This is a genomic window from Paraburkholderia sp. Cpub6 (genome assembly GCF_014201065.1).
GTDB classification, from domain to species: domain Bacteria; phylum Pseudomonadota; class Gammaproteobacteria; order Burkholderiales; family Burkholderiaceae; genus Paraburkholderia; species Paraburkholderia tuberum.
This window is the reverse complement of record NZ_JACHDM010000015.1, coordinates 57,672-166,190: the sequence shown is the minus strand read 5'-3', so window position 1 is coordinate 166,190 and position 108,519 is coordinate 57,672. Positions and strand designations below refer to the sequence as shown.

91 protein-coding genes and 2 pseudogenes are annotated in these 108,519 nt (G+C 64.0%); 52 read left to right on the top strand and 41 right to left on the bottom strand.

Features of this window, described 5'->3' with window-relative positions; genetic code table 11:
- Positions 1–84, top strand: a pseudogene (locus HDG33_RS37575) (IS5/IS1182 family transposase); the annotation flags it as partial.
- A 322-nt stretch (positions 85–406) separates the two neighbouring features.
- Here HDG33_RS37575 and HDG33_RS23755 read toward each other — a convergent pair.
- Complete coding sequence (locus HDG33_RS23755) at positions 407–577, bottom strand: hypothetical protein (protein WP_184034229.1); 171 nt, start codon at positions 575–577, stop codon at positions 407–409.
- Positions 578–777: 200 nt separating this feature from the next.
- Here HDG33_RS23755 and HDG33_RS38110 point away from each other — a divergent pair, with 200 nt between their 5' ends.
- The 7 genes and pseudogenes from HDG33_RS38110 (at position 778) to HDG33_RS23720 (ending at position 11,198) form a co-directional block, all read left to right on the top strand.
- Complete coding sequence (locus HDG33_RS38110; RefSeq protein ID WP_184034226.1) at positions 778–2,640, top strand: iron-containing redox enzyme family protein; 1,863 nt, start codon at positions 778–780, stop codon at positions 2,638–2,640.
- A 37-nt stretch (positions 2,641–2,677) separates the two neighbouring features.
- On the top strand, positions 2,678–4,519 hold the full coding sequence (locus tag HDG33_RS23745; protein ID WP_184034223.1) for a carbamoyltransferase: 1,842 nt from the start codon (positions 2,678–2,680) through the stop codon (positions 4,517–4,519).
- Positions 4,520–4,812: 293 nt separating this feature from the next.
- Positions 4,813–5,907: an SGNH/GDSL hydrolase family protein gene (locus HDG33_RS23740; RefSeq protein WP_184034221.1), complete on the top strand. Its 1,095-nt coding sequence runs from the start codon at positions 4,813–4,815 to the stop codon at positions 5,905–5,907.
- 267 nt (positions 5,908–6,174) lie between these two features.
- Positions 6,175–7,726, top strand: a pseudogene (locus HDG33_RS23735) (carbamoyltransferase C-terminal domain-containing protein).
- 77 nt (positions 7,727–7,803) lie between these two features.
- Positions 7,804–9,153: an acetyl-CoA carboxylase biotin carboxylase subunit family protein gene (locus HDG33_RS23730; RefSeq protein ID WP_184034218.1), complete on the top strand. Its 1,350-nt coding sequence runs from the start codon at positions 7,804–7,806 to the stop codon at positions 9,151–9,153.
- A 23-nt stretch (positions 9,154–9,176) separates the two neighbouring features.
- A complete protein-coding gene (locus tag HDG33_RS23725) occupies positions 9,177–10,379 on the top strand; it encodes a hypothetical protein (protein ID WP_184034215.1) in 1,203 nt (400 codons plus the stop codon).
- A gap of 75 nt (positions 10,380–10,454) precedes the next feature.
- Positions 10,455–11,198 carry an alpha/beta fold hydrolase gene (locus HDG33_RS23720; RefSeq protein WP_260330575.1) on the top strand — a complete coding sequence of 248 codons (744 nt, stop codon included), beginning with the start codon at positions 10,455–10,457 and terminating at the stop codon, positions 11,196–11,198.
- A 1,713-nt stretch (positions 11,199–12,911) separates the two neighbouring features.
- On the opposite strand, the gene HDG33_RS23715 is transcribed toward HDG33_RS23720, so the two are convergent.
- Both HDG33_RS23715 and garL read right to left on the bottom strand, forming a co-directional pair.
- The gene (locus tag HDG33_RS23715) at positions 12,912–13,841 is read right to left on the bottom strand and encodes a 2-hydroxy-3-oxopropionate reductase (protein ID WP_260330574.1); all 930 of its coding nucleotides are present in this window, start codon (positions 13,839–13,841) and stop codon (positions 12,912–12,914) included.
- Entirely contained in the window at positions 13,838–14,638 is an 801-nt protein-coding gene (garL, locus tag HDG33_RS23710; RefSeq protein ID WP_184034205.1) for a 2-dehydro-3-deoxyglucarate aldolase, read from the bottom strand. Before garL ends, HDG33_RS23715 begins: the two co-directional genes overlap by 4 nt.
- A gap of 232 nt (positions 14,639–14,870) precedes the next feature.
- On the opposite strand from garL, the gene HDG33_RS23705 reads away from it, so the two are divergent.
- Positions 14,871–16,454, top strand: coding sequence for an aldehyde dehydrogenase (NADP(+)) (locus tag HDG33_RS23705; RefSeq protein ID WP_184034202.1), 1,584 nt, complete (start codon positions 14,871–14,873; stop codon positions 16,452–16,454).
- 141 nt (positions 16,455–16,595) lie between these two features.
- On the opposite strand, the gene HDG33_RS23700 is transcribed toward HDG33_RS23705, so the two are convergent.
- The 3 genes from HDG33_RS23700 to kdgD all read right to left on the bottom strand — a co-directional run bounded on the left by HDG33_RS23700 (position 16,596) and on the right by kdgD (position 20,028).
- Entirely contained in the window at positions 16,596–17,339 is a 744-nt protein-coding gene (locus HDG33_RS23700) for a FadR/GntR family transcriptional regulator (protein WP_090806091.1), read from the bottom strand.
- A gap of 222 nt (positions 17,340–17,561) precedes the next feature.
- Entirely contained in the window at positions 17,562–18,920 is a 1,359-nt protein-coding gene (locus HDG33_RS23695) for an MFS transporter (RefSeq protein WP_184034200.1), read from the bottom strand.
- Between the two features lie 190 nt (positions 18,921–19,110).
- Positions 19,111–20,028, bottom strand: coding sequence for a 5-dehydro-4-deoxyglucarate dehydratase (gene kdgD, locus HDG33_RS23690; protein ID WP_090806087.1), 918 nt, complete (start codon positions 20,026–20,028; stop codon positions 19,111–19,113).
- 255 nt (positions 20,029–20,283) lie between these two features.
- On the opposite strand from kdgD, the gene garD reads away from it, so the two are divergent.
- From garD to HDG33_RS23650, 8 genes are all read left to right on the top strand, one after another.
- On the top strand, positions 20,284–21,873 hold the full coding sequence (gene garD, locus HDG33_RS23685; protein ID WP_090806085.1) for a galactarate dehydratase: 1,590 nt from the start codon (positions 20,284–20,286) through the stop codon (positions 21,871–21,873).
- Positions 21,874–21,973: 100 nt separating this feature from the next.
- Positions 21,974–22,840 (top strand): NAD(P)-dependent oxidoreductase, encoded by an 867-nt coding sequence (locus HDG33_RS23680; protein ID WP_184034197.1) that lies wholly within the window; start codon positions 21,974–21,976, stop codon positions 22,838–22,840.
- On the top strand, positions 22,837–23,766 hold the full coding sequence (locus HDG33_RS23675) for an SMP-30/gluconolactonase/LRE family protein (protein ID WP_184034194.1): 930 nt from the start codon (positions 22,837–22,839) through the stop codon (positions 23,764–23,766). Before HDG33_RS23680 ends, HDG33_RS23675 begins: the two co-directional genes overlap by 4 nt.
- A gap of 612 nt (positions 23,767–24,378) precedes the next feature.
- Positions 24,379–25,371 (top strand): TRAP transporter substrate-binding protein, encoded by a 993-nt coding sequence (locus tag HDG33_RS23670; RefSeq protein ID WP_184034191.1) that lies wholly within the window; start codon positions 24,379–24,381, stop codon positions 25,369–25,371.
- Between the two features lie 177 nt (positions 25,372–25,548).
- Positions 25,549–26,058: a TRAP transporter small permease gene (locus HDG33_RS23665; RefSeq protein ID WP_035470962.1), complete on the top strand. Its 510-nt coding sequence runs from the start codon at positions 25,549–25,551 to the stop codon at positions 26,056–26,058.
- A gap of 13 nt (positions 26,059–26,071) precedes the next feature.
- Complete coding sequence (locus tag HDG33_RS23660; protein ID WP_184034188.1) at positions 26,072–27,424, top strand: TRAP transporter large permease; 1,353 nt, start codon at positions 26,072–26,074, stop codon at positions 27,422–27,424.
- Positions 27,425–27,501: 77 nt separating this feature from the next.
- Positions 27,502–28,713, top strand: coding sequence for a porin (locus HDG33_RS23655; protein WP_184034186.1), 1,212 nt, complete (start codon positions 27,502–27,504; stop codon positions 28,711–28,713).
- Between the two features lie 249 nt (positions 28,714–28,962).
- Entirely contained in the window at positions 28,963–29,517 is a 555-nt protein-coding gene (locus HDG33_RS23650) for a putative glycolipid-binding domain-containing protein (protein WP_184034183.1), read from the top strand.
- On the opposite strand, the gene HDG33_RS23645 is transcribed toward HDG33_RS23650, so the two are convergent.
- The 3 genes from HDG33_RS23645 to HDG33_RS23635 all read right to left on the bottom strand — a co-directional run bounded on the left by HDG33_RS23645 (position 29,514) and on the right by HDG33_RS23635 (position 32,092).
- Positions 29,514–30,101 (bottom strand): GNAT family N-acetyltransferase, encoded by a 588-nt coding sequence (locus HDG33_RS23645; RefSeq protein ID WP_184034180.1) that lies wholly within the window; start codon positions 30,099–30,101, stop codon positions 29,514–29,516. The genes HDG33_RS23650 and HDG33_RS23645 overlap by 4 nt on opposite strands.
- Positions 30,102–30,177: 76 nt before the next feature.
- Positions 30,178–31,086, bottom strand: coding sequence for a sap1 transcriptional regulator SapR (gene sapR, locus HDG33_RS23640; protein ID WP_184034177.1), 909 nt, complete (start codon positions 31,084–31,086; stop codon positions 30,178–30,180).
- A 118-nt stretch (positions 31,087–31,204) separates the two neighbouring features.
- Positions 31,205–32,092, bottom strand: coding sequence for a DMT family transporter (locus HDG33_RS23635; RefSeq protein WP_184034174.1), 888 nt, complete (start codon positions 32,090–32,092; stop codon positions 31,205–31,207).
- Between the two features lie 111 nt (positions 32,093–32,203).
- On the opposite strand from HDG33_RS23635, the gene HDG33_RS23630 reads away from it, so the two are divergent.
- A complete protein-coding gene (locus HDG33_RS23630) occupies positions 32,204–33,643 on the top strand; it encodes a PLP-dependent aminotransferase family protein (protein WP_184034253.1) in 1,440 nt (479 codons plus the stop codon).
- A gap of 45 nt (positions 33,644–33,688) precedes the next feature.
- Here HDG33_RS23630 and HDG33_RS23625 read toward each other — a convergent pair whose 3' ends face one another.
- From HDG33_RS23625 to HDG33_RS23615, 3 genes are all read right to left on the bottom strand, one after another.
- Positions 33,689–34,762, bottom strand: coding sequence for a TAXI family TRAP transporter solute-binding subunit (locus HDG33_RS23625; RefSeq protein ID WP_184034171.1), 1,074 nt, complete (start codon positions 34,760–34,762; stop codon positions 33,689–33,691).
- Positions 34,763–35,018: 256 nt separating this feature from the next.
- Positions 35,019–36,209, bottom strand: coding sequence for a hypothetical protein (locus tag HDG33_RS23620; RefSeq protein ID WP_184034169.1), 1,191 nt, complete (start codon positions 36,207–36,209; stop codon positions 35,019–35,021).
- Positions 36,210–36,640: 431 nt separating this feature from the next.
- Positions 36,641–38,152 (bottom strand): MDR family MFS transporter, encoded by a 1,512-nt coding sequence (locus HDG33_RS23615; protein ID WP_184034166.1) that lies wholly within the window; start codon positions 38,150–38,152, stop codon positions 36,641–36,643.
- 75 nt (positions 38,153–38,227) lie between these two features.
- Between HDG33_RS23615 and HDG33_RS23610 the strand changes: the two genes are divergently transcribed.
- Positions 38,228–39,040: a TetR/AcrR family transcriptional regulator gene (locus HDG33_RS23610; RefSeq protein WP_184034162.1), complete on the top strand. Its 813-nt coding sequence runs from the start codon at positions 38,228–38,230 to the stop codon at positions 39,038–39,040.
- Positions 39,041–39,088: 48 nt separating this feature from the next.
- On the opposite strand, the gene HDG33_RS23605 is transcribed toward HDG33_RS23610, so the two are convergent.
- Complete coding sequence (locus HDG33_RS23605) at positions 39,089–39,820, bottom strand: ribonuclease activity regulator RraA (protein WP_184034160.1); 732 nt, start codon at positions 39,818–39,820, stop codon at positions 39,089–39,091.
- 517 nt (positions 39,821–40,337) lie between these two features.
- Here HDG33_RS23605 and HDG33_RS23600 point away from each other — a divergent pair.
- Positions 40,338–40,862 (top strand): response regulator, encoded by a 525-nt coding sequence (locus tag HDG33_RS23600; RefSeq protein WP_184034157.1) that lies wholly within the window; start codon positions 40,338–40,340, stop codon positions 40,860–40,862.
- 148 nt (positions 40,863–41,010) lie between these two features.
- Here the strand turns inward: HDG33_RS23600 and HDG33_RS23595 are convergent, their stop codons facing one another.
- Complete coding sequence (locus HDG33_RS23595; protein WP_184034154.1) at positions 41,011–41,610, bottom strand: Fur family transcriptional regulator; 600 nt, start codon at positions 41,608–41,610, stop codon at positions 41,011–41,013.
- A 261-nt stretch (positions 41,611–41,871) separates the two neighbouring features.
- Here HDG33_RS23595 and HDG33_RS23590 point away from each other — a divergent pair, with 261 nt between their 5' ends.
- Both HDG33_RS23590 and HDG33_RS23585 read left to right on the top strand, forming a co-directional pair.
- The gene (locus HDG33_RS23590; protein WP_260330573.1) at positions 41,872–43,113 is read left to right on the top strand and encodes a TrkH family potassium uptake protein; all 1,242 of its coding nucleotides are present in this window, start codon (positions 41,872–41,874) and stop codon (positions 43,111–43,113) included.
- On the top strand, positions 43,106–43,798 hold the full coding sequence (locus tag HDG33_RS23585; protein ID WP_090806052.1) for a TrkA family potassium uptake protein: 693 nt from the start codon (positions 43,106–43,108) through the stop codon (positions 43,796–43,798). The genes HDG33_RS23590 and HDG33_RS23585 overlap by 8 nt, the downstream gene beginning before the upstream one ends.
- Before the next feature lie 26 nt (positions 43,799–43,824).
- On the opposite strand, the gene HDG33_RS23580 is transcribed toward HDG33_RS23585, so the two are convergent.
- The gene (locus HDG33_RS23580) at positions 43,825–44,451 is read right to left on the bottom strand and encodes a glutathione S-transferase family protein (RefSeq protein WP_184034148.1); all 627 of its coding nucleotides are present in this window, start codon (positions 44,449–44,451) and stop codon (positions 43,825–43,827) included.
- A 182-nt stretch (positions 44,452–44,633) separates the two neighbouring features.
- Here HDG33_RS23580 and HDG33_RS23575 point away from each other — a divergent pair, with 182 nt between their 5' ends.
- Positions 44,634–46,301 carry an ATP-binding domain-containing protein gene (locus tag HDG33_RS23575; protein ID WP_184034145.1) on the top strand — a complete coding sequence of 556 codons (1,668 nt, stop codon included), beginning with the start codon at positions 44,634–44,636 and terminating at the stop codon, positions 46,299–46,301.
- A gap of 40 nt (positions 46,302–46,341) precedes the next feature.
- On the opposite strand, the gene HDG33_RS23570 is transcribed toward HDG33_RS23575, so the two are convergent.
- The gene (locus tag HDG33_RS23570; RefSeq protein ID WP_184034142.1) at positions 46,342–47,289 is read right to left on the bottom strand and encodes a phosphoribosyltransferase; all 948 of its coding nucleotides are present in this window, start codon (positions 47,287–47,289) and stop codon (positions 46,342–46,344) included.
- A 270-nt stretch (positions 47,290–47,559) separates the two neighbouring features.
- Between HDG33_RS23570 and HDG33_RS23565 the strand changes: the two genes are divergently transcribed.
- The gene (locus HDG33_RS23565) at positions 47,560–48,129 is read left to right on the top strand and encodes a molybdopterin-dependent oxidoreductase (RefSeq protein ID WP_184034139.1); all 570 of its coding nucleotides are present in this window, start codon (positions 47,560–47,562) and stop codon (positions 48,127–48,129) included.
- The gene (locus HDG33_RS23560; RefSeq protein WP_184034136.1) at positions 48,099–49,946 is read left to right on the top strand and encodes a hybrid sensor histidine kinase/response regulator; all 1,848 of its coding nucleotides are present in this window, start codon (positions 48,099–48,101) and stop codon (positions 49,944–49,946) included. Before HDG33_RS23565 ends, HDG33_RS23560 begins: the two co-directional genes overlap by 31 nt.
- Before the next feature lie 51 nt (positions 49,947–49,997).
- Here the strand turns inward: HDG33_RS23560 and HDG33_RS23555 are convergent, their stop codons facing one another.
- The 3 genes from HDG33_RS23555 to HDG33_RS23545 form a co-directional block, all read right to left on the bottom strand.
- Positions 49,998–50,852: a helix-turn-helix domain-containing protein gene (locus tag HDG33_RS23555; protein ID WP_184034133.1), complete on the bottom strand. Its 855-nt coding sequence runs from the start codon at positions 50,850–50,852 to the stop codon at positions 49,998–50,000.
- Positions 50,853–51,260: 408 nt separating this feature from the next.
- On the bottom strand, positions 51,261–52,601 hold the full coding sequence (locus HDG33_RS23550) for a type II toxin-antitoxin system HipA family toxin (protein WP_184034130.1): 1,341 nt from the start codon (positions 52,599–52,601) through the stop codon (positions 51,261–51,263).
- A gap of 1 nt (position 52,602) precedes the next feature.
- Complete coding sequence (locus tag HDG33_RS23545) at positions 52,603–52,857, bottom strand: helix-turn-helix domain-containing protein (RefSeq protein WP_090806037.1); 255 nt, start codon at positions 52,855–52,857, stop codon at positions 52,603–52,605.
- A gap of 217 nt (positions 52,858–53,074) precedes the next feature.
- Here HDG33_RS23545 and HDG33_RS23540 point away from each other — a divergent pair, with 217 nt between their 5' ends.
- From HDG33_RS23540 to HDG33_RS23520, 5 genes are all read left to right on the top strand, one after another.
- Entirely contained in the window at positions 53,075–54,415 is a 1,341-nt protein-coding gene (locus HDG33_RS23540) for an FAD-binding oxidoreductase (RefSeq protein WP_184034127.1), read from the top strand.
- Positions 54,416–54,462: 47 nt separating this feature from the next.
- A complete protein-coding gene (locus HDG33_RS23535; protein ID WP_184034124.1) occupies positions 54,463–55,095 on the top strand; it encodes a C39 family peptidase in 633 nt (210 codons plus the stop codon).
- 130 nt (positions 55,096–55,225) lie between these two features.
- Positions 55,226–56,158, top strand: a complete 933-nt coding sequence (gene lhpI, locus HDG33_RS23530) for a bifunctional Delta(1)-pyrroline-2-carboxylate/Delta(1)-piperideine-2-carboxylate reductase (RefSeq protein WP_184034121.1) — start codon at positions 55,226–55,228, stop codon at positions 56,156–56,158.
- A gap of 235 nt (positions 56,159–56,393) precedes the next feature.
- Positions 56,394–57,875 (top strand): glucose-6-phosphate dehydrogenase, encoded by a 1,482-nt coding sequence (gene zwf, locus HDG33_RS23525; protein WP_090806032.1) that lies wholly within the window; start codon positions 56,394–56,396, stop codon positions 57,873–57,875.
- A 170-nt stretch (positions 57,876–58,045) separates the two neighbouring features.
- Positions 58,046–59,191: a nucleoside hydrolase gene (locus tag HDG33_RS23520; protein WP_184034118.1), complete on the top strand. Its 1,146-nt coding sequence runs from the start codon at positions 58,046–58,048 to the stop codon at positions 59,189–59,191.
- Between the two features lie 39 nt (positions 59,192–59,230).
- On the opposite strand, the gene HDG33_RS23515 is transcribed toward HDG33_RS23520, so the two are convergent.
- Both HDG33_RS23515 and HDG33_RS23510 read right to left on the bottom strand, forming a co-directional pair.
- Positions 59,231–60,187, bottom strand: coding sequence for a LysR family transcriptional regulator (locus HDG33_RS23515; RefSeq protein ID WP_184034115.1), 957 nt, complete (start codon positions 60,185–60,187; stop codon positions 59,231–59,233).
- 739 nt (positions 60,188–60,926) lie between these two features.
- Positions 60,927–61,979, bottom strand: a complete 1,053-nt coding sequence (locus HDG33_RS23510) for an NAD(P)-dependent alcohol dehydrogenase (RefSeq protein WP_018420855.1) — start codon at positions 61,977–61,979, stop codon at positions 60,927–60,929.
- A gap of 337 nt (positions 61,980–62,316) precedes the next feature.
- Between HDG33_RS23510 and HDG33_RS23505 the strand changes: the two genes are divergently transcribed.
- Entirely contained in the window at positions 62,317–63,285 is a 969-nt protein-coding gene (locus tag HDG33_RS23505) for an AraC family transcriptional regulator (protein WP_026225869.1), read from the top strand.
- Here the strand turns inward: HDG33_RS23505 and HDG33_RS23500 are convergent.
- The 3 genes from HDG33_RS23500 to HDG33_RS23490 are packed head-to-tail and all read right to left on the bottom strand — an operon-like array spanning position 63,282 to position 65,420.
- Positions 63,282–64,088, bottom strand: coding sequence for a molybdopterin-dependent oxidoreductase (locus HDG33_RS23500; protein ID WP_184034112.1), 807 nt, complete (start codon positions 64,086–64,088; stop codon positions 63,282–63,284). The genes HDG33_RS23505 and HDG33_RS23500 overlap by 4 nt on opposite strands.
- Positions 64,085–64,735, bottom strand: coding sequence for a cytochrome b/b6 domain-containing protein (locus HDG33_RS23495; protein ID WP_184034109.1), 651 nt, complete (start codon positions 64,733–64,735; stop codon positions 64,085–64,087). Before HDG33_RS23495 ends, HDG33_RS23500 begins: the two co-directional genes overlap by 4 nt.
- Positions 64,736–64,778: 43 nt before the next feature.
- The gene (locus HDG33_RS23490) at positions 64,779–65,420 is read right to left on the bottom strand and encodes a hypothetical protein (protein WP_184034106.1); all 642 of its coding nucleotides are present in this window, start codon (positions 65,418–65,420) and stop codon (positions 64,779–64,781) included.
- Between the two features lie 232 nt (positions 65,421–65,652).
- Here HDG33_RS23490 and HDG33_RS23485 point away from each other — a divergent pair, with 232 nt between their 5' ends.
- The 3 genes from HDG33_RS23485 (at position 65,653) to HDG33_RS23475 (ending at position 68,128) form a co-directional block, all read left to right on the top strand.
- Positions 65,653–66,324: a heavy metal response regulator transcription factor gene (locus tag HDG33_RS23485; RefSeq protein ID WP_184034102.1), complete on the top strand. Its 672-nt coding sequence runs from the start codon at positions 65,653–65,655 to the stop codon at positions 66,322–66,324.
- Positions 66,321–67,721 (top strand): heavy metal sensor histidine kinase, encoded by a 1,401-nt coding sequence (locus HDG33_RS23480; RefSeq protein WP_184034099.1) that lies wholly within the window; start codon positions 66,321–66,323, stop codon positions 67,719–67,721. Before HDG33_RS23485 ends, HDG33_RS23480 begins: the two co-directional genes overlap by 4 nt.
- A 104-nt stretch (positions 67,722–67,825) precedes the next feature.
- Positions 67,826–68,128 (top strand): putative quinol monooxygenase, encoded by a 303-nt coding sequence (locus tag HDG33_RS23475; RefSeq protein ID WP_184034096.1) that lies wholly within the window; start codon positions 67,826–67,828, stop codon positions 68,126–68,128.
- A gap of 46 nt (positions 68,129–68,174) precedes the next feature.
- Here HDG33_RS23475 and HDG33_RS23470 read toward each other — a convergent pair whose 3' ends face one another.
- Together HDG33_RS23470 and HDG33_RS23465 are read right to left on the bottom strand one after the other, a co-directional pair.
- On the bottom strand, positions 68,175–69,653 hold the full coding sequence (locus HDG33_RS23470; protein ID WP_184034092.1) for a diguanylate cyclase domain-containing protein: 1,479 nt from the start codon (positions 69,651–69,653) through the stop codon (positions 68,175–68,177).
- A 123-nt stretch (positions 69,654–69,776) separates the two neighbouring features.
- Positions 69,777–70,535 (bottom strand): GntR family transcriptional regulator, encoded by a 759-nt coding sequence (locus tag HDG33_RS23465; protein WP_184034073.1) that lies wholly within the window; start codon positions 70,533–70,535, stop codon positions 69,777–69,779.
- Positions 70,536–70,825: 290 nt separating this feature from the next.
- On the opposite strand from HDG33_RS23465, the gene HDG33_RS23460 reads away from it, so the two are divergent.
- The 5 genes from HDG33_RS23460 (at position 70,826) to HDG33_RS23440 (ending at position 76,450) form a co-directional block, all read left to right on the top strand.
- Positions 70,826–71,146 (top strand): UxaA family hydrolase, encoded by a 321-nt coding sequence (locus HDG33_RS23460; protein ID WP_311548378.1) that lies wholly within the window; start codon positions 70,826–70,828, stop codon positions 71,144–71,146.
- A complete protein-coding gene (locus tag HDG33_RS23455; RefSeq protein WP_260330572.1) occupies positions 71,040–71,516 on the top strand; it encodes an Ldh family oxidoreductase in 477 nt (158 codons plus the stop codon). The genes HDG33_RS23460 and HDG33_RS23455 overlap by 107 nt, the downstream gene beginning before the upstream one ends.
- Before the next feature lie 220 nt (positions 71,517–71,736).
- Complete coding sequence (locus tag HDG33_RS23450) at positions 71,737–74,688, top strand: molybdopterin oxidoreductase family protein (protein WP_184034070.1); 2,952 nt, start codon at positions 71,737–71,739, stop codon at positions 74,686–74,688.
- 21 nt (positions 74,689–74,709) lie between these two features.
- Positions 74,710–75,480: a 4Fe-4S dicluster domain-containing protein gene (locus HDG33_RS23445; RefSeq protein WP_184034067.1), complete on the top strand. Its 771-nt coding sequence runs from the start codon at positions 74,710–74,712 to the stop codon at positions 75,478–75,480.
- A gap of 19 nt (positions 75,481–75,499) precedes the next feature.
- Positions 75,500–76,450, top strand: coding sequence for a DmsC/YnfH family molybdoenzyme membrane anchor subunit (locus HDG33_RS23440; RefSeq protein ID WP_184034064.1), 951 nt, complete (start codon positions 75,500–75,502; stop codon positions 76,448–76,450).
- 57 nt (positions 76,451–76,507) lie between these two features.
- Here the strand turns inward: HDG33_RS23440 and HDG33_RS23435 are convergent, their stop codons facing one another.
- Both HDG33_RS23435 and HDG33_RS23430 read right to left on the bottom strand, forming a co-directional pair.
- Entirely contained in the window at positions 76,508–79,093 is a 2,586-nt protein-coding gene (locus tag HDG33_RS23435; RefSeq protein WP_184034046.1) for an adenosylcobalamin-dependent ribonucleoside-diphosphate reductase, read from the bottom strand.
- A gap of 283 nt (positions 79,094–79,376) precedes the next feature.
- A complete protein-coding gene (locus HDG33_RS23430) occupies positions 79,377–79,664 on the bottom strand; it encodes a DUF3331 domain-containing protein (protein WP_013091570.1) in 288 nt (95 codons plus the stop codon).
- Between the two features lie 344 nt (positions 79,665–80,008).
- On the opposite strand from HDG33_RS23430, the gene HDG33_RS23425 reads away from it, so the two are divergent.
- Positions 80,009–81,103, top strand: coding sequence for an AI-2E family transporter (locus tag HDG33_RS23425; protein ID WP_184034031.1), 1,095 nt, complete (start codon positions 80,009–80,011; stop codon positions 81,101–81,103).
- 81 nt (positions 81,104–81,184) lie between these two features.
- Here HDG33_RS23425 and HDG33_RS23420 read toward each other — a convergent pair whose 3' ends face one another.
- The gene (locus HDG33_RS23420; RefSeq protein ID WP_184034028.1) at positions 81,185–82,033 is read right to left on the bottom strand and encodes an alpha/beta hydrolase family protein; all 849 of its coding nucleotides are present in this window, start codon (positions 82,031–82,033) and stop codon (positions 81,185–81,187) included.
- A gap of 212 nt (positions 82,034–82,245) precedes the next feature.
- A complete protein-coding gene (locus HDG33_RS23415) occupies positions 82,246–83,355 on the bottom strand; it encodes an OpgC domain-containing protein (RefSeq protein WP_184034026.1) in 1,110 nt (369 codons plus the stop codon).
- A 526-nt stretch (positions 83,356–83,881) separates the two neighbouring features.
- Here HDG33_RS23415 and HDG33_RS23410 point away from each other — a divergent pair.
- On the top strand, positions 83,882–85,060 hold the full coding sequence (locus tag HDG33_RS23410) for a porin (RefSeq protein ID WP_184034023.1): 1,179 nt from the start codon (positions 83,882–83,884) through the stop codon (positions 85,058–85,060).
- Positions 85,061–85,486: 426 nt separating this feature from the next.
- Positions 85,487–86,443 (top strand): peptidoglycan DD-metalloendopeptidase family protein, encoded by a 957-nt coding sequence (locus tag HDG33_RS23405; RefSeq protein WP_184034020.1) that lies wholly within the window; start codon positions 85,487–85,489, stop codon positions 86,441–86,443.
- A 250-nt stretch (positions 86,444–86,693) separates the two neighbouring features.
- On the opposite strand, the gene HDG33_RS23400 is transcribed toward HDG33_RS23405, so the two are convergent.
- Complete coding sequence (locus HDG33_RS23400; RefSeq protein ID WP_184034018.1) at positions 86,694–87,092, bottom strand: hypothetical protein; 399 nt, start codon at positions 87,090–87,092, stop codon at positions 86,694–86,696.
- Positions 87,093–87,453: 361 nt separating this feature from the next.
- Here HDG33_RS23400 and HDG33_RS23395 point away from each other — a divergent pair, with 361 nt between their 5' ends.
- The 4 genes from HDG33_RS23395 (at position 87,454) to HDG33_RS23380 (ending at position 93,077) form a co-directional block, all read left to right on the top strand.
- Complete coding sequence (locus HDG33_RS23395; protein WP_184034015.1) at positions 87,454–87,909, top strand: (2Fe-2S)-binding protein; 456 nt, start codon at positions 87,454–87,456, stop codon at positions 87,907–87,909.
- A 1-nt stretch (position 87,910) separates the two neighbouring features.
- A complete protein-coding gene (locus HDG33_RS23390; RefSeq protein WP_184034012.1) occupies positions 87,911–90,163 on the top strand; it encodes a xanthine dehydrogenase family protein molybdopterin-binding subunit in 2,253 nt (750 codons plus the stop codon).
- A gap of 17 nt (positions 90,164–90,180) precedes the next feature.
- A complete protein-coding gene (locus HDG33_RS23385) occupies positions 90,181–91,485 on the top strand; it encodes a cytochrome c (protein WP_184034009.1) in 1,305 nt (434 codons plus the stop codon).
- Positions 91,486–91,841: 356 nt separating this feature from the next.
- Positions 91,842–93,077: an MFS transporter gene (locus HDG33_RS23380; protein WP_260330571.1), complete on the top strand. Its 1,236-nt coding sequence runs from the start codon at positions 91,842–91,844 to the stop codon at positions 93,075–93,077.
- A gap of 20 nt (positions 93,078–93,097) precedes the next feature.
- Here the strand turns inward: HDG33_RS23380 and HDG33_RS23375 are convergent, their stop codons facing one another.
- The 7 genes from HDG33_RS23375 to HDG33_RS23345 all read right to left on the bottom strand — a co-directional run bounded on the left by HDG33_RS23375 (position 93,098) and on the right by HDG33_RS23345 (position 99,564).
- The gene (locus tag HDG33_RS23375) at positions 93,098–93,754 is read right to left on the bottom strand and encodes an amino acid ABC transporter permease (RefSeq protein WP_184034006.1); all 657 of its coding nucleotides are present in this window, start codon (positions 93,752–93,754) and stop codon (positions 93,098–93,100) included.
- 2 nt (positions 93,755–93,756) lie between these two features.
- A complete protein-coding gene (locus tag HDG33_RS23370) occupies positions 93,757–94,524 on the bottom strand; it encodes an amino acid ABC transporter permease (protein WP_184034003.1) in 768 nt (255 codons plus the stop codon).
- Between the two features lie 62 nt (positions 94,525–94,586).
- The gene (locus HDG33_RS23365; RefSeq protein ID WP_184034000.1) at positions 94,587–95,408 is read right to left on the bottom strand and encodes a transporter substrate-binding domain-containing protein; all 822 of its coding nucleotides are present in this window, start codon (positions 95,406–95,408) and stop codon (positions 94,587–94,589) included.
- Between the two features lie 62 nt (positions 95,409–95,470).
- Entirely contained in the window at positions 95,471–96,565 is a 1,095-nt protein-coding gene (locus tag HDG33_RS23360) for an ABC transporter ATP-binding protein (RefSeq protein WP_184033997.1), read from the bottom strand.
- Between the two features lie 25 nt (positions 96,566–96,590).
- A complete protein-coding gene (locus HDG33_RS23355; RefSeq protein WP_184033993.1) occupies positions 96,591–97,484 on the bottom strand; it encodes an ABC transporter permease in 894 nt (297 codons plus the stop codon).
- Complete coding sequence (locus tag HDG33_RS23350; protein ID WP_184034247.1) at positions 97,481–98,464, bottom strand: ABC transporter permease; 984 nt, start codon at positions 98,462–98,464, stop codon at positions 97,481–97,483. Before HDG33_RS23350 ends, HDG33_RS23355 begins: the two co-directional genes overlap by 4 nt.
- A 5-nt stretch (positions 98,465–98,469) precedes the next feature.
- Positions 98,470–99,564 carry a PotD/PotF family extracellular solute-binding protein gene (locus HDG33_RS23345; RefSeq protein WP_018420888.1) on the bottom strand — a complete coding sequence of 365 codons (1,095 nt, stop codon included), beginning with the start codon at positions 99,562–99,564 and terminating at the stop codon, positions 98,470–98,472.
- A gap of 490 nt (positions 99,565–100,054) precedes the next feature.
- Here HDG33_RS23345 and HDG33_RS23340 point away from each other — a divergent pair, with 490 nt between their 5' ends.
- A complete protein-coding gene (locus HDG33_RS23340) occupies positions 100,055–100,948 on the top strand; it encodes a LysR substrate-binding domain-containing protein (RefSeq protein ID WP_090805978.1) in 894 nt (297 codons plus the stop codon).
- A 35-nt stretch (positions 100,949–100,983) separates the two neighbouring features.
- Here HDG33_RS23340 and HDG33_RS23335 read toward each other — a convergent pair whose 3' ends face one another.
- Together HDG33_RS23335 and HDG33_RS23330 are read right to left on the bottom strand one after the other, a co-directional pair.
- Positions 100,984–102,066: a calcium:proton antiporter gene (locus tag HDG33_RS23335; RefSeq protein WP_184033990.1), complete on the bottom strand. Its 1,083-nt coding sequence runs from the start codon at positions 102,064–102,066 to the stop codon at positions 100,984–100,986.
- A 319-nt stretch (positions 102,067–102,385) separates the two neighbouring features.
- Positions 102,386–102,745, bottom strand: coding sequence for a BON domain-containing protein (locus HDG33_RS23330; protein ID WP_184033987.1), 360 nt, complete (start codon positions 102,743–102,745; stop codon positions 102,386–102,388).
- Between the two features lie 369 nt (positions 102,746–103,114).
- On the opposite strand from HDG33_RS23330, the gene HDG33_RS23325 reads away from it, so the two are divergent.
- Both HDG33_RS23325 and HDG33_RS23320 read left to right on the top strand, forming a co-directional pair.
- The gene (locus HDG33_RS23325; RefSeq protein WP_184033983.1) at positions 103,115–103,744 is read left to right on the top strand and encodes a DNA-3-methyladenine glycosylase; all 630 of its coding nucleotides are present in this window, start codon (positions 103,115–103,117) and stop codon (positions 103,742–103,744) included.
- Positions 103,745–104,046: 302 nt separating this feature from the next.
- On the top strand, positions 104,047–104,388 hold the full coding sequence (locus tag HDG33_RS23320) for a DUF4148 domain-containing protein (protein WP_184033979.1): 342 nt from the start codon (positions 104,047–104,049) through the stop codon (positions 104,386–104,388).
- Positions 104,389–104,653: 265 nt separating this feature from the next.
- On the opposite strand, the gene HDG33_RS23315 is transcribed toward HDG33_RS23320, so the two are convergent.
- Positions 104,654–105,097, bottom strand: coding sequence for a CBS domain-containing protein (locus tag HDG33_RS23315; protein WP_184033976.1), 444 nt, complete (start codon positions 105,095–105,097; stop codon positions 104,654–104,656).
- 338 nt (positions 105,098–105,435) lie between these two features.
- Here HDG33_RS23315 and ribA point away from each other — a divergent pair, with 338 nt between their 5' ends.
- From ribA to uppS, 3 genes are all read left to right on the top strand, one after another.
- Complete coding sequence (gene ribA, locus HDG33_RS23310; protein ID WP_090805969.1) at positions 105,436–106,086, top strand: GTP cyclohydrolase II; 651 nt, start codon at positions 105,436–105,438, stop codon at positions 106,084–106,086.
- Positions 106,087–106,190: 104 nt separating this feature from the next.
- Positions 106,191–106,889 carry a tyrosine-type recombinase/integrase gene (locus tag HDG33_RS38105; RefSeq protein ID WP_409259060.1) on the top strand — a complete coding sequence of 233 codons (699 nt, stop codon included), beginning with the start codon at positions 106,191–106,193 and terminating at the stop codon, positions 106,887–106,889.
- Between the two features lie 325 nt (positions 106,890–107,214).
- Positions 107,215–107,955: a polyprenyl diphosphate synthase gene (uppS, locus tag HDG33_RS23305; RefSeq protein WP_184033973.1), complete on the top strand. Its 741-nt coding sequence runs from the start codon at positions 107,215–107,217 to the stop codon at positions 107,953–107,955.
- Positions 107,956–108,519: the final 564 nt, after the last annotated feature.

Sequence of the window (108,519 nt, the reverse complement as noted above, 5' to 3'; positions counted from 1 at the left end):
CCCGAAACCCTGGCAGGCCTGCACTTCGTCGTCTTCGCCATGCTTATGCTCGTTCATGCTGCACCGATTATGAAAAGTGCCTAACACGCTCTAAGGCGATGGAGAAGAATGTGAATTTTGCAAAGCAGCTTGTGGGTTGTCCCGAGCACTTCGTAGAAAGCAAGTTTTTTCGATCCAATAATCGAGTGGACGCTGGAGGCGGATCCCCAGTGGAATCAGAGCTGGATTTAGCAAGTATCTCCACGGCAGGTGTTAATCCCGCGTTTAGTGAGGGTGACGAATTCTGCGATGTTCATCCGTTTAGCGGGTTTGCTGCATTCATGGATTGATTGTGTTGATGGCACCCGAGAATCGTCGGTTAGGCGGGATGGATATTTCCTTTTGATTTGAATGAACCTGGCACATTTCAATTTAACAGGGCATCGATAAAATCGAAGTGGTCTTTTTGTTGCGTGAAAGCTTGATAAATAACAAGCTCGTTTGCGATAAAATGGAAATATGATGAGTGCACGCCTCTATTATCAAATAGTAAATCTGGAGCAGGCGCATATCGAGGTGCGCGGCGCAGCAAAAGCATATATCGAATCGATTTTTGAGGATGACGATGCAGCGCTGCGGTCCGGTTCTCGCGACACAACAATTCCCTGCGTAAATGCAAGCGATCTGATCGCGCGGCTGAACGCGCGCGCTGCGCACTGGCAGTCCGATCAACTGGCCCGCCATCCGATCGCGTGCACGTCTGCTACTGTTCGCTTCGTCTCAGCGCAATATGCGCCAGTGGGACTCGCACCGGGCTGCGTGCTGCAGAACGTGGTGCACGTAGCAAACTGTCATGAGCCGTTGCCTGCGCATGCGCATGCGGCGCACCTGTGGCATGCCGGCGATTTTTCCCTCGCGCGCAATCATGCTTGCCTTTACCGTCAATTGCTCGAACATACCGGCCAGTATCTGCCGACGATCGATTCGCCGATGTTCGCGGAGCAGGCCGAACTGCTGTCGACATCGACGGACCTAGCGGCTTGCTGGCTGGCGTTGTCGCTGAGCCCCAGCGCATATGGTCCTGAAATTCTCGGCGCGGCGCTGTTTGAGTTGCAAGTCCCGATTTCGCCGGTCGTCGACGCATTGCTACGCGCCTGCGACGCCACACGTGGACACCCGTACCTAACGGCGCGGCATGATGCATCCAGGCAGGCCGCGCAACGCCACATCGAGCATGCGATAGGCCGGATGCTCGGCGAGCCGGGCATCGACTCGTCAGCCGCGGTGGCGCGCATCGAACGCGGACACCGCATGTCGATGCATCTGCAGGGCGCGTGGCACGCCGCAATCGCTCGCCACGTGCGCGAGCGTCTGCTCGATCCGACGGTCGCGATGGTCGAACTGATCCGCCGAAAATCCCGCTTCGCGGTGGGTTACCACAATCGGCTCAAACTCGCGGATCGTCCATTCGACGACTACGTAGTGCAGGATCCCGAGCATTTTGTCCGCGATCTCGCACACTCGCGCTGGATTGTGCGCGGCCATCCCGAACAGAGCCTGTTGCTGACCAGGCTGGTCGCATTTGGCGGCCCGATGTTTCGTGTGTTTTCCGGCGAAGAACTTGATGTGATGCGCGCGTGGATCGCATCGCTGCCTGTCGGCGCGTCGGCAGGGCCCTCCACGAATAGCTCGCGAGTTACGACATCAACTCCATACGCCCAATCTGTGCCGCGCGAGCATCGCATCGCCGAAAGGGAACCCGTGCGCGCCGCGAGTGGGAAGGTGGGTCCGCGCGAGCTGTATCACCGGCTGCTTAATCACGAGAACAACTCGACAGTCTTCGACGACGCTCGAGCATTCGCGGAAACTTGGCTCGCGCGTGCAGCCGGGATCGCCGAACGCGGTCCGGATGCGCTGCCATTCGCGGACTACACGCATGAACGTCTGCGGCATTGGTTCGAGGACCGGGCGCTTCATCAGGCGCAGTCGTATGCAGGCCCCGGACAGGACATCCACAAGCCGCGCGAACAGGTGGTTGAGGAGGCCGTACAGCTCTGCCCGATGATCTTTGTCGACGGCGGCTGGGTGCAGCGTTGGACCAACGCCGGGCATGTGGAGACTGGCATCGGCACGTTGCTCTACAAGATCTTTTCTGACGAGATCGGCAACGGCGACACGCAACTGAATCATCCGAATATTTATCGCGACTTGATGCGGCAGATGGGTATCGATCTGCCTGATTTCAGGAGCCGCGCATTCGCAATGAGCGAGCTGTTCAGCGAGGCTGCTTTCGAAGTGCCCGCGTTCTGGCTGTCGATCTCTCAGTTTCCACGCCGCTTTTTGCCGGAAACGCTCGGGCTGAATCTGGCGATGGAGCTGTCGGGAGTTGGAGGCGCGTACCGCACCGCGCGCGACGAACTTCGCCACTACCAGTTCGATACCCGCTTCGTCGATCTGCACAACACGATCGACAACGTTTCCACCGGGCACTCCGCCATGGCACTACAAGCGATCGAACTATATATGGACGCAGCGCTGGCCACGGCCAGCCTGGCAGCATCGAGCACGCAGTGGCGACGTGTATGGACCGGCTTCCGTGCGCTCGCGATTCCGCGACGCAGCTGGAAGGAAGTGTTCGCGAAGCCGACGTATACCGTTTGACGATTCACGCGCCGCACATTGAAAAAGGGATCTGAGAGTGAGTTCATATGTCATTGGCGTTTCGTTCGGTTATCACGATAGCGCGGCTGCGATTGTCCGCGACGGCGAGATCGTCGCCGCGGCGCAGGAGGAGCGCTTCACCCGGATCCGGCACGATCCGGGCTTTCCGCTGAATGCGCTGCGCTACTGTCTGCGCGAGGCCGGCGTCACGCTCGCGGATGTCTCTGCGATCTTCTACTACGAGAATCCGGTCAAGAAGCTTGGTCGCATAGTGTCGACCTACTTCGCCTTCGGTACGCGCGGCTTCGGGTCGTTCATTTTGGACGTGCCGGACTGGCTTACCGGCAAGGTATTCGTCAAACAGCTGATTCGCCGGGAACTTGAGAACGGCTTTGGGACGTCCTCGCGTATTCCCGCGGTCCATTACATCGATCACCATGTGTCGCATGCATCGGCGGCGTTCTTCCCCGGTCCGTTCCCGGAAGCAGCCGTGCTGTGCGTGGACGGCGTCGGCGAATGGGCGACCACCAGCGCGTGGGTTGGTGAGCGGAACACACTGCACCCGGTCTGGGAGATCCGCTTTCCCCATTCGCTCGGCCTGTTGTACTCGGCGATGACCTACTTCTGTGGGTTTAAGGTCGATTCGGGCGAATACAAGTTGATGGGGCTCGCGCCGTATGGAAAGCCAGTCTACTACGACATGATCCTCGACAACCTGATCGACCTGAAGCCGGACGGCAGTTTCTGGCTGAACATGAAGTACTTTGACTACGCAGTCGGCAACTGCATGGTCACCGACGAGTTCGCGACGCTATTCGGCGGGCCTCGCCGCGAATCCGAGAGCCGCATCACGAAGCGTGAGTTCGACCTCGCCGCGTCGGTGCAGCGCGTGCTCGAGGAAGCGATGTTGCGCATCGGCCGCACGATACGCAAGCAGACGGGCCAGCGCAATCTGTGTCTTGCGGGCGGCGTCGCGCTGAATTGCGTCGCGAACGGCAAGCTGCTCGAAGCGCAGGTCTTCGACCGAATCTGGGTGCAGCCCGCCGCCGGCGATGCAGGTGGCGCGCTTGGCGCGGCGCTTGCGGGCTGGCATGTGCAGATGGGGCACGCTCGTACGCTCGGATCGACGGACCGGATGAAAGCGACGTTGCTCGGCACGTCCTATAGCAATGCGGAGATCGAGGTCGTTCTCAACGGCCACGGTGCGGTGTTCGAGCGGCTCTCCGACGAAGCTCTGCCGGCTCATGTCGCCGGATTGCTCGCGGAGGGCAATGTGGTCGGCTGGTTTCAGGGCCGCATGGAATTTGGGCCGCGGGCACTGGGCGCGCGCTCGATTCTCGGCGATCCGCGCAACCAGACGATGCAAAGCGTGATGAATCTCAAAATCAAGAACCGCGAGTCGTTCCGGCCGTTCGCGCCGGCCGTGCTGGAGGAACACGCGAAAGAGTGGTTCAGTCTGGACAGCGCGAGCCCGTACATGTTGTTCGTCGTCGATGTCCAGCCCACGCATCGCAAGCCGGTCAGCGCGGCGCAGCAAACGCTGACTGGCATTGATCTGCTTAACTGCGTGCGCTCGTCGATTCCCGCCGTCACGCACGTCGATTTCTCGGCGCGCGTTCAGACGGTGGGCAAGGACGCGAATCCACGCTTCAGGCAGCTTCTCGAAGCGTTCCATCAACAAACGAACTGTCCGGTCCTCGTCAACACGTCGTTCAACGTGCGCGGGGAGCCGATCGTCGAGACACCGTCGAATGCTTATCTTTGCTTCATGCGCACCCAGATGGATTACCTCGTGGTGGGCAACTACGTGCTGCGCAAGGTCGATCAGCCGGACCTAGTGGAGGAGGGCGACTGGCGCACCGAATTCGCACTTGACTGAACCGGGGCATCGTCGCCCTGTATTCACACACTTTTATTCTTCGGGTCGTCCATGAAAATGGTCTTCAGAGTTGTGTTGCTTGTCGTTTTCACGTTGTCGTTTTTTATCTTCGTCGTTCCGGTCGGAGCATGTTCGCGGCTGGTCTCGGACAAGCTCCGTTTGCGCAAGCACGAACGGGCGTCAACCTACTTTCATCTGTTTCCGACCGCCCGGACGAACGGTGCGCGCCTTCACCAAGGCAGCGTAAGGCAGTTCACGAGCCGCAATTCCTGACATCGAGACGAGGAGGCTGAATGGACAGGCGCGTATTGACGCACGATGAGGCGGTTCGCGAGGTGTACCGGTTGACGCCGCAGATCCGCGAGTATGACGAGTTTATGTATCTCGGCGTGCGCTGGTTGCCGTACACGATGTTCTTTCATCACAAGAACTACCGGTCCGACGTGATCAACACGGACGATCTGGGCTTCCGGCTCAGCACATTCGGCGACGTCTGCGATGTGAGTGTGGCCAATCTATCGAAGGGGCGATCGGTCAACCTGCTGGTCGGTGGCTCTACCGCGCTGGGCACGGGCGCGACGGCAGATTCGCATACCGTCGCCTCACGGCTCGCGGCGTGGACCGGCGAGCCATGGTTGAATTTCAGCGGACGGGGCTATAACGCGGTCCAGGAGGTGCTGATGTACATGATGCATCAGCACCGCTTCGAGCAGATCAATCACATCGTGGTGTTGAGCGGCATCAATACACTCGCGCTCGAAGGGCAGCCCGACGAACTCGCCACCGACCACGGACGTTACTACTACTCGTTCGAGTACCAGCACTACATGAACCGGTACAACGATGACCTGAAACGGCGCGCGCGAACTTACGCGTCGACGCTGGACGGCCGCGAGAAGAACTTCATCTCCCGATATATCAACCGGTTGCTGTCGGAGGACAACCCTGCGGACGTCGTGATCACCGACGACGGTACCGACACCGATGCGCGGGTCAAACGTGCGGCTTGGGTCGTGTCGAACGCGATGAAGCAGTGGCAGCAGTTACTGGCCGGAACGGGCACGAAGCTGAGTTTCGTTTTACAACCGATGTCGTCCTGGACCCGTGATCACCTGACGTTGGACGAGGCGGACATCTTTCACGCGATTGACAGTTGCCCGAACAATTTCTGGCGACTCTTTGCGAGGATCCTCGGCAAGGAGATTCACGCCCCGTTTGCCGACGGCATACACGAGGTCTGCGAGACGCGGAAGATCGGTTTTGCGGACATGAACGTGCTGCTGCGCGACTCGCCGGTCATCGACGACTACCTGTTCGTCGACCGCGTGCATTTCAACGACAAAGGCTACGACGAAGTAGCGCGCCTGATCGCCAACAAGGTGCTTTAACGGCTTGCCTGAAGTTGCAACTGGAGGAATTCATGAAACAGCAGACGAAGAAAGCTGGCCCGCTCGCGATCATTGCCGCGTTGTTCCGCAAGCTGTTCCGGAAGAGAAAGAAGAAGCAGGAAAGTTCGATCTATCCGCTTCGCTGAGCGCACAGAACAGGCTGGCGAGGCGCCTCCGCGACCGACGGGGCGCCGCGATGCTCATTTCATCCGGGGACAGTGAGCGCCCCATCTCAACAAGGACAGGAGTCCCGTGAAGATTTTTGCTATGAAGCCAGGCCATGATGGCGCCATCGCGCTGGTCGATGCTGCGAGCGGCAAGCTGGAATGGTCGTTCGAGCCGGAGAAGGACAGCTTTCCGCGCTATGAGGTTTTCAATCCGTCGCAGTTCGTGTTTGCTGCCGAGCAACTTGGCGCGATGCCGGATGTATTTGCCGTGAGCGGTTGGGGCAAGGGCTCGATGGCCGCGAACGCGCCCATCGGCGCCGGCTACTACGGACACGGCAGCGGAGCGGTCCAACATCACCGTACGACGATGTTCGGTGCGAATGTAAACTATTTCACCAGCAGCCATGAACGCTCGCACATCTGGTGCGCGTATGGCCTGTCGCCTTTCGAGCAGGGCAAGCCGTGCTATGTACTCGCATGGGAAGGCGCGCTCGGCGACTTCTATCTGGTCGACGAAAAGCTGGACGTGCATCACGTCGGCCGCGTAATGATCACGCCGGGCAACAAGTACGCGTTTCTGTACGCGCTCGCGGACCCCACGTTCACGTTGCCGAAGGGCAAGCTGCGCAACGAGGACCCGGGCAAACTGATGGCGCTGTGTGCGTACGGGAAATCTGGCGAAATGACGCCCGATGAGCGCGAGATCACAGATTTCCTGCTGGAGCGCGACAGCATCCTCGCGACGCTGTCGAAGGACGATCTACGCAAATCGAAGTATTACAACATCGGCTTGCAGCATCCGGATTTCACCCGGCTCGCGACGTTACTCTGATGAGATCTTCAACCGCTTCTATTTGTACGCGAAAGAGCATCTGACCGATGGCTATCCGCTGTTGATTTCCGGAGGATGCGGGCTCAATTGCGACTGGAACACGATGTGGCGCAGCAGCGGACTGTTCGAGGACGTATTTGTACCACCGTGCACGAACGACACGGGCTCCGCGATCGGCACCGCCGTCGACGCGATGAGGGAGTTCACAGGCCGCGCGAAGCTTGAGTGGTCCGTCTATAGCGACCGTGCGTTCATTGATGATCAGCCGGACATGCCGGACGTCGATACCTATCCGCTGGATCTTGGGCACGTCGCCGGCTTTCTCGCACAGGACAACATCGTCGCGTGGACCCAGGGACGGTGCGAGATCGGCCCTCGCGCGCTCGGCAACCGCTCGATTCTCGCCGCGCCGTTCGCGCGATCGACTTGCGATCGCCTGAACCGCATCAAGAAGCGCGAAGGGTTCCGTCCCGTGGCACCGATCTGCCTGGAAGAAGAGGTGTCGCGTCACTTTGACTGGACTGGTCCTTCGCCGCACATGCTGTACTTTCAGAAAGTGCGCAATCCCGAACTAGCTGCTATCACGCACGTCGACGGCACCGCGCGTGCGCAGACCGTGAACGCGCAGCAGAACCCACGGATGCACGAGCTGCTCACGCAGTTCCGTGCTCAGACCGGTTCGGGCGTGCTGTGCAACACGTCGCTGAACTTCAACGGCACTGGCTTCATCAACCGCACGAGCGACCTCTACCAGTACTGCAAAACCACGGGGATCGACGGCTTCGTCTACGACGAGCGGTTCTGTGTGACCCGCAAGTAAGCTCCCATCGGGCGGCCAGACGGTCGCCCGACCGGGTTCCCGAATCGCATACGTTTTGCCTGAGGCATTCCGCAACCATGACCAAGAAGATTCTCTACGTATACGCGCCGGCTGGGCCGCCGCTCGATTACTTCTTCCCGAAAGTCGCGAGCCGCGGCGACGTGCATACCTGCATCGTCAGCAAGCCGTCCTCCTACAACCACGAGATCCTGTGCAAGCACAGCGCCATGCTGCACGATTTCAGCGGGCTGCGGCCGGACGACGGTTTCGCGCGCGTTGCCGAAATCGCGCATGCGCTGAAGCCGGACGTCGTGTTCACGTTTTCCGAGTTCCTGCTAAAGTCCGTGTCGGAGCTCGCGGTGCAACTGGGCGTGCGCGGCGTAGGCCCGAATATCAACCTCGCGCGCAACAAAACACTGATGCGCCAGCGCTGGCAGGAAGCGGGTTTGCCGCAGCCGGCGTTCCGCGCGATCCGGCGGCACGATGACCTGCATCGGGTCGCGGAATTGCGCTTTCCGGTGCTAATCAAGCTCGCCTATGGCGCAGGTTCGATCGGCCAGCAAATCGTCCATGGCATGTATGAACTCGACAGCGCCGTCGCGCGTCTGCTCGAGGCCACCGAAGCGGCGCGTCGCGCCGGAAAGCATGAGTTCTCGGAGCAGTCCGGCTTTCCGCAATTGGTCGCTGAGGAGATCATCGAGTCGACTACCGAGTCGTGGTACGCCGAAGACGGATACGGCGATTATCTCAGCGTTGAGGGGCTGGTGCGCGACGGCGAGTATTTTCCGCTTGCGATGACAGGCCGTCTGCGTACCATCGAGCCGTTCACCGAACTGGGAAACGTAGCGCCATGCGTGCTGAGTCGCGACAGGAAGGAGCAGATCGTCGCGCTGGTCCGGACTGCGGTCGACGCGCTCGGTTTCGAGAACTGCGCGACGCACACTGAGATGAAGCTGATGGCGAACGGCGGTGTATCGTTCCTCGAAACTGCGGCGCGGATGGGCGGCGTCGCGATCGCAAAGGAAGTGGATGAGGTGTTCGGCATCGATTACATCAACCTGTTCCTCGACGTCATGCTCGGCGAGCGGGGGCCAATTCCTTCATTCGAGCAGAACCCGCCGCGCTGCGCGGCGGCGTCAGTCGCGCTGATCGGCTGCGACAGCAATGGCACGCCATGGCGTGGCGCGAAGACCTTCAAGCCGGAACAGGTGGACTGGCGCGCACTCGTCGACGAGCGCGCCAACGTGAGAATAGAAGCCGCTCAGTCGGTGGAACCGGGCAGCCGCATGACGCCCTACGACGGTGCAGGCGGATTGCTGAACTATGCCGGACAGGCGTTCCTCGTCAGCGCCACGCCGGCCGATCTCAAACGTGCAGCCTATAGCCTGATCGACGGGCTCGAGGCGCGCCTGGCCGACCACACGTGAGCACCGAGCGGAGAATCCACACAATGAACCCGACCCGCTCGCGAGTCAGCCTGCTGCTCTGGATTGTCAATCTTTCGTCCATCGCGGCGAGCGTCTTTAGTTATGTCTATCTGTCGTACTTTGTGTATCAGAAGACCGGCTCGATGTTGCTGTCCGAGGCGGTTCTTCTGGCACCAATGGTGATTCCGGTCTTGCTGTGTCTTGTCATCAACGCGGCAGCAGGCCGGCACTCCCCGAAGGCTATCCTCGTCTGGTTCAACCTCGCGGGCGTGCTGGTCGCGGCGGCGACCTACGCGCTGGTCGATCACTTTGTCGCTGCGGCGGTTGTCGGCACCCTAGCGATCGGTTTCCTCGACGCGACGCAGCGAATCGCGCGAACCGTCGCGATCAAACGCTATTTCTCGACCGACGACATTCGTTATGCATTGCCGATCACGCTGACCGCGCAGTTCATCGCAGGCGCGATTGCGGGTGTCGCGTTGTCGTTTTACAAGAGCGAAATCACGTCGGAGATGGCGGGAGCGATCACGATCGCGGCATATGGTCTAGGCGCACTGGCGGCGGTGTTGTTGCCCGGCGCGCCGGCCCAGCCTACCCCCGCTGTGTCGGCCAGCGCCTTCGGTACGCTTGTGCAGGTGCTGCGGACATCGCCCGCGTTGCAGCGTCACTTCTTCGCGTTCTTCCTGTTGGTGTCGGTCTACCAGGGCTTCTTCAACGTGTCGCGGGTGACGCTGCCATCGTCGGTGCTTGGCCTGTCGCAGACTTATGTCGGCTATCTGCAGATCGTCAGCGCAACGTCAGCGCTGATCGCGGCATTGCTCTTTGCGTTCGCGAGCCGGCGTGGTGTCACTCCCGGCAAGGTGGCCATGCTCGCGATGAACGTGATATGTCTCGGCGCGATGGCGGGATCAGCGGCGTTCCGGGACGTGACGGTCAGCTACACGCTCTATTTCGTCTACATGTTTTTCTGGGAGGTGCTGTTCTTCAAGCATCAGGCGGACGTCGTCGCAGCGACACCGCCCGAGCATATGGCGCTCGTCGCCACGTTCCAGTACGCGAGCGTCTATCTTGGAATGATCGTCGCTGGCTTCGCGGGCAGTTGGGTCGCGCAGGGGTACGGTTTATTCGTCGCGGCGCTTGCGTTCGTCGTGTTCTACGTGGCGAGCATGACGTGGAACGCAGTGCGGGACATCGGCGCCGTGCGCGAATCGGCTTATAGCCGCTGAAGTGGACAACGTCGTCGGCGTTGCAGGGGACATTGCTGCATTCCCATTGCCAGGTGAAACACCATGAGTAAAGCTATGCCGCTGGTCATGATTCACGGCCTGTTTGGGTCACAAAGCTTCTATGCGCCGAACCGGCGCATTGCCGCCGTCGATGTTCATACCCCCGATCTGGTTGGCTACGGCGCGCTGAAAGACAGCGCGGTCGAGCCGATCACACTGGCAGGCCAGGCGGCGCATGTGATCCGCTATGTGCAAGAGCACGTCGGCGCGCCGAGTGTCCTGCTTGGACACAGTGTAGGCGGCGCAGTCGCAATGCTCGTTGCCGCGTCCGCGCCCGACCTTGTGTGCGGGGTGATAAATGTCGAAGGGAATTTCACGCTCAACGACGCATTCTGGTGTCGGAAAATCGCCGGTCTGGACGCCACCGCGTGGCAGGCAGAGCACGCGCGCCTCGTCGCCGATCCGGAGGGCTGGCTGAAGAACGGCGGCATTGCCGTCACGCAGCAGCGTCTCAAGTGGGCACGCACCGCACTCGCGAACCAACCGCGCGAAACGATTCAGGCAATGGCGCGCGCGGTGGTGGCGGAAACCGGCGCGCCCGATTTCCTTTCGCGCATTCGCATGGTCGTCGAGCGGGGCACTCCCCTCTTCATGCTCGCTGGCGAAAGGTCGGCGGCTGGATGGGACGCGCCGGACTGGGCGCACGCTGCGGCGCTGTCCTACGTGGTCCAGCCGGAAGTCGGCCACATGATGATGCTCGAGGAGCCCGACGGGTTCTGCCGAATCGTCAGCGGGATGGTCGCCCAGATCGCGGCCTGACTGGATGTGCCATGTCGTTTGCGGAAACAGGCGCGGTTCGGTACTACGCCGTTATTTTCACCTCGGTGGGTACGGAAGGCGATCTGGGCTGTCAGGCGATGATCGTCGATGTCCGGTCTCGCGACACGACAGCTTGGGTATCTCGTTGTCGAATTGGTAGGGGAGGATTTCGGCAATATCGTAGCGTGCCGGACGAGCCCCAGGGCCGTCGCAGCGTGGAAGGCGGATGCCGCACATCTGGCGGCACAGTGGCTTGGACGCGACGTCCGGTACAGCATAGACCGGGCACGGATCTGCCGGGTGGCGCGAGACTATGGATACGGCAGCGAGCGTGCTGCGGACCGAGCTCGATCTGATCGCGGCACGGCGGCCGCATCACGTGATGATCGATGGAGAATGGCGTGTGAAAAATGGGCTGTGATGGATGATCGTGCTGTGAGACGTCAGACGGCGTCGAGCCTCGCTTGCGGACGGGCAGACGAAATGCGCAGCGCGCCGGCAAATCACGAAACGTGCAGGGTCGTGCTAGCGCAACTGCCAGACTAAGCCCATCGTCGGCGCGAGGGCGCTTGACGGAGCTGGTCGAAGACGGGACGACGACGGTAGTCTATCCGTGATCTTGACCCACCACCGGAAGCTGCGCAACGACCTGTATTGGCCGAAGCAGTGCTTAACGAGGTGTTTGAAAAACGCGTTCCTACAGATCCCGCCGTATCGATCGGCCAAGGGCATCACGGGTCACGTATGCACCGCATTCGGTTGGCATAGCGGCCGAGTACGCCAGCTATGCCTTTGTAAGCTTGTCCGGATGCCAACGCAACTGCGCCAGATCAGAAGGGCGTGCGAGTCGTCCGTTCAGCAGATATTTTCCTTTGGCTTGCATGAATAGCGCTATGCGTGACCATGCCCAAGCCGATGTCACCAGGTCTCCCGATAGCCAGACGAACATCTGCTCCCGCCAGCCACCAAGTTCAACGTCGACGGGCCGGTGCGGTGTGTGGGCAAGCCAACCCGTCAGACCAACGGCTGGCATGGATGGCGTATCGTCGGGTGCGCATGTCCGCGAGAAGCCATACCAACTGACCGATCAGCCGAGTGTTGCCGCCTGATCTGCGTCGATGTCCCGGGTGCGGACGACAACTCCATTGTCGCGATTCGCTCCGTTCAGGCATATGGGGGAAATTTGGCGCGTATCTCCGAACAGTCCAGCCCCGACACGCTTCAGAAGGTGTTCGTACCAGAAAATCATCTCCGAAATGCGGCCAGTCGCTTCGTGCGTAGGGCATGTCGCCAGTTTGCCGGGTACCGAGAGAGGGAATGGGCGAAGGATGATTCTTGCGTCCCCGATGGTTCGCCCGATCGGACATTAGTCGGATTGGATGGCGCAAGGGCATGGAGGCGAATGCCATGGCAGCGCGGCCACTACCTAAGCCGTGTGCTGCGCACAGACGTAAGATCGGCGAGTAGCTCGCAATGGAATTGCGAAAGCAACTGCCGTTACTGAGGGGAGACTAAAGGTCGCGAGCCATGCTCACGCGTTGATGGTCCTACGCTGGTCCGAAGCGCTGGATCAGGCGGCAATTCAGAGCGATGCCGCGAAATGAGCATCGCTCCCGATCAGACGACGAATTGCGATCGAGCCGGCCATCGGTCACATGCGGACAGACGGAAAACCCGATCGCAACTGTGAAGTGGCGCCGTGCAACAGCGCGCTTACGCGCTCTTCTGACCGATCTCGTGATTCGCGAGCACTTCGAGCGCGCGCACCATCGCCGAGTGGTCCCACGCCTTGCCGCCGTGCGCGACGCACGCGTTGAACAGCGCCTGGCAGGTGGCGGTGTTCGGCAGCGACACGCCGAGCGCCTGCGCGGTCGACAGCGCGAGGTTCAGGTCCTTCTGGTGCAGTTCGATGCGGAAGCCCGGATCGAACGTGCGCCTGGTCATGCGCTCGCCATGCACTTCGAGAATGCGCGACGATGCGAAGCCGCCCATCAGCGCTTCACGCACGCGCGCCGCATCGACACCCGCCTTCGACGCGAGCAGCAGCGCTTCGCCGACCGCCTCGATGGTCGCCGCGACGATCACCTGGTTGGCGACCTTGCACACCTGGCCCGCGCCGACCGCGCCGATCAGCGTGACGTTCTTGCCCATCATGTCGAACAGGGGCTTCACGCTGTCGAACGTGGCCTGTTCGCCCCCGACCATGATGGTCAGCGAGCCGGCCTTCGCGCCGACTTCGCCGCCGGACACCGGCGCGTCGAGATAATCGGCGCCGGATTCGCGCACGCGCGCCGCGAAATCGCGGGTCGCCATCGGCGAGATCGAGCTCATGTCGACGACCGTCTGGCCGGCGCGCAGCGCGCTCGCGAGGCCGTTCTCGCCGAACAGCACGCGTTCGACGTCCGGCGTGTCAGGCACCATGATGAAGATCACGTCCGCGTTGGCGGCGACCGCGGCGGGGTTGTCGCATGCGAGGGCGCCGGCCTGCGTGAGCTCGGTGGGCACGCCGCTACGCGTAAAGGCGGCGAGCGACACGCCGTTTTTCAGAAGGTTGGCGGCCATGGGCTTGCCCATGATGCCGAGTCCGATAAAGCCTGCTTTTTGCATGGAATGCTCCGAAGATGTCGTGGCGGCCGCGTTCAAGCTTCGCCCGCCGGTTTCTGCATGAAGTGTTTCTGTGCCGCCTGCGCGGCGCCCTTGAGCAACCCGAGATCCGCGCAGACCGCGACGACGCGCGCGCCCATCGACAGATACCGTTCCGCGTCGGCCTGCAGCGGCGCGAGAATGCCGCTCGACTTGCCGGCCGCCTGCGCGCGCGCGAACACATGCGCGATCGCCTGCTGCACGTCCGGATGGCTCGCATTGCCGAGGTGGCCATACGACGCCGCGAGGTCGGACGGACCGATGAAGACCGCGTCGATGCCGTCCACCGCGAGGATGCTGTCGATATTCTCGACCGCCTTGCGGCTTTCGATCTGCGGGATCACGCAGACGTTGTCGTTGGCGATCGCGAAGTAGTCGGACACGGTGCCGTAGCGATTGCCGCGATGACCGACCGATACGCCGCGAATGCCCTGCGGCGGATAGCGTGTCGACGCGACCGCGCGGGCGGCGTCGTCGGCGCTGTCGACGAAGGGCACGAGGAAGTTCGAGAAGCCGCTGTCGAGAAAACGTTTGATCACGACGCTGTCGTTGGCCGGTGGTCGGACGACCGGTGCGCTGCCGCTGTCCTTGAGCGCCATCAACTGCGGGATCAGCGTGAGCACGTCGTTGGGCGCGTGTTCGGCGTCCAGCAGCATCCAGTCGAAGCCGACCGTGCCCAGCAGTTCAGTGGCGATCGGGCTGGCGAGCGACGCCCAGCAACCGATCTGGGTCTTTCCCTCGCGCACCGCGCGCCGGAAGCGGTTGGGCAAGGATTCGTAAGGCGTGACGGCGGGCATGCGGTGTCTCCTCGAACGGCGATGGATCGGGAAAAGCTGCGACAATGCTAAACCGCGAAATGCGAGTTATAAGTCGTCGTATGACTAGCTGCAGATTAGCACCGCACGGCCCGGTTGTAATGGGCGAGTATACCCGTATGCCCCTGTCAGGCACGTGTTTCGGGTTGCATAGGGCCCCCGCGATGTTGTAGGATGACCTATATCTTTAGCCTTCATTAAAGGAAAGTCGAAAATGCCTATTACCGGCGAAATGCTGATCGGTCGCAAAGCCGTGCGCGGCGAAGAAAAACCGCTGCGCGCGTTCAATCCTGCCACGGGTTCGGAGATTGCCGAGCCGGTGTTCGGCAGCGGCACCGTCGAGAACGTCGAGCAGGCCTGCACGCTCGCGCAACAGGCATTCGACGCCTACCGTCAACTGCCGCTCGCGGTGCGCGCCGAGTTCCTGGACCGTATCGCTGACGGCATCACCGCGCTCGGCGACGAGCTGATCGAGCGCGCGCAGGCTGAATCGGGACTGCCGAAGGCGCGTCTGGAAGGCGAGCGCGGCCGCACCACCGGCCAGTTGAAGCTGTTCGCGCAGACTGTGCGCGCGGGCCAGTGGCTCAACGCTACGCTCGATTCGCCGCTGCCGGAGCGCAAGCCGTTGCCGCGCTCGGATCTGCGCATGCAGAAGATCGCGCTCGGTCCGGTCGCGGTGTTCGGCGCGAGCAACTTCCCGCTCGCGTTCTCGGTAGCGGGTGGCGACACCGCCGCGGCGCTGGCTGCTGGCTGCCCGGTCGTCGTGAAGGCGCATCGCGCTCACCTCGGCACGTCGGAGCTGGTCGGTCGCGTGATCCAGCGCGTCGCGCAGGAAATGGATCTGCCCGAAGGCGTGTTCTCGATGATCGTCGGCGCGGGTAACTCGGTCGGCGAGGCACTGGTTGCGCACCCGGCCATCAAGGCGGTCGGCTTCACCGGTTCGCGCGCGGGCGGCACTTCGCTGATGCGCGTCGCGGCGGCGCGTCCGGAGCCGATCCCGGTGTACGCGGAAATGAGCAGCATCAACCCGGTGTTCCTGCTGCCCAACGCTCTTGCGGCACGCGGCGACAGCATCGCGCGCGGTTTCGTCGACTCGCTCGTGCTCGGCGCGGGCCAGTTCTGCACCAACCCGGGCCTCGCCATCGCGATCGACAGCGACGCGCTGAAGGGCTTCGTCGCGACGGCATCGGAAGCGCTCGCGGCGAAGCCGGCGCAGACCATGCTGACCTCGGGCATTCACGCCGCGTATGAAGACGGCGAAGGCAAGCTGGCCGCAACGAAGGGCGTCGAAGTCGTGGCACGCGGCGTCGCCGCGACCGGCCCGACCCAGGCTTGCGCGGCGCTGTTCGTGACCGACGCGCAGACGTTCCTCGCGAACCCGGCGCTCGAAGACGAAGTGTTCGGCCCAGTGTCGACGATCATCCGCTGCAAGGACGAGCAGGAAATGCTGAAGGTCGCCGAACACTTCGCCGGCCAGCTGACTGCGACGCTGCAGATGGACAGCGCCGACGTGGCGGCTGCGAAGAAGCTGGTGCCGATTCTCGAGCGCAAGGCCGGCCGGATTCTGGTCAACGGCTTCCCGACCGGCGTCGAAGTGTGCCACGCGATGGTCCACGGCGGCCCGTTCCCGGCAACGTCGGATAGCCGAGCGACCTCGGTCGGCACCACGTCGATCGACCGCTTCCTGCGCCCGGTCTGTTACCAGGACTTCCCGGCCGAGCTGCTGCCGGAAACGCTGGCCGACGGCAATCCGCTGGAACTGTGGCGTCGTCGCGATGGCGAACTCACGCGCGGTTAATCGCGTGACGCCGTCCTGAACGGATGCGCGCCCGGGCCGGTCGGCCGGGCGCGGATCGAAGGGAAGGGCGGACGCAATCGCAAGATAAAAAAATGGCCGGGAGATCCCGGCCATTTTTTTCGCCCGCGAGCTTCGTGAGAATCAGCTGTTCGCTTCGCTCACTTCATTCGCGCGACGCAGCCGCTCGCGGCTATTCGACAGATGCATGCGCATCGCGGCGCGTGCGCCTTCGGCGTCGTGCCGGCTGATCGCCTCGAGGATGCTTTCATGCTCGAGGTTCACGAGCGACAGATACGCATCAGGATCGGCGCGCGCGATGCCGGCCGAGTCGAGCCGGTTGCGCGGAATCAGCGCGCTGCCCATTTGCGACAGGATGTCGACGAAATAGCGGTTGCCGGTTGCGCGTGCGACCGAGATGTGGAACTGCAGGTCGGCCTGCACGCTGTCGAGCCCGTTGTGGCGCGTGGCCTCGATCGCGTCGAGCGCGGTGCGCATGCGCGCGAGGTCGTCCGGTTTCGCGCGTTGCGCGGCGAGACCGGCACATTCGGTTTCGAGGCTGATGCGCAGCTCCAGAATGCACAGCACGTCGCGCAGCGTGGTGGCGGGCACCATGTCGATGCCGAGCTTTTCGCGTTGCGGTTCGAGCACGAAGCTGCCGATGCCGTGCCGCGTCTCGATGACCTTGCCTGCCTGCAGGCGCGAGATCGCCTCGCGAATCACCGTGCGGCTCACGCTGAGTGTGCTCATCAGCTGCGATTCGGTGGGGAGTTTGTCGCCCGGCTTCAGCAAGTTGGCCGCGATCTGCTCGGTGACGTAGTTGACGACGAACTCGGCAAGATTGCGAGCGCGTCGTGGCGGTGCCGCGGATGCTAGTGGTGTAGCCATCGAAAACGCTCCTTGTTTGAAAGATCGCTGGGAATCGTGCATTTTTATTATATCGTCGTCTGACGACTGATTATATAAGCGCCGGATCGTTTCCGGCGCAAATGTCACGTATATCGGCGCAGGCCCGAAGTTTGGCGCCTCGGCGCGGATAGATCGCGCGAGGCGCCGGGTCGGTCGGCCGGAAGTACGATAACCGCGACGATAACCAAGCCTATAACGGGCTCACGCCGGGCGCAACTCGACCCGCCGGATATCCTTGACGATCACCAGATAGCTGATCACGGTCAGCAGCGCGTTCGCGCCGACGAACACCAGCGCGCCATTGAACGAGCCCGTGCGGGCGACGAGATAGCCGATCACGATCGGCGTCACGATGCCGGCGATGTTGCCGAACATGTTGAAGATCCCGCCGGACAAGCCGAGCGCTTCCTTCGGCGAGGTATCGGCGACGACCGCCCAGCCGAGCGCGCCGATGCCCTTGCCGAAGAACGCGAGCGACATCAGCGCGACGACGACCCAGTCGGTCGACACGTAGTTGCAGCCGATGATGCAGGTCGACAGCAGCATGCCGCCGACGATCGGCACCTTGCGCGCGACGGTCAGCGAACAGCCGCGGCGGATCATTCCGTCCGACAGCACGCCGCCGAGCACCCCGCCGAGAAAGCCGCAGATCGCCGGCAGCGAGGCCACGAGGCCCGCGTGCAGGATCGTCATGCCGCGCGCCTGCACGAGGTAGATCGGAAACCATGTCAGGAAGAAGTAGGTCAGCACGTTGATGCAGTACTGCGCGAGATAGACGCCGAGCAGCATGCGGTTGCTGAGCAACTGACGCACGAGCGTCCAGCCGCCAGCCTTCGAAACATTGTCCGGGTGCGTCTTGCGCGCACCGCTGACGAGGCCGCCACCTTGCTCGATGTACTCGAGCTCGGCGCGCGACACGCGCGGATGGTCGGCGGGATTCTTCATGACCTTCAGCCACGTCAGCGCGAGCAGCAGCCCGGCCACGCCTAGTACGACGTAGACCATTTCCCACCCGAACGCGTGCGTGAGCCACGCCATCAGCGGCGTGAACACGACCGCGGCGAAGTATTGCGCGGCGTTGAAGATCGCCGACGCGGTGCCGCGCTCGTTGGTCGGGAACCAGCTCGCGACGACCTTCGCGTTCGCCGGGAACGCCGGCGACTCGGCCGCGCCCATCACGAAGCGCAACGCAAACAGGCCGGTAATCGCCGCACCGGCGCTGCCGAGCAGGCCGACCGAGCTCTGCAGCAGCGTGAATAGCGACCACGAGAAGATGCTCGCGGCGTACACGCGGCGCGCGCCGAAACGGTCGAGCAGCCAGCCGGCCGGCAGTTGCGACAGCACGTAAGCCCAGCTGAATGCGGAAAAGATATAGCCCATGCGGATCGCGTCGAGGCTGAACGCGGTGCGCATTGCGGAACCGGTGACGGACAGCGTCGCGCGGTCGGCGTAGTTGAGGGTGGTGATCACAAAGATCAGCAGCAGGATCCCGTAGCGGACCTTGGTGCGTGCCGCGCTGGAAGCGGCGTCGGTGGAACTGGCCGAGCGGCTCAAGTCCATGGGTCATCTCCTGTATTGTCTGGCGAGGTGTAGTCTGCACACCGGGTGGCCCGCAGACCACCTGCCTGTCGGGCAAACACACGAACGCCCGGCGACGTTGCTGTGCCGGGCGTTCGCCACGCGGCCGTCCAGGCGGCCCTCATCGATGAGGCTCGCGAGCTTTCTCGCTCGAGACCCCGGAGCCGGTGCCTTACTGCGGTCCGAGCTTCTTGATCAGCGCGTCGAGCTGCTCCATTTCTTCCGGCGTCAGATCGGTCAGCGGTGCGCGCACCGGACCTGCGTCGTGGCCGACCAGCTTCGCGCCAGCCTTGACGATGCTGACCGCGTAGCCGGCGCGGCGGTTGCGGATCTTCAGGTACGGCAGGAAGAATTCGTCGATCAGCTTGCCGACCGTCGCGTGGTCGTCAGCGGCGATCGCGCGGTAGAAGTCCATCGCGGTCTTCGGAATGAAGTTGAACACCGCCGACGAGTACACCGGCACGCCCAGCGCCTTGTAGGCTGCAGCGTAGACTTCCGCGGTCGGCAGGCCGCCGAGGTACGAGAAGCGCTCGCCGAGGCGGCGGCGGATCGTCACCATGTTTTCGATCTCGCCCACGCCGTCCTTGAAGCCGATCAGGTTCGGGCAACGGTCTGCCAGACGCTCGAGCATGTCGGCGTTGAGCTTCGAGTTCGCGCGGTTGTAGATGATCATGCCCATGCCCGGAACAGCCTTGCAGACCTCTTCGGCGTGCTCGGCGATACCGTCCTGGCTTGCTTCGGTCAGGTAGTGCGGCATCAGCAGGATGCCGTGCGCGCCGAGGCGCTGCGCTTCCTTCGCGTAGGCGATCGCCACGCGGGTCGGGCCGCCGGCGCCGGCGAGGATCGGTACCTTGCCCTTACAGACCTCGACCGCGGTCTTGACTACTTGCGTGTAGTCGTCTTGCGTCAGCGAGAAGAATTCGCCCGTGCCGCCGGCGACGAACAGCGCCGATGCGCCGTACGGAGCGAGCCATTCGAGACGCTCTGCGTAGGTGTCGGCGCGGAAGTCGCCTTTAGCGTCGAAGTCGGTGACGGGGAAGGACAGGAGGCCTTCCGAAACGATCTGCTTGAGTTCCTGCGGTGTCGTCATGATCAAAATATCCAGGCGTCGGATTGGGTCGTTGTTGGTTCCAACCAGTACAACGGACGTCGTACTAGTAGAAAATCTTTGGAAATCAGATTTCTTATACGTCATCGTACAACAACAAATCCGGTAACTCAACGGGGTTTTCACGGCATAATTCACGCTATAGGGTAAATACGGAACATCCGGGCGAAACTTCACGTTGTAGGATGACGTATGATTTCTGGCGAAGCAGGTCTATCACGCCTCAAGGATCGATCAATGGAACAAACTCCGCTCTACATCCGCGTTCATCCCAATGACAATGTCGCGATCGTCGTCAACGACGGCGGTCTGGGCGAGGGCGCGGTATTCGCCGATGGCCTCAGGCTGCGCGAGCGTGTGCCGCAGGGCCACAAGGTCGCGGTGGCCGATCTCGCCGAGGGCGACGAGGTCATCCGCTATAACGTCGTGATCGGTTATGCGCTGAAGCCGCTGCCGAAGGGCAGCTGGATCAACGAACACGTGATCCGCATGCCGAGCCCGCCGGGACTCGAAGACCTGCCGATCGCCACCACCAAAGCGCCGGACATGCCGCCGCTCGAAGGCTATACGTTCGAGGGCTACCGTAACTCGGACGGCTCGGTGGGCACGCGCAACATCCTCGCGATCACGACCACCGTGCAGTGCGTCGCCGACGTCGTGCAACACGCGGTCACGCGCATCAAGGCCGAGTTGCTGCCGAAATATCCGAATGTCGACGATGTCGTCAGCCTCGGTCACACCTACGGCTGCGGCGTCGCGATCGACGCGCCCGACGCGATGGTGCCGATCCGCACCGTGCGCAACATCGCGCTGAACCCGAACTTCGGCGGCGAAGTGATGATGGTGAGCCTCGGCTGCGAGAAGCTGCAGCCCGAGCGTCTGATGCCGCCGGGAACGATTCCGATCGCGGCGGCCGCGGTCGTCGACGATGTCGCGGACATCGGTGATGTCGCGCTAGACCAGAACGGCGACGTCGTGGTGCTGCAGGACGAATCGCACGTCGGCTTCCAGTCGATGATCACGTCGATCATGAGGATGGCCGAAGGGCATCTGAAGCGCCTGAACAACCGCCGGCGCGAAACCTGTCCGGCGTCGGATCTGGTGATCGGCGTGCAGTGCGGCGGTAGCGACGCGTTCTCGGGCCTGACCGCGAACCCGGCCGTCGGATTCGCAACGGACCTGCTGGTGCGCGCCGGCGCGACCGTGATGTTCTCGGAAGTCACCGAAGTGCGCGACGGCGTCGATCAGCTGACCGCGCGCGCGGCCAATGCGGACGTCGCACAGGCGATCATCCGCGAGATGCAGTGGTACGACGATTACCTGAAGCGCGGCGGCGCGGACCGCAGCGCGAACACGACGCCCGGCAACAAAAAGGGCGGCCTGTCGAACATCGTCGAAAAGGCGATGGGCTCGATCATCAAGTCGGGCAACTCGGCGATCTCCGGCGTGCTGTCGCCGGGTGAGAAGGTCAATCAGAAGGGCCTGATCTACGCGGCGACGCCGGCCAGCGACTTCATCTGCGGCACGCTGCAGGTCGCCTCGGGCATCACGCTGCACGTGTTCACGACCGGCCGCGGCACGCCGTACAGCCTCGCCGAAGTACCGGTCATCAAGGTCGCGACGCGTTCGGACCTCGCGCGTCGCTGGCACGATCTGATGGACATCAACGCCGGCACGATCGCGACCGGCCAGTCCAGCATCGAGGAGGTGGGCTGGGAACTGTTCCGCCTGATGCTCGAAGTCGCGAGCGGCCGCAAGGAAACCTGCGCGGAGAAGCTCGGACTGCACAATGCGTTGACGCTGTTCAACCCGGCCCCGGTGACCTGAGCAGGCACCGTGCCCCGTCAATACTCAGGCGAGCGCCGGTCCAGCCGGCGCTCGCTTTTCCATTCAGAAGACCCGCTCGCAATCACAACATCCAAGAGACATGACCGATTTGAACGTTGACCGCTCCGCGGCAAAGAAACCCTTCCGCCGTCTGCTGCTCACCGGCGCCGCGGGCAACCTCGGCAAGCAACTGCGTCCCGCGCTCGCGCAATGGGCCGACATCGTGCGCGTGTCCGATATCGCTGCGCTCGGCGAAGTCGCCGCGCACGAGGAAGCGGCCGTCGTCAATCTCGCCGATGAAGCAGCCGTGCACGCCCTGCTCGAAGGCGTGGACGCGGTGGTGCATCTCGGCGGCATCTCCGTCGAAGCGCCGTTCGAGGACCTGCTCGAAGCGAACATCCGCGGCCTCTACAACGTGTACTCGTCGGCGCAAAAGCATGGCGTGAAGCGCATCATCTACGCGAGCTCGAATCACGCGGTGGGTTTCCATCCGGTGACGTCGGTTCTCGATACCGAAGTGCCGCTGCGTCCGGACGGCATGTACGGCGTGACGAAGTGTTTCGGCGAATCGCTGTCGCGCTACTACTTCGACCGCTTCGGTCTCGAGACCGTGTGTTTGCGGATCGGCTCGTCGTTCGAGCAGCCGAAGACCGCACGCATGCTCGTCACGTATCTGAGCTACCGCGATTTCATCGAGCTCGTGCGCTGCTCGATGTTCACGAACCGCGTCGGTCACGCGATCGTCTACGGCGTGTCGAACAACCGCGTCTCGTGGGTCGACAACACGAACGCCGCGTTTCTCGGCTACCGTCCGCAAGACAGCTCGGCGCAGTTCGAACACCTGTTCCCGCCGAGCGCCCCCGACACGCGCTTCGACGACCCGACCCAACTGTACCAGGGCGGCCCGTTCGTGCTAGCCGGTCCGATGGAGCCGAAGCGGGAGCCTAAGCGGGAGCCTAAGCAATGAGCGCGAATCCGCAAGTGGAGCGCTTCGAAGCGGCCGGTCCGTTGCCCGCGGCCACTGGTGAAAGCCCGGTCTGGCGCGCGGCCGAGCAGGCGCTGTACTGGGTCGACATTCCGGCGAAAAAGATCGTGCGCGGTTCGCTCGCGACGGGCCAGCGCACCGAATGGCTGCTGCCGGAACAGGTCGCCTGTATCGCGTTCGATCGCGCCGGCACCGTGCTCGCCGGCTGCGAGACCGGGTTGTTCGCGGTCTCGCTCGCGGACGCGTCGAAGGTTGCGAGCGGCGAGCCGCTGACAGCGTCGCTGCGCAAGCTCGCGGCGCCTGAATTCCCGCACGTCGGAATGCGTTTCAACGACGGCCGCTGCGACCGGCAAGGGCGTTTCTGGGCCGGCACGATGGTGATGGACATGGCCGCGGCGATCCCGGGCGGCGCGCTGTACCGCTTCGACGAGAAGGGCGTGCTGTCAGCGCCGGTCGTCGATTCGCTGATCACGCAGAACGGCCTGGGCTGGTCGCCGGACGGCACGACGATGTATCTGTCCGACTCGCATCCGCTGCGCCGGCTGATCTGGGCGTTCGACTACGACGTCGACACCGGTGAGCCGCGCAACCGCCGCGTGTTCGCCGACCTGCATCGCTATTCGGGCCGTCCGGACGGCGCGGCGGTCGATGCCGACGGCTGCTACTGGATCTGCGCGAACGACGCCGGTCTGCTGCTGCGTTTTACGCCGCAGGGCAAGCTTGACCGGCAGGTTCCGGTGCCGGCCATCAAGCCTGCCATGTGCGCGTTCGGCGGCCGCGATCTCGATACGCTGTTCGTCACCTCGATTCGTCCCGCCAGCGGCGCGAGCGAGCACGACGGCCACGTGTTCGCGCTGCGGCCCGGCGTGAGCGGGCTGCCTGAGCCCGAATTCGCAGGGCAACTGTAACGTTGCTTGCATGAAGCATGCGCCGGGATGAAGTTTTTCTCCCGGCGTTTTCATTTTTCAGGACCATTCGTGTGGCCCTTTATTTGTCACTCGTCGTACAACGTGTTGTGTGAAGACCACGCCGCCACGTATTTCTTCAGCAAAAATACCACAGCTCCGCAGACTGTACCGATTCCGTCCCCATCCAATGCCAGACGGCGCGGGACCTTGTGGCATGCCACGCCGGTCATCCGTACCGGTGCTTTTCTTGATGCGGGTAAATACCGTCTGTACAAGATAAAACCCCTTTTATAGACTTCGTATGTTGTCGTACAACATATAAGCCCAAACAAATGGCTTTCTGTGTTGGTGTGACAGTGCAATTCGGTGGGTTTTCAAGGCATTCGTGCCGCTGTGGTCGATGCGGAATGCATATCCGAAGCCGGCCGGCGTGATTGAAGTAAGTAGTCGAGTTGTCGACTGGAGTGCTGGGTCAACTGTGCCGGGGAAGTCGCACAGCCAGTACGGCCAACGCCCGCACCTGCGAAGGCAGTGAGCGTGAAGCCGGAGACGCGTCAAAACCATGTCACATCCGCTGTTGCTGGGATGGTCCATTTTTCAAGGAATGTCACGATGAACAAGAAGTTTGCCTCTTCCCATGTTTCGATGATCGTCGCGGCCGCGGCGTTGGCGTTCAGCACGATGTCGGCTGAAGCGCGCGTGTTCCGCGTCGCCGATGTGCACGGCGACACCTTCCCGACCAACATGGCCGTGAGGTACATGGGCGAGGAGATCAGCAAGGCGACCGGCGGCAAGGACTCCGTGAAGGTGTTCGGCAACAGCGCGCTCGGTTCGGAAAACGACACGATCGACCAGGTCCGTATCGGCGCGCTCGACATGGCCCGTGCCAACGGTGCTGCGTTCAACGAAATCGTGCCGGAATCGATGATCCCGTCGCTGCCGTTCCTGTTCCGCGACGTCGACCATTTCCGCAAGGTCATGTACGGTCCGGAAGGCCAGAAGATCCTCGACGCCTTCACCGCGAAGGGCATGATCGCACTGACGTTCTACGAGAGCGGCGCACGCTCGATGTACGCGAAGAAGGCGATCAAATCGCCGGCTGACATGAAGGGGCTGAAGGTCCGCGTGCAGCCGTCCGACCTGATGGTCGACGAAATCAAGGCAATGGGCGGCACGCCGACCCCGATGCCGTTCTCGGAAGTCTATACGGGTCTGAAGACCGGCCTCGTCGACGGCGCCGAAAACAACCTGCCGTCGTACGAAGAAACCAAGCACTTCGAAGTCGCTCAGGTCTACTCGGAGACCCAGCATTCGATGACGCCGGAAGTGCTGGTGTTCTCGAAGAAGGTGTGGGACACGCTGTCGCCGCAAGAGCAGCAGATCATCAAGAAGGCCGCGGCTGACTCGGTGCCGTACTACCAGAAGCTGTGGACCGCGCGCGAAGCCGACGCACAGAAGGCCGTCACGAAGGGTGGCGCAACGGTCATCGCGGCTTCGCAGATCGACCGCGCGGCTTTCGTGAAGGTGATGCAGCCTGTGTGGGCGAAGTACGAAAAGACCCCGCAAATGAAGCAGATCGTCGACGAGATCGAAGCAATCAAGTAAGTCACGCGTCCCGGACGCAATCAGCAATAGCAACGTTTGTCGCAACAGCGGCGTGAATGGTCCCGCGAGGAAACTCGCGAGACCTTCCGCCGTGCGATTTCGCGCGCGCGTGCGGATCGTGTCGCATCGGGACGGCTGAATCTCAAGCATAGGTCGGTCGTAAGCAAGGACAGGGTCATGAGTTTCCTGAAACGCCCAAATGATTTTCTTTTTCGCGTGCTGCTGGTCGTGGCGTCGCTTAGCCTCGCCGTGCTTTGCCTGCTCGTGATTTATAGCGTGGTGATGCGCTACGTGTTTAGCGACGCGCCCGATTTCGTTGAGCCCATCGCATTGCTGCTGGTGATCCTGATCGCGATGTTCGGCGCCGCGCTGAAGGTTCGCGAGGGCGGTCACATCGGACTCGACTCGCTCGTCAAGAAATTGCCCGAGAAAGGCCAGGTGATCGCGAAAGGGATTCAGCACCTGTGTCTGGTCGCGTTCGCGGTGGCGGTCTTCGTCGGTTGCCTCGAGATGGCGGAAACCACGATGGGCGACCGCATTCCGATCATCGGCGTGCCGGAAGGCGTGCGCTACTGCATCCCGATCTTCGCGAGTGTGTGCATCGCGTTGTTCTCGATCGAGCATCTGCTCGAGCTCTTCGCGGGGAAACGGGAAGAGCCGGCGCTCGAACTCTCCGCCACGGAATAAAAGTAGAACCATCATGGAACTTGCCCTTCTTGCCGCCAGTTTTCTAATCTTCCTCTTCCTCGGGGTTCCGGTTTCATTCGCGTTGGGCCTGTCCTGCGTTCTGACGTACCTGTTCGAAGGCTTGCCGACCGCGACCGCGATGCAGTCGATGATCTCGGGCATGAACGGTTTCTCGTTCCTCGCGGTCCCGTTCTTCATCTTCTCCGGCGAGCTGATGCTCCATGGCGGCATCGCTGACCGCATCCTGCGTTTCGCGCAGGCCTCGGTCGGCCATTTCCGCGGTGGCCTCGGCATGGCCAACGTGGTCGCCTGTACGCTGTTCGGCGGCGTGTCGGGTTCGCCGACCGCGGATACGTCGGCCATGGGCGGTGTCGTGATCCCGCTGATGAAGCGCGAAGGTTATAGCGCCGCATACGCGGTCAACGTGACCACGCACTCGTCGCTCGCCGGCGCGCTGATGCCGACGTCGACCAACATGATCATCTACGCGTTCGCCGCGCAAGGCGTCAGCGGCGTGCTGAACGGCAAGCAGATGAGCGGCGTGTCGATCGGCGATCTGCTGTTCTCGGGTCTGTTGCCGGTGCTGTGGGTGATGGGCCTCGTGCTGATCGCCGCTTACTGGCAGGCCGTCAAGTTCGGCTATCCGCGCCGTCCCGACGGTTCGACCGAACTGCAGCGTTTCCCGGGCTGGATGGCGGTGCTGCGCACGTTCATCGGCGCGGTGCCGGGTCTGATGGTCATCGCGATCATTCTGTTCTGCGTGGCGCGCGGTATCGCCACCGCGACGGAGGCGGCCGCAATCGCCGTGGGTTATTCGCTGATATTGACCATCGTCGTGTATCGCTCGCTGTCGATGAAGAAGCTCGGCCATGCGCTCGGCAAGGCCGCGAAAACGACCGGCGTGGTGTTGCTGCTGATCGGTGTGTCGAACATGCTGCGCTTCCAGATGGCCTATCTGGAGATCCCGGAGGCGATCGAACGCATGCTCGACGGCGCGACCTCGCTGCCGTGGCTGATGTTGTTGTACATCAACGTGATTCAGGTGTTCCTCGGTACGTTCGTCGACATGGCGGCGCACATCCTGATCACAACCCCGCTGTTCCTGCCGATGGCCATGCACAACGGGGTGGGCCCGGTTCAGTTCGGCATCATGATTCTGCTGAACTGCGCATTGGGTCTCGTGCATCCGCCGATTGGCTCGGTGCAGTTCATTGGTTGCGCAATTGGCAATGTGTCGATAGGGGAAACTACTAAGGTGGCGTGGCCGTATTACCTCGCTATCTTCTCGGCCATCAATATTGTCACCTATGTCCCGTGGTTCTCGACCTGGTTGCCGAGCATCATCAACGGTCACCCGGTGTTCTGATCCAAAAAAAACGTCTTACCCACACTCAGCGGCGCTCGCATAGGCTGCGTCAGAAAGTTATTAACAAAGGAGTAGAAATGAAAAAGACTCTCTTAGCTTCGGCCTTGGGGTTGGTCGCCCTGGGCGCACATGCGCAAAGCAGCGTGACGCTTTACGGTATCGTCGATACGGGCCTGGGTTGGCAGAACAGCTCGGCGTCGCTGACCACGGCGGCGAAACCGCAGACCGTCCCTGGCAGCTCGCAGGTCAAGATGATCAACGGCATCTGGGCAGGCAGCCGTTTCGGTTTGAAGGGCTCGGAAGATCTGGGTGGCGGCACTAAGACGATTTTCCAGTTGGAAGAAGGCTTTAACAGCGCAACTGGCGCGCAAAGTGTGTCGGGTCTGGCATTCAACCGCCAGGCATGGATCGGTCTGACGAACGCTCAGTTCGGTACGGTGACGGCAGGCCGCGGGTACACCTCGTACTACACGATGCTCTCGCCGTATAGCCCGACCACGTGGCTGACCGGTGCATACGGTGCGCATCCGGGTGATATCGACTCGCTGGATACGACGTTCCGGGTGAACAACCAACTGGTTTATACGTCGCCGAGCTTTGCCGGTCTGACGGTTAGCGGTTCGTACGCACTGGGCGGCAACGCGGGCAGCTTCGCAGCCGGCCAAACCTGGAGCGTTGCGGCACAGTACCTGAACGGCCCGATCGGTCTCGCGGCAGGTATCCAGCGCATTGACAACGCGGCGACCGTTGGCACCCCCGCGTGGAATTCCACGGCGTCGAACAACGGCGCTCAGCCGTCCGTCTCGGCAATCAACAACGGCTTCCAGACCGCAGCGAAGCAGCAGCGCATTGCGGTGACGGGTGGTTACGCGTTCAACTCGCAGTGGGACGTTTCGTTCGCATACTCGAACGTTCAATACGCTGCGGGCCAGGCTTCGCTGTTCCACGACACGCAGATCTGGAATACCGGTGGCGCAGTGCTGCACTGGAAGCCGATCTCGGTGCTGGACCTGGCCGCTGGCTATAGCTACACCCGTGCAACGTCGTCGAACGGCATTCAGAGCACGGCTAGCTACAGCCAGTTCAACCTGTCGCAGTACTACTCGCTGTCCAAGCGCACCGGCCTGTACGCACTCGAAGCGTATCAGCGCGCTAGCGGCCAGACGCTGTCGGGCAACGGCAAGTCCATCATCAACGCAGTGGCAAGCATCGGTGACGGCCAGAACGGTTCGCCGTCCTCGTCGCGCAGCCAGACCGCGGTTGGCGTGGGTATCATCCACAAGTTCTAAACAGTTACTGAATACGTGGCGGCGCGTTGTTTTGCCGCCACATCGACGCGTTTTTTTCGCGTCGTCAGTCTCGCAAAGCTGCGCACATTACGTGCGCAGCTTTTTTTTTGGATGCTTCATTTTGATGCATCGCAGGCGCTGGTCTCGCCAGCGGTGCCAGATCTGGGTTGGGATTGCCTCGCGCGCGGGCTTTCGCGTTACGATGAGAGCCCGGCGCGCTTTCCTGCGCCGTTTCGCGAGGAGACGCCGATGCGTGAATTACGATGGGCTTCGGAAGAGGGCGACGGCATCGAACATCTGGTATTCGATGCGCGCGACGATGGCTTCGTCGTTGAAAGCGTCGTGGTCGGGCAGCGCTACGGCAAGGCGTACGGGCTGCATTACGCGGTGCGCTGCGACGCGCGCTGGCGCACGCGCTACGCGCGGCTGAAGATCGTCGGCGGTGGCGAGCTGGAGCTGCATGGCGATGGCGACGGCCACTGGCACGACGGGCACGGCCTCGCGCTCAGCGCGATCGAAGGCTGTATCGACATCGATATCGCGGCGACGCCGTACACCAATACGTTGCCGATCCGTCGGCTGCAACTGGCGCAAGGCGAACGTCAGCCGATCGAAGTCGCGTATATCTCGACGCCGGACTTGCAGGTCACGCGCGCCGAGCAGGCCTACACGTGCATCGAGTTGAATGGCGAGTACCGCTACGAAGGCATTTTTCGCGAATTCACCGCCAATTTGCGCGTGGATAGCGATGGTCTCGTGATCGACTATCCGACCTTGTTCACGCGTTTGCCGCGCGCGCGTTAGGTTGTGCGTTCGGCGTCGCCCGCTGCGTTTGAGTCGTCGTCGGGCCCAGTCGATGCGCCGCGGCCGAGCGGGCGTTGCATCAGCGTCGTGTCGAGCCAGCGGCCGTGCTTGTAGCCGACAGCCTTCAACGTGCCGGTCAGCTCGAAGCCGAGTTGCGCGTGCAACGACAGTGAGCCGCCGCTGCCGCCATCGGCGATCACCGCGATCATCTGACGCCACGGTCCGGTCTCGCAACGTTCGATCAGCGCCTGCAGCAGCACGCGTCCGATGCCGCGGCCGCGATACGCGTCGTTGACGTAGATCGAGTCTTCGATCGTATTGCGATAGGCGGCGCGCGGGCGATACGGCGTCGCATAGCAATAGCCGGCCACGTCGCCGTCGATCTCCGCGACCATATATGGCAGTCCGTGGCTGCGCACGCTTGCGAGCCGCGCGCGCAGATCGTCGACGGACGGCGGGGTTTCTTCGAACGACGCGACACCGGTCAGCACGTGATGCGCGTAGATCGCCTGGATCGCGGAGAGGTCGGCTTCGCTGGCGTCGCGGATTAGCGGGGCGTCGAGCGGAGGGCGGGGTGAACTCATGCGGGGTCCTGTCGAGGCGAGCGCAGTTTAGCGGAAGTCTTCACTATGCCTGTCGCCGGGGCGGATTTGAAGCGGGTCAAAGATCGAATTGATCGAACTCGCTCTGCAGCTCGCGATTACGCGCCACGCGTTCGTCGATAGCCGGTCCACGCCGTTCGACGACCGCCGAGATCAGCAGATTGAACAGGCACGTCAGCGGCGCGAGCGAATCCCAGAACTGACCGACGTCGGTCGTCACCTGCAGCAGATCGCCGTCGAAATCGCGCGCCCACGGACAGTAAATATCGGTGACGAGCGCGAACGGCAGGCCGCGGCGCGAGGCCGCCTGGCAATAGCGTCGCGCGATCGTCGAATAGGCGCGCGTGTCGGTGACGATCAGATAGGGCGTGCTGAATTCCGAGTTCAGCGAATCGACGTAGGAACCCGACATGCCGTCCGAATAGAACACGCGCGGGCGGATGTATTCGAGATAGCTGTAGAACGCGTTGCTGATGCCGCGCGTCGATTGGATGCCGAGGATGTAGACCGCATCGGCGTTCGCAATGCGCTCGGCGACGCGCGCGAAGGCCGGCGAGCGCGCGAGTTCATACACGTGCCGGATCGCGCCGATCTCGAGTTCGAGCGATTGGGCGAGCGCGGCGTCGCGCGGCGAGGAGCCGGCAGCGACGCTCGGTTCATGAAGCTCACCGGTTTGCGCGCAGTCGCTCGGGCCACGGCGGAACGCGTCGAGCCGGTCCGTGATCAGCCAGGGCCGCTGCTGCGTGCCGCGCAGCTCGCGTTTCAGATCGTCGAGATTGCGATATCCGACGCTGCGCAGAAAGCGGCCGACCGAAATACCGCTGGTGCCGGCTTGCTGCGCGATCTGATCGGCGGTCTCGAGGCCGAGCCGGTCGAGATTCGCGAGCATGTAGCTGGCGACGCGTTTCGACGTCGGCGTGAGTTCGGCAAAACGGGCTTCGACGGTTTGGGCAAAAGCGGTCGTCATCGTCAGTCGCGGCGCGGGGCGCTGGTTGTGCCAATCTGCGAAATGATGACATATCGATCCACGGCTCGCGCAATTCGATCCTGAAAAAGTCTATTCGCCGTGCGACGGTCGAGCCGCGTCAGACCGGCCGCCGCACCGGCGCGGCGCGCGAAAAATGCCGTGCGCCAGCCACGCAGGCGACCACGATCACGGTGACGATGATCATCGATGGCGGTACCTGCTCGTGCAGCAGCACGCCCGCGAGCAGCAGCCCGAAAAACGGCTGCAGCAGCTGCAGTTGGCCGACCGCCGCGATGCCGCCGAGCGCGAGCCCGCGATACCAGAACACGAAGCCGATCAGCATGCTGAACAGCGACACGTACGCGAGTCCCCACAGCGCGGCGGCGCCGACACCGTCGAACGACAGGGGCCGCGTCCACCATGCGAGCGGCAGCATCAACGGCAGCGACAGCACGAGCGCCCACGAAATCACCTGCCAGCCGCCGAGATGACGCGACAACCGCGCGCCTTCCGCGTAGCCCAGCCCGCACACGACGATCGCCGCGAGCATCAGCGCGTCGCCGAGCGGCGAGGCGTCGATGCCGTGACGCAGCGCGAACGCGGCCACCGCCGCGCTGCCGAGCGCCGAGAACAGCCAGAACGCCGGCTGCGGCCGCTCGCCGCCGCGCAACACGCCGAAGATCGCGGTGGCGAGCGGCAGCAGGCCGATGAACACGACCGCATGCGCGGCGCTCACATGACGCAGCGCGAGCGCGGTCAGCAAAGGAAAGCCGACCACGACGCCGAGCGCGACCACGACGAGCGGCAGCAGATCGCGCCGCTCCGGGCGGGTCTCGCGGAACACCAGCAACAGCAGCAGACCAAGGATGCCCGCGATCGTCGCGCGCGCCACGGTCAGAAACACCGGATCGAGGCCCTGCACGGCAAGCCGCGTGGCCGGCAGCGAGCCGCTGAAAATCAGCACGCCCGCGAAACCGCTGAGCCAGCCGTTGGTGGTTTTGTCCATGGCAAACATCCCTGCGCTGAAAGAGTCTCATGATGCGCGCCGCGGCCGTAAACGTTAAGCTACAGATCAGTACAGCTCGTACAAACTGTACCGAACATGGGAGCAGTACAGATGGCGGGAAGCGAGAACAACGAGACGGCGCCGGGCACGCGTGTCGGCCTCGTGATGAACAATCTGCGGGAGCGTATCGCGAGCCGCTCGCTGATGCCGGGCGCCCGCGTGCCGTCGATCCGCGCGATGACCGACACGCTCGGCGTGTCCAAGTCGACCGTGGTGGAAGGCTACGACCGTCTCGTTGCGGAAGGGGTGATCATCGCGCGGCGCGGCTCGGGCTTCTTCGTGTCGGGCCATGCGCCGCCGCTCGCGCTCGCCGATCTCGGGCCGCGGCTCGATCGCGAGGTCGATCCGCTGTGGCTCACGCGGCAGTCGCTGGAGACCGGGTCGAAAGCGCTGAAGCCCGGCTGCGGCTGGATGCCGGCTTCGTGGTTGCCGGAAGATGGCGTGCGGCGCGCGCTGCGCGCGGTTGCCCGTGATCCGCAATCGCTGCTCGCGGATTACGCGAGCCCGGCGGGCTTGCCCGCGCTGCGTCAGCAGCTTGCGTGGCGGCTTTCCGCGCACGGGGTCGATGCGCCGCCCGAGCAGATCCTGCTGACCGACGGCGGCACCCATGCGCTCGATCTCGTGTGCCGCTTCCTGCTCGAACCCGGCGACACGGTGCTGATCGACGATCCTTGCTATTTCAATTTTCAGGCGTTGTTGCGCGCGCATCGCGTGCGGATCGCGAGCGTGCCGTACACGCCGCAGGGACCGGATCTCGCGGCGTTCGAGCGCGTTCTGGTCGAGCAGCGTCCGCGGCTCTACGTGACGAACTCGGCGATCCACAATCCGACCGGCGCGACGCTCGCGCCGGCCGTTGCGCACCGGCTGCTGAAGCTCGCCGGCGAGCACGATCTGCTGATCGTCGAGGACGACATCTTCGCGGACTTCGAAGACGAAGCCGCGCCGCGCCTTGCCGCATTCGACGGCCTCGCGCGCGTCGTGTCGATCGGCAGCTTTTCGAAGACGCTGTCGGCGGCGGTGCGCTGCGGCTATATTGCGGCACGCGCCGAATGGATCGAGCCGTTGATCGATCTGAAGCTCGCGACATCGTTCGGCAACGGTCAGCTCGCGGCGAGCGTCGTGCATCGGATGCTCGTCGACGGTACCTATCGGCGTCATCTCGAGGCGATGCGCGCGAAGCTGGCCGATGCGATGGGAGAGACCATCAGGCGTCTCGGCTATGCGGGCCTCGATATCTGGACACGGCCGCGCGCGGGCCTGTTCGTATGGGCGCGCTTGCCCGGGGCGCTCGATGCCGCCGACATCGCCCGTCATGCGCTGACGGCGGGCGTCGTGTTCGCGCCGGGCAACGTGTTCAGCGCGTCGCAAGCGGCGGCGGGCTTTCTGCGTTTCAACGTGTCGCAATGCAATCGCCCGAAGGTGTACGAGGCATTGCAACGGGCGATGGAAGCGTGCACGGTGTCGGCCGGCGCGGGGCGCGAGCGGGTCTGAGACGAACTCAGGCGAAGCAGGCGTTCGCGGTCCCCCGCTACAGCGTTATTTGCACAGCAGAAGCATCCGTTCTTCTTCCGAGCAAGGCGTGTGCGGTTTCGGCGCGGGTTGCGCGGCCGCCGCGCTCATCGCCGCGCTGCGGTTCGCGAGACACGCGCGCAGATGCTTCTCGACCGGACCGTAGTACTTCCACCCACGAACGAGCGTCGGCAATTCGAGCTTCACCTGTTTCCATTTCGGATGGCCATGCTCCTGCAGATTGTCGAAGTTCGCGCACAACGAGTCGGCGAAATGATTCAGATTGCTGACTGTGTCGCGCAAGCCGTAATCGTAGGTGACCAGAAACGCTTTGACGGTCAGACCCGGCACGTCTTCCTTCAACCAGCCTGGGTAGCTGCTTTGGTGGATCGTAGTCGGAAAGTAGGTCTGCTTCGCGCGGTTCGTCTCCGGCGCGTTGGGATCGACGGGCAACAGACGCAACTGTGACAGCAGGTCGGGTTTCATGTCGTTGAACAGCTTTGCCGGCTGCCCGACCACGATGATCGCGACGTCGATCTTCTTCACGATCAGCGCGGCGAGCGCGTCCTCGTTGCTCAGATGCACGACGTTCTGCTCCGGAATCGGCTGGCCGAACATCAGGCGGTAGAGCGTCGTCGCCGACTGCGCGGTGCCGCTGCCTAGCAGGCCGACGCTGATGGTCTTGTCCTTGATGTCGGCGAGCGTTTTCAGCGGCGAATCCGCCCGTACGACGACGTTAATTTCCTCGTCGTAGAGCGGCATGATCAGTCGCAGCGGCCGGATCGTCGTGCCCGCATTGGGGTTGCCCGAGTTGGCCATGTCGATGAACGCCTGGTACACGTCGGACTGCACGAGCGCGAGCTTCACGCCGGGCTCGAAACGCATGCGCTGCACGTTTTCGGCCGAGCCTTTCGACGCCACCACTTCGAGGTCGATGCCAACCGGCTGGGCCACCCATTTCGACAGGTCATTGCCGATCTGGATATATGTGCCGCGCTCCGGCCCGGTGACGATCTTGTAGTGCGCCGGTTCCGCGCCGGCCAGCGAACATACGACCAGTACCACCAGGCCCAGCCAGCCCGCGAGAAGTCTCTTCAGCATGATCTTTCTACCTATCGGTCAGGTTGATCCCGCTTCACGCGTGGCGCGTGGAAGCACCAGTGATCCGGTTGCCCTGTCATGTTCAAACTGCTGCCAGGGTCGCTCCGTCTGTTTCCGCTCAGAGGACGCACGATAATGTGCGAATCGGCACAGACGGCGGCCATTTGATCTGGTATGCGAAGCAATGTTTTTGCGCGACGGCGCAGCAGTTTGCGTCTCCGGGACCCGGTTCGGACCGTCGCGTCGCGCGTGAGCGCTAGTTGCTCCGCGGCGTCGCGGTTCTCACGACGCCGACTTTCGTTGCAGTCACGACCAGTTCGCCGTGCGCTTGCATGCCGACGGGCAGCGGTGCCTGCGCTTGCGCTTGCGCGAGCGGCGCGCCCGGCGCGGCATCCGTCGTCGCCGCATGCGGCGGAGTCAGCGGCGCCCAGCCGGTCTCGCGAATGACGCGCTCGAGGATCACTTTCGCCGCGTCGTTGCCGCTGTCGATCGCGAGCGCCTCGTTCGCGTGCTGGCGCGCGCACGGCCACGACTGCTGCGCGACGCAAGCCTGCGCGGCCTGTAGTGCAGTATCGCGACGCTGGACGAGCGGCCGCATCTGATCGGCCAGACCCTGCGCGTCGCTGTTTCCGGGTTGTAACGTTTGCGCGGCGGCGAGAGCGGCTTGCGCGGCGGACAGATCGTTCGCGCGGAACGCTGTCCTCGCGACCTGCAATGCTTGTCCGGCGTCGTGGAATTGCGGCGCGGGCCGCATGGGCGTCGCGGCCATCGGCGGCGCGGCAGGCGGAGCGGCTGGTGTCGCTGGAATGACAGGAGCCGCGGGCACGACGGGCGCGGGCTTCGCCGCCAGTGCGGTCACGGGCGGTGGCGCAGGCTTGGCCGCGGCCGGCGCGTGCATGGTCTGTGCTTGAGCAATCACCGGGGCGGACACAAGCGGCGCGATCATGCCGGTCGTTGTTCTGGCGTCCGGCGTAATCTGCTCCACGCCTGTATCTTCCGATTCGCCGCCGTCGCTGAATAGCGTATAAGCGACATACGCCAGGCCGATTGCGACTACCGCGCCGATCACGTACAGCACGCGCCAGATCGTCTGCGCAGTGTTGGGCGGCGCATACATCGGATCTTCGTAAGGTGGGATAGTGGTGTCGGTCGACACGAGCGCCGTGTGCATGACCGGCTCGGTCTGCAACAGGGGTTCGGACGCCATCGCGGCAGCGGCGATGGCGGGCTCGTCCCGTGTGCCGAGCTCGTCGTCGAAACGGGGCAGGGGCTTGTGCGTGGCGCTCGCACGGCTGCCTGGAATACCGGTGCGGATGTGCGGATCGTCCTGGTCGAACGGATGCGCAGCGCCACAGTAGGGGCAGGCGTCGACTTGTCGGTACAGTGCGCCACCGCAGCGTTTGCAGGGCGTGGGGAAACTTTGGCCGGTTGCTGTCTGGGTGGACATGCCGTGGACCCACCTTTGGAAAACGATGCCGTAAAGGCATGCTTCGGATCGTGTTGAGGCAGGAGCCTTGTCCGCGGAATCACGATCGACATGCGCCGGAAGTCGTGGAGACGTAGGCAGCGGCTGCGTTTCCACGGGTTCCAATATGTGGCGTTTCACGGGGGACGTCAACGCGGTTGGCCCCTGGATTGTGTGCGCTACCGCTCATTGGGAGGTATGAAGAAACCCTGGCCATACATTCGAAACGAGTGTATGTGTCTGTTGTTTCACAACAAATGGAAGGTAACCGGAAGCATCGCGCTGCATGAAGCGAGCGCGCCAAAAAAACAACGAGGCCGACGCGTCGTGCGTGCGGCCTCGTGATCGACCTTCTATCTGGCGCTTGCCGGTACGCGTTTGCATCTGCTTCCCGATCAGGCGTCGAAGTACGCTCAGTGCTTGCGCAACGGATGATCCTTCAGCAGCCATGCGAGCACGAAGGCGAGCACCACGACGCATGCGGCCGACAGATACACGGTGTGCAACGCACCCGCGAACGCATGCAGATAGTCGTTGCGCAATGCTTCGGGTAGCTGATGAATCGCTGCGGGACCCAATGCCTGCGGAAGTTCGGTGTCGGGCGGGATCAGCTTTTCGAGGCGCCCGGCGAGGCCGTTCGAGAACACCGCGCCGAAACCGGCCACGCCGATCGAGCCGCCGATCGAGCGAAACAGCGTGACGCCCGACGTCGCCACACCCATATGCTTGAACTCTACGGTGTTCTGGACCGCGAGGACCAGCACCTGCATCACCATGCCGAGGCCGCAGCCGAGCAGGCCCATGTACAGATACATCACATGAATCGGCGTATCGATCTGCAGGCGCGCGAGCAGCAGCATCGCCACGGAGACGAGGAACGTGCCCATGATCGGGAACAACCGGTACTTGCCGATCTTGCTGATCACGCGGCCCGTCACCATCGACAGGATGAACAGGCCGCCCATCATCGGCAGCATCTGCATGCCGGCTTGCGTCGGCGTGGAGCCCTTCACGACCTGCAGATAGAGCGGAATGAACGTCACGGAGCCGAACAGCGATACGCCGATGATGAAGCTCACGAGGCTGCTGATCAGAAACGTGCGCTGTTTGAACAGTCCGAGCGGCATGATCGGTTCGACCGCGCTGCGTTCTTCGTGAATGAATCCCCAGATCGCTGCGAGGCCCATGCCGAGCGTGAACCACAGTTGCGGTGACGACCACGGCAGGATCGTGCCGCCCTGACTCGTGAACAGGATGATGCAGGTCAGCGCGCCGGCGAGAAACGCGGCGCCCATGTAATCGATCGTGTGCTTCACGTGGCGCGCGTGCGGCTTGAACACCGCGCCGATCACGATGAGCGACAGGATGCCGAGCGGCAGGTTGATGTAGAAGATCCAGCGCCACGTCAGATGCTCGACCAGAAAGCCGCCGAGCAGCGGACCGATGACGGTGGCGAGACCGAAGATGCCGCCGAATACGCCCTGGTAGCGGCCACGCTCAGCGGGCGGAATCACGTCGGCGATCGCCGCCATCGTCACGACGAGCAGGCCGCCGCCGCCGAGCCCTTGCAGCGCGCGCAGCACGATCAACTGACTCATGTTCTGCGCGATGCCACACAGCGCCGAGCCGACGAGAAAGATGACGATCGCCGTCTGTAGCACGATCTTGCGGCCGAACAGATCGCCGAACTTGCCGTACAGCGGCACGACGATGGTCGAACTGAGCAGGTAGGCGGTCACGACCCACGACAGGTTATTGAGCCCGCCCAGTTCGCCGACGATGGTCGGGAGTGCGGTCGAGACAATCGTCTGGTCCAGGGCGGCGAGCAGCATGACCAGTAGCAGCGCCGGAAACAGCAGCCGGATCGGCGGATGGTCGGCCGCGGGCGCGGGGTTGACTGACAGGGTCGTAGCGGGTTGTTCCATGGCGGCAATGCGTTGAAATTAATTAACTGAGAGATTAATATATGTGACATCGCCTCTCACGTCAAATTCAATGCAATGACAAGGATCTCGCCTGACGACGCCGCGGCGCACAATGCCGTGGCAGATACGGGGCCGCCCGCGCGAATTGCCGCGAAAGAGCGCGACGCGTCGAAGCCCAAACTCACGGCAGCGCCAACGGATATTCATGCCGCAAATATCGGCAGCAGTGCACCGGCTGGATCGGCCGCCCGCCGCCCCGGCCGGCCGTCGGGCGCCGCGCGCGGTCCCGCGCAGCGTGCGCGCTTGCTCGACGCCGCGCTGACGCTGTTCGCGAGGCAGGGCATCGTCGAGACATCGCTGGGTGAGATCGCCCGCGAGGCCGGCTTCACGCCCGCGATGGTGCACTACTACTTCAAGACGCGCGATCAACTGCTCGACGTGCTGATCGACGAGTGTTTCGCACCGTTGCGCGCGAGCCTCGGGCTGCCGTTTCAGGAGAATCCCGACGATCCGGTCGCGGCAATCACGCAACTCACGGAGCGGCTCGTGCAGATCGCGAGCGACAACCCGTGGTTCGCGTCGCTGTGGGTGCGCGAAGTGATCAGCGACGGCGGGCTGCTGCGCCAGCGCATGCATGAGCGCTTTGGTTTCGCGCATCAGAAGGCGTCGCTGCTGGCGATCGCGCGCTGGCAGAAGGAGGGGCGCCTGAATGCATCGCTCGAACCCGCGCTCGTGTTCGTCACGCTGCTCGGCATGACGATTCTGCCGCTTGCCACCTCGAAGCTGTGGCGCAACGATCCGTTGCGCCGCAGTATCGGCGGCGCGGAGATTGCGCGGCACGCGGTGGCGTTGCTGCTGCAGGGCATCGGGCCCGGCAAGGGCGATTGAACTGGCGCCCGGTGTGGCGCACCGGTCGCCGCGTCCTTTGAAAGGGCCCTAGATTTTGCGATTGTTCTTCCACTCGTCGAACGCCGCCTTCGTCTCGTCGTTCGGCGGATAGGTGCCGGGCAGCGCGGCGCCGGCACGAATCCTTTCGGTGAGAAACGCCTCGAGCTGTTCCTGTCCGGCGGCGGCTTGCGCGACGTCGCCGGCCATCTTCAGCGGAATTACCACGACTCCATCCACATCGCCGACGATCACGTCGCCCGGAAACACCGCGACTCCACCACAGCCGATCGGCACGTCGATATCGACCGCGTGATGGCGGATCAGATTGGGCGGCGCGCTCGCGCCGGCGCAAAACACCGGCATGTCGAGCGCGGCGATCGTCGCGCTGTCGCGCACCGGGCCGTCGGACACCATGCCGGCAACACCGCGCACTTGCAAACGAAGCGACAGAATCGAACCGAACGACGCGCTGCCGCGCTCGCCGCGGCAATCCTGCACGAGCACGTGGCCCGGCGCAATGGTCTCGACGCATTTGCGTTGCGCGTACTCAGGGTCCGCGAATAGCTCCAGTACGTCGATGTCTTCGCGCGATGGGATGTTGCGCAGCGTGAACGCCGGCCCGACCAGATTCGCGCCGCGCCGCGGACCGAGCGGCGCGACGCCCTGCATGAAGGTGTTGCGCAGACCGCGCTTGAATAGCTGCGTGGTCAACGTGGCGGTGCTGACGTGACGAAGGATGTCGAGCGTCGCGGCGGAAAGCGCGGGCGATGTGGCGGACATGGTGTCGGTTGACCTCGGGTTGAGATGAGGGGGCATCGGTAGGCGCGCGTGCGCGCCCACGATGATAGCGCCGCGACACCACCGGTTAGCAGGCCAGCGCCATTCATCGCCGCGATATCGGCAACCGCGACCGAGCCCTTCTTTACGAGACGCGAACCGCTGCAACGAGGCACGCGACGTGCTTGCAGTGTCGTCGGATGCGAGCGACGCAAAACGAACGGCAGCGCCGCGTTGTGCGAACAATACGAAGGACAGAATCGATACCGGGCGGGGGAAGGCCGTACGAACGGGGTTCGTACGAACCGCGCCGGAACATCGGGTGCCGGCGATCGGCGAGCCGCGGAAAAACTGCGGACACTGAGCAGCTAAATCGCGGTGCGCGTCGAGCGCCGTTTTTTCATCGACGTGCAATTTTGGCGCGTTACCGTGCGCAAGCGTTGTACTCGGGAAGATGTTGCGCAATGTTTTACAAGCGCGGACCTGTCTGCAACTCGGTGTGCGAAATCGGGTCGGAATTATGGACAGCAACACCCTGGCCGCGCGAATCCGCGGCAATCAGCAAAGTGAAATACAAAGTGAAACCTCCGCCCCCTCGGACAGCCTAACCGGTTTTTCAGAGCAACAACATACGATGAACGCAGCAATGAGGCTCGATCAGGCCACGATCGTGCTGGTGGAGGACGACCCGGACAGCCGGGAATCGTTGACCTTGTTACTCGAGGCGGAAGGCGCGAAGGTTTGCGCGGTCGCCGATGCGGAAGAGGGCGTCGTGGCGGCGATGCGGTTGCTTCCCGACGCGGTCGTCTGCGACCTCGACTTGCCGGCCATGGATGGCTTCTATCTGATCCAGCGGCTGCGCGACCACGAGATTTGCGGCGGTCATTCCCCCTCGGTGGCGGTGGCCCTCACCGGCCATACCGACGACGCATACCGCCTGCGCAGCATCGGCGAAGGCTTCCAGCATTTCATGACCAAACCTGCGTTACCCGAAGCGCTCGTGACGCTGCTGCACGACGCGATCGACGCCCGCGCGGCGGGTTGATCGACGCTTCGCAGCGGCTCTCGTGGGAGCGGGTTTTAGACAGAGCAGGCCGGCGCGCGGCGGGGAGATGTCGTTTCTCGAAGCAGCGCACGGCCATCGACGCTTTGCAGCGCGTCACACAGCGTTGCGCACCCAATGTGGCGCGCCGCTATTTCGCCGCGGCCACCGGCGCGGCCGCGCTGGCCGCTTTGGCCGCCTGACAGGCGGCACACAATCCCTTCAATTCGATTTCGTCGCTCGCGAGCCGATAGCCCGCGTCCTCGATCTGCGCGACGAGGGCCTGACGCAGCTTCGGTTGATGCAATTCGGTGACGCTGCCACATTGCTGGCATACGACGAGAATGCCGTGCTGGCATTGCGTCAGATCATGGCAGACAGTGAACGCATTGATCGATTCGATCCGATGCACGAGCCCCGCCGACAGTAAAAAATCCAACGCGCGATAGACGGTCGGCGGCGCCGAGCCGGCGTGGATCTGGCGCATTTCGTCGAGCAGCGAATAGGCCTTGGTCGCGCGTCCCGAGTTCAGCAGCAGTTCGAGCACCTTGCGCCGGATCGGCGTGAGTTTTTCGCCGCGTTCGCGGCAATATTCCTCGGCGAGTGCGAGAGCCGCTTCCTGCGACGGGCCATGTGCGTGCGACGGCTCGTGCACGTCGTGATGCGCTCGATGATCGTGTGCATCGGCGGCGGGGGCGGCAGGTGTGGGAGCGACCGGACGGCCGGTCGCGGCGGGCTTGGCGGTTTTCATGCGTCGATTATAGAGGCAGGCGGGATGCAAGCGCCGCGCCGGTCGAAGCGTCGAGAGAATCGGCATTGCCCAGATTTGGCTTACAACTGACAACAAACGAAAAATAGGGTCTTTACTGGCAAAAAATGCCTATTCTTTGTCAGTCAGTCTCTGAATGTGTTTGATGGGATCTCGATGAGACAACTGCTTCACCCATCGCGGGCAGTAGCCTTAGCCTTTCTCTTTGCGATTGCCGCAGGGACGCTCCTTTTGAGGTTGCCCTTGTCGCAGGCCAAAGGTGAGGCAGCGCCGTGGCTGAGCGCTTTTTTTACCGCTACCTCCGCGGTCTGCGTGACTGGACTCGTCGTTGTCGATACGGGCACCTACTGGTCAAGCTTTGGACAGTGGGTCATCCTCGGGCTGTTTCAGATTGGCGGTTTCGGCATGATGACCGCAGCCACCTTGCTGGGACTCATGGTCAACCGGTCCTTGCCGCTGCGAGCGAAGCTGATCACCCAGGTCGAGACGCACACGCTCCGTCTCGGGGACATCGGCAGCGTGGCGCGCCTGGTGATCGTCGTGACGCTCGTCACTGAACTGACCACGGCACTCTGGCTGACGGTCAGGCTTCATCTCGGGTACAACTTCCAATGGGGCGAGGCCGCATGGAGTGGATGGTTCCATGCGGTCTCCGCGTTCAACAACGCGGGCTTTTCAATTCACCCGGACAGTCTCATGCGCTATGCCGCCGACGCGTCGATGCTGGTACCGGTGATGGTCGCGATTGTCGTCGGCGGAATCGGGTTTCCGGTTCTGTACGATCTGCGGGAAAAACTTCGGGGTGCCCGTCGGCTTTCATTGCACACCAGGCTCACTTTAGTGGTCACGGGGGTGCTGCTGCTCGGCGGATTTCTTGCGTTGCTGCTGTTCGAATGGAGCAATCCGAAAACCCTGGGTCCGATGCCGTTCGGAGAGAAGCTCCTTTCGGCAGCGTTCGCCTCGGTATCCGCGCGCACGGCGGGTTTCAACTCGCTCGACATCGGCGCAATGCGTCATGACAGCTGGGCCCTGCATTTCTTCCTGATGTTCGTTGGCGGGGGCAGCGCGGGGACGGCAGGGGGTGTCAAGATCGGCACCATCGCCATTCTGGCCTTGCTGGTGATCGCAGAGATCCGCGGGCGTGGCGATATCGAAGCGTTTGGGCGCCGTGTCAGCGTGTCGGCGCAGCGGCAAGCGATTACCGTGGTGGCGCTGGGTGCCGTGATGATCACGGTCGGCACACTGATCATTTTGCACATCACCGATTTCCCTACCGATCAGGTCATCTTCGAAGTTGTTTCGGCGTTCAGTACGGTCGGTCTGTCAACGGGTATCACGGGTGATTTGCCTGCGCCGGCACAGTTCGTGATCATCGCGCTGATGTACGTCGGCCGGGTTGGAACCATTACCTTTGCGACGTCGTTAATGCTGGTTGAGCGGCGTGCGCAATATAGCTACCCCGAGGAGCATCCAATTGTTGGCTGACCTGTTCAAGATTTCGCTCTCTTTTTCGAAAGGCGACAGTGTGGTCGTCATCGGTTTGGGGCGGTTCGGCTGTGCCGTGGCCCAGTCGCTGCTTCGGCTGGGCCATGACGTGATGGGAATCGACCGGGACGAGCAGCAGGTGCAGTTATGGGCGGACCGGTTGACGCATGCCGTCCAGGCCGATTCGACCAACGTGAATACCCTGCGCCAATTAGGCGTTGCCGACTTCCCTCATGCGATCGTGGGCATTGGAAGCGACCTTTCGGCGAGCCTGATGACCTTGATGGCCCTAACGGAACTTCAGATCAAGGACATCTGGCTGAAGGCGGTGACCGCGGAACACGGCCAGATTGCCCAGCGCATCGGCGCGCATCACGTGGTTTATCCGGAAGCGGAAATGGGTGAACGGATCGCTCACCTGATCGCAGGCCGAATCGTGGACTACATTGAATTCGGCGAAGGATTTGCCGTCGCCACGATTCATGCCCCGGCGCCGACACACAACCGTCCGCTCGCAGATTGCGGCGTTCTGGAGGCGTTCGGTGTCATGGTCATGGCCGTCAGGCGCGCTGGCGAAGAGTTCCAGCACGCGGGGCCTGACACGGTTGTTGTGCCGGGGGATCTGCTGATCGTGTCGGGCCCCGCGAGCAAGGTTGAAGAGTTTGCGGGTCGCGCGCATACCTGAACTGTTTCAGCCGACCCGCGCCATGCTCAGGTCAACGGGAAATCCACATACTTCTTGAACCCGGAACGCGTCGTGAGACGCGAATACCAGCGCTCCAGATTCGGCAGCGACGGCCGCTGCAAACGGTCGAGGCCGAACCAGCGCTTCGCGTACGCGCCGATCACGATATCGGCGAGCGTGAACTTGTCGCCTTCGAGAAAGAAGCGGCCCTGCAGATGCGTGTCGAGCAGGCGCCACAGGACGGTGACCGCCTCCACGTCGGCGGCGAGTTTGGCGGCGTCGCGCTCGGCCTCGGGCGTGCGCACGAGGGTCCAGAACACGGGACGTTCCACTGGCTGCAGCGTCGACAGCGACCAGTCCAGCCAGCGGTCGATGCTCGCGCGCAGTTTCGGCTCGCCCGGATACAGCAGGCTCGATTCGCCGTATTGCATCGCCAGATAGCGCAGGATCGAGTTGGATTCCCACAGCACGAAGTCGTCGTCGACCAGCGTCGGAATCTTGCCGGTCGGGTTCATCGCGAGATAGTCGGGTTCGTTGTTGCGGCCGAATTGCAGGCCCGCGTCGATGCGGTCGAACGGCAGCACGAGTTCGTCGCAGCACCACAAAACTTTCTGGACGTTGACCGAATTGGCGCGTCCCCAGATCGTAATCATCCGGTAATTCCTTTTCTCTTACGGTTGGCAAGCCGCGCGGCGTGCGCGGCGTTCAGGCGGTAACGATACACGATGCGCGCGCCTTTGCGCGACGGGCCGCCCGGCCGACATTGCGTTGCGTACAATGACCGCACTCCGGATTGCCCGCTGAAAACACGCATCCCAACTCATTGAGGCATCGCATGGCCCGCATTGTTCCCGACGACTGGAAGAGCCTCGAAGCGACCGGCGCGGCGGCGCGCGAACGTGAAACGCTCGCGCTGCTCGAAAAGGCACTGCCCGCCGACTACACCGTCTACCACGGCGTGCATTGGACGCGCCTGAACCAGAACTTCTCCGTGTTCGGCGAGGCCGATTTCGTGATCGTGAGTCCCGCCGGGCGCCTGCTGATCATCGAGCAGAAGACCGGCTTTCTGCGCGAAACGCCGAAGGGGCTCGTCAAGGTGTATCTGCAAACCGAGCGAAACGTCGCGATCGCGCTCGCGCATACGATCGAGAGTCTGCACCGGCGTTTTACCGCGGCGTTCGGCGCGGGCGCCTATTTCATCGAGGAACTGCTGTACTGTCCCGATCACATCGTCAAGGATGCGGCGATCGCCGGCGTGAATCCCGCGCGCATCGTCGACGCTACGCGGCGCGAGCGTCTCGCGGCGATCGTCCGCGAAGCGCTGCCGGCCGATGAACCGCGGCTTCCCTGCGCGGCGAAAATCCACCACTTTCTCGCCGACGAACTCGCGTTGACGCCCGACACGAGCGCGCTCGTCGGGCAGGCGGGCACGCTCGTCACGCGCCTTTCGGGCGGACTTGCGACATGGGCCCGGCGGCTCGAATTCGCGCCGTTCCGTTTGCGCGTGATCGGCACGGCGGGCTCCGGCAAGACGCAACTCGCGGTGCAGGTGATGAAGGACGCGGTCGCGCGCGGCGAGCGGCCGTTGTACGTGTGCTTCAACCGGCCGCTCGCCGATCACATCGCGCGGGTCGCGCCGCCGGAGGCGAAAGTCGCGAACTATCACCAGCTTTGCGACTGGATCGCGCGCGACGCGGGGCGCGCGCCCGATTTCCGGTCGGCGCAGGTGTTCGATCAACTGGAGGACGTATTCGCCGACACGCCGATCGAACCGCGCTGGCAATTCGACGTACTGATCGTCGACGAAGGGCAGGATTTCCAGCAGCCATGGTTTGCCGCGCTCGAGCGGCTGCTGCGGCCGGGCGCCGCGTGGTGGTGGCTCGAAGACCCACTGCAGAATCTGTACATGCGTGAGCCGGTCTCGTTGCCCGGCTGGACCACGCTGAGAGAAACCACCAATTACCGCAGTCCTCGCGACATCCTCGATTATCTGCGCGACGTGCTGGGCGCGTCGGTGCCGCTGGCCGCGGCACTTACGTCGGGCAGTCCGTTCGACGGCTCCGAGGTTTCGGTGTCGGTCTATGACGAAGCGCAGGGCGCCGAAAGCAGTATCGACGCAACCAAGCGCGCCATCACGCAGGCGCTATCGCTCGGTTTTCGCAAGCAGGACATCGCGGTGCTGTCGTTTCGCGGTCGCGAGGGCTCGGCGATGAGCGCGCTCGATCATCTCGGACCGCATCGGCTGCGAAGTTTCACCGGCAAATACGATCTGTTCGGCAACCCGGAGTATCGTGAAGGCGACGTGCTGTTCGAGTCGATCTACCGCTTCAAGGGGCAGGCGGCGCCGTGCGTGATCTTCACCGAGATCGACTTCGACGCGTTCGACGAACGCAGCGCGCGCAAGCTGTTCGTCGGCGCGACGCGCGCGACGATGAAGCTGATCGTCGTCGCGTCGCAGCGGGCCGCGCGGCATTTGCAGCTGCGCGAGGCGAAGGACAGGTAGCGGCGGGGTTCGGGCGCTGCGCCCACAAGGAACGTTGCGCTCAACTCCACGCCCTTGCGCTCACCAAAATCCCCGTGCGCGTCAGCGCATCCCACCAGATCACGCGCAGCAGCGGCGCTTGCTGCGCGATCAGCAGCGCCTGCACCGGATCGCTTTCGACGAAGTGCGTGACACCCGCGCGCAGCGCCGCACTCGCCTTGTGCGCGGCCGCGCCGGCGAGGCTGTCGTCGTGCAGGCCGGGCGTGCGCATCGCCAACTGCATGTGAGCGAAGCCGTGTCGCGCGAGCCACGCTTCGGTGCGCGCGCGATCCATCTCCGGGCGGCCCGTGATGATCGTGCGCACCTGCTGCAGGTCGATGCCGGGCAGCACCTCGAACGGCAGCAGCGCGTCGCGCTCGGCGAGCGCGGCGGCGAGGTCCTCGTCGTAGCGCGCGAGCGGTACGTCGGGCAGCAGGATGCCGTCGAGGTCGATCGCGTAGGCCGCGTACTCGTGGTCGTTGGCCATCGCGGGCGCGGCGCCGGCTTCGACGCGCGCCCAGTCGTCGCGGTAGCGCTCGGTGTACGCCTGGCGCTCCCATGGAAAGAGGGCGAAGTAGCCGCGCGCATCGATCGCGTAGTCGGGCTGTGCGCGGCTCAGATCATCGACCGCGGCGGTCAGGGTTTTGACTTCGAGCCCGTGCGCCTGCAGAAACGCGATGCAATCGACGAGCGTAAAACCGCGTCCCGCGATGTCCTCGCACAACAGCACTTTCGATCCGGCGGGCGGGATCGGCAGCGTCGAATCCCATGCGACCGCGCGCGTCTGGCGGTCGTAGCGCAGGAACGCGACCGGCGCGCCGACCGCGTGCGACACCATCAGCGCGAGCGGCGCGCCGCCGCGCAGAATCCCGAGCGCCATCGAGAAATGCTCGGCGAGCAACACGGGTTGCAGCGATTCGATCCAGTGATCGAGCTGTTCGTACGTCAGAGGCAGGACCGGCTTGTTCATGACTATCGAGGCGCCGCGTGGCGCGATGGAAGGCAATGGTCCGCGGGGATGCGCGCGCGGCGCGCGCTGACGCACTGGCGCGACATCGCGGGTCCCCGTTTTTGAGTCAGCGCATTTTGGCGATATTATGCATGCGGGTCAAAGGTCGCGTGTCGGGGTGGCACGCGTTTGACGGCACGGTACGGCGCAACACTTCGCGTGGCATGAGATCGGCTGACCGTGGCGCCGCCCGCGGTCCGGCGAATCAACGAAATCGGATAAAAAAAGCAAATGGCCAATCTGATTGCAACGCTGTGCAAGGCAGCCAGCGGAACCGGTGTGCCCTGGCGGATGCGCTGGCTGGCGGGGCTGGCGGGACTGATCGTCGGGCTTTCCGTCTGTTGCGCGCATGCGCAGCCGGGCGCGCGGCAGTCGCCGGCGCTGGCGCTCGACGTGCAGGGCAAGATCGCCAATACCAACGACGCCGCGCATCGCACCTATCACTTCAACGAGGCTCAACTGCTCGCGCTGCCCGTGCATACGATCACGACCTCGACCACCTGGACGCCGCGCTCGACGTTCACCGGGCCCAGGCTCGCCGACATCCTGAAGGCCGTCGGCGCGCACGGCACCCAGATCGAACTCCATACGTTCGACGACTACACCTACACCGTGCCGGTGTCGGACTGCGAACGCTACGGCGTGATCGTCGCGTACAGCATGAACGGCCAGCGCCTGAAACTCAGCGACTTCGGGCCGCTGTTTCTGATCTATCCGCGCGACGCTTTTCCAGATGAACTGACTGGCGCGGTCGGCGACTCGAAATTCGTATGGCAGATCAAGGCCCTCATCGTCAAATAGCGCGCCGTCCGTGGCGGCGCGTGTTGAACGTGCTGATCTGGCTGATGGCGCTCGCGGCGCCCGCCGGCGCGATCGGCTATCTGCTCTATGCGAACCTGTTGAACCCGCGCGCGACCGAGCAGCTGACCCGTACCTACGACGGTTTCTACTGGGACGCCGCGCAACTGCAGATCGCGTACGCGCGCTTCGAGAACCAGCTGCTGCTGTATCAGTCCGGTGCCGACGACGATTATCAGCAGTTGCAGCTGCGCTTCCAGCTGCTGCAATCGAAGCTGCGCGTGATGGCCGGCTCGACGCATCGGCTCTCCGCGCAGCTCGCTCTGTTGCAACGGCAGCTCGACGAAATCAAGACGCTCGAGACTGTGCTCGACGACATCCAGCCCGAGATCGAGGTACTGCAGCGCGACCGTGCGCGTGCCGCGCGGATCGACGCGCAGCTGCGCCAGCACTGGAGCGAGGTCAACGATCTCGCGCTGTCGCGCCGTTTCGCCGATGTCGCCGACCGCGAGGCGATGAACCGCGATTTCATCGACAAGCGCCGCATTCTGTTCGCGGGCGGTCTGGTGCTGCTATTGCTGTCGGCGGCGGCGACGCTGCTGCTCGTGCTCAACGGCCGGCGCCGCACGCGGCTGATGCGCCAGCAGCGCGCGGCGCTGGAAGCCGAGCATCAGGCGAGCCGCGCGGCGCGCGAGGCGAGCCTCGCGAAGGATGCGTTTCTCGGCATGATCGGCCATGAACTGCGCACGCCGCTGCATGCGATCGTCTCGTCGGTGGAACTGCTCGGCTTCAACTATCACTCGGAGGCCGACCGCAAGGTGATCCAGCGGCTCGAAACCGCGGCGCGCCATCTCGAGGCGCAGATGAAGGACCTGACCGACTACGCGCGCCTTGGCGCCGGCAAGCTCGAACTGCGGCACCAGCATTTCGAGCCGCGCGAGCTGCTGGCGTCGATCGTCGATGAACACACGATGTCCGCCAGGACGCGCGGGCTCGAGCTCGAAAGCGAGGCGAGCGGCGCGAGCGGGCTCGTCGAGTCGGACCCGCACCGCATCCGGCAGATCGTCAACAACCTCGTCACCAACGCGATCCGCTACACCGAGACCGGCACGGTGCGTGTCGAACTGCGGCAAGAGCCGGCGCTGCTGGTTTTCGTCGTCAGCGATACGGGGCCGGGCGTGCCGTCCGAACAGATCCCGCTGATCTTCGAGGAGTTCACGCAGCTCGACGCGTCGCGCACGCGCCGCTTCGAAGGCGCGGGGATGGGGCTCACGATCGTGCAAGGGCTCGTGAAGCTGTTCGGCGGCACGGTGGATGTCGCGAGCACGGTCGGCGAGGGCACCAGCTTCACGGTGACGATCCCGGTCGTGCCGGTCGCAACCGTCGAGCCGGCCGAGGTCGCGGAGCAAGCCGAGCCGGACGGCGCGCAGCCGTGCGTGCTGATCATCGACGATAACCGGCTGATCCGCGAGTCGCTCAGCGAAATGGTCGCGCACATGGGCTACGACTCGCTCGCACTCGGCAATGCCAACGACGCGCTCGCGTGGCTCGACACCCACCGCTGCGAAGTGGTGCTGCTCGATCTGCACATGCCGGAGCGCGATGGCTACACGTTTCTCGAAGACTTCGCGACGCGCGACGGACCGTCGGCGGGCGTGCCGGTGATCGTGGTCAGCGCGTACGCGCCGGAGGTCGTGCGGGATGGCGAAAGTGGCGCGACTGGTGTGCCGTCGGTGTTCGAGGCGCTGTTAAAGCCAGTCCATTACGAGGATCTGAAGCACGCCCTGCAGCGGGCGCTGGCGGCGCGGCATCAGGCGTGAGCGCGTGAAGGCGGCGCTGCCGCGAACGGGGCGCGCATCGGCGCCCGTGCTTCAGGGGCGGTTCAGCCGCTTCGACAGATCGGCGACGAGGATCGCCATGCGCGCGGGCTTCTCGTAGCACGCGACGTCGAAATCGCGGATCACCTGGCTGATCTCCGATTCGCTGGCCTTGCCGGTCAGCAGTTCGCCGGTCAGCACGAAGATCGGCGCGTCCGGGTTCTCCGACGCGCGCACCGTGCGAATCGCGTCCGCCGAGGTCTGCGAGCCGAACAGCCAGTCGATGATCACGCCGTCGAACACCTGCGTCTGCAACTGCTCGCTGAAGGCCGCGAGCCCATAGATCGCGACCGCCGCGAAGCCGCTGCGCTCCAGATAATCGCGCAGGTTATCGGCGCTTGCACGATCGTCGTCGACCACCGCGATGGCCGGCTTGTCGGTCTCGGCGCGGCGCGGATAGATCTCGATCTTGTGGACTTCGTACGCGCTCTGATACAGCGCGCCATCATGACGCGAGACGCGCCATTGACCGAGCCGCGAATAGGCGACGAATTCCGGGCGGCTACCCGGTTCGAGCGCCGCGCCGACCCACGCGGTGCAGGCGATTTCGGTCGCGCCGATGCAGAACACCGCCTCCTGGGCGATCGCGCCGACGACGCCCGGATCGAGCGACTGCGCGCCGAACAGCTGCGCCGCGGGTTCGTCGAATACCTCGGCGACTTTCTTGATTTGCGACAGCGTCCACGGACTATTGCCGCGCAGTTTGCGGTGCCCCTGAGAAAAACTCAGATCGAGGATGCGGCATAGCTCCGTGGTTTGCTGTCGCTTGCCGATTCCATGCCTGCTCATCAACTCGCGCACGCGCTCGGCAACCGCGATGGAGTCGGGTGAGTGTGTTTCGTTGGCCATGCTGCGTGAAAATCCGCCGGGTTAAAAGGTACATCTGGAGCGCGGTCGGCAGGCGCAAGCCGACCCTGCGCATGCTATGCGCATGAATCGGTCACGCGGGGACAGCAAATGTACCGTAAAAAAATTCACCATTTATGATTTTGTCAGACCGGCCGCCGAGTCCGCTGATGCAAGCGACGCCATGGCCGTGCCGGTGACTTTTGATGCATTGAGCATCAAAAGGCATTCTACCGGTGAAACGATGACGAAACCGTAGGGAATCCACGAATGGAGTAGTGCGCAAGGCGACGGATCCGGCTGCTTGCCGCAAAGCCCGGCAGGTCCGCCCTTGCGGAAAAGCCAGGCGAGAGGCGCAATGAAAAGTGTGTCCGGAGGTATCAGGATTGCGCCGGCACGCGCGGTCCGCGTTCAGCTTGCCGGCATCGTGTCGAGCCGGGCCGCCGAATTTTGAAGTCCTTTGAAAATCCGCTCGGCGACCTTGCCCGGAAAGCGCTCGGGCAACTCCGCCGACACCCGCTCGATCACGCCAGGTGTCTGCTCGATCAGACGCTGGAGCAGCGGCTCGGCGTCGGCGCCGTACGAGCATTTCAACGCCATCGCGTTGAAGTGTCGCCGCTGCACGTCGCGAAACGCATCGTGCTTGCTGCGCGACCATAGACCCATCGCAAGCCGCGCCTTGTACCACGACCACTGGTTCGGGCCGTTGCCCTCGACCGGCCAGATCGACATCACGTCGTAAAGCGGCGTCAGACGGTACTGGCCACCGGCGAGCAGGCGGATGCTGAAGTTCTTCGCGTGGCCGTCCGGCGCGGCCAGCATCCAGAACAGGATCTGGCTCGCGAGCAGGGTCTCGATGTCCTGCCGCGCCTCGACCGATTGCTGCAGAATCCGCGCGAGGTCGAGCACGCCGGGGCCGCCCGCGTTTTCGTACTTGCGATGCGACGGCACGCCGTACACCTGGCAGAAATCTTCCTGCGGCAGACGCAGCAGCCAGTTGCCGCTCGAATGCATCTGCCGGTCGAAGCGTTCGACGGCGAGCACGCGCTGCTTGCCGAACCTGAGCACCTCGGTGTTCGCGACCGGCAGGCCGAACGCGCGCAGAATCCGCAGACACAGCCACTCGTTTTCGACCGACGTGCTGAGATCGGCGAGCCGGTTGCCGACCAGCCCGAGCGGCAGCTTGAAGATATGCGTGGTCGGCGTCGCGCCGTGCGGCCGTTGCCATTGGCCGTCGTGCCACAGCAGCGCGGTTTTCTCCTGCGCGCCGGCGAGCGAGATGCGGAAGTCGTCGGATTCGTCGGGCGCGCCGAGCGTCGGTTTGCCGACCGTCTGCGCGAGCAGCGCCTCGATGTCGTCGTCGGAAAGCGGTGTGCCTTCGATGCGCTGGACCCCGTCCGGCGCGTCGTCTTCGGCGAGCAGCTGGACCGCGCCGACGCAGTCGCGGCCGATGGCCTGCAGCAGGTCGAACGCTTCGAGCGTTTCGGTCCGGTAGCGCTGCGCGATGCGTTTGCGGATGACGTCGCTGTCGGGCAGCAGGTTGTCGAAGTAGTTGAGCACCCGCGGCCCTTTGTGCGTCATGTTGCCGGGGGTGAACGGCAGCGACAGCGACAGCGGACGACCCGCGGGCGACGCGATCCAGGCGGCGTCGTAGGCGAACTCCATCGGGCCGCGCGCGGGCAGCCGCCAGAGCCCGACGCGCTCGCCGTTGGCCCACACCGACAATGCCTTCGAAGCGGTTTGCCGGGCCATCTCACCACTCGACGTTCGGTGCCGGCTCGGAGCTCGGCTGATTTTTGTCGCGCAACTGCAGTTGCAGGCCGTAGGCGCCGCACAGCGCGAGCAGCTGGGTGAGCGTGAGCCCGCTCGCATCGGTTTCGAGCGCGGAAATGCGGCTTTGGCTCACGCCGACGCGCGCGGCGGCCTCGGTCTGCGTGAGGCCGGCCTGGCGGCGGCTGGCCGCCAGCAACTGCGCGAGCTGGTCCGACGTGGCGATCAGGTGGAGCATGGCGGATTATCTGCGAGACGAATAAACGCAATTTATGCGTGACACGAATATTTGTCAAATATTTGCGTGACGCATAATCGACGAATATTCGTGTGACGGATAATCGGGCATTTCGGCAGGCGCCGGCTGCGACCAGCCGCGGTACCGACGTCGCTCGTCATTGCGGACAATGGCTCCCACTGCGAAGATGACGCCCACATCGCCAACCCGCCCACCCATGACCACGACTTACCCGCTGCACTCGACCTTCACGCCCGCCGACCAACCGTTTCCCAGCCACGCCGACGTCGTGATCGCCGGAGCCGGCATCATGGGCTGCGCGGCCGCTTATTACCTGGCGCGGCGCGGCCTGTCGGTGGCGGTGCTCGACAAGTCGCGGATCGCCGGGCAGCAGTCATCGCGCGCGTGGGGCTTCGTGCGTCAGCAGGGTCGCGAAGCCGCGGAGGTGCCGCTGATGATGGCCAGCATTCCATTGTGGAAAGAACTCGAACGTGAGCTGAATTTCGATCTCGAATGGCGCCAGGGCGGTTGCCTGTATGTCGCCACCCATGACGAAGACTGGGCATCGTTTCAGCAATGGACCGAGGTCGCGCGTCAGTATGGCCTCGATACCCGCACGCTCGACCGCCGGCAGATCGACGCCGTGGTGACCGGCATGCAGGGCCCCGCGCTCGGCGGCCTGTACACGCCAAGCGACGGTCAGGCCGAACCGCGCCGCGTCGCCGCGGCCTTCGCGGCACGGGCGGCCGAAGCCGGCGCGCTGTTTTTCGAGGGCTGCGGCGTGGTCGGCATCGAACGCGCGGGCGGTGCGATCGCTGGTGTGGTCACCGAGCGCGGCACGATTCGTACCTCGCGTCTGATCTGCGTGGCCGGCGCGGGCAGCTGGCGACTGCTCGGAACGCTCGGTCTCGAACTGCCGCAGCAGGCCGTGCGCGGTACCTGCATGCGCACCAATCCGTTGCCGCCGATCACGGCGTCGACCTTCTGGGGCCACGGTCTCGGCATCCGGCAGCGCGCGAACGGCGCGATCAATCTCGCCGACGACATGCAGGTCGACGTCGACATGACGCTCGGTCATTTCCGCGCGCTGAAATGGTTTTTGCCCGAACTGTGGACGCAGCGCGAGAAGTTCAGCTTCCATCTGAACGGCGCCTGTTTGCACGATCTGCGCGAACGTCTGCCGGGCGGCGTGCCCGACGCCGAACGCGCGCTCTATCCGCGCGACCCGCATCCGCAGCCGAACGCGAGCCACGCGCCGCGCGCGCTGAAAAAGCTGCGCGCACTGTTTCCGGCGTTGCGCGACGCCCAGGTGGTCGAGGCGTGGGCGGGGCTGATCGACGTGTTGCCCGACGGCATTCCGGTGATCGATGCGCCGCCGCAGGTCCCGGGCCTGACGATCGCGACCGGCTTCTGCGGTCACGGTTTCGCGATGGGGCCGATCGTCGGCAAGCTGCTGGCTGAACTCAACGATGGCGGCGAGGCGTCGCTCGATCTGTCGGCGTTCCGTTTGCAGCGTTTCTTCGACGGCACGATGAAGCGGCCGCGCAGCATGCTGTAACTCCGCGCAACCCAGCCCGATACAACCCAACCCGACCGATACCACCGATGACCGAAGCCGTTCTCCGCCACGCCGACGTCCCGTACTACACGCAATGGGGCAGCCCCGAGTGGGTGCGCGACATCGTCGAACAGCAGCGCGACCCGTGCGACGATCCGCACTGGCAGCGCAGCGGTTTCGCCGACCCCGAGCGCTATCGTTTCTGGGCGCAACGCCTGTGCGGGCTGACGTGCCTCGAGTCGGCTCTCGACTACTGGAGCATCGATCACGCGCCGCGCGCCGCACTGCTCGACGACGCGCTGCGGCACGGCGTATACCGGTTGCGCGACGATGGTGGCGTCGACGGTCTGATCTACCGGCCGTTCGCTGACTGGGCGGGCCCGGCGTTCGGCCTCGATATCGAGGTGCTGCCGCAGGCGTCGCTCGAGGAGATCGCGGCGCGGCTCGACGCCGATACGCTCGCGATCGTGTCGGTGAGTCCCGAGATCCGCTATCCGGAGCGGACGAACCAGCGGCGGGGCGGTCACCTGATCCTGCTGCACGGGCGGAATCGCGACGGCGTGTGGTTTCACAACCCGTCGGGCGTCGCGCCGCATCAGTCCGACGTGTACCTGCCGTTCGCGACGATGTCGCGTTTCCATGCAGGGCGGGGAATGACGCTAAGCCGCGGCACGAGCTAGCCGGTGCGCTGGGCATGAAGCGGAGTTCGCGATTCGGCGGGCAGTAGACGTCCACACGACTGGTCAATTTTTTCGCGCTCGGTTACGGTGACGTCATGCCCACTCCATCCCCCATTGGATCGTTCCGCCCATGACCCGCCCGACCACGCAGATCTTCGACGCCGCCGCCACCGCGCGGCTGATGCCTTACGCAGCGCTTGTCGACGCGTTGAGGCGCGCTAGCATCGACTACGCGCAACGACGCATCGTGAGCCCCGAGCGGCTCGTCGTGCCGCTGAACGCCGGCGGCGTCATGCTGTCGATGCCCGCCACCGCGCCCGATCTCGCGATCCACAAGCTCGTCAATGTGTGCGCGAGCAACGGTGCGCGCCATCTGCCGACGATCCACGGTCAGGTCATGGCCTTCGATGCCGACACCGGCGAGACGCTGTTCATCCTCGATGGTCCGACAGTGACGGGGCGCCGGACCGCGGCGATGTCGATGCTCGGCATCGCGACGTTCGCTGCGGGCGCGCCGCGTGAATTCCTGCTGATCGGCACCGGCACGCAGGCGCTCAATCATCTGGAGGCGATCGGCGAACTGTTTGCCGACGCGCGCGTGTGGGTCAAGGGCAGCGCGCCCGCGCGCGCCGAAGCGTTCTGCGCGGCGCAGCGCGGCAAGGTGCGTGAGCTGCGGCCGCTCGCGGATGCGGGCGCGACGATTCCCGCTTCGGTCGAGGTCGTGATCGCGTTGACCACGAGCAAACAGCCGGTCTACGACGAGACGGCGCGCGCCGAGCGGCTCGTGATCGGCGTCGGCGCTTTCACGCCGCAGATGGTCGAGATCGGCGCGACTACGATCGCGGGCAGCGCGCTGTTCGTCGACGATCAGGCTGGCGCAATGCACGAGGCCGGCGATTTCATCCAGGCCGGTGTCGATTGGGCGCGGGTGGGCGGGATCGCCGCGGTGCTCGAGCAGACGCAGCCCTTGCCGGCGGGGCCGGTGGTGTTCAAGAGCGTAGGCTGCGCGGCGTGGGATCTGGCCGCATGCAGGGTCGCGCGTGACGCGCTGGCGCGCGGCTGACCGTCAGCGGCCCAACCGGCAAATATCGCGCAAAATATCCCGAAAAAACGACTGTCTGGCGCGCAAGGTTGGCAACTTGAGCTAACCTGCGGCAGATGCTGCCGTGCAAACTATCTAAAAACGTTGCACCATAGATGTTTGCCGGAAAAAGCGCCATAGCGGACGTGAGCCGTAGCCCGTCCGCCCGCCGCCGATTCCTGATCGACGCCTTCCCCCTAGACGCTGCGACCGTGCCATGACGACCCAACAAGCTCCTGCCACACCCGACCTCCCGCTCGACATGATCATCTTCGGCGGCACCGGCGACCTGTCGTTCCGCAAGCTGCTGCCCGCGCTGTACATGGCGCATCTGCACTGCAACCTGCCGCCCGACACCCGCATTCTGACGATCGGGCGCAAGCCCTGGTCGCGCGAGGAATACATCAGCGAATTCATGGAGCAGAAGGCCAAGCCCTTCATCGACGAAAAAGCGTTCGACGCGTCGGCGTGGGACAAATTCCTCGCGATTTTCGAATACGTGCGGATGGACGTCGATGCGGCCGAGGACTACCTGCGCCTGAAGGAAGCGTCGCGCGACGGCGTGAACCGCGTGTTCTATCTGGCGACGTCGCCGGATCTGTTCACCCATATCTGCGACAACCTGTCGTCGGCCGGGCTCGTCGACGGCAATTCGCGGGTGGTGCTCGAAAAGCCGCTCGGCCACGATCTCGCGTCCGCTCAGGAGATCAACAACGCGGTCGGCAAGCATTTCGAAGAAGCGCAGATCTACCGGATCGACCACTACCTCGGCAAGGAAACCGTGCAGAACCTGATGGTGCTGCGCTTCGGCAATCCGATTTTCGGGCCGCTGTGGCAGGCGCCGTACATCAAGAGCGTGCAGATCACAGTGGCCGAAACGGTCGGCGTGGGCAGCCGCGCGGGGTTCTACGACAAGACCGGCGCGCTGCGCGACATGGTGCAGAACCACCTGCTGCAACTGCTGTGCATCGTCGCGATGGAGCCGCCGGTGTCGCTCGATCCCGACGCGGTGCGCGACGAAAAGCTGAAGGTGCTGCGCTCGCTGCGGCCGATGACGCCCGAGGACATCGCGCGCGACACGGTGCGCGGCCAGTACACGGCGGGCGCGGTGGATGGCGAGGCGGTCAAGGGCTACCTCGAGGAAGACAACGTGCCGGCGGGCAGCCGCGCCGAAACCTTTGTCGCGTTGCGCGCGCGGATCAACAACTGGCGCTGGGCCAACGTGCCGTTCTTCCTGCGCACCGGCAAGCGGATGCAGAAGAAGCTGTCGGAGATCGTCATCGAATTCTCCGATCTGCCGTTCTCGATCATCCCGAGCGGTGGACGAACCTACGGCAATCGTCTGGTGATCCAGTTGCAACCCGAAGAGTCGATCCAGTTGCAGGTGCTCGCGAAAGAGCCGGGCAGCGGCATGCACATGCTGCCGGTGAGCCTGAACCTCGACCTGCAGCAGGCGTTCACCGAGCGTCGCGCGGAAGCCTATGAGCGGCTTCTGATCGACGTGATCCGCGGACGTCTGACGCACTTCATGCGCCGCGACGAACTCGAAGCGGCATGGGCGTGGGCCGAGCCGATTCTCGAAGGCTGGGCGAAGTCGGGCGAGCGGCCGCGCTCATATTCGGCGGGCACGTTCGGACCGGCGGCATCGACCGCGTTGATGACGCGGGAGAACGCCGTGTGGGCGGAGGAATCGCAGTAACGGGCTTTTGACAGCGCGCTATGCGAAGCGGCTCGCGACGTTGCAGTGGCGTCGCGAGCCGCTTTTGCGTGTGCTGTCGTTGCCGCGCTGATTATTCGTCATTCATACGACTTGCGCCTATGATGGTTTCCTTGTCCGCGTCACTCAGCGGCATTCCAAACGGGGCATCGATGGGGCGAATTCTCGTGGCATTGATCTGGGCGGCAAGCGTGGCAATCACACTCGATCTCACGGCTTGCGCCAGCAGCAGTCTCGGTGCCCGGAGCGATCCGCCGAAGGTGATCATCGACAGCGACTACAACACGCTCGGCGACGACGGCCAGCTCGGGGTGATGGCCGCGCAATTGCAGGCGCAGGGCTCGCTGAAAGTGCTCGGCATTACCGTGGTGTCGGGCAATCAGTGGCTGAAGCAAGGTGTTGCCGATGCGCTGAAATCGGTCGAACGACTCGGCGTCGAACAACAGATCGGCGTCTATGCGGGCGCCAACTACGCACTGACGCACGACTTCAAAACGATCCAGCGGGAACTGAAGGAATTCCCCAGCGGCGATGGCTATGTTGGCGCATGGAGCAAGCCCGAGCCGAAATCGGCTAGCGACCTCGTCGCGCCGCCGGACGGCTTCGCGACGCACACGAAGGTGCAGAGCCAGAGCGCGATCGACTTCATCGCCGAATCGGTCAAGCGGTACCCGGGCGAGGTGACGATCCTCGCGATCGGCCCGCTGACCAACATCGCGTTGGCCACGCGCGAGCATCCCGAGATCGTGCCGCTGATCAAGCAGATCATTTACATGGGCGGCGCGATCGACGTGCGGGGCAATACCACGCCCACCGCCGAATTCAACTGGTGGTTCGATCCCGCAGCGGCGAAAGCGGTGCTGCGTCTGCCGATCAAACAGACGGTGATTCCGCTCGACGTGACGGATACCGTGAAAATGGACAAGGCACTGTACGATCGCGTCGCGCACGATCATGCGAAGCAGACCATCATCACGCAACTGTTCAGGACGCTGAACGGCTACGGAGACGACGGCAAGAACGGCTTCGAGACCAATCCGAACTACACGACGAACATCTGGGACACGCTGACGCTCGCCTATCTGATGCATCCGTCGTTCGCGACGCAGACCGTCGAGGAGTGGGTGGACGTGGATACGGGCTTCGGCGCCGACGATGGCAAGGCAAGGGGCTACACGAGTTCGCCGCCGCCGGGTTTGCAGAAGATGACGGTCGTCAAACGATTTGATAATCCGGCGTTTTTTAATTTCTATGTCGATCTGTTGACGCGGCCGGTGCCGGTGCGGCCGTTGGACTAGTCAACGCGCGAGCGCCGCGCGCCCGGACCCGCACCCGCTTCACGCGGGATGCAGGCCGCGCAGCAACTGACGCACGCGCGACAGATCCTGCTCGACGTGCCCGGCTTTCTCGAACAGTTCCGCGAGCCAATCGACGAACGCGCGCACGCGCGGCGACACGCGGCGGTTCTTCACATACGCGACCGAGACCGGCATCGGCACGGGTTTCCATTGCGGCAGCACTTCATGCAGCAAGCCGGAATCGAGGTAAGGCTGCGCGGCGATGCGCGCGGGCTGGATCATGCCGAGGCCTTGCAGTCCGCAGGTCAGGTACGCCTGTTCGTCGCTGACTTGTACGAAGCCGTTGAGCTTGACCTTGCGCGCTTCGCCGCCCACTTCGAAATCGAAGTCGCATTCGCGGCCGCTATGCGGCGACACGCAGTTGACCGCGACGTGCGCGCGCAGATCATCGAGATCGGCGGGCGTGCCGTGGCGGGCCAGGTAGGCCGGACTCGCGCAGGTGACCTGATCGAGCGTGCCGAGTTGCCGCGCGACGAGATTGGAATCGGGCAATTCACCGAGCTGGATGCTGCAGTCGATTGCTTCGGAGACCAGATCGACGGTGCGGTTGCTGACGCCGATCGCGAGGTCGAGGTTCGGGTAACGGGTGTGGAAGTCGTCTAGCGACGGCAGCACGATTGCACTCGCTACCGCGCTGGGCATTTCGATGCGGAGGCGGCCGGTGAGGTTGTCGGTCGAATTGCGGAGGCTGGCTTCCATTTCGTCGATGTCGGCCAGGATTTGCGCACAGCGTTCGTAGTAGGCGGCGCCCTCCGGCGTGATGCTCAGGCGGCGCGTCGTACGGACTAACAGCGCTGTGCCCAGCAGGGCTTCCAGGTTCTGGACGATCGTCGTCGCTGTTGCACGCGGAATGTTTAGTGACTCCGCTGCGCGGGTGAAGCTGTTGGTGTCCACAATTCTGATGAATGTGCGCATTGCAGTTATTCTGTCGATCACTGGGATGCTCCAAATGGGTTTTTCTTTTTTGCCTGTGGCGGGTTTGTCGTTGTTCTTGTGGTGTTGGCCTTTCCTTGCTTTGTTATCGGTCTATTAGCGTTGCCCCTGTGCGGGGCGGCACCTACTTTCTTTGCTGCTGCAAAGAAAGTAGGCAAAGAAGACAGCTCAAACCGCTAATTCTTAAGCGGGCACCGTGCTCCACAAATGGCAGTGGTGCATCTGGAATCCGTGCCCCCGCACATTCCGCGGCAGTGACAAAGCCGTCATCCATCCCACTCCGCACTACGTGCGTCGCGGACCGGTATGCAAGGAAAACCAGAGTGTTTTTTTAGGTTGGTGAGGCCATCGGCTGCGCCTCGGCGACGCGCCGAAACGACCAATGGTTTGAGACCAGCGCTTCGGCGCGCGCAGCGCCGCCGGAAGAATGACGGCCTTGTCACTAACGCGGAGTGTGCGGGAACACAGATTCCAGATGCACCACTGCCCGCGGAATACAGAGGGACCCGCTTAAGAGTTAGCGGTTTGAGCTGTCTTCTTTGCCTACTTTCTTTGCAGCAGCAAAGAAAGTAGGTGCCGCCCCGCACAGGGGCAACGCCAATAGACCGACAAGAAATCAAGGAAAGGCCAACGCCCCAAGAACACAGAAAAAAGGGCGAAGGCAAAAAAACACAACAACAAAACAGAACCCCGCGCCGCAGGCGCAAAAAAAACCACCCGCTGCGCGGCCAAAAAGTTGCTATTACTTCCGCATCGAATCCATATCAACCACAAACCGATACTTCACATCGCTCTTGAGCATGCGCTCATACGCTTCATTGATCTTCTGCATCGGAATCATTTCAATATCAGAAGTAATGCCATGCTCGCCACAGAAATCGAGCATCTCCTGCGTCTCGGCAATACCGCCAATCAGCGAACCAGCAAGGCGCCGCCGCTTGAAGATCAGATTGAACACCTGCGGCGACGGATGATCGTGCTCGGGAGCGCCCACCAACGTCATCGTCGCGTCACGCTTGAGCAGATTCAAGAACGGATTCAGATCATGCTGCGCAGCCACCGTATTGAGAATGAAATCGAAGCTATTCACATGCGCTTCCATCTCCTGCGGATTCTTCGAAACCACGACTTCATGCGCGCCAAGCCGCTTCGCATCCTCGATCTTCGACGGGGAGGTCGTAAACAGCACGACATGCGCGCCCATCGCCCGAGCCAGCTTCACACCCATATGGCCGAGTCCACCGAGGCCGACAATCCCGACCTTCTTGCCCGGGCCCACGCCCCACGTGCGTAGCGGCGAATACGTGGTGATGCCCGCGCACAGCAGCGGCGCGACACCCGCGGGGTCGAGATTCTGCGGCACGCGCAGCGTGAAAGCCTCATCGACGACCAGTTGCGTCGAATAGCCACCGTAAGTGACCTGTCCGTCGACGCGATCGACACCGTTATACGTGCCCACCCAACCGTTCTCGCAATACTGCTCGAGACCTTCCGCGCAGCTCGAACAGGTGCGGCACGAATCGACCAGACAGCCGACCGCGACCAGTTCACCGACCTTGTACTTCGTCACGTTCGGACCAACCGCGGTCACACGGCCTACGATCTCGTGGCCCGGCACGACCGGGTAGATCGTGTTCTTCCATTCGTTGCGCGCCTGATGCAGGTCGGAATGGCACACGCCGCAGTACAGCACTTCCATCTGCACGTCATGGGCGCGGGGTGCGCGGCGCTGGATTTCAAATGGGGCGAGCGGCGCGGTGGCGTCGGTCGCTGCATAGGCATACGTCGTGCTCATGGATGGCTCCAGCAAAGAGGGTGATGGCGCAACATGCGACGCGCCGGCGATGCGCAACACTGGGTTGCGGATGCGGCGGGCCGCAGCATGAACCGGGATCGGGGCGCGAGCGTTGGGGGCCGCCGTTGGCAAGCTGTCGGCGCATGGCGGTCGATGACCGCGCACGCTGCGCGCGTCGAAAAAGGCGATCCGGCAGGGTTCCCATCTTAGGAGCCCGGCGCCGCCCGGGGAATACCTGATCGTCTTGAAGGTTTGCCTAAAACTCTGGAGGGACAGCGCGACAGGCTGTTTGATGCTAAATTTCAAGCATTATTCTCCTGGCCGTCGCCATATCGTCATGTCCACTCAAGCTGTCGGTTCCATTCCGGAAGACCCCGCACAACGCCGCTTGCTCGAACTGTTCAACCTGCTCGCGCCGAATGCCGGCATGACGCGCTCGAGCCTCGAAGGCGTCAGCCTGCTGCGCGCGAATCGTCCGATGCCGCGCATGCCGGTCATGTACGAGCCGAGCATCGTGATCGTCTGTCAGGGGCGCAAGCGCGGCTATCTCGGCGATCAGGTGTTCCAGTACGACGCACAGCAGTACCTGGTGCTGTCGGTGCCGTTGCCGTTCGAATGCGAGACCGAGGCAAGCGAACAGGAGCCGTTTCTCGGCATGTCGGTGCGCGTCGATCTGACGATGGTCGCCGAACTGCTGATGGCGCTCAACGAAACCCAGGGCCTCGCGCAATACGAACCGGCCGGCATGTATTCGACGCCGCTCGATGCCGCACTGAGCAGCGCGGTGCAGCGTCTGCTGGAGGCGCTCGCGTCGCCGCTCGACGCGCAAATCCTGGCGCCTGGCATCGTCCGGGAAATCTGTTATCGCGTGTTGACCGGCGAGCAGGGCGGCGCGATTCGCGCGGCGCTCACGCATCAGAATCACTTTGGCCGCATCGCGAAGGCGCTGCGGCGCATTCATGCGGACTACCACGCGTCGCTCGATGTCGATACGCTCGCGGCCGAGGCCGGCATGAGCCTCGCGGTGTTTCATGCGCAATTCAAGGCGGTCACCGCGACCTCGCCGATGCAGTACGTGAAGACCACGCGTCTGCATCACGCGCGTCTGTTGATGGTGCAGGATGGCTTGAATGCGGGCGCGGCCGCCGTGCGGGTCGGTTACGAAAGCGCGTCGCAGTTCAGCCGCGAGTTCAAGCGGCTATTCGGCCTGAGTCCCGTCGACGAGGTCAAGCGCATGCGCGTCGCTCACGATGCGCCGCCGCCGCGCGCGCACAAGCCGGTGCCGCGTTATGTGACCGCGGTCTAAAGCCCGCTGAACCAGTTGTAGCCCTGATCTTCCCAGTAGCCGCCCGGGTTCGTGTTGGTCACGAAGATCGCGGCGATGTGCTTCGGGTTCTTGAAGCCGAGCTTGGTCGGCACGCGCAGCTTCAGCGGATAGCCGTATCTGGCCGGCAGCGGCGCGTTGCGGAACTCGAGCGTCAATTGCGTTTGCGGATGCAGCGCGGTCGCCATGTCGAGGCTCGAGTAATAGCGGTCCGCGCATTTGAAACCGACGTAGCGGGCGCTCAGATCGGCACCGATCAGTTCGAGAAACGTGCGAAACGGCACGCCGCTCCATTGTCCGATCGCGCTCCATCCTTCGATGCACACGTGACGCGTGATCTGCGAGACCTGCGGCAACCTGCGCAACTGCTCGAGACTCCAGCCGCGTTTATCCGCGACGAGCCCCGATACTTCGAGCCGATAGGTCGAGCCGTCGATATCGGGCGCGTCGAACTCGGGATAGAACGCGTTGAACGGAAACGGATCGGTGATATCGCGCGCCGAATAGGTCGGCGCGAGTTTGTTGCGATTGAACAGCCACGCCTGCACGCGGTCGTTCCAGCGCGACATCGCCCATAGCACCTTGTCGACGGAATCGTTGTCCTGCAGGTTGCAGCCGGACAGCATCGCGAGCGCGCCGATCGATAGCGAGGAGCGCAGAAACAAGCGGCGTTGCAACTGCTCGATCCGCGGCCGGTGCTCGGCAAGCACGACGCGTGAGCGGCGCGCGTCTTCTATACTGGCGTGCGTATCGTTCGCCATGTCGGTTCGTTGCGGGGCGCTCATGCGCGAGTCCTCTGGGAGGCTTGATCGATGCGCTGCGCGCTGCGCCGGGCGCGTCCGGTGACCATCGGCGGCAACGTGCGCGGCACCAGCAGCACCAGCAGCAGATGCACGACGACAAAGCCGACCACGCCGGCCATCGCGACGAAATGCACGCGGCGCGCAAAATCGAAGCCGCCGAACAGCGCGGTCAGCCACGACAATTGCACCGGCTTCCAGATCGATAGTCCCGATGCGACCAGCAGCACGCCGAGCAGCAGTACCAGCAGATACAACGCGCGCTGCACGGCGTTGTATCTGCCGGTCTCGTGCGGCAGTCTTAGGCGCAACGCCAGCGCCGCATCGCGCGCCAGCTCGCGGGCACGCACCGGCAGCAGCTTGCGACGCAAATGGCCGCTCGCGACGCCATGCGCGAGATACAGCAGCCCGTTCGCGCACAGCAGCCACATCGCCGCGAAGTGCCATGCGATCGAGCCGCCGAGCCATCCGCCGACCGTCGCCCACACGGGGAACCGGAACGGAAAGATCGGCGACGCGTTATAAATCGCCCAGCCGCTCATCACCATGCAGGCCATCGCGAACGCATTGATCCAGTGCGTCACGCGAACGACGAGGGGATGAACGACCAGAAATGCTTGCGAGTCGGGCATTGGCTTCAAAGACGAGAGGGATGAAGACGAACGACGCGCCGCTTTACATCGGCGGCGTCACGCCATGCTCGCCGGCCGAAATGAAATTCGCCGCCATCGCGCCGTCCGCTTCCTTGTGCGCGAACAGCACGACCTTCGTGCCGGGCGTGAGCAACGCGCGGCTGCCCGGCTCCAGACTGACGATGGGCACGTCCTGCGGAATCACGATCTTCTTCTCGCCATCCTTGTACTTGATGGTAATCGTGCGGCCGTTGCTGACCACGAGCGAGCCGACCGTGCCGTTCGTCATCGTGCTGTTCGCGCCGAGATCCCACGGCCGATGACCTTCGCCCGAACCGCGCATGCTCGGCGGGAATACATGCACTTCGAGCGCCTTCAACGTGCCGTCGGGCTGCGGAATCGCGGCGGTGCCGACGTAGCTGTCCGGCTTGATGTCGCTGACGTTGGCGAGCGTGACGCCGCGAATCGGCGTGTCGGCGGCGAGCTTCACGTCGACGTCCTGACCATCGCGCGTGTGGACTTTGAGCAGATCGCCCGACAGCGACGTCACCGTGCCGCGCACGCCGGTCGGCGCGGCGGTCTGGGCCGAAGCCGCGAACGTCGTCGCGAGCAGCACGGCGGCGAGTGCGGGGACGGCGAGGGCACGCAGCGTTCGTGCGCGGGCGATCTTCATGCGGGTCTTCATGAGGCAACTCCAGGAAGGGATGCAGCGTGGTGGACGGTGCGTTCAGACTAGCCGTCGCATCGGCTCATCAGAGTGACGGGAGGATGACAAAAACGTCATCAAGGGTCGATGGCGGCCACGTAGAATGGCCGCCGGGAGCGCTGCGGTTGTTCTCGAGCGCTGTCATCAGGCTTTTTTGCGCGTGCGAGCGCGGCCTTTACGGTCGCATCGCGCGAGAGGAGCAGCGAGCATCATGAGCATTCTGGTCATCGAAGACGATCCGAAAACCGGCGACTATCTGAAGAAGGGCCTGCGCGAGAACGGCTACGCGGTCGACCTCGCGCGCACTGGCACGGACGGCCTGCATCTGGCGCTCGAGCATGAATACGAACTGGTCGTTCTCGACGTGATGCTGCCCGGCATCGACGGTTGGGAAATCATGCGGGCGTTGCGTGCGCGGCGCGATCTGCGGGTGATTTTTCTGACCGCGCGCGATCAGGTCAGCGACCGCATTCGCGGTCTCGAACTCGGCGCCGACGACTATCTGGTCAAACCGTTTTCGTTTACCGAACTGGTACTGCGCATTCGCACGTTGTTGCGCCGTAGCGTGATCCGCGAGAGCGACGTGTTCGAAGTCGCCGACCTCAAGCTCGACGTATTGCGCCGCCGGGTCACACGCGAGGGCGTCGACATTCCGCTGACCAACAAGGAGTTCATGCTGCTGCATCTGCTGGTGCGCCGCGAGGGCGAAGCGCTGTCACGCTCGCAGATCGCGTCGGAAGTGTGGGACATGAACTTCGATAGCGACACCAACGTGGTCGACGTGGCGATCAAGCGCTTGCGCGCAAAGCTCGATCACCCGTTCGAGCGGAAGCTGATTCACACGGTGCGCAGCATCGGCTACACGTTCGGCGACGGCGCATGAAACTCTGGACCGAACGCTCGCTGATCGCGCGCACGACGTTGCTGTTCGCGCTGATCGCCTGCGCGGTGATCGGCTCGCTCGGCGCGTATTTTTATCATTCCGCCGAAGTCTCGCTGCAACGCCGCGCCGACGTCGTGCTGAGCGGCCGTGTCGAGCATTTCAGCCGCATCGTGCACGACCTTTATTCGGTCAGCGAATTAAAAAAGCGCCCGCTGCTGTTCGAGACGATGCTCGGCGCGGAAGAGGACGTGCTGATCTTCCGGCGGCCGGGCGAAGCGCCGTTCGTCGACGTGAATCCGGGCAGGCTCGCGGTGCCTGATCTACCGGTCGGCCCGGCGGGCAATCCGCCGGGTGCCGCCGACATGCGTCAGACGCGCCTGCCCGACGGCGTGCCGGTGCATTGGGCGTTTGCGACCGCGACAGCGCGCGAGGATGGCGCCGAAGTCGAGGTGATCGCAGGCCATCCGATGACGAACGAAATGCGCATGCTGGCCGAGTACCGCAACCGCATCGTGCTGGCGACGCTGACCGGCATGCTGGCCGCGACGCTGCTCGCTTACGGCGTGCTGCGCCGCGCGCTGCGACCGGTTCGCGAGATCGCCACGCGGGCCGCGCAAATCAGTCCGACGAACCTGGCGGTCCGGCTCGACGACGAAGCGGCGCCGGTGGAACTGCGTCAACTCACACACGCGTTCAACGCGATGCTCGATCGTCTCGCCGACGGCTATCAACGCCTGCAGCAGTTTTCCGCCGATCTCGCGCACGAGATTCGCACGCCGGTCGGCGCGCTGGTCGGCCAAACCCAGGTGGCGCTCGCCCAGCCGCGCGAAGCCGACGAATATCAGCAACTGCTCGAATCGAATCTCGAGGAGTTGAATCGCCTGAGCCATATCGCGGAGAACATCCTGTTTCTCGCGCATGCGGATCATGCGGCGTTGTCGATCGAGCGGCAGCCGGTCGATCTGCATGGCGAGCTCATCAGGATCGCCGACTATTTCGAAGGCCTGGCCGACGAACGCGGGATGCGTTTCGAAGTCGACGCGGCGGGCGTCGCGTCTGCCAATCCGATGCTGTGCCGCCGCGCCATCAACAATCTGGTCGTCAACGCGGTGCGTTACGGCGCGGGCGACACGATCGTGCGCCTGCGCGGCGCGCAGGACGAAGCAGGCGCGCTGGTGACGGTCGAAAACGAGGGCGAGCCGATTCCCGCCGTGCAACTCGACCGGCTGTTCGACCGATTCTATCGCGGCGACGCGGCGCGCAGCGCGTTCACCGAATCGAACGGACTCGGGCTCGCGATCGTGAAGGCGATCATGCATCTGCATGGCGGCGGCGCGCGTGTGGTGTGTCCGCAACCGGGCGTCGTGCGCTTCGAGCTGCGCTTTCCGGGTGCGTGACTTGCTGGCGACGTAGGTCCGGCGCAGCCTCAGCCGACGCCGCCTATACTTTTCAAAGCGCTTTGAAAGGACCGTTCGCTGCCGAACTCACCAGGAGTCGCATCATGGTCAAGCTCGCTTTGTATGTCCGTCTGGAAGCCAAGCCCGGTAAGGAAAAGGAAGTCGAGGCATTTCTGCTCGGCGGCCTGCCGCTCGTCGAGCAGGAGCCGGCCACCGCCGCATGGTTCGGTCTGAAGCTCGGTCCGTCGACGTACGCCATTTTCGACGCGTTCGACGACGAAGCCGGCCGCGACGCGCATCTGAACGGCAAGGTCGCGGCCGCGTTGATGGAGAAGGCGGGCGAGCTGTTCGCGTCGCCGCCGGGCATCGTCAAGCTGGATGTGCTCGCGGCCAAACTGCCGGGCTGAGGTTGAGCGTTGCGTTGGCGTGGTGAACGCCTGACGCCGGCGAGCGTTACTTCGCCGTCGCGTCCGCCCCCGGCTGCGCCCCGTAGTGCGCGCGCTTTTCCTCGTACATCAGCAGGTCGGCGTGCTGCACGCCCGCTTCCAGCCGATCGCCGCGCTGGCAGGTTGCCGCGCCCATCGAGAAGCTCAGCGGCGAGCCCGGATAGAACTGGTTGTTCATCTCGACGAGCTGGCGGATCGCGTCGATCATCGCCGCGCCGCCGCGCTCGTCGGTATCGGGCATCAGGATCGCGAACTCGTCGCCGCCGATGCGGGCCGCGTGGAACGGCGATTCCATCGCCTTCGCGAGCACTTCGCCGGCACGCCGCAGCAGCGCGTCGCCGGCCGCGTGACCGAGCTGATCGTTCACACGCTTCAGGCCGTTCAGGTCGGCCATGATGATCGTCACGGGCCACGGTCCCTTGCGTTCGAGCCGGTTCAGCTCGTCGACGTAGAACGAGCGGTTGCGCAGCTTGGTCAGCACGTCGTGCTTGCCGAGGAATTCGAGGTAGGCCTCGGCCTTCTTGCGCGCGGTGATGTCGGTCAGCGCGACGAGTACGAGGTCCCAGTCCTGTTCGTGGCCTGGCAGCACCGAGAATTGCAGGTGTACGTGCACCTCGTTGCCGTCGAGTGAATAGTTGAGCACCTCGCGCTGCTGGAACAGCTTGTTGTCCCATAGCTCGATCAACTGCTCGCGGAAATGCGGACGCATGTCGTCGCGGAACACGTCGGCGAGGCGCGCGAGCAGCGTTTTCTTGTCCTTCGCGCCGAACATCCCGAGCGTGTGATGGTTGACGTCGAGCACATGGATTTCAGCCATGCAGCGTTCGACGAACTCAGGATGGACGTCGGTAAACACGCGGAAATCGTTGATGCCGGCCGCGCGCGCGCCGTCGAGCAGGCGTTTGACGGCGCTGAAATCCTCGACCCACAGCGATACCGGCGAATGCTCGAAGAGCCCGCGCGCGTATTCTTCCGCTTGCGCGACGCGGCGCCGCGCGCCTTCGAGCTCGGTGATGTCTTCGGTCGACACCAGCACGCGGTCCCAGCGTTCCTCGTGACCGGGCAGCACCGCGCCTTTCAGCAGTACGTCGAGGCGCCGTCCACCGAGCGTGTAGTTGACCGTGTGGCTCGTGAAGTTCGACTGTCCGGCCCACAGCTGGCACAGCTCTTCGAGGTGCGTTTTCAGCATGTCGTCGCGGAACACCGAGGCGAGATTGCTCGTCAGCGTGTCGAAATCGGCGGCCTCGAATTGCGTGAGCGTCTGGCGATTGACCTTGATCACGCGGATGCGATGAGCGCATTCGGCGACGCGGCGCGGGTCTTCGGCGAAATGGGCGCGCAGATCGGTCACGCCGGCGGCTCGCCACGCGTCGAACAATGCGCGCACGCCGCTGAAATCTTCGAGCCACAGCGACACGGGCGCGAGTTCGAACATCCCGGAGTCGTCGCTGATGGGCGCGGAGCCGCTCGTGAGGGTATCCAGCATGAGGTTCTCGGGGGCGGAAGTGCGGCTATTTTAGACAGGTTGGCGCCGGCCGAAAATGAAAGACGATTGGCCTGTCGTTTTTGCGCAGATGTGATATGAAGCGCAAGCGGCGACCGAGGTCCGCTATTTCTGATCGTCGCGCGCCGCGCGCGTGCCGATGTACTCGTACTCGTCGGTATTGAGGCGCGAAATGCGCAGTTCGACCGCCCTGCGGTGATACGAGTACGCGATGCGCCGGATCTCGAGCAGCGGCGCGCCGACTTCGACGCCTAGTTGTGTGCTTTCGAGCTCATTGGCGAGCCCAACGCTCACATGCTCATCGGTCTCGACCACGTTGATGCCGAAACCGTCCTGATAGAAGTTGTACAGCGTGTTCGGCCGGTTGCGCAGCTTGCTTTCCGTCAAGCCGGGAAACAGCGCTTCGGGCACGGTGATATGTTCGATCAGCACGGTCTTGCCGTGCAGCGCGAGCCCGTTGACGAACTGCAGAACGCGCGCGCCGGTGTCGATGCCGAGCGCGGCGGCCGCCTCGCGCGAGGCACGCGCCTTCCTGAACCCGATCAGCGTGACGACCGGGTAGGCCTTGTCGCCGTCGCGCCGCACGATGCGAAAGAAGCGGAAGAAGTGCCGGTCGCGCTGATGCATCGCCACGAACGTGCCGAGCCCCTGATGACGGATCAGAATGTTCTCGGCGCACAGTTCGTCGATGGCTTTGCGCAGCGTGCCGATCGACACGCCGAAGCGTTCGGCGAGGCGCTTTTCCGAAGGAATGCATTCGCCGCCTTTCCATTCGCCGGCCGCGAGCGCCGCGAGAATCGCGCTCTTGACCTCCTTGTACCGTGTGCCTCCCACTGCGGGCGCATTGATCGCGAGCGTGCTCATGAAAACCTCTGGGATACGCGAGTCGTGCCGCTCGCCGGGGTTGAACCTGCCCTGATTCTAAACGACCAGGTCATCTAATCCATCTGGATGAATCGTATGTTGTCGGTGAATCGCGACAAGGGCCCGGTTCTCGCCCAGTCGTTTAACACATATATATGACCTAGTTGACATTGGGTAAGTCGCCGCCTAATATCGATTCACCGCGGCGCACCTGGCTGCGCTGCCCCGGCGGCACCCTCACCGCATTCAAACAACGAATGGAGACGCTCGTGAGCAATCCCACGGCAGACATCAACGACACCGCAGCGGGCGCGTCGGCGCCGCGCAGAACGATCCACATCGTGCTGCACGAGGCGAAAGACACGGTCGGCGTGGCGGTGGTCGAGGGCATCAAGGCGGGCACGCTGCTCAACGCATGGATCATGGACGACGACGAAATCGTCACCGTGCCGGCGAAGCAGGACATTCCGATCGGTCACAAGATCGCGCTGAAGGACATGGCCGTTGGCGACACGGTGTTCAAGTACGGCGTCGACATCGGCAAGGTGGTCGCGCCGATCAAGGCCGGCGAGCACGCCCACGTGCACAACATCAAGACGAAGCGCTGGTAGGCAGAGCAGCGCCGCGCTCGACGGCATGATGCCGCCGTTCGGCGGCGCGAAAGGCGCGATGCTGGCGCTCGTGGTCGAGCAGCTGGCCGCCGCGCTGAGCGGCGCGAACTTCGGCTGCGAAGCGGGCTCGTTCCTGACCGAGGAGGGCGAGCGCTCGCGCATCGGCCACCTGTTCTGGGTGATCGACCCGGGCGCGCTGGCCGGCGACGACGCGTATCTGTCGCGTGTCGAGGCGCTGATCGAGATGATGCTGATGGTTGACGACGTGCGCCTGCCCGGTTATCGCCGGGAGCAGCTTGCGCAGGCGGCATACGAGGAGGGCGTCGAAATTCCGGATGCGCTGATCGCGCAACTGGAGGGCCGCGCTTAAACGAGCGTCCCGGCGCACCCAACCGATCTCACCCGACTGGACACGCCGTCGAAAAAAGCGCATAGCTGAAAGCGAAACCGAAACTATCGGTGCGCCGGATAGTTTTGCTCGCAAATCGCGATTTCCCTTGTGAGGCAGGTGCGAATACGATGGTCGATATCGTATGAGCAGCGCGTATGACGCGCGCTTCGGCCCACCAGAAGCAACGACGGAGATGGCCATGGAGCACCACGCCCGCACGCAGAACGAACGGCTCGATGTCAAGACCACCACCTGCTACATGTGCGCGTGCCGCTGCGGCATCCGCGTGCATTTGCGCGACGGCGAGGTGCGCTATATCGACGGCAATCCGGAGCATCCGCTCAATCAGGGCGTCATCTGCGCGAAGGGTGCCTCCGGCATCATGAAGCAGTACTCGCCCGCGCGCCTTACGCAGCCTTTGATGCGCAAGGCCGGCGCGCAGCGCGGCAGCGCGCAGTTCGAGCCGGTCTCGTGGGACACCGCGTTCGACGTGCTCGAAAAGCGTCTCGCCGCGATTCGCTCGAGCGATCCGAAGAAGTTCGCGCTGTTCACGGGCCGCGACCAGATGCAGGCGCTGACCGGCCTGTTCGCCAAACAGTTCGGTACGCCGAACTATGCGGCGCACGGCGGCTTTTGCTCGTCGAACATGGCGGCCGGCATGATCTATACAATCGGCGGTTCGTTCTGGGAATTCGGCGGACCGGATCTCGACAGCGCGAAGCTGTTCTTCATGATCGGCACCGCGGAAGATCATCATTCGAATCCGCTGAAGATCGCGATTGCGAAGTTCAAGCGCGCGGGTGGCCGCTTCATCGCGATCAATCCGATCCGCACCGGCTATGCGGCGATCGCGGACGAATGGGTGCCGATCAAGCCTGGCACCGACGGCGCGCTGTTCATGGCGTTCCTGCACGAACTGATCGCCGCCGACGCGTGGGATCACGAGTTCGTGCAGCGCTACACGAACGCGGCGGAGCTGATCGATCTCGACGAAGCGAGCGAAAACTTCGGTTTGTTCGTGCGCGATCCCGAACGGGCCGAAGGCAATCCGCTGTTTCCGCAGAATCATCTGTGGTGGGACCCGGCCACCCAGCGCGCGGTACCGCATCATGCGAGCGGCGTGAGGCCCGCGCTCGACGGCCGTTACACGCTCGACAACGGCAAGCCGGTAACGCCGTCGTTTGCATTGCTGCGCGAGCGCGTCGCCGAGTGCACGCCCGAATGGGCGGCGGCGATCACCGGCATCGCGGCCGGGACGATCCGGCGGCTCGCCGGCGAGATGATAGAGACGGGCCGCCGGCACCGCATCACGCTGCCGATCCGCTGGACCGACGCGTGGGGCGAAACGCACGAGACGGTCACGGGCAACCCGGTCGCTTTTCATGCGATGCGCGGGCTCGCCGCGCATTCGAACGGCTTTCAGTCGATCCGCGCGCTCGCCGTCCTGATGTCTCTCATGGGCACGATCGACCGTCCCGGCGGCTTTCGTCACAAGTCGCCGTTTCCGCGCGCGGTGCCGCCATCGGCGAAACCACCGAACGACCCCGCCGCGGTGAAGCCCAATACACCGCTTGCGACGGGCCCGCTAGGCTGGCCCGCCGCGCCCGAGGATCTGTTCATCGACGAACACGGCGGTCCGGTGCGCATCGACCGGGCGTTCTCGTGGGAATATCCGCTCGCGGTGCACGGCGTCATGCACAGCGTGATCACCAACGCGTGGCGCGGCGATCCGTATCCCATCGACACGCTGATGATTTTCATGGCCAACATGGCGTGGAATTCGTCGATGAACACGATGAAGGTGCGCGAGATGCTCGCCGACAAACACGCCAACGGCGACTACAAGATTCCGTTTCTCGTCGTGTGCGACGCGTTCCAGTCGGAGATGACCGCGTTCGCCGATCTGATCCTGCCGGACACGACTTACCTCGAACGTTACGACGCGATGTCGATGCTCGACCGGCCGATCTCCGAGTTCGACGGCCCCGTCGATTCGGTGCGGGTACCGGTCGTGCCGCCGACCGGCGAATGCAAGCCGTTCCAGGAAGTGCTGATCGAACTGGCGTCGCGCCTGAAGTTTCCGGCGTTCACCAATGCGGATGGCGGCCGGCGCTTTCGCGACTATCCGGACTTCATCGTCAATCACACGACCTCGCCCGGTTCCGGGGTCGGCTTTCTGATCGGCTGGCGCGGCAAGGATGGCGACAAGGCCCTCGTCGGCGAGCCGAATCCGAATCAATGGGAGCAGTACGCGAAGAACAACTGCGTATTCCATTACCGCTTGCCCGAGACCTTGCAGTACATGCGCAACTGCAACGGACCGTATCTCGACTGGGCGGTCAAAAACGGTTTCCGCAAATTCAGCGAACCGATTCTGATCCAGCTTTACTCGGACGTGATGCAGAAGTTCAGGCTCGCCGCGCAAGGACGCACAAGCGGCCGGCAGCCGCCCGACCATCTGCGCGCGCGCGTCGCCAGGTACTTCGATCCGCTGCCGTTCTGGTACGCACCGCTCGAAAGCGCGGCGACGGATCTCGCGCGATTCCCGCTCGCCGCGGTCACCCAGCGGCCGATGGCGATGTATCACTCGTGGGATTCGCAGAACGCGTGGCTGCGGCAGATTCATGGGGAGAATTACCTTTATGTGAATCCGAAAACGGCGAGCGGGAACGGCATCGCCGACGGCAGCTGGATCTACGTCGAATCGCAATGGGGCCGGGTGCGCTGTATGGCGCGCTACAGCGAGACCGTCGAACCGGGCACCGTATGGACGTGGAACGCGATCGGCAAAGCGGCGGGCGCATGGAATCTCGGTCCCGACGCGAACGAATCGCAGCGCGGCTTCCTGCTCAATCACCTGATCACCGACGAGTTGCCGGGCCGCGACGAGGCACCCGCGCGCATGTCGAACTCCGATCCGGTGACGGGCCAGGCCGCCTGGTACGACGTGCGCGTGCGCATCTATCCGGCCGAAGCCGACGCGCGGCACACGCTGCCGCAGTTCGAGGCGATGCCCGAATTGCCCGGCGCGGTTGCACAGAAGAGTGTGGTGTCGCGCATCGTCCAGACCTATTTCGCGGGACGCGGAGAATTCGCGGCTCGCCTGCGCGGGACGTTGCGCCGCGCCGAAACTAACGGCGACGACCGCTAAAGCCACGGCAAGGAGCTTGCAATGACCCAGATGGCGCTGGTGATCGATCTGAACGTCTGCGTGGGATGCCAGGCGTGCGTGACGAGCTGCAAGGAATGGAACACGTCAGGCGAATCGGGCAGCCTCGCCGATTTCAATCCGTACGACGCGGACCCGTCCGGCACGTTCTTCAACCGCGTGCAGAGTTTCGAAGCGGGCAGCTTCCCCGATACGGAGATGATCCATTTCCCGAAGTCGTGCCTGCATTGCGAGGACCCGCCGTGCGTGCCGGTGTGTCCCACGGGCGCGAGCTACAAGCGCAAGGAAGACGGTCTCGTGCTGGTCGATTTCGATCGCTGCATCGGCTGCAAGTATTGCGCCTGGGCATGCCCGTACGGCGCGCGCGAACTCGACGAAGCGCGCAAGGAGATGACCAAGTGCACGCTGTGCGTCGATCGCATTCATGACGAGCATCTGGCCGAGCGCGATCGCAAGCCGGCCTGCGTGCTCGCCTGTCCGACATCCGCGCGGCTGTTCGGCGATATCCACGATCCGGAGTCGGTAGTGTCGCAAGCGATCCGCGAGCGCGGCGGCTATCAGTTGATGCCGGAGTGGGGCACGCGCCCCGCGAATCACTATTTGCCGCGCGTGCCGATCGCGTCCGCGAGTTGCGGCGGCGACGGGTGCTCGTGCAAATCGTCAGGAACGACCACCGGCGATGCCACGCACACGTCGGGCTCGCCCGACTCGCAGCTCGAGGGGCAGCTCGCGCATGGCGAAGTGCATCTCGCGTCGATCGCGAAGCGCATTTGAACGACAACGAGGCCATACGATGAATCCGGCATTTTCCGTAGTCTTCCTGACCACGCTGAGCGGCGCGGCGCAGGGGCTGTTGATCGCGCTCGTCGGCGTCGAGAGTGCGGCGTGCCTGGGCGTCGTTGCGCAACCCGCCACCGCGTTCTACGTGAGCGGCGCGGCGCTCGCGGTGCTGCTGGGCGGTCTTGGTCTGATCGCGTCGTTCTTCCATCTTGGCCATCCGGAACGCGCGTGGCGCGCGATCGCGATGTGGCGCACCTCGTGGTTGTCGCGCGAATGTCTGTGCCTGCCGGCGTTTCTGGCGTGCGCGTGCCTGTATGGCGTCGCGCACTGGTTCGGCTCGCCGTGGTCGCTCGCGCTCGGCTGGCTCGGCGTGCTCGCGAGCGCCGCGCTGTTCGTCTGCACCGCGATGATCTATGCGTGCCTGCGCTTTCTGCAGGAGTGGGCGACGCCGCTGACGCTGGTGAACTTCGTGCTGCTCGGCTGCGCATCGGGCTTGACGCTCGCGACCGCACTGAGCGCATGGTTCGCGCCCGCGCTGACGGCGGGACTGGCGGTCTGCGCGTGCCTGCTGACGCTCGCCGGTTGCGCGAGCCGCTACGCGTCGCTCATGCGCAATGCGCGCTTGCGGCCGAAATCGACGGTGCAGAGCGCGACGGGCATCCGCAATCCGAAGCTCGTGCAGGTGTCACGAGGCTTCACCGCCGGTGCGTTCAATTTGCGCGAGTTCTTTCACGGCAAATCGGCGCGGACGTTGCGTGGCGTCAAATGGGGCTTTCTCGTGGGTGCGTTCGTCGTGCCGGTCGTGTTGATCGTGCTGGGCGCGGGGCTGCGTTCACCTGGCGGGTCGTTCGGCTTGCTGGCCGCGGCTTGTCTCGTGCAGTATGCGGGGCTCGTGGCGGAGCGCTGGTTTTTCTTCGCGGAGGCGAAGCATCCGCAGAATCTTTATTACGCGAAGGTGGGGTGAGGCATCGCCTTCAATAAGCGCGTTCGGCCTGGGTGCCAGCGCGCTCCTCGCCTCACACTACCCGCACGCCCCCACCTCCCCACACGCGGTACAAAAATCGCAGCCGTCCTTGCGAATCACCGCATTCGCGCCGCACGAAGCGCATTTGCGTCCGAGCATCGTGTGCAGTCCTTGCGTGCCGTTCGGCTGCAGCAAGGTGTCGGCGCTATCCGCTGGATTCGGACGGATGCCGAAATCGGCGGACAGCGCCATGTCGGTTTTCATGTGCCCGCGCGGCAAACGCGCGAGCATCCGCGACGCGACCTGATTGCCCTCGGCGTCGAGAAAGCCGCGTCGATACAGGATTTGCTGGATCGCGAACGCGAGCGCCGCCACTTCGGAATCGTGCCAGCGCGGCGCGCGATGACCGTCGAGACGCTGCACGTCGCCAAGCCGCACCTGTCCGCGATCCCATGACACCTTGCGCATATCCTGCAGATTGCGCGCAACGAAGCCGCCGCGCGCGGCCAGCGACAGCGAACGCATCGTCGCGGTGATCCACTGCTGCGACTCGTCGCGCTGACCGGTCGGAATGAAGAACTCGATCGGCCGCTCGATCGTCACGTCCTCGCCGCCGAGCCGCCCCGTCACCTCGATGAAGGACGCCGCGACATACAGCGACTTCTTGCCCGCCTGGGTCAGATACTCGACCTTCTCGATGATCGCCGGCAACTCGCCTCTGGGCCGATGATCGATCGCGATACGCAGCGGGTCCTGGTCCATCTCGGCGAGCGTGTCGTCGGCCTGCGCGGGCGTCACGCTCAGCACCGCGCCGAGCGTGTCGTTGGGGCGATAGGTGGCAAGGCCCTTCAGCCCGCTTTTCCATGCATCGAAGTAGAGGCTTTCGAACGCGTCGAACGGATAGTCGGCTGGCACGTTGACGGTCTTCGAGATCGATGTGTCGACGTATGGCTGGACGGCCGCCATCATGTCGAGATGGTCGCGCGCCGACATCTGCAGCGCGCTGACGAAATAGTCGGGTAGCCGGCTCACGTCGCCGCCGAGCTCGCGGTAGAGCCGGTACGCGTAGTCCTCGACGTCGAACGATTCGCGACCGCCGTCGGCCATCACTTTCACGCGCGTATAAGTCCACGAGAACGCCGGCTCGATGCCGTTCGACGCGTTGTCGGCGAACGCGAGGCTCACGGTGCCGGTCGGCGCGATCGACAGCAGGTGGCTGTTGCGAATGCCGTCGCGGCGGATCGCCTGCTGAATGTCATCGGGCAGGCGCGACGCGAACGTGCCGGCTTCAAGATAGCGCGCGGCGTCGAACAGCTCGAACGCGCCGCGCTCCTTCGCGAGCTCGACCGACGCGCGATACGCCTCGTCACGCATCAGCCGCGCGATGCGCACCGCGAAATCGCGGCCTTCCTGCGAGTTGTAGCGCAGGCCCATCATCACGAGCGTATCGCCGAGGCCGGTGAAGCCGACGCCGATGCGCCGCTTCGCGCGCGATTCGTCGTATTGCTGCGGCAGCGGCCACAGCGTGACGTCGAGCACGTCGTCGAGAAAACGCACCTGCGTGCGGGTGCGCCGCGCGAGGCCGTCCCAGTCGAACGACGGCTGGCGGCCCTGCAACTGCGCAAACGGATCGACGACGAAGCGCGTCAGATTGAGCGGCCCCAGATTGCAGCAGCCGTACGCGGGCAGCGGCTGCTCGCCGCACGGATTGGTGGCGCGGATCGTTTCGACGGCGCGCAGATTGTTGTCCTCGTTCATCCGCGAGATGAACACGATGCCGGGCTCGGCGACGTCGTACGTCGAGCGCATGATGCGGTCCCAGATCGCGCGCGCCGGGTGTTCGCTGTAGACCCACAGGCCGTCTTCGCGCTGCCGCACGTCGCCGGCCGCGCGCAGCGCCGGCGACGGCTCGGCGCGATGGACCAGTTGCCACGCCTCGTCGTTTTCGACCGCGCGCATGAACTCGTCGGTGACGCTGACCGACACGTTGAAGTTGTTCCAGCGTCCCTTCGAATGCTTGGCCTCGATGAATTCGAGCAGGTCAGGGTGGTTGCAGTCGAGCACCGCCATCTGCGCGCCGCGCCGCGAGCCCGCGCTTTCGACGGTACGGCACGACGCGTCGAACACGTCCATGTAGCTGCACGGACCCGAGGCGGCCGAACTCGTGGTGTGGACGCGCGCGCCCTTCGGCCGGATCGCGGAGAAGTTGTAGCCGACGCCGCCGCCGCGCCGCATCGTTTCGGCCGCCTGCAGCAGGGCCACGTAGATGCCGGGCAAGCCCTGTTCATCGACGCCCTGGATCGAATCGCCAACCGGCTGCACGAAGCAGTTGATCAGCGTCGCGGCGATGCCGCTGCCCGCCGCGCTCATGATGCGGCCCGCGCCGAGCGAGCCGTGGCGCATGTTGTCGACGAACTGTTCCTCGACCGACGCGCGCAACTCGGGCGGCTCGGCCTCGGCGACGCCGCGCGCGACGCGGCGATATACATCGTCGGCCGATTGCTCGTCGCCTTTCGCATACTTTTCGAGCAGCACGTCGAGAGAGAACTGCTGCGGCGGGATCAGCAAAGCGGGAGGAGCGGAGGAGGCGGGAGGCGTGGAAGCGGCGTTGGCCGCGCGGGTTTGCGGCGTGTCTTCTGCCATGATCGGCCCTCAAGCGGCGTCGCGGCGGGCGCGGCGCGGTGGTGGAAGGCGCGCGGCCGGCACCGGATAGCGAGCCGGCGGTCGGGCGGGCGCAACGAGTCCACCTTAACGCACGAGGCGCGGGGCGGCAACCGGCAGCGGGGCCGGCGCGGCGCCGCATCTTGCGATGCCGCGGCCGCCGGGCACGCGCTCGCTAAGGGCACATGGGCAGTAGGGAGATCGCCCCCGGAACAACGAATTGAAACCCGTGCTTGGTGCGCGGGACTCGGGAACGTTCCGTGCGTCAGGCCGCTTCAAGCAGCGGTTCGAGGATTTCCGCGCAGATCATCGCGGACGCATTCGACGGCGCCGGGCGCTCGGCCGGCTTGAACACAGGGTCACCGCGACGGATCTTGCGGCGCGACACCGCGCAGGTGCCGGAAGAATGCGCCGAGCGACGGCGCCAGCGTTGCTCACCGTAGTGGCAGCGGCCCGGCTCGACCCAGCGGATCACCAGCGTCGTGTCGGAGCTCTCGAGAATTTCGATGCGTACGCCATTGCTACCGTCGAGGGGGATGGACTCCAGGGTCATCATCGGCTCCGTGTTGTGGAGTGCCGAATTTAGTCCCCCGCGCGCCGGATAGCCATTGTGTCATCGTTGAAACACCGTTCCGGGATTAGCAATAATCAGACTTGACATTTGCGATTTGCCGAAATGACAGGCGTTGCAAGCATTTTTTATGTGATTTTTTAATAATGCATATTTTTGCAACGCTGTGTTGCCTGTGGCGCGACGAGGAAGGGCGGCCGGGAAAGAGGCGGCAACGCTTCCTTTAAGATGTGGAATGTCGGGCGGCGAACTGAGCCGTCAGTGTAGCGGGTTTGAATTTTTCAGGTCGGCTCGCGCGCACACCGTTCAAAAACACAAGAGTTCACATGATTCCACGCCCTCCCGCAGTCCCCCCCAACTCTCCCGAAGCGTCGTCCGTCGCCGCCGAGCGCCTGAAAAAGCAGAAGGCGGCATCGCTCGTGCTGTATATCGGTCTCGCGCTGCTCGCATTGTGGGTGGTGCGCGATTTCATCGTGGTGGTGGCGTGGGCCGGGGTCGTCGCGATCGCGCTGTGGCCGCTGCTGCACAAGGTGGCGGGCAGCCACTGGTTCAAGGGGCGCGCGACCTTGCTCGCGACGGTCTTCACGCTGGTGATCGCCGTGCTCGTGCTGCTGCCGGTCGGGCTCGGCATCGCCCAGGCGCTGCGCGAGGCGCACGAGCTGAACGACTGGTTCCGCAGCGTGCAGGAGAACGGCATCGCGCTGCCGGACTTCATCAACCGTCTGCCGTTCGGCGTGCAGCAGATCACTTCCTGGTGGCAGGCCAATCTTGCTCAGCCTCTGCGCGACTCGGCCGCGATGAAAGGCTTGCACAGCAATACGGTGATGACGCTCGGCCGGCATTTCGGCGCGCGCGCCGCGCATGCGGCAATGGTGTTCGCGTTCATGCTGGTCACGCTGTTCGTGATTTTTCAGGCGGGGCCGCGGTTGTCCGGCTCGCTGCTGAAGGCCGCGCGACGCGGTTTCGGCGATAGCGGCGCGGACCTCGTCGCGCATATGGGTACCGCGGTGCGCGGCACCGTGTCGGGGTTGATCGTGGTCGGCGTCGGCGAAGGCCTGTTGCTTGGCGTCGCCTACTTCGTGACCGGGCTGCCGCATGCGGCGCTGCTCGGCTTCGTCACGGCGATTGCCGCGATGCTGCCGTTCTGCGCGCCGATCGTGTTCGGTCTTGCGGCGCTGTGGCTGCTCGTGCAGGGCTCGATGGTCGCGGCGGCCGGGCTGCTGGTATTCGGCGCGGTCGTCGTGTTCGTCGCCGAGCACTTCGTGCGGCCTGTGCTGATCGGCAGCTCGACGCGCCTGCCGTTTCTGCTCGTGCTGTTCGGCATTCTCGGCGGAGCGGAGACGTTCGGGCTGCTGGGGATTTTCATCGGCCCCGCGTTGATGACGGTGCTGATGGTGCTGTGGACCGATCTCGTGGAGTAGCGCGGGTGTCGAGGGACGCGGGGCTGGGCGGCCGTGCGCCTCGAGTGCCGCGCCGGCTCAAGGGCGCTGATTCGACGGATGCTACTGCGCCGGCGGCTTCACGCAGCCGAGCGTGTATTTGAGCGCGGCGGGCAACAGCGCGCTCCACACGTCCCACGTGTGGCCGCCGTCGATGATGCGCAACGCCGCCGGATTGCCCGCGAGCCGCAGATGCGTGTACAGCAGCGACGCGTCGGCCTGGATGTCGAGGTCGTCGTCGCCGGATGCGATGAACATCGGCAGGCGATACGCCTGGCTCATGTAGCGGTCCCACTGCGCCGGATAGTTGAGCTCGTGCCACACGCGCGGATCGAACTGGCGCTCGCCGAACACGCCGACCCGCCGCGCCGCCGACGCGCGCGGCGGCTCGTTCGTGTAGATCGCCGGACTGAGCAGCAGCGCGCCGCAAAACATCTCGGGCCGCGTCAGCGCGTAGCGCAGCGCGCCGAAGCCGCCCATCGACACGCCGCCGATCATCCGGCCTCCGCGCTGCGTCGCGACCGCGTAGTGCGTTTCGATCTCGGGCAGCAGATCGTCGAAGAACGCGCTCTCCATCTTTTCCTTGCGGTCGACGTACCAGTCCGTGCCGCCTTGCGGCATCACGATGACGACCGGGGCAATCTCCTTGCGCTCGATCAGCGTGTCCGCGGCGTTCTGCAAATGACCTTGCGTGAGCCAGTCGTTGGCGTCGCCGTTATTGCCGTGCAGCAGGTAGAGCACCGGCAGGCGCGGACCGTCCGCGCGATAGCCGCCCGGCAGGTAGATCGTGTAGTTCCAGTCGCGGCCGAGCGCATCGGAATGGAAGCTGCGGCTCGCGACCGTGCTCGCGAACGCGGGCGCGCCGACGGCGAAGGCAAGCAGTGCGAGGGCGAAACCGAGGAATCGACGCATGTCAGTAGGAAAGGACGGCGGGCGCGGGACTCGCGCGCGGCCGTCATGCTATCAGCATTGGCGCCAGATTTGAGATGGAAAGTGGCGCAGAGAAGGACGGCGCTTTATGCGCGCAAAGTTCTTCAGGCGCCAAGGGTACGTCAAGTGCCCCGAAAATCGCGACGCGTCAGGGACCCGCTCGAAGGGCGTTCGAAACGTTGCCGAAAAGTTCTTCAGCCCGACGTCCGCAGCCGCCCGTCCACGAGCCGCCCGACGACCCGCTTCAGCGGTTCCACGGCCAAAGCGACGGCAAACAGCGCGCCGACCGCGGCCGCATCGGCGAGCAGTCCGAGCGGATAGTTCAGGTAACCATCGGTCGCCGCGTAGAGCACCGAGTCGATCACCAGCGAAATCACCGCGCCGGCAATGAAGCACAGCAAACCCTGACGCCCGATCACGCCGACCCACGGCAGCCGCCGCGCGACCTTCTTCGCCCAGCCGAGTTCGACCAGATTGGCGACGAGCCACGCGATCGCGAGGAAGTTCCCCGCGCGCAGGTAGGACAGGTTCTGCTTGAGGCTCGCGGCAAGTGGCGCATGCAGCACAACGAGCTTGTAGTACGCGGCGCCCACGACCACCGCGAACGCCAGCACGCTGACGAGCCATCCGGATCGATGCGCGCTGGTGCGCTGATACACCGGCTGGCAGCGCGCGAGCACGCCGAGCACGAACATCAGTTGCCACGCGAACGGGTTGAAGTCCCAGTGCATGTCTGGCGCGGCGGGAAGGTACTGGCTGACCGCCGGTGCGCCGGCCCACAGCGCGACGCTGCCGGCGACCAGCAGCCAAGGCTTGCTGCGCGCGAGCGGCAGGATCGCGGGCACCAGCAGCGCGAAGAACGCGTACATCGGCAGCACGGACGCGAGGTACGGCTGGCGGCGTAGCAGCACGATGTCGCGCAGCGCGGCAAGCGGCGTGTCGATCAGGTCGTCGAGATCGGTCGTGGCGAGATTCGGCCCGTCGATGCTGAATGCGGTTAGCACCGCGCTGACCAGCAGCATCAGCCCGGCGGTGACGAGAAACGCGCGATAGATCTCGAACGAGCGGCGCAGGAAGCGGCCGCGCGCGATCGTCTCATTGCGCCGCTCGGCAAGCGTCGCATAGGCGGTGGCGGTCGCGAAGCCGCCGAGGAACACGAATACTTCGGCGGCATCGCACAGCGCGTACGCATGCAGCGTCACGCGCGACAGAATGCTGCCGCCGATGTGATCGACGACGATGATCAGCAGAACCAGTCCGCGGAAAAAGTCGAGCTCGATCAGGCGGGAAGATGACTTGGCCATTGTTTGCGTCAAAAGCAGCCCCGTGCGACGGCGCGCTGATCCAGCGCGGCGGGCGTCTCACGAGGCTTTTTAATATGGGATTGGGTGCTGCGGCGGTGAGGTGATCCGTGCTGGCGTCGCCTGTGGCCCATCTCGCCACGCTCGACCGGTATCGGAAGGCGGCCGTGTCAGCGGGCTGTGAAGATGACCTTCGCGGTGACGCCGAGTTCCGTTGCATTGCAGCAAAGGCGCAGATTATATTTCTTTTCATGACAATGACGCAGCGAGACCGCAGCAGCGGCCGCTGTTTACCTGAAGCGACGTTACGAAAAAAGAGGCAGCAACGCGCAGTGGAGAATTAGCAACATTCTCGATGCTTGGCGCATCCACTCATGGACGGCCAGATGATGTCGTGTGAGGATTTCCGGAAAAGCGCAGCTATTGGAGCAGTCTTCAGAACTGCTGGAAAAGTGACGAGAACAAAGAGCAAAGAGAACAAAGCGGCCGGATCGAGTTGTCCTATCACTCGAGGTGCAGGGAGATCATCATGAACAAGCAAGTGCTCGCGCTGGCTGTCTCCATTGCTGCGTCTGCCGTTCTTGCCGCGCCTGCCGCCGCGCAGACTAGCGTCACGCTGTACGGCGTGATCGACGAAGGCATCAACTACACGAACAATGTCGGCCACGGCCATGTTTATGAACTCGCCAGCGGTCTTGCGCAGGGAAGCCGCTGGGGCCTGAAGGGCTCCGAAGATCTCGGCGGCGGCCTGAAGGCGATCTTCCAGCTCGAGAATGGTTTCGATCTGAATTCCGGGCGGCTCGGGCAGGGCGGCCGCCTGTTCGGCCGGCAGGCTTTCGTCGGACTCAGTTCACAGGCGTACGGCACGCTGACGTTCGGCCGGCAATATGACTCGGTCGTCGATTATCTCGCGCAGACCACGGCCAACGGCAATTGGGGCGGCGAGCTGTTCTCGCATCCGTACGACAACGACAACACCGACAACACGTTCCGCCTCGACAACACCGTCAAGTACACGAGCCCGTCGATCTCGGGCTTCCAGTTCGGCGGCACCTACAGCTTCAGCAACGACACGAACTTCGCCAACAATCGCGCCTACAGCTTCGGCGGCCAGTACACGTACGGCGGGCTGCTGGTCGCGGCCGCCTATCTGCAGGCCGACAATCCGGGCAACGGCTCGAACGGGGCGATCACCGCGAACGACGCCGGCTTCGTCGCGACGCGCCTGCGCGTGTTCGGCGGCGGCATCACCTATACGTTCGGACCGGCGACGGCGGGCTTCGTCTATAGCAATTCGAACTACCTGGAGCCGACCGCAAACGGCTATCTCGGCATCGAGCCGCCGGTGCCGCTCGTGCCCGTCACACCGCCGGGCGTGCTGCTGAATTCGCTCAAGTATCAGAACTTCGAGATCAACGGCAAATATCAGATTTCGCCGGTGCTGTTCGTCGGCGCGCAGTACGTGTACACGATGGAAACCTACGACGCATCGAACGGCGGCGTGAAGCCGCGCATCCATACGTTCGGCCTGATGGCCGACTACAACCTGTCCAAACGCACCGACCTCTATCTGCAGGGCGCTTATCAACAGGTCACCGGCGATTCCACGCTATCGATCCTCGATTTCGCATTCATCCCCGGCACGCAATCGCCGTCGTCGACGTCGAAGCAGGTCGTCGTGCGCGCGGCGATCCGGCATAAGTTCTAGTTCGCTGCCCTTCAAACGCAGATCGGCCAGCCTTCGGATTTCGAAGGCTGGCCTTTTTTGCGCCCTCCGACGCGACGCATGGCTATTCAAGTTCCCCTCCCGCCTGCCGATAAGTCGAATGTCAACAAGTCTGAACGCGCCGGGCGAAGCGGTGATGTATGCGTCGTTGGCGTCTCAATACACGTGCGGTCGTAACGCGGAAATACGGCTCGTAACGTCTGTATCAGAGTGTGTGGGGCAGGCGTTTTTATTAAACGACACTTTAGAATTCCGCGAGAAATTTGATCGACAGGCAGGCAGGAAATGAGCGCCGTACGAGGCGGCTTCGCCGTGCCGTCGGGAAGGCCGCGCGGCCGAAGATCGCGCACCTCGTCCGCGGCAGCGGGCTATCCGGCTTGCGCATTCATACAGCAGGAGTCGAACAGGATGAGAAAGCGTTTCGACAGAACGTTATTGGCCAGTCTCGCTGGCGCGTGGGTCGCGCTGGCCGTCAGCGGTTGTGCGAACGTCGGGCAGCCGAATGCGCAGAACGGTGCGGCAACCAGCGCCAACGCGGCGTCCGGCGTGCCGGCGGCGAATGCGACGGGAGCGACGGGAGCGACGTCTGTCGACCCGGCGGCAGCCGCGCCGCTGTCGATCGACGCCAGCGATAACGCGCCGCTGAAAAAGTCGCCGCCGCTCGTGTATCGGGTCAGGCGCGGCGACACGCTCGCGCGGGTTGCGCAGCATCATCACATCAGCGTCAAGCAGTTGCAGGCATGGAACGGATTGAAGGCGTCGGCGCGGCTGAAGCCGGGGCAGGTGCTGCACGTTGCGTCGCCGGAAACGGTGCGCGCGGTGAAGGCGGCCAATGCGACGGCCACCGCGAAGGCGGCGGCGCAATCCGCGGCGCAGCGTGCGTCACAAGCGACAGCGCAAACGTCGGCGCAAGCTTCGACACAGTCCGCCGCGGCGGCTCCGGATGCCACCGCAGTCCGCGAAGTCACGCAGGAAACCCGCCGGCACGCGAGCAGCGTGACGCTCGCGTGGCCTGCCGCGGGCAGCGTCGTCGAAGCGTTCCAGCCCGGCGAAACACGCGGCATCGAAATCGGCGGCAACGCGGGCGATCCGGTGCGAGCCGCCGCCGACGGCAAGGTGATGTACGCGGGCACCGGACTGAACAGCTATGGCAGTCTGATCATCGTCCAGCACAACAAGGATTTTCTGACCGCGTATTCGCACAACCGCAAGCTGATGGTCAAGATGGGCGACATCGTCCGCAAGGGACAGCAGATCGCGGAGATGGGCGACGAGAACAACTCGCGTGTGTCGGTGGGGTTCGAAGTGCGGCGCGACGGCAAGCCGGTCGATCCGCTGTCATATCTGCCGCAGGGGCGCGGCTGAGCTTCCACGTTCCCGCAAAAGCTCACCTTGAATTTATTCAGCTAAACCAGGTAATTTGATCGACCGCGCATTCCGGCGGTCGACGAATCGTTGCAAAAGTACCTTCACGTCAGAGCATTCCGCTCGATCTGCGCAAGAATACCGACGATCAACCATGCGGCCTCGACCCGCAGCCGTTTATGAACGGTGAGGCAATGCAGGAGCCGGCAGGCAGCGCACGCGCCGCCGCCGTGCCTGGTGCGAATCGCCGTTACGTCGTTTGCCCTCCGCGCAGCAGCCGCGATACCTCGCCGTGGTAATGCAAGATCGCGGGATCGGCCTGCAAGAGCGGCAGATAACGCGGCAGGAAGTGATTGTGCGGTTGGTCGGGCGAGAACAGGCCGACCACGGCCTCGGCGGTCGCGAGACGGTCGCCGGCCTCGGCTTCCGCGTCGTCGAGAACTTCGTCGACGCTCGCGATCACCGTCGACAGCGGCGTCAGCCAACGAAACCCCGAGCCGTTGATCAGCACCTGCAGGAATGCCGCCGGCGTTACCGGGCCGAATTCCTTTTCGTACGCGGCGCGTTCGTGATCGAGAATCGCCTTGTGCAGCGCAAGCAATGGTCGGCGAATGTCCGTGAGGAATTGAGTGCATTGCGGGTCGTTCATCGGCGGCTCCAGCGGCTGAGGTGATTCGACGGAATCGTGCGTCGCAACACCACGCAGTGCGATGCAGCGGGTCGCGCGATCACGCTAACGGATCGATCCGTCGATGGTAACGCATCGCTCCAGCCGACACATGCGATCCACCGCGCACAGCATGCGATGTGGCGCCTGGCACCGTCAAAGCGAACTTCTTTCGACACGGCTACAATCGGCCGGTTTTCTTGCGACACCCGCTCGCTCACAGGCCGCATTTCATGGCTTATTAGCGCGACGTGCCGAACAAAACCAGTGCATGTCGGCGCTCTGGTGCGGTGTCGCGATCTAAACCGCGTGACCACAACAACATCCCCACCCGGAGCCGCTCATGACAACGCTCAATATCAACGGCGAAACCCATACCGTCGATGCCCCGCCCGACATGCCCCTGCTGTGGGTGCTGCGTGATCTCGTCGGGCTGACCGGCACCAAGTTCGGCTGCGGCATCGCGCAATGCGGCGCATGCACCGTGCATCTCGATGGCGTCGCGGTGCGTTCGTGCGTGTTCCCCGCGGCGGCGGTCGGCGACCGCAAGATCGTCACGATCGAAGCGCTCGGCGCCACGCCCACGGGCCAGAAAGTGCAGCAGGCCTGGCGTGAGCTTGACGTCGTGCAATGCGGCTACTGTCAGTCGGGGCAGGTGATGTCGGCGGCGTCGCTGCTCGCGCGCAATCCCAATCCGAGCGACGCCGACATCGACGCCGCGATGACGGGCAACATCTGCCGCTGCGGAACCTATCACCGCGTGCGCGCGGCGATCAAGCACGCCGCGAAGGGGGCCTGACATGTCCCAGGGATTGCTCGATGCACAGAACGGCGCGCAGCCGGCTGACACCGACACGCGGCATGCGCGCGGCATCTCGCGGCGCGGCTTCCTCAAATTCGGTGTGACGGTCGGCGCCGCGGCCGGCGGCGGTCTGCTGCTCGGCTTCAGCATGCCGGCCGCGAGCCAGGATCAGAAGGCGGGCAAGAGCGTGATCGGCGGCGACGCGAATGAGGCGCCGCAAAACGGCGTGTTCGCGCCGAACGCGTTCATCCAGATCGACAACGCCGGCAAGGTCACGCTCGTGATACCGAAGGTCGAGATGGGTCAGGGCGTCTATACGTCGATTCCGATGCTGATCGCCGAGGAACTCGAAGTGCCGCTCGACACGGTCACGCTCGATCACGCGCCGCCCAACGAAAAGCTCTTCATGGACCCGCTGCTCGGCGGCCAGTTGACCGGCGGCTCGACGTCGATCCGCTTCGCGTGGGAGCCGATGCGCCGCGCGGGCGCGACTGCGCGCGTGATGCTGATCAACGCGGCCGCGCAGCAGTGGCAGGTCGATCCGGCGAGCTGTCATGCGCAGGCCGGTCAGGTGATTCACCCGGCCAGTAATCGCAGCGCGAGCTATGGTCAGCTCGCGCAGGCCGCCTCCGCGCTGCCCGCGCCGCAGAACGTGCCGTTGAAAGACCCGAAGGACTTCAAGCTGATCGGCACGCCGGCGAAGCGTCTCGATTCGCCGGAGAAAGTCGACGGTACCGCGCAGTTCGGCCTCGACGTGCGCTTGCCCGAGATGGTTTACGCGGCGATCGCGAACTGTCCGGTGTTCGGCGGCACGCTCGCGAGCGTCGACGATACGCATGCGAAGACGATCCCCGGCGTGCGCGAGGTCATCAAGCTCGACAACGCGGTCGCGGTGATCGGCGCTCACACGTGGGCCGCGAAGCGCGGCCTGCAGGCGCTCGACATCAAGTGGAACGAAGGCGCGGGCGCGCAGGTATCGATGCAGCGCATCGTCGACGATCTCGCGGCGGCCTCGCAACATGGCGGCGCGGTGGCGCGCAAGGACGGCGACGTCGGCCGCGCGTTCGGCGATGCGAAGTCGCGCGTCGACGCGGTTTACCAGCAGCCGTTCCTCGCGCACGCGACGATGGAGCCGGTCAACGCCACGGTCCACGTGCGCGGCGACGCCTGCGAAATCTGGCTCGGCTCGCAGGTGCCGACGCGTGTCGTCGATGCGGCGGTCGCGGTCACGGGCTTGCCCGCCGACAAGATCATCGTGCACAACCATCTGATCGGCGGCGGCTTCGGACGGCGGCTCGAAACCGACATGGTCACGCAGGCCGTGAAGGTCGGCAAACAGGTGTCGACGCCGGTCAAGGTGCTGTGGACGCGCGAGGAGGACATCCAGCACGACATGTACCGGCCGTACTACTACGACACGATCTCGGCCGGGCTCGACGCGAACGGCAAGCCGATCGCGTGGCAGCATCGCATCGCCGGGTCGTCGATCATGGCGCGCTTTGCGCCGCCCGCGTTCAAGAACGGGCTCGACCCCGATGCGGTGGAGGTCGCCGCCGATCTGCCGTACGACCTGCCGAACCAGCTGGTCGACTACGTGCGCGTGGAACCGCACGCGGTGCCCACCGCGTTCTGGCGCGGCGTCGGGCCGACGCGCGGCACGTTCGTCGTCGAGAGTTTCATCGACGAACTCGCCGCGCACGCGAAGATCGATCCGGTGCAGTACCGGCGCGATCTGCTCGGCAAATCGCCGCGCGCGCTGAACGTACTCAACCTGGCCGCGCAAGCGGGCAACTGGGGCAGCGCGCTGCCCAAGGGGCAAGGGCGCGGCATCTCGGTAATGCACGCGTTCGGCAGCTTCTTCGCGATCGTCGTCGAGGTCGCGCTCGAGCAGGGCGAAGTGACGGTCAAGCGCGTCAACTGCGCGGTCGATTGCGGGATGTTCGTCAACCCGAACACGATCGAAGCGCAGGTGCAGGGCGGCATCATCTTCGGCATCACGGCGGCGCTTTATAGCGAGATCACGATCAAGGACGGTCGCGTCGAGCAGAACAACTTCACCGACTACCGGATGCTGCGCATCGACCAGACGCCGCCGATCGACGTGCATATCGTGAAGAGCGGCGAGGCGCCCGGCGGCATCGGCGAACCCGGCACCGCGGCGCTCGCGCCCGCGCTGACCAACGCGATCTATGCGGCCACCGGCACGCGGCTGCGGCAATTGCCGGTTGGCCGCCAACTGCACAGCGCCTGACGCGAAAGGAGCCCGACATGAAAAAAATGCTGAAGGGTCTTGGCGCGGCGCTATGCGTCGCATTGCCGTTTATCGCCCAGGCGCCTGCTGATGCCGCAACTCCGTCAGCCACCGGCGCAGCCGATCAAACGCTCGTGCAACGCGGCGCTTACCTCGCTCAACTCGGCGATTGCGCCGCCTGCCACACCGCGCCGAAAGGCAAGCCGTTCGCCGGCGGCCTGCCGATGAACACGCCGATGGGCCGCATCTACGTGACCAATATCACGCCCGACGCACGGACCGGCATCGGCGGCTACACCGAAGCCGACTTCGCGCGGGCGCTGCGTGAGGGCGTCGCGAAAGACGGCCACAACCTGTATCCGGCGATGCCGTATCCGTCCTACGCGAAGGTCGACGACGACGACGTGAAGGCGCTGTACGCGTTCTTCATGCACGGCGTCGCGCCAGTGCAGCAGGCGAATCGCGAGTCCGACATCAAGTGGCCGTTGAACATGCGCTGGCCGCTGATGTTCTGGAACATGGCGTTTCTCGAGAAGGGTGCGTATCGCGACAAGCCGGGCAAGGACGTCGCGTGGAATCGCGGCGCGTATCTGGTGCAAGGGCTCGGACATTGCGGGTCGTGTCACACGCCGCGCGGTGTTGCGTTCCAGGAAAGTGCGCTCGACGAAAGCGGCAGCGCATTCCTGAGCGGCGCGCTGCTCGACGGCTGGTTCGCGTCGAACCTCACGGGCGAGCGCAACACCGGGCTCGGCCGCTGGAGCGACGAGGAGCTGCGCACGTTCCTGAAGACCGGCGCGAATCGCCATGCATCGGCGTTCGGCGCGATGACGAGCGTGATCAACAACAGCACGCAGGCGATGAGCGATCAGGACGTCGCGGCAGTCTCGACGTATCTGAAGTCGCTGCCGCCGGCCGGCGGCACCGGCGCGGCGGCCTATACGTACGATCCGCAGGCGACGAAGGTGTCGCTCGATCGCCCCGCGAACGATGCCGGCGCACGCGTCTATACGGCGTATTGCATGCATTGCCACGGCGTCGACGGGCACGGCTTCGCGCCGATGCTCGCGCCGCTCGCCGGCAATCCGAACGTGCTCGTGAAGGACGCGTCGTCGCTGATCAACGTCACGCTGAACGGCACTGGCGATCTCGTGATCGACGGCGTGCCGTCGCCGTTTCCGATGCCCGGCTTCGCCGCGGTGCTCGACGATCAGCAGATCGCCGACGTGCTGAGCTTCGTGCGGGCTGGCTGGAACAACGGCGCGCCGGCGGTCGGTGCGGCGGAGGTGGCGAAGTTGCGGCAGTCGACGCAGGCGGGGCGTTGATCGCCCGCTGAGTGCGGCGGAGAAGCGCGCTTGCCGACCTCGCGCCGTTTCAGGTTGTGGGCCAACCGACGGCAGCTATCATAGTGGGACGGCACACCGCGCCTTCGTCGATGGACTCGCCGTCGGCCAAGGCCGACATTTGCACCACGACCGATACAGGCGCATTGGTCCGATGGGAGTCCCCGTCGTGTTCGAACGGCTCTCAGAATTGGCCACGACCTTCGTCCGCCGTGCGGCGTCGAAGTCTCCGAAGCTCATGGACTTCCGACATGACCCTATCCAGTCAAGCCCGAAACGTGTCGGTCACACCGTCGGCTTCTCGCCTGTCGACGCTCAGTCACATCCAGATCGCGTCGTTGTGGTTTGCGCTCTTTACCCAATGGATGACGGTCGTTCCGGTGCTCGTGCCGGCACAGGTCGCCGATATGCTCGGACGCGATGCCGCGTTGAAGGAAGGCGTGGCCGGCTCCGTCATTGCGTCCGGCGCATTCATTGCGATGATCGTGGCGCCACTGGCCGGCGCGCTTTCAGATCGCTGCTCTGCAAAACATGGACGCCGGCGACCGTTTCTCGTCACCGGCGTGTTCGGCATTGCGGTTGCACTGGTATGGCTTGGTTCATTCAACGGCGGGGGGAGCGTAGGGATGTATACACTCGCGTTCCTGCATCTCCAGTTCTGGTGGAACTGGGCGGCGGGGCCGTACGCAGGGCTGGTGCCCGATGTCGTGCCAAAACAGGAAACCAACCGCGCGAGCGCGTGGCTCAACGTGATGACCGTGCTCGGCACGATCACTGGCAACGTGGTGCTCGTTGTCCTCTATTCGCCGGGCCACCTGTATCCTACGGTTGCCGCGTTCATTGCGATCATGTTGCTCTGCCTTTGGCTGACGATTCGCGGCTCGCACGAGCCGACACCTGTCAGATCCCGACAACGGTTCGAGCTCGTCACGTTCATGCGCTCGTTCTATCTCGATCCACGCCTGCACCGAAACTTTTACTGGGTGCTGGTAACCCGTCTGTTCGGCAACATGGGAATCTGGTCGATCTTCGCCTTCATGTTGTACTACCTGCAGGACGTGATCGGCATTCGTCATCCGACCAGTCTCCTGAATGGGCTGCTTGGCGTCGGCGTGGTGCTAGCGATCCCGGCCAGCCTGCTGGGCGCATGGCTCGCCGACCGGCACGGCGTCGTTCCCGTCGTCCGCCTGACCAGCTGGATCATGGCCGGAGCTGCGATCGGCTTTGTCCTGCTGGCGTTGCATCCAAACCTGTTGCTGGTGATCACAGTCGGGCTGGTTTTCTGCGCCGCTTACGGAACCTATCAAGCCGTCGACTGGGCACTCGCGCTGCAAGTGTTGCCAGACGATGCGTCCAGCGGCAAGGACATGGGCATCTGGCAAGTGTCGATGGTGCTACCGCAGATCCTCGGCCCTGCCGCCACCGGGTGGATGCTGTCATGGGTCAAGGCGTTTGCCGGTGCCGGACCCGCCTATGTCGTCGCGTTCGTCGTCGCAGCGGGGTGGTTCGTGCTCGCGGCGTGGTTCGTCTCGCGCATCAAGATTGCTTCCCGGCAGCACGTATCCGTGACTTGAACTACAGAGCGCGAATCACCTCACCGATGCTGTCCCACCTTCTGCCGCTTTTCGAGCACGCGAGCATACCAGGTCAGCGGAAAACACATCGCGAAGTAGATCATCGCGACCATGCCGTAGATCGGAAACGGCCGGAACGCGGCATTCGTGATCATCGTGCCGGTCTTCGTCAGTTCGGCGAAGCCGATGATCGACGCGAGCGCGGTGCTCTTGACCACCTGCACGAGAAAACCGACGCTCGGCGCGACCGCGATCTTCAGCGCCTGCGGCCACACGATGTAGCGCAACTGCTGGCCGAACGTCATGCCGAGGCTCGCACCCGCGGCCCACTGACCGCGCGGCACCGCTTCGACGCAGCCGCGCCAGATGTCGACCAGATACGCGCTCGTATAGAGCGTCAGCGTGACGGTCGCGGCGGCCCACGGCGACACGTCGATGCCGATGAGCGGCAAGCCGAAGAAGGCGAGAAAAAGCTGCATCAAGAGCGGCGTGCCCTGAAACACCTCGACGTACAGCACGACGATGCGGCGCAGCCACGCGATCGGCGACACGCGCATCGCGAGCAGCACGAGCCCGACGATCCCGCCGCCGACGAACGCGATCAGCGACAGCAGCACGGTCCAGCGCGCGGCGAGCAGCAGGTTGCGGGCGATGTCCCACAGCGTGAATTCGACCATGATCAGCGCTCCGTCGGCAGGGTACGCGCACCGCGCCACATCAGGCGGCTGCGCCAGTTGCGCGGCAAGCCGTCGTTGCCGCTTCTACTGCTGTTGTTACCTCGTGCCGCACGGCCCGCGAACAGCCCGCGGCCGAAGCGGTTCAACAGCTGCCGCAACACGATCGACATCAGCAGATAGGCAGCCGTGATGATCACGTAGCTCTCGAACGAGCGGAAGTTGCGAGACTGGATGAAGTTCGCCGCATAGGTCAGGTCGGGCACCGAGATCTGCGACACGACGGCCGAGCCGAGCATCACGATCAGCACCTGGCCGAGCAGCGCGGGAAACACGTTGGCGAGCGCCTGCGGCAGCACGACGTAGCGGAACACCTGGCGTCCATGCAGGCCGAGCGCCTGCGCGGCCTGCACCTGACCGCGCGAAATCGAATCGATGCCGGCGCGCACGATCTCGATCGCGTACGCGCCGAGATTGACGGTCATCGCGAGAATCGCGGCCTCTATCTCGTCGATATGAATGCCGAGGCTCGGCAGGCCGAAAAACACGAAGAACAACTGCACCAGAAACGGCGTGTTGCGGATCAGCTCGACGTAGCTCGCGACCAGCCAGCGCGCCCACTTCGGCCCGGCCGCCGCGATGCTCGCGCCGGCGATCCCTACCAGCCCACCCGCCAGGGTCGACACGGCCGTGAGGCCGAGCGTCACGGCGGCGCCGCGCGCGAGCATCCCCGCATACAGGCCGAAGCCGCTGAAATCGAACGCGTAAGTCATGGCCTCGTGCCCATCGTAGGATCAGATCGCGGCGCGGCCTTCACGGCGCCACGCCACAGGTTTCAAAGATCGGCCGGCAGCGGCGCGCGCAGCCACTTCTGCGAAATCGCGTTCATCGTGCCGTCCTTGCGGGCCTTGGCAATCGTTTCGTCGACCTTCGCTTTCAGGCGCGGCTCGTTCTTGTTCAGACCGACGTGATCGGGCGAGCTGAACAGCGCGAACTTCTGCTCCGGATCGTTCGCCGGATGCCGCGCGAGAATCGTCGCGCCGACGTCGTTGCCGACCACCATCAACTGTACCTGACCAGAAAGAAACGCCGAAATAGCGCCGTTCGGATCGTCGAAACGTTTGATGTTCGCCGACGGCGGCGCGATCTTCGTCACGCTCAGGTCTTCGAGCGTGCCGCGCGCGACCGAGATCGACTTGCCGCCGAGGTCGGCGGCGGTCTTCACCGGCAGCGACTTCGGGCCGAACACCGCGAGGTAGTACGGCGCGTAGGGTTGCGAGAAGTCGATCACTTTTTCGCGCTCGGGCGTCTGGCCGACCGACAGCAACATGTCGGCCTTGTGGTCGGCGAGAAAGGCCATGCGGTTGTCGCCGGTGACCGGCACCAGTTCGACCTTCGCGTTGAGCGCCTTGCCGATCAGATTGGCGACGTCGATGTCGTAGCCGACCGGTTTCATGTCCGGACCGATCGAGCCGAACGGCGGATAGTCCTCGAATACGCCGATGCGCACGGTGCCCGACTTCGCGATGTCGTCGAGCGCGTCGGCATGCGCGGCCGACGGCAGTGCGCACAGCGCGCCGAGCGCGGTCATCGCGAGCGTCGCGGCGAGCGTCGCGAACACGCGGCGGGTCGATTGGAGAGCGGGGCGCTGGTTCATGATGTGTTCCTCTGTCGTAATACGGTAGTTATTCAGGCAAAGCCGTGTGATGGGTTCGGGTATCAGGCGGCGCGCGCGGCGATCAGCTTGCACGCGTGCGGCGGCAGCTCGGCGAGCACCGGCATGCCGAGCGCGAGCCCGGGCGTTTCGCGCGGCGTGGTCGCGGCGGTCAGCGTGAAGCCCACGCAATCGATCGTCGCTTCGAGCGAGGCGCCGACGTCGCGAATGAACGTGACGGTACCGGGCAGCCGGTTCGGGTTCGGTGCTTCCGTGGCCGCCTTCACGCAGATGTCCTCGGGGCGAATCAGCAGGCGGATCGTGTCGCCGGCCGTACCCGGCTGCCGCGCATCGGCGAGCGGCGCGTTCGGGTTCGGCGTCACCGCGATGCGCCGTCCGCCCGGCAGGCTCACGACGCCCGCGCCGTCGTACCACACCGGCAGAATGTTGCCGAGCCCGATGAAGTCGGCGACGAACTCGCTGACCGGATCGCGGTAGATGTCGAGCGGCTTGCCGACCTGCGCGATGCGGCCTTTCTCCATCACGACGATCTCGTCGGCCATCGTCATCGCTTCGCGCTGGTCGTGCGTGACCATGATCGTCGTGATGCCGAGGCGTTGCTGCAGCAGGCGGATTTCGACCTGCATCGCTTCGCGCAGCTTCGCGTCGAGCGCGGACAGCGGTTCGTCGAGCAGCAGCAGTTGCGGCTCCGAAGCGATCGCGCGCGCGATCGCGACGCGCTGGCGCTGCCCGCCCGACAGTTGCGTGACCGGCCGGTTCGCCATGTGCGGCAGCTGGATCAGTTCGAGCAGCTCGGCGACGCGGCGCGTTTGCTTCTCTTTCGCGACCTTGCGCAGCTTCAGCGGATACGCGACGTTCTGCGCGACCGTCATATGCGGAAACAGCGCGAGCGACTGGAACACCATCCCAAAGTCGCGCCGGTTCGCCGGCAGTCGCGTGATGTCGCGGCCTGCGAAATGGATGCTGCCCTCGGTCGGCGTTTCGAGGCCTGCGATCATCCGCAGCAGGGTGGTCTTGCCGCAGCCGGACGGGCCGAGAAAGCACACGAGCTTGCCGTCGGGCACGCTCAGGTCGACGTCGTCGACGGCATGCACGGCGCCGAAGCGCCGCGTGACGGCCTGCAAGGTCAGATGGGTCATCGGAAGCTCCAGCAAGGTGGCGGGTTCACAGCGCGACGCCTTCGTCGCCGATCAGCTTTTCGAGCAGCCAGATCAGCGCGAAGTCGATCGCGACGATGACCACGGCGAAACAGAACACGGTCGGATCGAGCGACGACACCGTGCGGCTATAGAGCCATACCGGCAGCGTCATCGTATCGATGCTGTACAGGAAGAACGTCACCGTGAACTCGTTGAACGACACGATGAAGGCGAACAGCATGCCGGCGAGAATGCCGGGGCGCATCAGCGGCAGCACCACGTCGATGAGCGCGCGGCCGGGGTTCGCGCCCATCACGAGCGCGGCTTCCTCGAACTCGGGGCCGATCGACGCGACCGACGCCGCGCAGTTCTTCACCGTGAACGGCAGCGCCAGGATCACATGCGCGATGATCAGACGGCCGACGCCCAGCTCGACCGGCAGCACGTTGAACACCAGCAGCAGCGACAGGCCGAGCATCACGAGCGGATAGACGAGCGGCAGCGCGACCAGTTGCTCGACCACCGGCTTGCCGTGAAAACGGTAGCGCGACAGCGCGTACGCGGCGGGCACGGAGACCAGCGTCGCGATCAGCATCGTCGCTAGCGCGACGACGAGGCTCGTGCTCAGCGCGGCGCCCATCGACAGCGTATCGGTCGCGTCCGGCGACACGAAGCTGTGCCACGCCGCGCGGTACCAGTGCAGGCTGTACGCGTGCGGCGGGAATTCGAGCGTGTCGGCCGCGCTGAACGACATCGCGATCATCGTCAGGATCGGCAGCGCGGCGAGAAACAGCACCACGCCGGCGACGAGCGCGGTCGCGCGGCCGAGCTGGCCGGGCATCGTCTGAGGCAGGCGCGGGAAGCGTGGCGAACGAGGTTCGATGCGCGGCAGGCGCGAACTCGGCAGCGGCGTGCTCATGCGTGAGGCTCCCCGGTCAGACGTTGGGTGCGGCGCACGAGCCGTTGCGACAGCGCCATCACGGCGAGCGTGGCGATCATCAGCACCACGCCGGAAGCGGAGGCGGCCGGCCAGTTCAAGAGCGGCGCGACCTGATCGTGCACCAGCACCGCGAGCATCGGCACACGCCGGCCGCCGAGCAGCAGCGGCACCGCGAACGCGCTCGCGTTGTACGCGAACACCAGCAGCGCGCCCGACACGAGGCCCGGCATCGCGAGCGGCAGCAGCACGTGACGCAGCGTTTGCCAGCGCGTCGCGCCGAGCGTCGCGGCGGCTTCCTCGTACGAGATCGACACCGCGCGCATCGCGCTGGACAGCGGCAGCACGGCGAGCGGAAACGCGGTCTGGATCAGCCCCAGCAGCACGCCATGCTCGCGATACAGCAACATCACCGGACGCTCGACGAGTCCGCTCGCGAGCAGCGCGTGATTGAGCAGACCCGCCGGGCCGAGGATCACGAGCCAGCCATAGCCTTGCAGCAGCAGATTGACGAGCAGCGGCAGCAGCACACCCGCGAGCAGCAGCCGGCGCGCGAGCCGCGATGTTGTGCGCGCCATCGCGAGCGCGACCGGAATCGCGAGCACAACCGCGCACAGCATGCTCTGGAACGCGAGCCGCAGCGTCAGCCACAACGATTTCAGGAAGTAGCGGTCGAGCAGGTCCGCGTAGTTCTGCAGCGTGAAGCTGCGCCATTCGTTGCCGGACGTGCCGAAGCTCATGCGCAGCACGACCAGCGCGGCCGCGCCGAGTATCGCCAGAAACAAAAGGATCGGCGCGAGCAGCAGCCACGGGCGCGCTTTCGCGAGCGTCGTTGCGCCGGCAGCGGGGTCGGTCACGGCCGTCGCAACAATTGCGGAAGCGGAGGCGCCGCCGCCGGGCGCCGGGCCCGGCGCCGCTTCGTCCGGCATCATCGCGGCACGCCGCGGGAAGCGCGCGAGCATCGTGGTTACGCCGAGAAGATTTCGGTGTAGCGCTTGATCCATGCCGGCTGCACGGCGGCGAGCGCCTTGTCGTCATGCAGCACGGCTTTCTCGGCGATCTGCTGCGGGCTCGGCACGAACGCGCGGCTCTCGGCCGGAATCATCGCTTTCGAATTGACTGGGCCGTTCAGCACATCGGCCGCCATGCGGCCTTGCACGCCGGCGTCGAGCGAGTGATTGATGAACGCGTGGATCAGGTCGGTGTCGCCCGGATGCGCTTTCGGAATCACCGTGAACATCAGTTGCGTCGCGAAGCCTTCCTTCATGCCGTAGGTCACGCCCATCTTGTATTCGGGCTTGCGGATCTGATCCGGGAAAAACGCGGGCGAGTAGATGCCGCCGATGTCGAGCGAGCCCGTGCGGAACAGGTCGGCCACCTGGTTCGGGTTCTCGCCGAGCGTCATCACGTGGTCTTTGAGCTGCGCGAGCTTCTTGAAGCCGGGCTCGATGTTCTGCTGCGAGCCGCCGTTCATCTTCGCGGCGATGATCGCGAGATCGACCGCTTCGGCCCACTCGGGCGGCGGCAGGAAAACGCGGCCGGCGTATTTCGGGTCCCACAGCGCCTCGTACGACGAAGGCGGCGTCTTGACCGTCGCGGTGTTGTAGATGAGGCCGTCGGACCACAGCAGATAGCCGACGCCGAAGCCGTTCGCGCCGGTGCGGTATGGCGGCGCGACTTCTTTCAGGTTCGGCAGGCGGTCGAGGTCGGGCTTCATCAGCAGGCCCGCGTCGGCGAGGCCGGAGGCGCCGACGCCGGCGAGCGTGATCACGTCATAGGTGGGGCGCTCGCCCGCTGCCTTGACTTTGGCGACCATGCCGGAGGTGCCGTCCGCGCGATCGGCGATGACCTTCGCACCGGTCTTCGCGGTGAAGGTCGCGGCGATGTTGCGCAGCGCGGCCGTGCCGGTATCGTCCGACCACGTCAGGATGCGCAGCGTCTTGCCGCTGAAGTTGTGCTCCTGCGCGCGCAGGTTGAGGAACGGCATCGGCAGCGCGGATGCCGCGAGCGCCGTACCGATCGTCTTGATGGCCTGCCTTCTACCCCGTTTGATCTGCTGCATGGCGGTCTCCTGTGTTGAACGCCCGTTGCCCATGATTCGCCGTGACCGCTGCCGGATCTACCGTGCGTGGATGCACTGTAGGTTTGCCAAAATCACGCAACAATCGAAATATGCGCATGGATGGCATGACGTACGCTCATGGCTCGCCGCCGGCGAACGCGGTGGCGAGCGATTTGGCGACACGCCGGGAAGCTACGGGCGATGGCTTATGCGGGTTAACGTCCATATCTGGCTGAGGAATTCCGGCGTGCGTCGAGGTATGAGGAAAGCTCGGTTCTGGTGCGGTTCCTGAGGGCTTTTTGCACCACGCCGGTGCGACATTCTTCAGTACGGGCGTTTGCACGCCTGCCATGAGTCGAACGCATGCGGGTTTGCCCGCGCGCCCACTCGTGCCCGCATAGCCGATCGCGTATGCTGTGGGCTTGACGGGCAGGGCGGCGAGGGGCGCTGCCGCAGCCACGCAATGATTTTTTCTGATCCTGGACATCCGATGCGACGCCTACCGCCGCTCAACGCGCTGCAGATTTTCGAAACCGTCGCGCGCCATCGCAGCTTCACGCGTGCCGCCGACCATCTGTGCCTGACGCAAGGCGCGGTCAGCCGGCAGATCATCGCGCTCGAGGAGTACTACAAGTTTCCGCTGTTCAAGCGGCACGCAAAGGGGCTGACGCTGACCGCCGAGGGCGAAATGCTGCTGCCGGCGGTCAAGGAGAGCTTCGCGCGGATCGAGGAAATGTCGCTGCGCTTGACGAGGCAGCGCACCGATCTCGCGCTCAAGGTGCCGACCTGCGTGATGCGCTGGATGCTGCCGAAGATCATGCGCTTCCAGTCCGACTATCCCGATCTGCACGTGCAGATCACCACCACCTGGCAGCACGACGTCGATTTCCAGAGCGAGCCGTTCGACGCCGCGATCATCTACGGTTCGTCGCCCGGTGCGGACGTGCAGGCGGTGTCGCTGTTCGAGGAACGTCTGACGCCGGTCTGCACGCCCGAGCTGCTGAAGGACAAGCCGCTCGCGCAGGTGGCCGATCTCGGGCGCCACACGCTGCTGCATCCGACGCGCGATCACCGCGACTGGAAGATGTGGCTCGCGAAAGTCGCGGAAGCCGATTCGGCGGGCGCCGCGACGATCGACGCGGAGCTCGGCCCGAGCTTCGACACGCTCGACATGGCGACCAACGCCGCCGCGCAGGGCTTCGGTGTCGCGATCAGCGACCTCGCGCTAATCGACGAGGACGTCGCCGCCCGGCGCCTCGTGCGGCCGTTCGATACCGTGCTGAAGACCGGCTGGCGCTATTACTTCGTGTATCCGGACTCAGTCGCGCAACAGCAGAAGCTGAATCTGTTCCGCGACTGGATCGCCGAGCATTGGGAAGAGTGAGGTTGCCGTCCGCCCGTGCCGGATAAGGCATCGCGTCACGGCGCGAACGACAGAAACAGATAAGCCGCGAACAGCGACAGATGCACGGCGCCTTGCAGAATCGTCGTGCGCCCGGTGCTGAGCGTCAGCGTGGCGACCACCAGCGTGAGCGCGAGCAGCACCATGTCCTTGCCATCGATGCCGAGCACGATGGGCTGACCGATGTACAGGAACACGCCGGCGACGGTGGGAATGGTCAGGCCGATACTCGCCAGTGACGAGCCGAGCGCGAGGTTCAGGCTGGTCTGCAGACGGTCGGCGCGCGCCGCGCGCAGCGCCGCGAGTCCTTCCGGCAACAGCACCAGCGACGCAATCACGATACCGACCACCGCCGGCGGCGCGCCCGCGCTCAGCACCGCTGACTCGACCACCGGCGACAGCACTTTCGCGAGCAGCACGACCGCGACGAGGCTCACGAGCAGCAGCACGCCGCTGATGGCGGCGAGGCGCGCGCCGGGCGGCTCGGCATGGACGTCTTCGTCGGGCACGCCGGCGAGGAAGTAGTCGCGATGGCGCACCGTCTGCACGAACACGAACACGCAGTACAGCACCAGCGACGACACGCCGGCAAACGCGAGCTGCGACGGCGACAGGACAGGCCCGGGGCTGGTGGTCGTGAAATTCGGCATCACGAGCGTCAGTACCGACAGCGACGCGAGCACCGCCAGCGCGGCCGCCGCGCCGCGGCTCTGGAAGTCCTGTTCCAGATGGCGGATGCCGCCCACCAGCAGACACAGCCCGACGAGCCCGTTGCAGACGATCATCACGGCCGCGAATACCGTATCGCGCGCGAGGCCGGCTTTCTCGGGACCGGACGTCAGCATCACCGAGACGATCAGCGCCACCTCGATCACCGTGACGGCGACCGCGAGCACCAGCGTGCCAAACGGCTCGCCGACGCGATGCGCGACCACTTCGGCATGATGCACGGCAGCAAACACGGCCGCGCATAACGACATGCCGGCCAGTGCGAGCAGTAGCGTGTTGCCCGGCATCGCGTAGGCGGCGGCGAGCACGATCCAGCTGACGATCGGCGCGACGAGAGTCCAACGAGGCAAGACGGTCGCGGACGAAGTCATGCGGCCTTCCTTTCGGTGCGTGTATGAACTTGAAGTAATATCTTAACAAGTGACGTTAAGCTATTAAATTATCGGGGATAACTCGTTACGAGAAGCCGTCGCCACGCGGTCGGGTCGTCATCGCGACGCGCGGAGCGCATTAAAAATATCGCGGTTTCGGGGGCGCGGGGAATCGCCGTGTCGGATGGTGCGATGGCCGCACCGTGAGGCAATGGTGTCGAGCGCTGCATCGGAGGGGGAATTGGCGTCGCGACGGAGCTTTCCGCCGTCGACGCCAGCTTGCTGCTGTTACCGCAACTTCTTTGGCCGTTCGACCGGATTACTGGCCGATCGCGCGGATCGACAGTGCGCTCTTCACCGACGTCACGCCTGCGACGCCTTGAGCGGCGTTCGTCGCGAGTTCGATCTGAGCCTGTTCCGGCACCGAGCCTTCCAGCGTGACGGCGCCTTCGCGTGCGCGCACGGTGATGTTCCCGACGGTCAGGCCCTTCGTACGTGCGAGCGTCGCGCGGACCTTCTTCTGCAGCGCGCGATTAGCCGCGCGAGTCTGCTTGGCGGTCGGTGCCGTTGCCGCCGGCGCTGCGGTCGCGGCCGCATCGCTGCTTTGCGCGTACGCGTTGAGGGAAGCGAGAACGACCAGCGCGCCGCCGATCATCTTGATTGCCGAGAATGCTTTCATTCAACCATCTCCTGTTGTCGTAGAACGTCGATCCCCGGATGGGGTCGATTTTTTTACACCAGCGGGTACAGCGGGATTCAATGCCAATGGAACAGGTACAGCAGTCTGCGAACGCTTTCAGCCGACACGCGGTTTCCGCGAGCCGCGAAGCGCGCGCCGAAACATGCAAACGGCCGTGTGACCGGCCGGATGCACACAATACAACAATTAGTGCCATGTTGACTTCCATGGCGCAGAAAATGAGGCTTCGGTACAACGAATTTGTCGATCGCAACCGGTCGATGACGAGGGCGTGGGGCGACTGCGCGCTTGTCGCGAGGCCATAAGTTTCAGCACCGGTTTCAGCACCGACTCAAGGACACCCAGCGCATGCGAAACGAAGCTCTTCCGATCCGACCGTTGCGCCGAGAGGATCTGCCGATCGATACCGTGGAACTCGCGCGCTTCATGGTCGGCAAATATCTCGTGCACGATCTGCCCGAAGGACGCCTGAGCGGACGCATCGTCGAGACCGAGGCGTATCCGCTCGGCGACTCGACGAGCCATGCGTTCATCGGACGTCGTCCGTACAACGGGTCGATGTTCCTCGCGCGCGGTCACGCTTATGTGCGACTGACCTACGGCGTGTCTTACATGCTCAACATGTCGTCCGAAGCGGAGGAGGTCGGCGCCGGCATCCTGCTGCGCGCGATCGAACCGCTCGAAGGACTCGCGCTGATGGAAGCGCGCCGTCCCGGCGTGCCGCTGCGCGATCTCGCGCGCGGACCCGGCCGGCTGACGGTGGCGTTCGGCATCGGCCAGGCGTTCGACGGCTGCGATTTGTGTACGGGGCGGGGGCTATGGATCGGCGTGATCGAGACTGGCGACGCGCCGATCGGCGTGACGACGCGCATCGGCCTGTCGCGCGAGATGCACCGTCCGTTGCGATTTTTCGAGCCGGGCAGCGCGTTCGTCAGCGGCCCGCGCAAGCTACTGACGATTCCGCATTCGGGCGCATGACGTCGCAGCTACGCGCGTACATCGATTCAGACGTTTCGGCGTGCGGGTGGGCGAATTTTTTCTTCGATCAGACGTATTTCGGAAACATCAGACGCAAAGGTGACGATCCCTGCAATTGTTACCCCGAAGATCATGCTAACGGAGGCGGTTCCACGATATTTCCCGAGATCGTTGCGAACTAAGCAATTTTCTATCTCGAAATTAAGGGTTTTCCCTTGGCGGTGCGGTGACTAGACTCAAGTCATTCGCTGGACACCGAGGTGTCGGCGATACAGATAAAACCACATTGGAGGGAAGTCACCATGAAATCGCTGATCAAGGCAGTTGCCATTGCGGCCCTTGTCGCCGCGCCAGTCGTATCGTTCGCGCAGTCGAGCCAGCAGCCGGTCACCCGCGCGGAAGTCCGCAGCGAACTGATCCAGCTGGAGCACGCGGGCTACAACCCGTCGACCTCGAGCGACCCGAAATATCCGGCCGACATCCAGGCCGCCGAGCAGCGCGTGCAAGCGCAAAACCCGGCCGTCGCGCAAACCCAGCCGAGCGCTGATACCAGCGGTTACGGCGCGCCGATGAGCGGATCGACCCAGGCGGGCGGCGTGAAGCAGCCGATGAGCGGCCCGAAGAGCGTCTATTTCGGTAACTAATTTCGGTAACTAAGCAGGCAGAAGAATCTGTGTGCGCGTCGTTTGACGGCGCACACAGCGTTTCATACCCGGTACTGTTTCAAACGAGCGCGCCGCACTCATCCGCCCGAGAGCGTCATCCGCGCGCGTTGCGTTCCTCTTTCCGAAGGAACCTCCGCTGCCGCAAGGTAGCTTGGCCCAAACTCTTGGAGGTTTGGGCTTTTTTTGCGTCTGGTCCCGCGCGGATGATCGATGCGGTGTCGCTCAGCGAAAGCCGTGCTGCCTGTCAGAGCCGTTCGCCGTGAATATAGAACTCGAGTTGCTGAATCGTGAACTGCTGTTCCGCGATGATGTCCTTCACGAGGTCGCCAATCGACACCATGCCGACCAGCCTCTCGTTGTCGATGACAGGCAGGTGACGCATGCGCCGCTCGGTCATCAGCGCCATGCAGTCTTCGGTCGTCTGGTCCGGACGAACGAAGCGCACCGCCTTGCTCATGATGTCGCGCACCGGCGTCGCCTTCGACGACCGGTCCATCAGCACGATCTTGCGCGCGTAGTCGCGCTCCGTGATGATGCCGGCGATGCTGTCGCCGTCCGTCACCACCAGCGCGCCGATGCTTTTCTCGGCCATCAACCGGATCGCCTCGTAGACGGAATCGTCGGCGCCGATCGTGTAGACCTCGGAGGGGTTCGGTTTCGTTTTAAGAAGCTGTGCAACGCTTGTCATGGAGCGGCTCCGTTTCGCAATGCAGCACGCCGAAGTGGCGCACTGTCGTGAGGGACAGGCGATACCAGTATAGGCGCGACGTGCGCCCGCGGTACACCGGGAATACCTCGGGCGCGCAGGACGATGCGCGCTGGATTGACGCGGTCCGCGCGGGCTTGTTTCGGGTCTCGGGGTCGTGTTTCGCGTGATGCGCGTGTGCCGGGCGCGGCTTGTCGCGGGGCAGCGTCCCGTGCAAGCGAAGGGGCATCCACGTGCTGCATGCGGATTAGCGGTAAACTCGCAGTCCACACCTTATCCCCGGCTCGACCGGGTTCATGCCAGCACCATTGTTCAACGCCATGCTCACGTCTCAGGATCCATCGCCCGCAGCGGACGGCGCCGTCACCGGCGAATGCGTCGTGCTCGACGCCACCGCCACGCTGCCCACGCGCTACGGCACGTTCACTTCCTATGTGTTTCGCGTGGTCGACAGCGGCGCCGAACATCTCGCGCTCGTGATGGGCGATGTCGCCAACCAGTCGTCGGTGCTGACGCGCCTGCATTCGGAATGTCTGACGGGCGACGTGCTCGGCTCCTATCGCTGCGACTGCGGCGAGCAGCTCGATCTCGCGCTGCGCTATATCGCGGCAGAGGGTTGCGGCGTACTGCTGTATCTGCGCGGCCACGAAGGACGCGGCATCGGTCTGTCGAACAAGATCCGCGCGTATGCGCTGCAGGAACAGGGGCGCGATACCGTCGAAGCCAACCTCGATCTCGGCCTGCCCGACGATTCACGCGAATACGATTCGGCCGCGGGCATCCTGCGCACGCTGAAGGTCACGTCGGTGCGGCTGATGAGTAACAATCCCGAAAAGTTCGACACGCTGTCGAAGCACGGCATTCCGGTGTGCGAGCGTGTCGCGCTCGCGATTCCGATGCGCGAGGAAAACGAGCGGTATATCCGCACGAAGCAGCTGAAGTTCGGGCATTACTTCGACGAGAACGAATAGCCATGTTTTCAGGCTTGTCTCGGTAAGCCCCAAGCCTTCCCAGGATATACCGCAAGTAACTGGATTTTAAGAAAAATATTAACGCTTCAGGCCCATCGGTTGGTGTGTCGACGCGTGCTGATGCGTTGACGCTCTACCTTTGGACCGGCACGCGTGGTGGCGAGATCGTCGCTATGGAGAGCACCGAGATTGCGCAGGAAGCGGACGGTCTCTGGTGGACGATCCCGAAACAAAAGACCAAGGGGCTTCATAACGAGAGAGCAACGGATCTGTGCGTGCCGCGCGTAGGGCGCGCCGAGGTCGTTGTGCGACGGCGTCGGGGGTGTCCGGAATTTTGTGTAAAGGCCAAGGATAGAATCCTATTCCCTTCTTCGCGCGGAATGTCGACGAATCAAACAGTGGCCCAGCACGACGTCTACTATCGTCAACCATATTGCAATATCGCCCCGAAGCATGACCGGCCGCGCTTGCCCGTCACGCATTGGTCCGCCCACGACCTTCGACGCGCAACTCGGACGCTTCTTGCAACGCTGGGATGTCCCAACGATATTGCCGAGGCAGTCCTCGGCCACGTACAGCCCGGAATCATCGGCGTCTACAACCGCCATACTTATCACAGGGAAAGGCGTGAGTGGCTCACGCAGCTGTCGCATCGCCTGGCGGCTCCAGCGCCGCCCAGATCTCGTTGCTTATTTTTCGTCTTGTCATCTTGCCAGGATATGGCGTTTGGGCCGAGCCGCGCTGTCCAGGTTGTATTAACGACTCTTAGCGGGAAACGGTATACCACTACACCGCGTAGCTGATCACGTCGGGCGGAAATCGATAGCCAACATAGGAGCGCGGGTTGTCGACGGCGGTATCGTTCTGTTAGGCGGTTGCTTTCATGAACGACATTATCGCCACGCCCCCTTAAACCTGCCAATACGTGAACAAAGGCTGGAGAATATCCCCGTCTTAAGCATCCTTTCAGTTTCGTCTGCATACCATAAGATTATCCATTTCGTCCGGTGGCGCAGCCGATGTCCACGTCATTTGGTGGCGGTCGAGTTGATCACCAGGAAAAGAGTCCAGGGGCACCTTCATGACCTTCGGGGACTTTCGTGTTCCGCCTGACTCGCGGCGGTTCCCATGATCCATAAAAGCTCGACCGTTAGCGTACCGGCCGTGACCGATGTGCCGCGGCACATTGCAATCATTATGGACGGCAATGGCCGCTGGGCGGCGCAGCGCAAGCTGCCCCGAGTGGCCGGTCACGTGAAGGGTGTCGAAGCGGTCCGCGCGATCGTCGAGGGCTGCGCGCGGCGCGGCGTCGAATTCCTGACGCTGTTTGCATTCAGTTCGGAGAACTGGCGCCGGCCTGAGGACGAAGTGTCGTTCCTGATGCGTCTGTTCGGGGCGACGCTACAGCGTGAAACGGCACGGTTGCACAAGAATGGCATCCGCTTGCGCGTCGTTGGTGATCTATCGGCGTTCGATGCGCACCTTCGGGCGCTCGTGAAGCGAGGGGAAATCAGAACCGCCCACAATACACGTATGACGCTGACCATTGCGGCGAATTACGGCGGTCGCTGGGATATCCTTCAGGCTATAAGCGAGCTACCCGCACGGAGTGCCGTCGATGGTCACGCCGTGCCGGTCGACGAAGCCAGCTTCGCGCAATATCTGGCGATGGCGTACGCGCCGGAACCCGATCTGCTGATCCGGACCGGAGGTGAGCAGCGCATCAGCAACTTCCTGCTATGGCAGCTCGCGTACACTGAACTCTACTTCACCGACATATTCTGGCCAGATTTTGACGACGCCGCGCTTGATGCCGCACTCGCATCATATCGGGCGCGCGAACGTCGTTTTGGGCGCGCAAATGCATGACAGAGGTGTGAAGTATTCACTCATGCTAGACGCCTACTTTATCGGGAGGAGATGGGTCACTCAGACAATCTCCTGCTGTACGAAATGGCCAGTGCCATTCTGTCAGCCGCGCCGCGATCGCGGCACGCCACTGGCGTTCATTCGGCGATCATCGCAGACCGCGTCATTTACGGGGAAGGCATTGTCACGTTATTAGCAGGGGTTAAGGGGGGCGGCGACAATGTCGTTCATGAAAGCAGCCGCCCAACAGAACGCCACTGCCGTCGACAACCCGCGCTCCTGTGTTGGCTATCGATTTCCGCTTGACGTGATCAGCTACGCGGTGTGGTGGTATTACAGTTTCCCGCATCCGGTCCACCCCATTGGCCCCAGGCGACAGGTGGCACCTCGACGAAGTGGTGGCCACGATCAACGGAGAGAAGCACTGGCTTTCCCCAAGGGGACTTCCTTCGGGGCGTGGCGCGCGGTGGACCAGCATGACGGGGTGCCCGACGTGCTGGTGCAAAGCCGCCGCGACAGGCATGCAGCCAGGCGACTCATGCGAGAACACCAACGGGTTGCTGC

What these genes read in the sequence shown, in the direction of transcription:
- kdgD (WP_090806087.1), bottom strand. Translation starts at nt 20,028, where the DNA reads ATGACGACACCGCAGGAACTCAAGCAGATCGTTTCGGAAGGCCTCCTG.
- HDG33_RS23325 (WP_184033983.1), top strand. Translation starts at nt 103,115, where the DNA reads ATGCGAAACGAAGCTCTTCCGATCCGACCGTTGCGCCGAGAGGATCTG.
- HDG33_RS23335 (WP_184033990.1), bottom strand. Translation starts at nt 102,066, where the DNA reads ATGACTTCGTCCGCGACCGTCTTGCCTCGTTGGACTCTCGTCGCGCCG.
- HDG33_RS23390 (WP_184034012.1), top strand. Translation starts at nt 87,911, where the DNA reads ATGTCCCAGGGATTGCTCGATGCACAGAACGGCGCGCAGCCGGCTGAC.
- HDG33_RS23555 (WP_184034133.1), bottom strand. Translation starts at nt 50,852, where the DNA reads ATGGCCAACGAAACACACTCACCCGACTCCATCGCGGTTGCCGAGCGC.
- HDG33_RS23625 (WP_184034171.1), bottom strand. Translation starts at nt 34,762, where the DNA reads ATGCTGAAGAGACTTCTCGCGGGCTGGCTGGGCCTGGTGGTACTGGTC.
- HDG33_RS23415 (WP_184034026.1), bottom strand. Translation starts at nt 83,355, where the DNA reads ATGGCCAAGTCATCTTCCCGCCTGATCGAGCTCGACTTTTTCCGCGGA.
- HDG33_RS23400 (WP_184034018.1), bottom strand. Translation starts at nt 87,092, where the DNA reads ATGAACGACCCGCAATGCACTCAATTCCTCACGGACATTCGCCGACCA.
- HDG33_RS23425 (WP_184034031.1), top strand. Translation starts at nt 80,009, where the DNA reads ATGATTCCACGCCCTCCCGCAGTCCCCCCCAACTCTCCCGAAGCGTCG.
- garL (WP_184034205.1), bottom strand. Translation starts at nt 14,638, where the DNA reads ATGCCCGCCGTCACGCCTTACGAATCCTTGCCCAACCGCTTCCGGCGC.
- HDG33_RS23600 (WP_184034157.1), top strand. Translation starts at nt 40,338, where the DNA reads ATGGACAGCAACACCCTGGCCGCGCGAATCCGCGGCAATCAGCAAAGT.
- HDG33_RS23470 (WP_184034092.1), bottom strand. Translation starts at nt 69,653, where the DNA reads ATGCTGGATACCCTCACGAGCGGCTCCGCGCCCATCAGCGACGACTCC.
- HDG33_RS23615 (WP_184034166.1), bottom strand. Translation starts at nt 38,152, where the DNA reads ATGGAACAACCCGCTACGACCCTGTCAGTCAACCCCGCGCCCGCGGCC.
- HDG33_RS23570 (WP_184034142.1), bottom strand. Translation starts at nt 47,289, where the DNA reads ATGAACAAGCCGGTCCTGCCTCTGACGTACGAACAGCTCGATCACTGG.
- HDG33_RS23635 (WP_184034174.1), bottom strand. Translation starts at nt 32,092, where the DNA reads ATGGACAAAACCACCAACGGCTGGCTCAGCGGTTTCGCGGGCGTGCTG.
- HDG33_RS23740 (WP_184034221.1), top strand. Translation starts at nt 4,813, where the DNA reads ATGGACAGGCGCGTATTGACGCACGATGAGGCGGTTCGCGAGGTGTAC.
- HDG33_RS23505 (WP_026225869.1), top strand. Translation starts at nt 62,317, where the DNA reads ATGTCCACTCAAGCTGTCGGTTCCATTCCGGAAGACCCCGCACAACGC.
- HDG33_RS23320 (WP_184033979.1), top strand. Translation starts at nt 104,047, where the DNA reads ATGAAATCGCTGATCAAGGCAGTTGCCATTGCGGCCCTTGTCGCCGCG.
- HDG33_RS23395 (WP_184034015.1), top strand. Translation starts at nt 87,454, where the DNA reads ATGACAACGCTCAATATCAACGGCGAAACCCATACCGTCGATGCCCCG.
- HDG33_RS23545 (WP_090806037.1), bottom strand. Translation starts at nt 52,857, where the DNA reads ATGCTCCACCTGATCGCCACGTCGGACCAGCTCGCGCAGTTGCTGGCG.
- HDG33_RS23375 (WP_184034006.1), bottom strand. Translation starts at nt 93,754, where the DNA reads ATGGTCGAATTCACGCTGTGGGACATCGCCCGCAACCTGCTGCTCGCC.
- HDG33_RS23430 (WP_013091570.1), bottom strand. Translation starts at nt 79,664, where the DNA reads ATGACCCTGGAGTCCATCCCCCTCGACGGTAGCAATGGCGTACGCATC.
- HDG33_RS23445 (WP_184034067.1), top strand. Translation starts at nt 74,710, where the DNA reads ATGACCCAGATGGCGCTGGTGATCGATCTGAACGTCTGCGTGGGATGC.
- HDG33_RS23510 (WP_018420855.1), bottom strand. Translation starts at nt 61,979, where the DNA reads ATGAGCACGACGTATGCCTATGCAGCGACCGACGCCACCGCGCCGCTC.
- HDG33_RS23520 (WP_184034118.1), top strand. Translation starts at nt 58,046, where the DNA reads ATGGGGCGAATTCTCGTGGCATTGATCTGGGCGGCAAGCGTGGCAATC.
- HDG33_RS23605 (WP_184034160.1), bottom strand. Translation starts at nt 39,820, where the DNA reads ATGTCCGCCACATCGCCCGCGCTTTCCGCCGCGACGCTCGACATCCTT.
- HDG33_RS23645 (WP_184034180.1), bottom strand. Translation starts at nt 30,101, where the DNA reads ATGAGTTCACCCCGCCCTCCGCTCGACGCCCCGCTAATCCGCGACGCC.
- HDG33_RS23355 (WP_184033993.1), bottom strand. Translation starts at nt 97,484, where the DNA reads ATGAGCACGCCGCTGCCGAGTTCGCGCCTGCCGCGCATCGAACCTCGT.
- HDG33_RS23560 (WP_184034136.1), top strand. Translation starts at nt 48,099, where the DNA reads ATGGCAGATCAAGGCCCTCATCGTCAAATAGCGCGCCGTCCGTGGCGG.
- HDG33_RS23610 (WP_184034162.1), top strand. Translation starts at nt 38,228, where the DNA reads ATGACAAGGATCTCGCCTGACGACGCCGCGGCGCACAATGCCGTGGCA.
- HDG33_RS23330 (WP_184033987.1), bottom strand. Translation starts at nt 102,745, where the DNA reads ATGAAAGCATTCTCGGCAATCAAGATGATCGGCGGCGCGCTGGTCGTT.
- HDG33_RS23720 (WP_260330575.1), top strand. Translation starts at nt 10,455, where the DNA reads ATGCCGCTGGTCATGATTCACGGCCTGTTTGGGTCACAAAGCTTCTAT.
- HDG33_RS23410 (WP_184034023.1), top strand. Translation starts at nt 83,882, where the DNA reads ATGAACAAGCAAGTGCTCGCGCTGGCTGTCTCCATTGCTGCGTCTGCC.
- HDG33_RS23535 (WP_184034124.1), top strand. Translation starts at nt 54,463, where the DNA reads ATGACCGAAGCCGTTCTCCGCCACGCCGACGTCCCGTACTACACGCAA.
- HDG33_RS23495 (WP_184034109.1), bottom strand. Translation starts at nt 64,735, where the DNA reads ATGCCCGACTCGCAAGCATTTCTGGTCGTTCATCCCCTCGTCGTTCGC.
- garD (WP_090806085.1), top strand. Translation starts at nt 20,284, where the DNA reads ATGGAACAAACTCCGCTCTACATCCGCGTTCATCCCAATGACAATGTC.
- zwf (WP_090806032.1), top strand. Translation starts at nt 56,394, where the DNA reads ATGACGACCCAACAAGCTCCTGCCACACCCGACCTCCCGCTCGACATG.
- HDG33_RS23705 (WP_184034202.1), top strand. Translation starts at nt 14,871, where the DNA reads ATGCCTATTACCGGCGAAATGCTGATCGGTCGCAAAGCCGTGCGCGGC.
- HDG33_RS23385 (WP_184034009.1), top strand. Translation starts at nt 90,181, where the DNA reads ATGAAAAAAATGCTGAAGGGTCTTGGCGCGGCGCTATGCGTCGCATTG.
- HDG33_RS23365 (WP_184034000.1), bottom strand. Translation starts at nt 95,408, where the DNA reads ATGAACCAGCGCCCCGCTCTCCAATCGACCCGCCGCGTGTTCGCGACG.
- HDG33_RS23540 (WP_184034127.1), top strand. Translation starts at nt 53,075, where the DNA reads ATGACCACGACTTACCCGCTGCACTCGACCTTCACGCCCGCCGACCAA.
- HDG33_RS23620 (WP_184034169.1), bottom strand. Translation starts at nt 36,209, where the DNA reads ATGTCCACCCAGACAGCAACCGGCCAAAGTTTCCCCACGCCCTGCAAA.
- HDG33_RS23630 (WP_184034253.1), top strand. Translation starts at nt 32,204, where the DNA reads ATGGCGGGAAGCGAGAACAACGAGACGGCGCCGGGCACGCGTGTCGGC.
- HDG33_RS23680 (WP_184034197.1), top strand. Translation starts at nt 21,974, where the DNA reads ATGACCGATTTGAACGTTGACCGCTCCGCGGCAAAGAAACCCTTCCGC.
- HDG33_RS23345 (WP_018420888.1), bottom strand. Translation starts at nt 99,564, where the DNA reads ATGCAGCAGATCAAACGGGGTAGAAGGCAGGCCATCAAGACGATCGGT.
- HDG33_RS23695 (WP_184034200.1), bottom strand. Translation starts at nt 18,920, where the DNA reads ATGGACTTGAGCCGCTCGGCCAGTTCCACCGACGCCGCTTCCAGCGCG.
- HDG33_RS23670 (WP_184034191.1), top strand. Translation starts at nt 24,379, where the DNA reads ATGAACAAGAAGTTTGCCTCTTCCCATGTTTCGATGATCGTCGCGGCC.
- HDG33_RS23475 (WP_184034096.1), top strand. Translation starts at nt 67,826, where the DNA reads ATGGTCAAGCTCGCTTTGTATGTCCGTCTGGAAGCCAAGCCCGGTAAG.
- HDG33_RS23465 (WP_184034073.1), bottom strand. Translation starts at nt 70,535, where the DNA reads ATGAGCACGCTCGCGATCAATGCGCCCGCAGTGGGAGGCACACGGTAC.
- HDG33_RS23435 (WP_184034046.1), bottom strand. Translation starts at nt 79,093, where the DNA reads ATGGCAGAAGACACGCCGCAAACCCGCGCGGCCAACGCCGCTTCCACG.
- HDG33_RS23480 (WP_184034099.1), top strand. Translation starts at nt 66,321, where the DNA reads ATGAAACTCTGGACCGAACGCTCGCTGATCGCGCGCACGACGTTGCTG.
- sapR (WP_184034177.1), bottom strand. Translation starts at nt 31,086, where the DNA reads ATGACGACCGCTTTTGCCCAAACCGTCGAAGCCCGTTTTGCCGAACTC.
- HDG33_RS23700 (WP_090806091.1), bottom strand. Translation starts at nt 17,339, where the DNA reads ATGGCTACACCACTAGCATCCGCGGCACCGCCACGACGCGCTCGCAAT.
- HDG33_RS23420 (WP_184034028.1), bottom strand. Translation starts at nt 82,033, where the DNA reads ATGCGTCGATTCCTCGGTTTCGCCCTCGCACTGCTTGCCTTCGCCGTC.
- HDG33_RS23490 (WP_184034106.1), bottom strand. Translation starts at nt 65,420, where the DNA reads ATGAAGACCCGCATGAAGATCGCCCGCGCACGAACGCTGCGTGCCCTC.
- HDG33_RS23550 (WP_184034130.1), bottom strand. Translation starts at nt 52,601, where the DNA reads ATGGCCCGGCAAACCGCTTCGAAGGCATTGTCGGTGTGGGCCAACGGC.
- HDG33_RS23655 (WP_184034186.1), top strand. Translation starts at nt 27,502, where the DNA reads ATGAAAAAGACTCTCTTAGCTTCGGCCTTGGGGTTGGTCGCCCTGGGC.
- HDG33_RS23440 (WP_184034064.1), top strand. Translation starts at nt 75,500, where the DNA reads ATGAATCCGGCATTTTCCGTAGTCTTCCTGACCACGCTGAGCGGCGCG.
- HDG33_RS23485 (WP_184034102.1), top strand. Translation starts at nt 65,653, where the DNA reads ATGAGCATTCTGGTCATCGAAGACGATCCGAAAACCGGCGACTATCTG.
- HDG33_RS23755 (WP_184034229.1), bottom strand. Translation starts at nt 577, where the DNA reads ATGCTTTTGCTGCGCCGCGCACCTCGATATGCGCCTGCTCCAGATTTA.
- HDG33_RS23575 (WP_184034145.1), top strand. Translation starts at nt 44,634, where the DNA reads ATGGCCCGCATTGTTCCCGACGACTGGAAGAGCCTCGAAGCGACCGGC.
- HDG33_RS23660 (WP_184034188.1), top strand. Translation starts at nt 26,072, where the DNA reads ATGGAACTTGCCCTTCTTGCCGCCAGTTTTCTAATCTTCCTCTTCCTC.
- HDG33_RS23500 (WP_184034112.1), bottom strand. Translation starts at nt 64,088, where the DNA reads ATGAGCGCCCCGCAACGAACCGACATGGCGAACGATACGCACGCCAGT.
- HDG33_RS23650 (WP_184034183.1), top strand. Translation starts at nt 28,963, where the DNA reads ATGCGTGAATTACGATGGGCTTCGGAAGAGGGCGACGGCATCGAACAT.
- HDG33_RS23675 (WP_184034194.1), top strand. Translation starts at nt 22,837, where the DNA reads ATGAGCGCGAATCCGCAAGTGGAGCGCTTCGAAGCGGCCGGTCCGTTG.
- HDG33_RS23730 (WP_184034218.1), top strand. Translation starts at nt 7,804, where the DNA reads ATGACCAAGAAGATTCTCTACGTATACGCGCCGGCTGGGCCGCCGCTC.
- ribA (WP_090805969.1), top strand. Translation starts at nt 105,436, where the DNA reads ATGCTCACGTCTCAGGATCCATCGCCCGCAGCGGACGGCGCCGTCACC.
- HDG33_RS23340 (WP_090805978.1), top strand. Translation starts at nt 100,055, where the DNA reads ATGCGACGCCTACCGCCGCTCAACGCGCTGCAGATTTTCGAAACCGTC.
- lhpI (WP_184034121.1), top strand. Translation starts at nt 55,226, where the DNA reads ATGACCCGCCCGACCACGCAGATCTTCGACGCCGCCGCCACCGCGCGG.
- HDG33_RS23405 (WP_184034020.1), top strand. Translation starts at nt 85,487, where the DNA reads ATGAGAAAGCGTTTCGACAGAACGTTATTGGCCAGTCTCGCTGGCGCG.
- HDG33_RS23665 (WP_035470962.1), top strand. Translation starts at nt 25,549, where the DNA reads ATGAGTTTCCTGAAACGCCCAAATGATTTTCTTTTTCGCGTGCTGCTG.
- HDG33_RS23565 (WP_184034139.1), top strand. Translation starts at nt 47,560, where the DNA reads ATGGCCAATCTGATTGCAACGCTGTGCAAGGCAGCCAGCGGAACCGGT.
- HDG33_RS23360 (WP_184033997.1), bottom strand. Translation starts at nt 96,565, where the DNA reads ATGACCCATCTGACCTTGCAGGCCGTCACGCGGCGCTTCGGCGCCGTG.
- uppS (WP_184033973.1), top strand. Translation starts at nt 107,215, where the DNA reads ATGATCCATAAAAGCTCGACCGTTAGCGTACCGGCCGTGACCGATGTG.
- HDG33_RS23370 (WP_184034003.1), bottom strand. Translation starts at nt 94,524, where the DNA reads ATGACTTACGCGTTCGATTTCAGCGGCTTCGGCCTGTATGCGGGGATG.
- HDG33_RS23350 (WP_184034247.1), bottom strand. Translation starts at nt 98,464, where the DNA reads ATGCTCGCGCGCTTCCCGCGGCGTGCCGCGATGATGCCGGACGAAGCG.
- HDG33_RS23595 (WP_184034154.1), bottom strand. Translation starts at nt 41,610, where the DNA reads ATGAAAACCGCCAAGCCCGCCGCGACCGGCCGTCCGGTCGCTCCCACA.
- HDG33_RS23450 (WP_184034070.1), top strand. Translation starts at nt 71,737, where the DNA reads ATGGAGCACCACGCCCGCACGCAGAACGAACGGCTCGATGTCAAGACC.
- HDG33_RS23315 (WP_184033976.1), bottom strand. Translation starts at nt 105,097, where the DNA reads ATGACAAGCGTTGCACAGCTTCTTAAAACGAAACCGAACCCCTCCGAG.
- HDG33_RS23725 (WP_184034215.1), top strand. Translation starts at nt 9,177, where the DNA reads ATGAACCCGACCCGCTCGCGAGTCAGCCTGCTGCTCTGGATTGTCAAT.
- HDG33_RS23580 (WP_184034148.1), bottom strand. Translation starts at nt 44,451, where the DNA reads ATGATTACGATCTGGGGACGCGCCAATTCGGTCAACGTCCAGAAAGTT.